104 protein-coding genes and 3 rRNA genes (2 of these 107 running past the window's edge) are annotated in these 112,861 nt (G+C 70.8%); 66 read left to right on the top strand and 41 right to left on the bottom strand.

The features are described 5' to 3' along the window. Positions 1–1,205, bottom strand: the 5' portion of a protein-coding gene (locus ACK1X7_RS13265; protein ID WP_385146208.1) for a SpoIIE family protein phosphatase. Its footprint begins 667 nt before the window's first position; 1,205 of the gene's 1,872 nt are visible here — the first part of the coding sequence; it begins with the start codon at positions 1,203–1,205; the stop codon falls past the left edge of the window. 92 nt (positions 1,206–1,297) lie between these two features. Between ACK1X7_RS13265 and ACK1X7_RS13260 the strand changes: the two genes are divergently transcribed. Next, positions 1,298–5,827, top strand: a complete 4,530-nt coding sequence (locus ACK1X7_RS13260; protein ID WP_413115119.1) for a HAMP domain-containing protein — start codon at positions 1,298–1,300, stop codon at positions 5,825–5,827. After that, the gene (locus tag ACK1X7_RS13255) at positions 5,827–6,318 is read left to right on the top strand and encodes a response regulator (RefSeq protein WP_385157019.1); all 492 of its coding nucleotides are present in this window, start codon (positions 5,827–5,829) and stop codon (positions 6,316–6,318) included. Before ACK1X7_RS13260 ends, ACK1X7_RS13255 begins: the two co-directional genes overlap by 1 nt. A 45-nt stretch (positions 6,319–6,363) precedes the next feature. Here ACK1X7_RS13255 and ACK1X7_RS13250 read toward each other — a convergent pair whose 3' ends face one another. Continuing rightward, the gene (locus ACK1X7_RS13250) at positions 6,364–7,110 is read right to left on the bottom strand and encodes a nucleopolyhedrovirus P10 family protein (RefSeq protein ID WP_385157022.1); all 747 of its coding nucleotides are present in this window, start codon (positions 7,108–7,110) and stop codon (positions 6,364–6,366) included. Positions 7,111–7,300: 190 nt separating this feature from the next. On the opposite strand from ACK1X7_RS13250, the gene ACK1X7_RS13245 reads away from it, so the two are divergent. The 5 genes from ACK1X7_RS13245 to amaP all read left to right on the top strand — a co-directional run bounded on the left by ACK1X7_RS13245 (position 7,301) and on the right by amaP (position 9,852). Next, the gene (locus tag ACK1X7_RS13245) at positions 7,301–7,819 is read left to right on the top strand and encodes an Asp23/Gls24 family envelope stress response protein (RefSeq protein WP_390793015.1); all 519 of its coding nucleotides are present in this window, start codon (positions 7,301–7,303) and stop codon (positions 7,817–7,819) included. A 41-nt stretch (positions 7,820–7,860) separates the two neighbouring features. Continuing rightward, complete coding sequence (locus ACK1X7_RS13240; protein WP_078640735.1) at positions 7,861–8,055, top strand: hypothetical protein; 195 nt, start codon at positions 7,861–7,863, stop codon at positions 8,053–8,055. A gap of 99 nt (positions 8,056–8,154) precedes the next feature. Beyond that, positions 8,155–8,577: an Asp23/Gls24 family envelope stress response protein gene (locus tag ACK1X7_RS13235; RefSeq protein ID WP_398159278.1), complete on the top strand. Its 423-nt coding sequence runs from the start codon at positions 8,155–8,157 to the stop codon at positions 8,575–8,577. Beyond that, positions 8,574–9,290: a DUF6286 domain-containing protein gene (locus ACK1X7_RS13230; RefSeq protein WP_413115118.1), complete on the top strand. Its 717-nt coding sequence runs from the start codon at positions 8,574–8,576 to the stop codon at positions 9,288–9,290. The genes ACK1X7_RS13235 and ACK1X7_RS13230 overlap by 4 nt, the downstream gene beginning before the upstream one ends. Positions 9,291–9,297: 7 nt before the next feature. After that, positions 9,298–9,852, top strand: coding sequence for an alkaline shock response membrane anchor protein AmaP (gene amaP, locus ACK1X7_RS13225; RefSeq protein WP_361498990.1), 555 nt, complete (start codon positions 9,298–9,300; stop codon positions 9,850–9,852). A 474-nt stretch (positions 9,853–10,326) separates the two neighbouring features. Here the strand turns inward: amaP and ACK1X7_RS13220 are convergent, their stop codons facing one another. From ACK1X7_RS13220 to ACK1X7_RS13195, 6 genes are all read right to left on the bottom strand, one after another. Beyond that, positions 10,327–11,082: an SDR family oxidoreductase gene (locus tag ACK1X7_RS13220; protein WP_216341904.1), complete on the bottom strand. Its 756-nt coding sequence runs from the start codon at positions 11,080–11,082 to the stop codon at positions 10,327–10,329. 4 nt (positions 11,083–11,086) lie between these two features. Next, positions 11,087–12,868 (bottom strand): glycoside hydrolase family 15 protein, encoded by a 1,782-nt coding sequence (locus tag ACK1X7_RS13215; protein ID WP_385153470.1) that lies wholly within the window; start codon positions 12,866–12,868, stop codon positions 11,087–11,089. A 47-nt stretch (positions 12,869–12,915) separates the two neighbouring features. Further along, on the bottom strand, positions 12,916–13,725 hold the full coding sequence (locus ACK1X7_RS13210; protein ID WP_385153473.1) for an SURF1 family protein: 810 nt from the start codon (positions 13,723–13,725) through the stop codon (positions 12,916–12,918). A 78-nt stretch (positions 13,726–13,803) separates the two neighbouring features. Further along, positions 13,804–14,037 (bottom strand): hypothetical protein, encoded by a 234-nt coding sequence (locus tag ACK1X7_RS13205; protein WP_216341901.1) that lies wholly within the window; start codon positions 14,035–14,037, stop codon positions 13,804–13,806. Positions 14,038–14,100: 63 nt separating this feature from the next. Continuing rightward, complete coding sequence (locus ACK1X7_RS13200) at positions 14,101–15,087, bottom strand: DEDDh family exonuclease (protein WP_385153476.1); 987 nt, start codon at positions 15,085–15,087, stop codon at positions 14,101–14,103. Between the two features lie 101 nt (positions 15,088–15,188). After that, entirely contained in the window at positions 15,189–16,091 is a 903-nt protein-coding gene (locus ACK1X7_RS13195) for a hypothetical protein (protein ID WP_413115117.1), read from the bottom strand. Between the two features lie 120 nt (positions 16,092–16,211). Here ACK1X7_RS13195 and ACK1X7_RS13190 point away from each other — a divergent pair, with 120 nt between their 5' ends. Together ACK1X7_RS13190 and ACK1X7_RS13185 are read left to right on the top strand one after the other, a co-directional pair. After that, positions 16,212–17,180 carry a sterol desaturase family protein gene (locus tag ACK1X7_RS13190; RefSeq protein ID WP_390793018.1) on the top strand — a complete coding sequence of 323 codons (969 nt, stop codon included), beginning with the start codon at positions 16,212–16,214 and terminating at the stop codon, positions 17,178–17,180. Next, a complete protein-coding gene (locus ACK1X7_RS13185) occupies positions 17,177–17,899 on the top strand; it encodes a lysoplasmalogenase (RefSeq protein WP_390793019.1) in 723 nt (240 codons plus the stop codon). The genes ACK1X7_RS13190 and ACK1X7_RS13185 overlap by 4 nt, the downstream gene beginning before the upstream one ends. A 51-nt stretch (positions 17,900–17,950) precedes the next feature. On the opposite strand, the gene ACK1X7_RS13180 is transcribed toward ACK1X7_RS13185, so the two are convergent. Continuing rightward, positions 17,951–18,472: a hypothetical protein gene (locus ACK1X7_RS13180; protein WP_385153488.1), complete on the bottom strand. Its 522-nt coding sequence runs from the start codon at positions 18,470–18,472 to the stop codon at positions 17,951–17,953. Positions 18,473–18,564: 92 nt separating this feature from the next. Next, on the bottom strand, positions 18,565–20,097 hold the full coding sequence (locus ACK1X7_RS13175) for a S8 family peptidase (RefSeq protein WP_385153490.1): 1,533 nt from the start codon (positions 20,095–20,097) through the stop codon (positions 18,565–18,567). A 636-nt stretch (positions 20,098–20,733) separates the two neighbouring features. On the opposite strand from ACK1X7_RS13175, the gene ACK1X7_RS13170 reads away from it, so the two are divergent. From ACK1X7_RS13170 to moaA, 3 genes are all read left to right on the top strand, one after another. Continuing rightward, positions 20,734–21,090: a DUF485 domain-containing protein gene (locus ACK1X7_RS13170; RefSeq protein ID WP_361500408.1), complete on the top strand. Its 357-nt coding sequence runs from the start codon at positions 20,734–20,736 to the stop codon at positions 21,088–21,090. Next, on the top strand, positions 21,087–22,706 hold the full coding sequence (locus tag ACK1X7_RS13165; RefSeq protein WP_216341895.1) for a solute symporter family protein: 1,620 nt from the start codon (positions 21,087–21,089) through the stop codon (positions 22,704–22,706). The genes ACK1X7_RS13170 and ACK1X7_RS13165 overlap by 4 nt, the downstream gene beginning before the upstream one ends. 104 nt (positions 22,707–22,810) lie before the next feature. Beyond that, the gene (gene moaA / locus ACK1X7_RS13160) at positions 22,811–23,800 is read left to right on the top strand and encodes a GTP 3',8-cyclase MoaA (RefSeq protein WP_361500406.1); all 990 of its coding nucleotides are present in this window, start codon (positions 22,811–22,813) and stop codon (positions 23,798–23,800) included. 53 nt (positions 23,801–23,853) lie between these two features. Here moaA and ACK1X7_RS13155 read toward each other — a convergent pair whose 3' ends face one another. Beyond that, on the bottom strand, positions 23,854–24,090 hold the full coding sequence (locus ACK1X7_RS13155; RefSeq protein WP_361500403.1) for a hypothetical protein: 237 nt from the start codon (positions 24,088–24,090) through the stop codon (positions 23,854–23,856). 193 nt (positions 24,091–24,283) lie between these two features. Next, complete coding sequence (locus tag ACK1X7_RS13150) at positions 24,284–24,673, bottom strand: DUF3099 domain-containing protein (RefSeq protein ID WP_216341914.1); 390 nt, start codon at positions 24,671–24,673, stop codon at positions 24,284–24,286. Between the two features lie 226 nt (positions 24,674–24,899). On the opposite strand from ACK1X7_RS13150, the gene ACK1X7_RS13145 reads away from it, so the two are divergent. Then, the gene (locus ACK1X7_RS13145; protein WP_385153493.1) at positions 24,900–25,190 is read left to right on the top strand and encodes a GlsB/YeaQ/YmgE family stress response membrane protein; all 291 of its coding nucleotides are present in this window, start codon (positions 24,900–24,902) and stop codon (positions 25,188–25,190) included. A 186-nt stretch (positions 25,191–25,376) separates the two neighbouring features. Here the strand turns inward: ACK1X7_RS13145 and tyrS are convergent, their stop codons facing one another. The 5 genes from tyrS to ACK1X7_RS13120 all read right to left on the bottom strand — a co-directional run bounded on the left by tyrS (position 25,377) and on the right by ACK1X7_RS13120 (position 30,966). Continuing rightward, positions 25,377–26,795 (bottom strand): tyrosine--tRNA ligase, encoded by a 1,419-nt coding sequence (tyrS, locus tag ACK1X7_RS13140; protein WP_398159274.1) that lies wholly within the window; start codon positions 26,793–26,795, stop codon positions 25,377–25,379. Positions 26,796–26,866: 71 nt separating this feature from the next. Continuing rightward, complete coding sequence (locus ACK1X7_RS13135) at positions 26,867–28,261, bottom strand: metallopeptidase TldD-related protein (protein WP_385152361.1); 1,395 nt, start codon at positions 28,259–28,261, stop codon at positions 26,867–26,869. Continuing rightward, positions 28,258–29,793: a TldD/PmbA family protein gene (locus ACK1X7_RS13130; protein ID WP_390793022.1), complete on the bottom strand. Its 1,536-nt coding sequence runs from the start codon at positions 29,791–29,793 to the stop codon at positions 28,258–28,260. Before ACK1X7_RS13130 ends, ACK1X7_RS13135 begins: the two co-directional genes overlap by 4 nt. Positions 29,794–29,968: 175 nt before the next feature. Beyond that, entirely contained in the window at positions 29,969–30,172 is a 204-nt protein-coding gene (locus tag ACK1X7_RS13125) for a DUF397 domain-containing protein (RefSeq protein WP_385152367.1), read from the bottom strand. After that, on the bottom strand, positions 30,169–30,966 hold the full coding sequence (locus ACK1X7_RS13120; protein WP_398159272.1) for a helix-turn-helix domain-containing protein: 798 nt from the start codon (positions 30,964–30,966) through the stop codon (positions 30,169–30,171). The genes ACK1X7_RS13125 and ACK1X7_RS13120 overlap by 4 nt, the downstream gene beginning before the upstream one ends. Positions 30,967–31,092: 126 nt before the next feature. On the opposite strand from ACK1X7_RS13120, the gene ACK1X7_RS13115 reads away from it, so the two are divergent. The 3 genes from ACK1X7_RS13115 to ACK1X7_RS13105 are packed head-to-tail and all read left to right on the top strand — an operon-like array spanning position 31,093 to position 32,175. Next, positions 31,093–31,614, top strand: coding sequence for an ATP-binding protein (locus ACK1X7_RS13115; RefSeq protein ID WP_390793023.1), 522 nt, complete (start codon positions 31,093–31,095; stop codon positions 31,612–31,614). A gap of 49 nt (positions 31,615–31,663) precedes the next feature. Further along, positions 31,664–31,906, top strand: coding sequence for a hypothetical protein (locus ACK1X7_RS13110; RefSeq protein ID WP_385152376.1), 243 nt, complete (start codon positions 31,664–31,666; stop codon positions 31,904–31,906). 17 nt (positions 31,907–31,923) lie between these two features. Further along, positions 31,924–32,175, top strand: a complete 252-nt coding sequence (locus ACK1X7_RS13105; protein WP_390793024.1) for a Uma2 family endonuclease — start codon at positions 31,924–31,926, stop codon at positions 32,173–32,175. A 24-nt stretch (positions 32,176–32,199) separates the two neighbouring features. On the opposite strand, the gene ACK1X7_RS13100 is transcribed toward ACK1X7_RS13105, so the two are convergent. From ACK1X7_RS13100 to ACK1X7_RS13080, 5 genes are all read right to left on the bottom strand, one after another. Next, positions 32,200–32,367 (bottom strand): hypothetical protein, encoded by a 168-nt coding sequence (locus tag ACK1X7_RS13100; protein ID WP_385152379.1) that lies wholly within the window; start codon positions 32,365–32,367, stop codon positions 32,200–32,202. Positions 32,368–32,800: 433 nt separating this feature from the next. Next, on the bottom strand, positions 32,801–37,297 hold the full coding sequence (locus ACK1X7_RS13095) for a putative T7SS-secreted protein (RefSeq protein WP_413115116.1): 4,497 nt from the start codon (positions 37,295–37,297) through the stop codon (positions 32,801–32,803). After that, the gene (locus ACK1X7_RS13090) at positions 37,297–37,818 is read right to left on the bottom strand and encodes a hypothetical protein (protein WP_385152385.1); all 522 of its coding nucleotides are present in this window, start codon (positions 37,816–37,818) and stop codon (positions 37,297–37,299) included. Before ACK1X7_RS13090 ends, ACK1X7_RS13095 begins: the two co-directional genes overlap by 1 nt. Then, positions 37,805–38,224, bottom strand: a complete 420-nt coding sequence (locus ACK1X7_RS13085; RefSeq protein WP_385152388.1) for an SseB family protein — start codon at positions 38,222–38,224, stop codon at positions 37,805–37,807. The genes ACK1X7_RS13090 and ACK1X7_RS13085 overlap by 14 nt, the downstream gene beginning before the upstream one ends. 160 nt (positions 38,225–38,384) lie before the next feature. Then, positions 38,385–38,930, bottom strand: a complete 546-nt coding sequence (locus ACK1X7_RS13080; RefSeq protein ID WP_390793026.1) for a MarR family winged helix-turn-helix transcriptional regulator — start codon at positions 38,928–38,930, stop codon at positions 38,385–38,387. Positions 38,931–39,184: 254 nt separating this feature from the next. Here ACK1X7_RS13080 and ACK1X7_RS13075 point away from each other — a divergent pair, with 254 nt between their 5' ends. The 5 genes from ACK1X7_RS13075 (at position 39,185) to ACK1X7_RS13055 (ending at position 43,513) form a co-directional block, all read left to right on the top strand. Next, the gene (locus ACK1X7_RS13075) at positions 39,185–40,255 is read left to right on the top strand and encodes an alkene reductase (RefSeq protein WP_385152394.1); all 1,071 of its coding nucleotides are present in this window, start codon (positions 39,185–39,187) and stop codon (positions 40,253–40,255) included. A gap of 75 nt (positions 40,256–40,330) precedes the next feature. Continuing rightward, positions 40,331–41,209, top strand: coding sequence for an NmrA/HSCARG family protein (locus ACK1X7_RS13070; RefSeq protein ID WP_385152397.1), 879 nt, complete (start codon positions 40,331–40,333; stop codon positions 41,207–41,209). Positions 41,210–41,499: 290 nt separating this feature from the next. Next, positions 41,500–42,204: a 3-oxoacyl-[acyl-carrier-protein] reductase gene (gene fabG / locus ACK1X7_RS13065; RefSeq protein WP_216341886.1), complete on the top strand. Its 705-nt coding sequence runs from the start codon at positions 41,500–41,502 to the stop codon at positions 42,202–42,204. Positions 42,205–42,209: 5 nt separating this feature from the next. Continuing rightward, positions 42,210–42,980 carry an enoyl-ACP reductase FabI gene (fabI, locus tag ACK1X7_RS13060; RefSeq protein ID WP_385152400.1) on the top strand — a complete coding sequence of 257 codons (771 nt, stop codon included), beginning with the start codon at positions 42,210–42,212 and terminating at the stop codon, positions 42,978–42,980. 200 nt (positions 42,981–43,180) lie between these two features. Further along, a complete protein-coding gene (locus tag ACK1X7_RS13055) occupies positions 43,181–43,513 on the top strand; it encodes a hypothetical protein (RefSeq protein ID WP_385158031.1) in 333 nt (110 codons plus the stop codon). 55 nt (positions 43,514–43,568) lie between these two features. Here ACK1X7_RS13055 and ACK1X7_RS13050 read toward each other — a convergent pair whose 3' ends face one another. Then, positions 43,569–44,243, bottom strand: coding sequence for a FadR/GntR family transcriptional regulator (locus ACK1X7_RS13050; RefSeq protein ID WP_361500998.1), 675 nt, complete (start codon positions 44,241–44,243; stop codon positions 43,569–43,571). A gap of 131 nt (positions 44,244–44,374) precedes the next feature. Between ACK1X7_RS13050 and ACK1X7_RS13045 the strand changes: the two genes are divergently transcribed. From ACK1X7_RS13045 to ACK1X7_RS13030, 4 genes are all read left to right on the top strand, one after another. Further along, complete coding sequence (locus ACK1X7_RS13045) at positions 44,375–45,739, top strand: CynX/NimT family MFS transporter (protein WP_385158029.1); 1,365 nt, start codon at positions 44,375–44,377, stop codon at positions 45,737–45,739. A 127-nt stretch (positions 45,740–45,866) separates the two neighbouring features. Beyond that, a complete protein-coding gene (locus ACK1X7_RS13040) occupies positions 45,867–45,983 on the top strand; it encodes an SGM_5486 family transporter-associated protein (RefSeq protein ID WP_253208927.1) in 117 nt (38 codons plus the stop codon). A 151-nt stretch (positions 45,984–46,134) separates the two neighbouring features. Next, positions 46,135–46,353 carry a hypothetical protein gene (locus ACK1X7_RS13035; RefSeq protein ID WP_385158027.1) on the top strand — a complete coding sequence of 73 codons (219 nt, stop codon included), beginning with the start codon at positions 46,135–46,137 and terminating at the stop codon, positions 46,351–46,353. Between the two features lie 115 nt (positions 46,354–46,468). Next, the gene (locus ACK1X7_RS13030) at positions 46,469–46,987 is read left to right on the top strand and encodes a SixA phosphatase family protein (RefSeq protein ID WP_385158025.1); all 519 of its coding nucleotides are present in this window, start codon (positions 46,469–46,471) and stop codon (positions 46,985–46,987) included. A 173-nt stretch (positions 46,988–47,160) separates the two neighbouring features. Here the strand turns inward: ACK1X7_RS13030 and serB are convergent, their stop codons facing one another. After that, entirely contained in the window at positions 47,161–48,393 is a 1,233-nt protein-coding gene (serB, locus tag ACK1X7_RS13025) for a phosphoserine phosphatase SerB (protein ID WP_216341880.1), read from the bottom strand. 124 nt (positions 48,394–48,517) lie between these two features. Beyond that, positions 48,518–49,957, bottom strand: a complete 1,440-nt coding sequence (locus ACK1X7_RS13020) for a streptophobe family protein (protein WP_413115115.1) — start codon at positions 49,955–49,957, stop codon at positions 48,518–48,520. 224 nt (positions 49,958–50,181) lie between these two features. Here ACK1X7_RS13020 and ACK1X7_RS13015 point away from each other — a divergent pair, with 224 nt between their 5' ends. Beyond that, positions 50,182–52,896 (top strand): FHA domain-containing protein, encoded by a 2,715-nt coding sequence (locus tag ACK1X7_RS13015; RefSeq protein WP_413115114.1) that lies wholly within the window; start codon positions 50,182–50,184, stop codon positions 52,894–52,896. A 141-nt stretch (positions 52,897–53,037) separates the two neighbouring features. Here the strand turns inward: ACK1X7_RS13015 and ACK1X7_RS13010 are convergent, their stop codons facing one another. Then, positions 53,038–53,781, bottom strand: coding sequence for a transglycosylase SLT domain-containing protein (locus ACK1X7_RS13010; protein WP_385154381.1), 744 nt, complete (start codon positions 53,779–53,781; stop codon positions 53,038–53,040). Between the two features lie 441 nt (positions 53,782–54,222). Between ACK1X7_RS13010 and ACK1X7_RS13005 the strand changes: the two genes are divergently transcribed. The 3 genes from ACK1X7_RS13005 to ACK1X7_RS12995 all read left to right on the top strand — a co-directional run bounded on the left by ACK1X7_RS13005 (position 54,223) and on the right by ACK1X7_RS12995 (position 56,401). Then, complete coding sequence (locus tag ACK1X7_RS13005) at positions 54,223–55,386, top strand: GAF domain-containing sensor histidine kinase (protein WP_385154384.1); 1,164 nt, start codon at positions 54,223–54,225, stop codon at positions 55,384–55,386. Further along, positions 55,379–56,023, top strand: coding sequence for a response regulator (locus ACK1X7_RS13000; RefSeq protein ID WP_208522928.1), 645 nt, complete (start codon positions 55,379–55,381; stop codon positions 56,021–56,023). The genes ACK1X7_RS13005 and ACK1X7_RS13000 overlap by 8 nt, the downstream gene beginning before the upstream one ends. A gap of 138 nt (positions 56,024–56,161) precedes the next feature. Next, a complete protein-coding gene (locus ACK1X7_RS12995; protein WP_385154387.1) occupies positions 56,162–56,401 on the top strand; it encodes a chaplin in 240 nt (79 codons plus the stop codon). Between the two features lie 162 nt (positions 56,402–56,563). Here the strand turns inward: ACK1X7_RS12995 and ACK1X7_RS12990 are convergent, their stop codons facing one another. Continuing rightward, positions 56,564–57,367, bottom strand: a complete 804-nt coding sequence (locus ACK1X7_RS12990) for a hypothetical protein (RefSeq protein WP_361510065.1) — start codon at positions 57,365–57,367, stop codon at positions 56,564–56,566. A 110-nt stretch (positions 57,368–57,477) separates the two neighbouring features. Between ACK1X7_RS12990 and ACK1X7_RS12985 the strand changes: the two genes are divergently transcribed. From ACK1X7_RS12985 to ACK1X7_RS12975, 3 genes are all read left to right on the top strand, one after another. After that, positions 57,478–58,269, top strand: a complete 792-nt coding sequence (locus tag ACK1X7_RS12985) for an ABC transporter ATP-binding protein (protein ID WP_385154390.1) — start codon at positions 57,478–57,480, stop codon at positions 58,267–58,269. 34 nt (positions 58,270–58,303) lie between these two features. Beyond that, entirely contained in the window at positions 58,304–58,777 is a 474-nt protein-coding gene (locus ACK1X7_RS12980; protein ID WP_236670344.1) for an NfeD family protein, read from the top strand. 152 nt (positions 58,778–58,929) lie between these two features. Continuing rightward, on the top strand, positions 58,930–59,889 hold the full coding sequence (locus tag ACK1X7_RS12975; protein WP_059147117.1) for an SPFH domain-containing protein: 960 nt from the start codon (positions 58,930–58,932) through the stop codon (positions 59,887–59,889). Between the two features lie 82 nt (positions 59,890–59,971). Here ACK1X7_RS12975 and ACK1X7_RS12970 read toward each other — a convergent pair whose 3' ends face one another. After that, on the bottom strand, positions 59,972–60,475 hold the full coding sequence (locus ACK1X7_RS12970; protein ID WP_059147123.1) for an HNH endonuclease: 504 nt from the start codon (positions 60,473–60,475) through the stop codon (positions 59,972–59,974). 106 nt (positions 60,476–60,581) lie between these two features. Beyond that, positions 60,582–61,121, bottom strand: coding sequence for a YbhB/YbcL family Raf kinase inhibitor-like protein (locus ACK1X7_RS12965; protein ID WP_385158168.1), 540 nt, complete (start codon positions 61,119–61,121; stop codon positions 60,582–60,584). 86 nt (positions 61,122–61,207) lie between these two features. Here ACK1X7_RS12965 and ACK1X7_RS12960 point away from each other — a divergent pair, with 86 nt between their 5' ends. Further along, positions 61,208–61,534 carry a barstar family protein gene (locus tag ACK1X7_RS12960; protein WP_237298815.1) on the top strand — a complete coding sequence of 109 codons (327 nt, stop codon included), beginning with the start codon at positions 61,208–61,210 and terminating at the stop codon, positions 61,532–61,534. A gap of 112 nt (positions 61,535–61,646) precedes the next feature. On the opposite strand, the gene ACK1X7_RS12955 is transcribed toward ACK1X7_RS12960, so the two are convergent. After that, complete coding sequence (locus ACK1X7_RS12955) at positions 61,647–62,429, bottom strand: sporulation protein (protein ID WP_211126325.1); 783 nt, start codon at positions 62,427–62,429, stop codon at positions 61,647–61,649. 168 nt (positions 62,430–62,597) lie between these two features. Here ACK1X7_RS12955 and ACK1X7_RS12950 point away from each other — a divergent pair, with 168 nt between their 5' ends. From ACK1X7_RS12950 to ACK1X7_RS12925, 6 genes are all read left to right on the top strand, one after another. After that, entirely contained in the window at positions 62,598–63,260 is a 663-nt protein-coding gene (locus ACK1X7_RS12950) for a DNA-3-methyladenine glycosylase (protein WP_413115113.1), read from the top strand. Positions 63,261–63,787: 527 nt separating this feature from the next. Next, positions 63,788–65,314 (top strand): 16S ribosomal RNA (locus ACK1X7_RS12945). A gap of 283 nt (positions 65,315–65,597) precedes the next feature. Further along, positions 65,598–68,719 (top strand): 23S ribosomal RNA (locus ACK1X7_RS12940). A 110-nt stretch (positions 68,720–68,829) separates the two neighbouring features. Continuing rightward, positions 68,830–68,946 (top strand): 5S ribosomal RNA (rrf, locus tag ACK1X7_RS12935). The 16S, 23S and 5S rRNA genes sit together here, the layout of an rRNA operon. A gap of 225 nt (positions 68,947–69,171) precedes the next feature. After that, entirely contained in the window at positions 69,172–70,347 is a 1,176-nt protein-coding gene (locus ACK1X7_RS12930) for a hypothetical protein (RefSeq protein ID WP_413115112.1), read from the top strand. Then, a complete protein-coding gene (locus ACK1X7_RS12925) occupies positions 70,332–71,252 on the top strand; it encodes a tetratricopeptide repeat protein (protein WP_413115111.1) in 921 nt (306 codons plus the stop codon). Before ACK1X7_RS12930 ends, ACK1X7_RS12925 begins: the two co-directional genes overlap by 16 nt. 70 nt (positions 71,253–71,322) lie before the next feature. Here ACK1X7_RS12925 and ACK1X7_RS12920 read toward each other — a convergent pair whose 3' ends face one another. Then, positions 71,323–72,675, bottom strand: coding sequence for a DUF1015 family protein (locus ACK1X7_RS12920; protein WP_413115110.1), 1,353 nt, complete (start codon positions 72,673–72,675; stop codon positions 71,323–71,325). Positions 72,676–72,751: 76 nt separating this feature from the next. On the opposite strand from ACK1X7_RS12920, the gene ACK1X7_RS12915 reads away from it, so the two are divergent. From ACK1X7_RS12915 to ACK1X7_RS12900, 4 genes are all read left to right on the top strand, one after another. Continuing rightward, positions 72,752–73,789, top strand: coding sequence for an HAD hydrolase-like protein (locus tag ACK1X7_RS12915; RefSeq protein ID WP_385142915.1), 1,038 nt, complete (start codon positions 72,752–72,754; stop codon positions 73,787–73,789). A 101-nt stretch (positions 73,790–73,890) separates the two neighbouring features. After that, positions 73,891–74,940 carry a FecCD family ABC transporter permease gene (locus tag ACK1X7_RS12910; RefSeq protein ID WP_014059724.1) on the top strand — a complete coding sequence of 350 codons (1,050 nt, stop codon included), beginning with the start codon at positions 73,891–73,893 and terminating at the stop codon, positions 74,938–74,940. After that, the gene (locus ACK1X7_RS12905) at positions 74,937–76,001 is read left to right on the top strand and encodes a FecCD family ABC transporter permease (RefSeq protein WP_413115109.1); all 1,065 of its coding nucleotides are present in this window, start codon (positions 74,937–74,939) and stop codon (positions 75,999–76,001) included. Before ACK1X7_RS12910 ends, ACK1X7_RS12905 begins: the two co-directional genes overlap by 4 nt. Positions 76,002–76,156: 155 nt before the next feature. Beyond that, on the top strand, positions 76,157–77,101 hold the full coding sequence (locus ACK1X7_RS12900) for an ABC transporter ATP-binding protein (RefSeq protein ID WP_385142922.1): 945 nt from the start codon (positions 76,157–76,159) through the stop codon (positions 77,099–77,101). Between the two features lie 254 nt (positions 77,102–77,355). Here ACK1X7_RS12900 and ACK1X7_RS12895 read toward each other — a convergent pair whose 3' ends face one another. Next, positions 77,356–77,703 (bottom strand): sterol-binding protein, encoded by a 348-nt coding sequence (locus tag ACK1X7_RS12895; protein ID WP_385142924.1) that lies wholly within the window; start codon positions 77,701–77,703, stop codon positions 77,356–77,358. Positions 77,704–77,768: 65 nt separating this feature from the next. Between ACK1X7_RS12895 and ACK1X7_RS12890 the strand changes: the two genes are divergently transcribed. The 6 genes from ACK1X7_RS12890 (at position 77,769) to ACK1X7_RS12865 (ending at position 84,729) form a co-directional block, all read left to right on the top strand. After that, positions 77,769–78,251: a hypothetical protein gene (locus ACK1X7_RS12890; RefSeq protein WP_385142927.1), complete on the top strand. Its 483-nt coding sequence runs from the start codon at positions 77,769–77,771 to the stop codon at positions 78,249–78,251. A 119-nt stretch (positions 78,252–78,370) separates the two neighbouring features. After that, entirely contained in the window at positions 78,371–79,240 is an 870-nt protein-coding gene (locus tag ACK1X7_RS12885) for a TlyA family RNA methyltransferase (protein ID WP_385142979.1), read from the top strand. A gap of 68 nt (positions 79,241–79,308) precedes the next feature. Beyond that, the gene (locus tag ACK1X7_RS12880) at positions 79,309–80,247 is read left to right on the top strand and encodes an NAD kinase (RefSeq protein WP_385142982.1); all 939 of its coding nucleotides are present in this window, start codon (positions 79,309–79,311) and stop codon (positions 80,245–80,247) included. 143 nt (positions 80,248–80,390) lie between these two features. After that, complete coding sequence (recN, locus tag ACK1X7_RS12875; protein ID WP_216347723.1) at positions 80,391–82,136, top strand: DNA repair protein RecN; 1,746 nt, start codon at positions 80,391–80,393, stop codon at positions 82,134–82,136. Positions 82,137–82,285: 149 nt separating this feature from the next. Beyond that, positions 82,286–83,446, top strand: a complete 1,161-nt coding sequence (locus tag ACK1X7_RS12870) for a glycosyltransferase family 4 protein (RefSeq protein WP_385142929.1) — start codon at positions 82,286–82,288, stop codon at positions 83,444–83,446. A 110-nt stretch (positions 83,447–83,556) separates the two neighbouring features. Continuing rightward, on the top strand, positions 83,557–84,729 hold the full coding sequence (locus tag ACK1X7_RS12865) for a glycoside hydrolase family 64 protein (protein ID WP_216348084.1): 1,173 nt from the start codon (positions 83,557–83,559) through the stop codon (positions 84,727–84,729). A gap of 654 nt (positions 84,730–85,383) precedes the next feature. Here ACK1X7_RS12865 and ACK1X7_RS12860 read toward each other — a convergent pair. Together ACK1X7_RS12860 and ACK1X7_RS12855 are read right to left on the bottom strand one after the other, a co-directional pair. Then, positions 85,384–87,123 (bottom strand): PucR family transcriptional regulator, encoded by a 1,740-nt coding sequence (locus ACK1X7_RS12860; RefSeq protein ID WP_413115108.1) that lies wholly within the window; start codon positions 87,121–87,123, stop codon positions 85,384–85,386. Between the two features lie 45 nt (positions 87,124–87,168). Continuing rightward, positions 87,169–88,977, bottom strand: coding sequence for a glycoside hydrolase family 15 protein (locus ACK1X7_RS12855; RefSeq protein WP_385142935.1), 1,809 nt, complete (start codon positions 88,975–88,977; stop codon positions 87,169–87,171). A gap of 420 nt (positions 88,978–89,397) precedes the next feature. Here ACK1X7_RS12855 and ACK1X7_RS12850 point away from each other — a divergent pair, with 420 nt between their 5' ends. The 14 genes from ACK1X7_RS12850 (at position 89,398) to der (ending at position 105,864) form a co-directional block, all read left to right on the top strand. Next, positions 89,398–91,053, top strand: a complete 1,656-nt coding sequence (locus tag ACK1X7_RS12850) for a CTP synthase (RefSeq protein ID WP_078640689.1) — start codon at positions 89,398–89,400, stop codon at positions 91,051–91,053. Positions 91,054–91,131: 78 nt separating this feature from the next. Next, a complete protein-coding gene (locus tag ACK1X7_RS12845; RefSeq protein ID WP_385142939.1) occupies positions 91,132–91,758 on the top strand; it encodes an NUDIX domain-containing protein in 627 nt (208 codons plus the stop codon). A gap of 215 nt (positions 91,759–91,973) precedes the next feature. Beyond that, entirely contained in the window at positions 91,974–94,286 is a 2,313-nt protein-coding gene (locus ACK1X7_RS12840; RefSeq protein ID WP_398162178.1) for a tetratricopeptide repeat protein, read from the top strand. Between the two features lie 198 nt (positions 94,287–94,484). Beyond that, positions 94,485–95,600: an alanine dehydrogenase gene (gene ald, locus ACK1X7_RS12835; protein WP_216348028.1), complete on the top strand. Its 1,116-nt coding sequence runs from the start codon at positions 94,485–94,487 to the stop codon at positions 95,598–95,600. Between the two features lie 559 nt (positions 95,601–96,159). Next, positions 96,160–97,176 (top strand): ParA family protein, encoded by a 1,017-nt coding sequence (locus ACK1X7_RS12830; RefSeq protein ID WP_020872375.1) that lies wholly within the window; start codon positions 96,160–96,162, stop codon positions 97,174–97,176. Next, positions 97,161–97,745, top strand: coding sequence for a hypothetical protein (locus tag ACK1X7_RS12825; RefSeq protein ID WP_385142946.1), 585 nt, complete (start codon positions 97,161–97,163; stop codon positions 97,743–97,745). Before ACK1X7_RS12830 ends, ACK1X7_RS12825 begins: the two co-directional genes overlap by 16 nt. Before the next feature lie 68 nt (positions 97,746–97,813). Then, positions 97,814–99,334, top strand: coding sequence for a segregation and condensation protein A (locus tag ACK1X7_RS12820; RefSeq protein WP_413115107.1), 1,521 nt, complete (start codon positions 97,814–97,816; stop codon positions 99,332–99,334). Continuing rightward, on the top strand, positions 99,331–100,011 hold the full coding sequence (gene scpB, locus ACK1X7_RS12815; RefSeq protein ID WP_385142952.1) for an SMC-Scp complex subunit ScpB: 681 nt from the start codon (positions 99,331–99,333) through the stop codon (positions 100,009–100,011). Before ACK1X7_RS12820 ends, scpB begins: the two co-directional genes overlap by 4 nt. Then, on the top strand, positions 100,011–101,111 hold the full coding sequence (locus ACK1X7_RS12810) for a pseudouridine synthase (protein ID WP_390793827.1): 1,101 nt from the start codon (positions 100,011–100,013) through the stop codon (positions 101,109–101,111). The genes scpB and ACK1X7_RS12810 overlap by 1 nt, the downstream gene beginning before the upstream one ends. Before the next feature lie 237 nt (positions 101,112–101,348). Beyond that, entirely contained in the window at positions 101,349–101,711 is a 363-nt protein-coding gene (gene aroH, locus ACK1X7_RS12805) for a chorismate mutase (protein WP_216345969.1), read from the top strand. Further along, a complete protein-coding gene (locus ACK1X7_RS12800) occupies positions 101,708–102,793 on the top strand; it encodes a prephenate dehydrogenase (RefSeq protein WP_216345970.1) in 1,086 nt (361 codons plus the stop codon). Before aroH ends, ACK1X7_RS12800 begins: the two co-directional genes overlap by 4 nt. A gap of 176 nt (positions 102,794–102,969) precedes the next feature. Further along, positions 102,970–103,674 carry a (d)CMP kinase gene (gene cmk, locus ACK1X7_RS12795; RefSeq protein ID WP_385115869.1) on the top strand — a complete coding sequence of 235 codons (705 nt, stop codon included), beginning with the start codon at positions 102,970–102,972 and terminating at the stop codon, positions 103,672–103,674. Further along, entirely contained in the window at positions 103,632–104,345 is a 714-nt protein-coding gene (locus tag ACK1X7_RS12790; protein ID WP_385142958.1) for a lysophospholipid acyltransferase family protein, read from the top strand. Before cmk ends, ACK1X7_RS12790 begins: the two co-directional genes overlap by 43 nt. A gap of 55 nt (positions 104,346–104,400) precedes the next feature. Continuing rightward, entirely contained in the window at positions 104,401–105,864 is a 1,464-nt protein-coding gene (gene der / locus ACK1X7_RS12785; RefSeq protein WP_385142961.1) for a ribosome biogenesis GTPase Der, read from the top strand. Positions 105,865–106,076: 212 nt separating this feature from the next. Here der and ACK1X7_RS12780 read toward each other — a convergent pair whose 3' ends face one another. Together ACK1X7_RS12780 and ACK1X7_RS12775 are read right to left on the bottom strand one after the other, a co-directional pair. Next, positions 106,077–106,376: a hypothetical protein gene (locus ACK1X7_RS12780; protein ID WP_308696469.1), complete on the bottom strand. Its 300-nt coding sequence runs from the start codon at positions 106,374–106,376 to the stop codon at positions 106,077–106,079. Between the two features lie 158 nt (positions 106,377–106,534). Beyond that, positions 106,535–107,461, bottom strand: a complete 927-nt coding sequence (locus ACK1X7_RS12775) for a hypothetical protein (RefSeq protein ID WP_385142986.1) — start codon at positions 107,459–107,461, stop codon at positions 106,535–106,537. Positions 107,462–107,741: 280 nt separating this feature from the next. Here ACK1X7_RS12775 and ACK1X7_RS12770 point away from each other — a divergent pair, with 280 nt between their 5' ends. The 3 genes from ACK1X7_RS12770 to ACK1X7_RS12760 all read left to right on the top strand — a co-directional run bounded on the left by ACK1X7_RS12770 (position 107,742) and on the right by ACK1X7_RS12760 (position 110,959). Continuing rightward, positions 107,742–108,980 carry a glycosyltransferase family 4 protein gene (locus tag ACK1X7_RS12770; RefSeq protein WP_216345975.1) on the top strand — a complete coding sequence of 413 codons (1,239 nt, stop codon included), beginning with the start codon at positions 107,742–107,744 and terminating at the stop codon, positions 108,978–108,980. 83 nt (positions 108,981–109,063) lie between these two features. Further along, a complete protein-coding gene (locus ACK1X7_RS12765) occupies positions 109,064–109,924 on the top strand; it encodes a hypothetical protein (protein ID WP_385142989.1) in 861 nt (286 codons plus the stop codon). Positions 109,925–109,999: 75 nt separating this feature from the next. Then, positions 110,000–110,959 (top strand): helix-turn-helix transcriptional regulator, encoded by a 960-nt coding sequence (locus tag ACK1X7_RS12760; protein ID WP_390793829.1) that lies wholly within the window; start codon positions 110,000–110,002, stop codon positions 110,957–110,959. 55 nt (positions 110,960–111,014) lie between these two features. Here the strand turns inward: ACK1X7_RS12760 and ACK1X7_RS12755 are convergent, their stop codons facing one another. From ACK1X7_RS12755 to ACK1X7_RS12735, 5 genes are all read right to left on the bottom strand, one after another. Beyond that, on the bottom strand, positions 111,015–111,293 hold the full coding sequence (locus ACK1X7_RS12755) for a gas vesicle protein K (protein WP_385115873.1): 279 nt from the start codon (positions 111,291–111,293) through the stop codon (positions 111,015–111,017). Further along, complete coding sequence (locus ACK1X7_RS12750; protein WP_216345978.1) at positions 111,290–111,490, bottom strand: gas vesicle protein; 201 nt, start codon at positions 111,488–111,490, stop codon at positions 111,290–111,292. Before ACK1X7_RS12750 ends, ACK1X7_RS12755 begins: the two co-directional genes overlap by 4 nt. Next, entirely contained in the window at positions 111,487–112,368 is an 882-nt protein-coding gene (locus ACK1X7_RS12745; protein WP_398162170.1) for a GvpL/GvpF family gas vesicle protein, read from the bottom strand. The genes ACK1X7_RS12750 and ACK1X7_RS12745 overlap by 4 nt, the downstream gene beginning before the upstream one ends. After that, positions 112,365–112,646, bottom strand: coding sequence for a gas vesicle protein (locus ACK1X7_RS12740; protein ID WP_382958980.1), 282 nt, complete (start codon positions 112,644–112,646; stop codon positions 112,365–112,367). The genes ACK1X7_RS12745 and ACK1X7_RS12740 overlap by 4 nt, the downstream gene beginning before the upstream one ends. Before the next feature lie 80 nt (positions 112,647–112,726). Then, a protein-coding gene (locus ACK1X7_RS12735) for a gas vesicle protein GvpG (RefSeq protein ID WP_385142970.1) crosses the window boundary here: on the bottom strand, positions 112,727–112,861 show its 3' portion. It continues 54 nt past the right edge of the window; 135 of the gene's 189 nt are visible here — the last part of the coding sequence; its start codon lies off the right edge, out of view; its stop codon occupies positions 112,727–112,729.

Genomic DNA, 112,861 nt, shown 5'->3' with positions numbered 1-112,861 from the left:
TCGCCGCCGACGGTCTGTCCCTCGCCGTGCGGCTCGTAGACGATCGCCGTGTCCACCCCCGGGATGTGGGCGAGCGACATGGGCAGTTGCCGCCGCTGGAGCGCCCGGCTGATCGTCGCCTGCCGGGTGTACTGCCGGGCCGTGGCCACCGCCTGGGCCACCCGTCGCGCCACGTCCTCGGAGAGCCGCACCACGCCCTCCGCCATCCGTGGCACGCCCGCCCGGCCGATGAGCAGGGCGCCATGGCTGCGGCCGTGTGCGATCAGCGGGAAGCACACCGCCGATCCGCCCTGGCTGTCCGCGATCCCGGGCCAGGGCCAGGAGGTGCCCGCAGAACCGAGCCCGGTGGGCGGCGGATGCCGCTCCAGCGACAGGCGGAGCGCGTCGATACGGTGCTCATCGCTGTGCCAGACGCGGGCGAGCTGAAGCCCGCCGCTCGGGGTGGTCAGCCACACCGCGCACCAGTCGGCCAGCCGGGGCACCAGAAGCTGCCCGGCGAGGGCGGCGACCATGTTCTCGTCGAGCTGGCCGGTGAGCAGTTCGCTGGCCTCGGCGAGGAAGGACGGCCCGCCGCGGTCGACCCAATCGGCGGTCGGATCGCGCTGCTCGCGCGGCGTCACCGGGGCGAGGGTCTCGGCGAACCGCAGCTCACGCCCGAGCGCGCTGGTGGGGATGGCGTCGGACTCCGGCACCGCGCGCTCGGCGTCCAGCCGGAACCAGACCGCCTTACGGGTGCGGTGATAGGTCACGCCCCAGGATTCGGCGAGCGCCCCGATCAACTGGAGCCCGCGGCCGCGGCCCCGGCGCTGGGTCTCGGGCCCTCCGTAGACGGTGCTGGCGGGGTGGAGGTCCGCCACTTCCACGACGATCCCCGGCCGCCTGGGCGCGTCGGCCGGTAGGGACAGCTCATCGGGCTGCCCGATGGTGTCGTCCTCGTCGGCGGTGGCGTCACCGGGCTGCATCCGGCAGACCACCTCGACCCGGGTGCCCGCGTGCAGAACCGCATTGGTGACCAGCTCGCTCACCAGCAGCACCGCGTCGTCGATCGACCGCTCGTCGAGGGCGACCGGCGCGAACGCCTCCGCGGCGCTCCGTCCCGTAAGTGCCGTACGGACGAAGGTGCGTGCTGCGCCGGGCGCGCGCACGCTTCCGGGCAGCGTCGTCCGTGAGACGGACTCACGCGCGAGAGGAAACAAAGCTCCCACGTGCGGCTCCAGGCGATATGGGCGGTTTAGGCCATCTAGGTGCCATATTATGACAGACAGGGGCAATTGAATGATCCTTAAGGGACGACGCCATGGCACTCGACCCGATCACCACTGACACTTCCCCGGCGCGGCCCGCGGGCAGTGCGGATTCCGCTGGGCCGCCCGGCCGGGCGTGCGATGCGGAGACCACGTCCGAGCTGCGCTCCCTGCTCGCGGCGATGAACGCACTGTGCGACGGTGACTTCACCGTTCGTGCGGACCCCTCGGCCGAGGGTGTGGTCGGCGAGATGGCCGGGGTCTTCAACCAGCTCGTGCTGCGCAACGCGCATCTGGCCGGAGAACTCCAGCGGGTGCGCCGAGAGGTGGTGCGCCAGGGCAGGCTGGACGAGCGGATCACCGCGAGCCCCGGTCAGGGAGCCTGGACGACCAGCGTGGACGCGGCCAACCACCTGTTGGACGCCCTGGTCGGCCCGGTGTCCAACGCCACGTGGGTGCTGGATGCGATCGCGTCCGGCGATCTGACCCAGCGGGTGGATCTGCACGACGGCAACCGCCAGCTCCGCGGCGATCTGCGGCGGCTGGGGCGCGGGGTGAACCGCACGGTGGACCAGTTGTCGCTGTTCACCGGCGAGCTGACCAGAATCGCCCGCGAGGTCGGCACCGAGGGCCGGCTGGGCGGCCGGGCCAAGGTGCAGGGGCTCTCCGGCGACTGGCGCATGGTGACGGAGGCCGTCAACACCATGGCCTCCCGGCTGACCGCGCAGGTCCGCGACATCGCCGAGGTGACCACCGCGGTCGCCCGCGGTGACCTCACCCGTCAGGTGACCGTCGAGGCCACCGGAGAGCTGCTGGAGCTGAAGCTCACCGTGAACACCATGGTCGACCAGCTCGGGGCGTTCGCCGACGAGGTGACGCGGGTGGCGCGCGAGGTGGGCACCGAGGGCGAGCTGGGTGGCCGGGCCCAGGTCAGGGGCGTATCCGGGGTCTGGAAGGACCTTACGGACAGCGTCAACTTCATGGCGTCCAACCTGACCTCGCAGGTCCGCAATATCGCCCAGGTCACCACGGCCGTCGCCAACGGCGATCTCTCGCAGAAGATCACCGTGGATGCGAGGGGCGAGATCCTCCAGCTCAAGTCGACGATCAACACCATGGTCGACCAGCTCTCCGCCTTCGCCGACGAGGTGACGCGGGTGGCGCGCGAGGTGGGCACCGAGGGCGAGCTGGGTGGCCGGGCCCAGGTCAGGGGCGTATCCGGGGTCTGGAAGGACCTTACGGAGAACGTCAACTTCATGGCCGACAACCTGACCTCGCAGGTCCGCAATATCGCCCAGGTCGCCACCGCCGTGGCCGAGGGCGATCTGAGCAAGACGATCACGGTCGAGGCGAAGGGCGAGATCCTGGAGCTGAAGTCGACGATCAACACCATGGTGGACCGGCTGTCGTCCTTCGCCGACGAGGTGACCCGGGTGGCCCGCGAGGTCGGCACCGAGGGCAACCTCGGCGGCCAGGCCCAGGTCAGGGGCGTATCCGGGGTCTGGAAGGACCTTACGGAGAACGTCAACTCCATGGCCCTGAACCTGACCTCGCAGGTCCGCAATATCGCCCAGGTCACCACGGCGGTCGCCAACGGCGATCTCTCGAAGAAGATCACGGTCGATGCCCGGGGCGAGATCCTGGAGCTCAAGGAGACCGTGAACACCATGGTCCAGCAGTTGCGCTCGTTCGCCGACGAGGTGACCCGGGTGGCGCGCGAGGTGGGCACCGAGGGTCAGCTCGGCGGCCGGGCCGGAGTGCCGGGCGTCTCCGGGGTCTGGAAGGACCTCACGGACAACGTCAACTTCATGGCGTCCAACCTGACCTCGCAGGTCCGCAATATCGCCCAGGTCGCCACCGCCGTGGCCGAGGGCGATCTGAGCAAGAAGATCGACGTGGACGCGCGCGGCGAGATCCTCGAGCTGAAGACCACCATCAACACCATGGTCGACACGCTCTCCTCGTTCTCCGACGAGGTGACCCGGGTGGCCCGCGAGGTCGGCAGCGAGGGCCGACTGGGCGGCCAGGCCCGGGTCGAGGGCGTCTACGGCACCTGGAAGCGGCTGACCACCGGCGTCAACGAGCTCGCCCTCAACCTCACCACCCAGGTGCGCGCGATCGCCGAGGTCGCCTCCGCCGTCGCCCAGGGCGATATGTCCGGTTCCATCTCGGTCGAGGCGCAGGGCGAGGTCGCCGAGCTGAAGAACAACGTCAACCTGATGGTCGCCAACCTCCGCGAGACCACCCGCGCCAAGGACTGGCTGGAGTCCAACCTGGCCCGTATCGCCTCCCTGATGCAGGGCCACCGCGATCTGGTCGAGGTCGCCGATCTGATCCTGAGCGAGCTGACCCCGCTGGTCAACGCGCAGTTCGGGGCGTTCTTCCTGAGCGCGGCCGGTGCCAAGCCCGGTGAGGGGCTCGAGCTCATCGCCGGATACGGCACCGATCAGGACGCGGTCGGGGGCGACGGCCAGACCCCGCGGACCGGCCCACCGGGCCGCGGGCTGGTCGCCCAGGCGGCGGTGGGGAAGAAGCGGATCCTCATCAACGACGTCCCGCCCGACTACCTTGCCATCAACTCCGGGCTGGGCTCGGCGCTCCCGGCCAGCGTGGTCATCCTGCCGATCCTCTACGAGGACCAGGTGCTCGGAGTGATCGAACTGGCCTCGTTCAGCCGGTTCAGCGAGGTCCACCTCGCCTTCGTCGACCAGTTCGTGAACACCATCGGCGTCTCGATCAACACCATCATCGCCAACGCCCGCACCGAGTCGCTGCTCTCCGAGTCCCAGCGGCTCACCACCGAGCTGCGCCAGCGCTCGAACGAGCTCCAGCGCTCCAACGCGGAGATGGAGGAGAAGGCCGCGCTGCTGGCGACCGCCTCCCAGTACAAGTCCGAGTTCCTCGCCAATATGTCGCATGAGCTGCGCACCCCGCTGAACTCGCTGCTCATCCTGGCCCGGCTGCTCGCCGACAACCCCGAAGGGCGGCTGTCCCCCCAGGAGGTGCAGTTCGCCGCCACCATCCACCGCTCCGGCTCCGATCTGCTCCAACTGATCAACGATGTCCTGGATCTGTCGAAGATCGAGGCGGGCCGGATGGACGTCCGGCCGAGGAAGCTGCCGCTGGTCAAGATCCTGGACTATGTGAACGCCACGTTCCGGCCGCTGGCCGTCGACCGGGGGCTGTCGTTCGAGATCGCCGTCGGCGAGGACGTACCGCGCGAGATGTTCTCCGATGAGCAGCGGCTCCAGCAGATTCTGCGCAATCTGCTCTCCAACGCCCTGAAGTTCACCTCCTCGGGCGGGGTGACGCTGCGCGTCGAGCGCACCCCGGGAGCGCAGTTCGAGGAGGAGGCGCTGCGGTCCGCGGACGCCGTGATCGCCTTCGCCGTCACCGACACCGGTATCGGCATCCCGCCGGAGAAGCTGCCGGTGATCTTCGAGGCGTTCCAGCAGTCCGACGGCACGACCAGCCGCAAATACGGCGGCACCGGCCTCGGCCTGTCCATCAGCCGGGAGATCGCCGGAATGCTCGGCGGCCGGATCGTGGCCGAGAGCGAACTGGGCGTCGGCTCCCGCTTCACCCTCTACGTCCCCGTGCACTACAGCGGCGTCGCCCCGGCGCCCGACCCCTCGGACCCCAGGGCCACCGGCTCCACCGTCCCGGCGGCGGCCCCCGCCCCGGACGAGGCGCTGCCGGACACCACCGACCACGCCCCCAGCGGGGTCTTCGGCGCGGCGGACAGCCTGGTCGCCGCCCGGGCCCTGAGCGGCGGGGCCGAGACCGAGGACGGAGACGAAGCCGAGGACCACGACGACGGCTGGCCGGGGGCCACCCAGCTCAAGGAGTGGCAGCGCGGACGCCCCGGCCGGGTGCTGGACGGCCGCCGCATCCTGATCGTCGACGACGACATACGGAACGTCTTCGCGCTCACCCATGTGCTGGGCCGGGTCGGCATGACGGTGAAGTACGCGGAGAACGGCCGCGAGGGGCTGGAGGTACTCCACCGCAACCCCGATGTCTCGCTGGTCCTGATGGACGTGATGATGCCCGAGATGGATGGGTACGAGACGATCCGGGCCATCCGCAGCACACCCCGGCTCGCCGATGTGCCGATCCTTGCCCTGACCGCGAAGGTCATGCCCGGCGACCGGGAGAAGGCCATCGACAGCGGCGCGAACGGCTATGTCCCCAAGCCCGTGGACGTCGACCGGCTGATGTCGGCGATCATCGAGGTGCTCGATCCGGTGGGGGAGGCGGGGAGCGGGGACGCTGACGCGTCGGGTGATGACGCTGCCCTGGCTGGTGGTGACGCTGCCGGGGCTGGTGATGATGCTGCCCTGGCTGGTGATGACGCTGCTGTGGTTGGCGGTGACGTCGTTGGGTCTGGTGACGTCGTTGGGTCTGGTGACGCCGTTGGGTCTGGTGACGCCGTTGGGTCTGGTGGTGACGCCTTCGACGACGCGTCGCTCGGTGTGCCGGGCGGTGTCGAGGATGGCGGCGCGGACGACGGTGAGGGCGCCGGCCGGGAGGGGAGCGCGCCCGACGAGACCGGTCCGCCGAGGCCGAGGCAGGGGGAGTGATGACGACCGCATGCGATAAGGCCGGAATCCTCATCGTCGACGACATGGAAGAGAACCTGATCGCGCTGGAGGCCGTCCTCGGCCCGCTCGATCAGCAGCTCGTCCGCGCCCGCTCCGGCGAGGAGGCGCTGAAGGCGATGCTGCGGCAGGACTTCGCCGTCGTTCTGCTGGATGTGCTGATGCCTGGCATGGACGGCTTCGAGACCGCCGCCAACATCAAGCGGCTCGACCAGACCAAGGACGTCCCGATCATCCTGCTGACCGGGACCGACGCCGACTCCGACTACGCCTACCGGGGCTATGCGATCGGCGCCGCCGACTTCCTCACCAAACCCTTCGACCCCTGGCTGCTGCGGACGAAGGTCAATGTGTTCCTGGAGATGCACCGCAAGAACTGCCGGCTCGAGGCGCGGACCGAGCAGTTGGCCGACCGGGTCGCGGAGCTGGAGCGCACGGTCGAGGGGCTGCGGAAGTACAGCGCCGAGGGTTGATCGGCCGGTTCGGCTCGCGGCGACGGTCGCCGGCCAGGGCTGTGGTCAGGGATCCACGGCGGTGACCAGGACGGCCACCGTGGGCGGCTGGTCCCCGGGGGCCGGGGTGCTCTGTGCCACCGCCGTTCGCACCGCCCGCGCCACATCCACGGCGCGGTGATCGGCCGCCACCGCCAGCTCGATCCGGATGTGCGAGCCCTCGATCCGCACGGGCCGGGGCGATCCCAGCACCGACGCGAGCCGGGCGACGCCGGGCACGGATGCGGCGGTCGCGGCGGCGCGGGCGGCCGCGGCGGCGGGGTCCGGGTCGGGGCGTTCGGCCGACGGCGGCCGTGGTGGTGGTTGGGGCTGGTTTTGGGGCCGCGGGGCCGCGGGAGCCGGGGGCGGGGCCGGGAGTTCGTCCAGCACGTCCGTCACCCGTACGTCCACCGCCTCCACCAGGAGGCCCAGCCGGTCCGTCGCCGTGTCGAGGAGTACGTCGCGCAGCCGGTCCGCCGTCACCGGAAGCGGTTCCTCCAGCGTCGCCCCGCACTCCGCCGCGATGCGCAGCGTCCCCGGCGGCAGCGCGCTCGGCGGGGGCGGTACCGCGGGCGTCGCGGCGGTGTCGGGGTCGGCGGGCGCGATCCGGAGCGCTCCCAGGTGTACGTCGGGGACCTGGTCGGCGGCCCGCCGGAGCACCTCGCCCGCCGCGTGTTCGGTGATCCAGGAGCCGTCCTCCCGCCTGCCCAGGGGCAGCAGCCGTCCGAGCCGAAGCTGCTCCCTCACGGTCTGCGCGAGCCGGTCTGTGACCACCGTGTCACCCCTTGGCGCCGGACGGGACCGAGCCCTGCTGGTCTCGGCCTGCCGTGTGCTTTCAGCCTGCCGCATCGATCGCGCGAGTGCCGCATCTCCGAAGCGGTTCGGGGAAGGCCCCTTTAAGGTTGGCGGTAGAGCGAGCGGAAACCTCTTCGACCGCTCTTCGCCTCGGAAGGGACGATCGGTGATGTCCGAGACCGCACCACGGAACCGACCCGAGAACCCCGCGACGGAGCCCGCCGCGGGCACCCCGAGGACCCTGGGCGCCAGGGGCGGCATCGCCCCGGCCGCCACCGACCGGCCCCGGCGCGGCGGAGGCGACCCCGGCTCGCGGGGGCGCACCACCATCGCCGATGGCGTCGTCGAGAAGATCGCGGGGATGGCGGCCCGCGATGTGGTCGGCGTCCATGCGATGGGCGGCGGCCTCGCGCGAACCTTCGGAGTCGTACGGGACCGGGTGCCCGGCGGCCGGTCGGTCGCCCGTGGGGTGAAGGCGGAGGTGGGAGAGGTACAGACGGCCCTCGACCTGGAGATCGTGGTGGACTACGGCGTCTCCATCGCCGATGTCGCACGGGCCGTGCGGGAGAACGTGATCGCGGCGGTCGAGCGGATGACCGGCCTCGAGGTGGTCGAGGTCAATATCGCGGTCAGCGATGTGAAGTTGCCGGACGAGGAAGAGGAAGCGCCGGAGCCGCGGCTCCAGTAGGCCGGCAGCGGTTCCGGTTGGCTCCAGCAGGGGAGCACACGATGAGCATGGCCGTGGTCGGGATGATCGCGGGGATGGCGCTGGCTTTCGCCGGTTACTTCGGTGGTTTCGGGGCCTTTCTGCTGGTGGCGGCGTTGGGCGCCGTCGGGTTTATCGTCGGCCGATTCCTGGACGGTGATCTGGAACCGGGCGACTTCTTCCGTTCCCGTGGCCGTGATGACGGACGGCCACGGTGAACACTTCGACGACGGCAGGTGTGAAGACGACGGCAGGTGTGAAGACGACGGCAGGGGCTGTGGCGATGGCGGGGGCCATGACGACAGTAAGGACGCGCCGTGGTCGAGCCGGGTGAGCGGGGTGCGACGCGGATCGCGGACCGGGTCGTCGCGAAGATCGCCTCGCAGGCGGCGCGGGAGGCGTTGCGGGTGGACGGGGCCGGCGCGGCGGACGCCGCTGCGGAAGTAGCGGACGTCGTCGATACCGCGGACGTCGGCCTTGCCGATGCCGCCGCCGCGCCGCCGCACGCGGTCGCCGTGGTGCGCGGGGACGTCGCGCGCGTCCGGGTCGCCGTCGAGCTGGGCTATCCCTCGGACATCGGCGCGCACTGCGGTGCGGTGCGTCGTCATGTGATCGAACGGGTAGGCGAGTTGACGGGCATGGAGGTGCCCGAGGTCGTGGTGACCGTCGAACGACTGCATGTGCCGCAGTGGGAGCACCCGGAGCGGAGGGTGCGTCGGGGGAGGGACAGGGTGCGATGAACGCGGACCAGAAGATGCGTCAGTCCACCTCGGCGTCGGCGTACGGCGGGAGGGCGGGGACCGGCGCCCGGGACGGCGATCCGCCCGTGCGGATGAGGCGCTTCTGGTCCGTACGGCGGGTACCGGCCGGGATCGTCGCCCTGGTCATCGCCGCCGTCAGCGGGCTGCTGCTGTACGACGTGGCGGCCGTGCGCTCGGGTCGGCCCGCCATGCGATGGCGGGAATGGCTCGCCGATGAACTCGCTTCACGGCCGCTGGACGACGCGTGGATCATGGGCGGGGCGGCGGCGTTGGCCGCGCTGGGGGTGTTGATGGTGGTCCTCGCGTTGGCGCCGGGGCTGCGTGGGCTGCTCCCGATGCGGCCGCCGGGGACGGGGACGGGGACTGGGGCTGAGGCGGAGGTGGGGGCGGGGCCGGGGAAGGGCGTGGAGGCGGGCGCCGGGACCGGGGGCGCCGTACGGGCCGGGATCGACCGGACCTCGGCTGGGCTGGTGCTGCGCGACCGGGCGATGGAGGTGCCCGGTGTGCGGTCCGCCCGCGTGGACGTCGGCCGTCGGCGGGTCAGGGCCCGTGCGCTGGCCCACTTCCGTGACCTCGACGAGGTACGGGCGGATCTGGACGCCGCCCTCCACGAGGGCATCCGGCAACTGGGCCTGGCCCGGCGGCCCGCCCTGTCCGTCCGTGTCCGGCGGTCGGCGAAGTCGAAGGGGTGAGCGCGCCATGCTGAGGGTCGTCAACCGGGTGCTGCTGGGGGTCGTGGGGCTGGTGCTGGCCGGGGTGGGCGCGGTGATCCTGGCCGGGTGGCCGCCGTTCGACGGGCGGGGCGATGTGCTGCTGAGCCGGGCGGATCGGACGCGGTGGCGGGACGCCGGATGGTGGTGGCCGGCCGTCATCGCGGCGCTGGCGGTGCTGTTCGTGCTCGCGCTGTGCTGGTTCCTGGTGCAGTTGCGGCGGCGTCGGCTTCAGGAGGTGCTGGTGGAGACGGGCGACGGCGAGGGCGCCCTGCTGCGGGGTCGGGCCCTGGAGGCGGCGCTCCTGGCGGACGCGGAGTCGCTGGACGGCGTGGAGCGGGCCCACGTCCTGCTACGGGGCCGACGGACCACGCCGGAGGCCCGGATGGGCCTGGTACTGGAGCCGCGTGCCGAACCGACGCTGACACTGGAAGCGCTACGGGCGGAGGCCCTGGAGCGCGCCCGGACCTCGGCGGGCCTGGACCAACTCCCGGCGGAGGTCCGCCTGAGGGTGGCCCGACACGGGGCGGAACGGGCGCGGTAGGTCTGCGGGTTCCGCTGGGTGCGGGTGCGCGTTCCGCTGGGTGCGGTGCGTGGGTGGTGCCTGCTGTTCGTGGTGGGTGCCGGGTGCGGGGCCTCCGGGGCGGCGCCCTGGACCGTATATTTACGGCGCCGTTGGCCGGGGGCGTTGTGTTGGTCGGGGATTGGCGCCACAAATACACGTAAGCGTCCAGGACACCACCCCTGCGACCCCGCCCCCTCCCGTCTCGTCGGCGTCCGCGCGCCGGTGGTGTGAATTCAGCCTCTCCGGCGTTTGAGGAGCGGGGTCCGGGGCGGAGCCCCGGCGGGGGTCCAGGGGGCGGAGCCCCATGGTTTCGGGAAGGGGCGGGGTGGGGGACCTTCCGCCGGAGGCGCCCACGGTCCGGGCCCAGGTCCGGGGCGGAGCCCCACCCCGCGCGGGGCAGCCGCACATTGGTATTGCGCGGAGCCGCCGCCGGAGGCACCCCCAAGCCCAAGCTCAGAAGTTGTGCAGGGCCCCACCATCCACCGGCAACATCAGCCCGGTGAGATACGACGCCGCAGGCGACAGCAGAAAGGCCGCGGCCTTGCCGAATTCCGAGGGCGTCCCATACCGCCGCAGCGGAATCGCCGCCGCGTTCCGCTCCCGCGAGGCATCCGCGTCGCCGGAGAGGGCGTCGAGTTCGCGGACGCGGTCGGTGTCGATGCGGGCCGGGAGGAGGCCCACGACGCGGATGCCGCGGGGGCCGACCTCGAGGGAGAGGGACTTGGCGAAACCGGCGAGGCCGGGCCGCAGGCCGTTGGAGACGGTGAGGCCGGGGATCGGTTCGCGGACGGAGCCGGAGAGGACGAAGCCGATCACGCCGCCGGAGGGGAGCTGCTCGGCGGCCGTACGGGCGAAGCGGACGGCGCCGAGGAAGACGGAGTCGAAGGCGGCCTGCCACTGGGCGTCGGTGATGTCGGCCGTCAGCCCGGCCGGCGGGCCGCCGACGCTGATGAGGACGCCGTCGAAGCCGCCGAAGCGCTCGCGGGCGGTGGCGATGAGCCGGGCCGCGGTCTCGGGGTCGGAGTTGTCGGCGGCGACGCCGACCGCGTTCGGGCCGAGGTCGGCGGCGACGGCGGCCGCCGTATCGGCGTCGCGGCCGGTGATGACGGCCTTCGCACCGTCGGCGATCAGCTCACGGGCGGCGGCGAGGCCCAGCCCGCGGGTGGCTCCGGTGACGATGTACACCCGGTCTTTGAGTCCAAGATCCATGGACTCAGTCTGCCCTGGGCCGCTCCGCGAGGGTGAGGGCGGTCCCCACGAGGCCGATATGGCTGAACGCCTGGGGGAAGTTGCCGAGCTGCCGGCCGGTCGCCGGGTCGTACTCCTCGGCGAGCAGCCCGACGTCGTTGCGCAGCGCGAGGAGGCGTTCGAAGAGGGCGCGGGCGTCCTTGTGGCGGCCGGCCAGGTGGAGGGCGTCGGCGAGCCAGAAGGAGCAGGCGAGGAAGGCGCCCTCGGAGCCGGGGAGGCCGTCCATGCCGTCGGCGGCGGTGTAGCGGCGGATCAGGCCGTCCTCGCTGAGCTCGCGGCGGACCGCGTCGATGGTGCCGATGACGCGGGGGTCGGTGGCGGGGAGGAAGCCGACGCGGGGGATGAGCAGGGTCGCGGCGTCCAGCTCGGGGGAGCCGTAGGACTGGGTGAAGGTGGACCGCTCGGGGTCGTAGCCCTTTTCGCAGACCTCGCGGTGGACGGCGTCGCGCATGGCGCGCCAGCGGTTCGCGTCGCCGCTCAGCTCGGGGGCGGCCTCCATGGCGCGGACGGCGCGGTCGGCGGCCACCCAGGCCATGACCTTGGAGTGGACGAAGTGGCGGCGAGGTCCGCGGACCTCCCACAGCCCCTCGTCGGGGTCGCGCCAGGCGGATTCCAGGAAGTCCATGAGCGCGGTCTGGATCTTCCAGGCGTGCGGTTCTGCGGGCAGCCCGGCGGCGCGGGCGAGGTGGAGGGTGTCGAGCACCTCGCCGTAGACATCGAGCTGGCGCTGGCCGACCGCGCCGTTGCCGACCCGGACGGGGGTGGAGTGCTCGTACCCCTCCAGCCAGGGCAGCTCATGCTCATGGAGCCGGCGCTCGCCCCCGAGGCCGTACATGATCTGGAGCTCGGCCGGGTCGCCGGCGATCGCGCGCAGCAGCCAGTCGCGCCAGGCGGCGGCCTCCTCGTGGTAGCCGGCGCGGAGCAGGGCGTTGAGGGTGAGGGTGGAGTCGCGCAGCCAGCAGTAGCGGTAGTCCCAGTTGCGGACCCCGCCGAGCCGTTCGGGCAGCGAGGTGGTGGGGGCCGCGACGATACCGCCGCTCGGGGCGTAGGTGAGCGCCTTGAGGGTGATCAGGGAGCGGATGACGGCGTCCCGGTGCGGGCCCCGGTAGCGGCAGCGGGCGGCCCAGTCGCGCCAGTCCGCGAGGCTGGAGCGGAGGGCGTCGTACGGGTCGATGAGCCGGGGGCGGGGCTCGTGCGAGGGGTGCCAGGTGAGGACGAAGGCCACCCGGTCCCCGGCCGAGACGGTGAACTCGGAGCGGGTGCTGAAGTCCTTGCCGTAGGTGTGGACCTCGGGTTCCGAGCGCAGCCATACGGAGTCCGGTCCGGCGACCGCGATCCGGTGGCCGTCGGTGCGGCGCATCCAGGGGACGATCCGGCCGTAGTCGAAGCGCAGCCGGAGGACGCCGAGCATCTCGACGCTGCCGGAGACGCCCTCGACGATACGGACGACATCGGGGGCGCGATCGCGCTGCGGCATGAAGTCGATGACCTTGACCGTGCCGGTCTCCGTCTCCCAGACCGACTCCAGGACGAGGGAGTCGTCGAGGTAGCCGCGGCGGGTGCAGGCGCCCGCGTCCTTGGGGGCGAGCCGCCAGTGGCCGTTGTCAGGGCCGCCGAGGAGCGCGGCGAAGCAGGCCGGTGAGTCGAAGCGGGGCAGACACAGCCAGTCGATCGAGCCATGGCGGCTGATCAGGGCCGCCGTCTGGTGGTCACCGATGAGGGCGTAGTCGTCGATGTGCTGGGCCATGTCCGGGCGCCTTCCCCCGGAAGGCCGATCCTAGGCCCGGACGGCGCTCACTCCGCCGTGGCCGCGGCGGGGACCTTCTCCGGGGTGGCCGCAGCCTTGGCGGCCTCGGCGACGCGGTCCCGGCGCTCGCGGCGGGCCAGGACGACCCAGCCGATGGGCACACCGGCGGAGAACAGCCACCACTGGACGGCGTACGCCATATGCGGGCCGATGTCGCTGTGGTTGGGCGCGGGGACCGGCTGGGGCTGCTTGTCGCCCTTGGGGGAGGACGAGGTGAGCTCGATATAGCCGCCGAGGACGGGCCGGGACAGCGACTTCGCCCGCTGCTCGCTGTTGATCAGCGAGACCTGGCGGGGCGGCAGCCCCTGCTTGTCCTTGATGCCGCTGTTGCCGGTGGTCTCGTCGGGCATCAGCCGGCCGGTGACGGTGACCTTGCCGGAGGGGGCGGCGGGGACCTTGGGGAAGACGGTGAGGTCGGTACCGGCCGGGATCCAGCCCCGGTTGACCAGGACCGCGCGGTCGTCCGGGAGCAGCAGCGGGGTGAGGACGAAGTAGCCGATGGACTGCTCGTCGGAGCCGGTGCGCTGGCGGACGACGACCTCATGGGCGGTGTCATAGGTGCCGGTGGCGGTCACCGTGCGCCAGGTGTTGTCGCGGGCCACCGTGCGGCCGGGGGAGGTGAGCTTGTCGACGGCCACGGCGGGGGCGGCGAGGCTGTCCCCGATGAGCTGGTTCTGCGCGACCCGGTGCTCATGGCGGTGCAACTGCCAGAAGCCCAGCCTGATCATCGTCGGGATCAGCGCCAGGGCGATAAGTGTGAGGATCACCCACTGCCGGGTCAACAGGAAGCGGTACACATGGTTGACCCTACTCGGCGTGGATTGTCCCTCGGCCGCTGGGGGCGGCCCAGGCACAATCCACGCAGGTGGCCGGGTTCACACATGGTCGACGATGCCCACCTTCCCTTCCGCCCGGGCGCAGTGCGCACAGCAGAAGAACTGGCCGTCCGCCTCCACGCCCTGCCCGATGATCGGGGCGTTGCAGTGCTCACAGGTGGGCGCCATGCGGTGGATGGCGCACTGGAAACAGTCGAAGACGTGCACATTGCCCTGCGCGTGCACCTCGAATGTCATCCGGTAATCGTTTCCGCATACCTCACAACGTGCCATGCGCCTCAGCGTGCGGGCCCGCGCGGTGGCGGGCGAGCGGCGGCCGGGCGCGTCGCGCCGACTTCACCTGTTTGTCGGCGGCGCTGGGGTGACGTCCTGGAGGAGCTGCATGAAGGCCGCCTCGTCGATCACGGGCGTGCCGAAGGAGCGGGCCTTGGCGGTCTTGGACGTGGGCGAGTCGGGGTCATTGGTGACCAGCACGCTGGTGAGCCGGGAGACGCTGGTGGCCACGTGCAGCCCGGCCTCGATCGCCCGGTCCTCCAGCAGCTCGCGGTCGACGGAGGTGTCCCCGGAGAACGCCACCCGCATGCCCTGGACCAACTGCCCGCCCGGCTCGTACCGCCCGGGGTTGGGGTAGGGGCAGGCGGGGCGCTTGCGGCTGGGGCGCCAGGTCTGCCGGTACGAGCGCTGGCGGCCGATCGCCGGGCCGTCGGACCACTCGGTGAGCGGCTGGCAGGCCAGCAGCGGCAGCCGCAGCCCGGTCTCGGCGGCCCGGTGGAGGCTGGGCCGGAAGGTCTCGGCGAGCACCCGCGCGTCGTCCAGGGCGTGGTGGGCGCGGCGCTGGACCACTCCGTAGTGCGCGGCGAGGGTCTCCAGCTTGTGGTTGGGCAGCGGCAGGCCCAGCTCTTTGGAGAGGGCGATGGTGCACAGCCGCTGCCGCACGGGCGCGGCGCTCTTGGAGCGGGCGTACTCCCGGGCGAGCATCGACCAGTCGAAGGCGGCGTTGTGCGCGACCAGGACGCGGTCGGCCAGGCGCTCGGCCAGCTCCCCGGCGATCTCGGGGAAGCGCGGGGCGCCCTCGAGCACCTCCTCGGTGAGGCCGTGGATCCACACCGGGCCGGGGTCGCGCTGCGGATTGACCAGGGTGTACCAGTGGTCCTGCACCGTGCCCCGGGCGTCGAGCTGATAGACCGCCGCGGAGACGATCCGGTCGTCGCGGGCCAGGCCGGTGGTCTCCACGTCGACGACCGCGTAACCCTGCGGATAGGTGGCCGGCCAGGAGGACGGCGGTGCGGGGTGCGGTGCGGCTGTCGTGGGGTCTTCGAGCATGGTCAATGAGGATACGGGCCGCCGCCGACAACCCTGACCGGCGGGCCGGTCGGGGCAGGTGGGGCCCCGGGGTTGACGGGGCGTCGGGGCCGGGCGGCGGGTCAGAGCTCGGACAGGGCCAGTTGCAGATCGATATTGCTGGTGAGGATGCGGCCGGCGCGCTTGTCCCCCGGGCGGTCGGGCACCGTGACCTTCACCCCGGGCGAATCCCCGGTGAGAACGGTCACCTTGGCGCCGTCGAAGCGCGGGGCCCGCTGCTCGATGACCGACTTCAGCCGGTCGGCGGCGCGCTCCGCGGTCCGTTTGCCGTCGGTGAGGGCGCAGATGACCCCGGATGTCTCCGTCGCGGACTTCGCGAGCTGTCCGGTGGCCGACAGGCGCACCGCGCCCTTGGCGTTCTTCCCGCCGAAGTCGACCCGGTAGGCATCGCCCAGGCAGCGGTCCAGGGCCCGGTAATCCGGGTCGTCCGCCAGGGACTTGCCCTTGGCCGGGCGCACCGTGGACAGGTCCTTGCCGGCGAAGCCGAAGGAGATCTCGTCCTGGGCGATCCGAAGGGTGATGCCCTCCTTCTTCCAGATGGTCTCACCGTGCCAGGTGCTCCGGGTGAATCCGCCCGTCTTGATCTTGGCGGTGATGCCGTCCGCGTCGAAGGAGCCGTCCCAGTGCCCGGCGTAGCCATTGGTGACATCGGTGTCGATCATGGCCGGATCGAGCCCGTAGGCATGGGCGTTGAAGCGGTAGCCGCTCAGCAGTGGGCTGCCCGCCTGGCCGACCGTGCGGAACCGCTGCGAGTCGCCCTTCTCCAGGGAGCGCACCCGGTCGGCGTCGAGATAGGAGACCTGGGCCCCCGTCGCGCCCGCGACCGAGATATGGCCCACCGCGGCCATCAGGGGTGAGGGGGAGTCATCGCCGCCCGGCCCGGAGGAACACCCCGTGGTGAGCGCCGACAGCAAGCAGGCGAGGGCTATGCCGCCGGTCCGGAACCGTTCTCTGGCTCTGCGCACAGGCGGGGAGCTTAATCGGCCATGCGCCCCTGGGCGACCCCTGTTGTTGACATTCCATCTACCATACTTGTTGGTAACTACCCCTAGCGGCGGCCTTACGAGCGGTTCTATGTTGCCGACATGCCGCACCTGCCCAATGCCGTGTTGTGGTCGATACCGGCCTTTGTCCTGCTCACCGTCGTGGAGATGGTGAGCTACCGCTTCCATCCCGACGACGATGCCGAGGGCTACGCGGCGAAGGACGCCGCGACCAGCGTCACCATGGGGCTCGGGAGCCTCGTCTTCGACCTGGTGTGGAAGATCCCGATTGTGGCGATCTACGCCGCCATCTACGAACTCACCCCACTGCGCGTCCCGGTGGTGTGGTGGACGCTGCCGCTGATGCTGCTCGCCCAGGACTTCTTCTACTACTGGTCGCACCGCGGGCACCATGTCATCCGCATCCTGTGGGCGTGCCATGTGGTGCACCACTCCAGCCGCAACTTCAACTTCACCACCGCGCTGCGGCAGCCCTGGACCAGCCTGACCGTGTGGCCGTTCTACGTGCCGATGATCGCGTTCGGGGTGCACCCCGCGGCGGTGGCGTTCTGCTCGTCGGTGAACCTCGTCTACCAGTTCTGGATCCACACCGAGCGGATCGGCACCCTGCCGCGCCCGATCGAGTTCGTCTTCAACACCCCCTCGCACCACCGCGTCCACCACGCCTCCCAAGGCGGCTATCTGGACCGCAACTTCGGGGGCATCCTCATCGTCTGGGACCGGCTCTTCGGGTCGTTCGTCCCCGAGATCGAGCGGCCCGTCTACGGCCTGACGAAGAACATCGACACCTACAACCCGCTGCGGGTGGCCACGCATGAGTACGCGGCCATCGTCCGCGACATCGCGGCGGCGCGGGGCTGGCGGGAGCGGGCGGGCCGGGTCTTCCGGGGGCCGGGCTGGCAGCCCGGGCCGGTCCCGGAGGCGGGGTCGGTCCCGGAGCCCGAGTCGGCCACGGAGCCCGAGCCGGCCACGGAGGCGGAGTCGGCTCCGGATGCCGGGGCGGCTACGGGGGCCGGCCCGCGGGAGCCGGTCGGCGAGAGCGTGCGGTGACGGCCGCCGCCGGGCGCGCGACGAGGGCCCTGCCCGCCCTCTTCGCGCTGCTGACCGCCGTTCACCTGGGAGCGCTGCTCATGGACGCCACCACCGTCGTCCACGCCACCAAGCCCGCCCTGATGCCCGTCCTCGCCGTCTGGGCCCTGGTGCGCGGCGCGCCGTGGCCGCTCCCCGCCGCGCTGGTGTGCGGCTGTGGTGGCGATGTGCTGCTCCAGATCGGCGGTGAGACCGCGTTCCTGGCCGGAATGGGGTGCTTCGCGGCCGGGCACCTCTGCTATCTGGCGCTGTTCACCCGTGCCGGGCGGGGCGCTCTTTTCGGCCGCGCCGGGCGGGGGCCGCTGTCCACCCGCGCCGGGTGGCCTCGTACGGCGCCCTGGGTGGCCGCCGGGTACGGGGCCGCGTGGCTGGGCACGGTGGCGCTGCTGTGGTCCGGCCTCGCCTCGCATCTGCGGCTTCCCGTCGCGGGCTACAGCCTGCTGCTGACGGTCATGGCGCTGGCCGCGCTCGGGGCGGGCCCCTGGACCGGGCTCGGCGGGGCGCTGTTCATGCTCTCCGACACCCTGATCGCGGCCGGGCTCGCCGACTGGCCACGGCCGCCGGTGCCCCAGTTCTGGATCATGGCCACCTATATCGGCGCCCAGTGGCTGCTGATGGCGGGAGCGACGCGCGACGCGGTCCCGCGCCCCGGGCCACAACCGGCGCTCGTCGGGCCGTAAGGAGCGCTCGTGGGCTGGAACCGGCGCTCGTCGAGCCGTAAGGAGCGCTCGTCAGGCCGTGACGGGCAGCCGCCTCAGCCGGACCACCCGCAGCGGGTCCGAGGGGCGGTCATGGCTCAGCTCCCAGCCCCGGGCCCGTGCCGCCTCGACGACATAGCCCGCGCCCACACCCCGGTACTCGCGCACGGCGACGTCGTGCGGGCCCGGCGGCGGGGCCTTCTTCGCCTTCTGGGCGGCCAGCTCCTTGCTGGTCCAGACGGCGATGCGCTTGTCGACCCGGGCCCGGTAGAAGGCCGCGTCGCCCTCGTGCCGCAGCTCCGGGAGCGTCACGCACCAGGCGGGCCACACCGCCACGTTGTCCCCGAACTTGTCGATCAGGCCGAGGAAGCCCTTCTCGAACCCGGGGATGACCGTAAGGATCTCGGCCACGATCCCGAAGGCGATGAAGCCGAGGAAGATCACCACGATCAGCGCCCACCACAGCGGCAGCAGCAGCACGGTCAGTACGAACCGGATCAGCAGCCAGAAGGCCGACCGCGAGGGCAGCGGTCCCCAGGAGGCGTCGTGGTGCACGGGAACGGGATCCTCTCGCCGCTACAGGGGGGATGCGTACGGGCCGCCGGGTGGCTGATCCGCCCCGGCGGCCCGTGCATTGTGTCAGCCGGTCACTTCTCGACGGCGTCCAGGGCGTCCGCGAGCCCGGCGCCGTAGAAGCCGTTGTAGCGCTTGCCGCCCTCGCACACCGCGTCGACCGTGCCGTCGCCGTCGATGTCGTACGGCGTCGGGCAGGCGAGGTCATCGGCCTCGGCCTTCAGCAGCGCCTTGACCATCGCGGGAGAGGCGTGCGGATGGGTGCTCTTGACGAGCGCCGCGACACCGGCGACATGCGGCGAGGCCATCGAGGTGCCCGCCATGTAGCCGTACTGCCCGCCGGGCAGCGTGTTGTAGATCAGGCCGCTGGTGGCCGGGGGCTCCGGCTTCTGGTAGACGGTGCTGTCGCCGCCGGGGGCCGCGATGTCGATGACTCCGAGGCCGTAGTTGGAGAACGAGGACTTGAGGTTTTTGGCGCCGGTCGAGGCGACCGTGACAACACCCGGCAACTGGGTCGGGATGTCCAGGCAGACGCTCGGGTCCACCTCCCGGTCACCGGGGGTGGTGTCGTTGGGGCTGGAGGGGTCGGTGATGGTGTCCGAGGTCAGGTCGTAGTTCTCGTTGCCCGCCGCGGCCACATTGACCACGCCCTTGCGCTCCGCGTACGACGAGGCCCGGCGCACCGCATCGACCAGGGCCTTCTGGTCCGGGTCGGTGGTGCAGTTGAAGTACCACGGGTCGGTGTAATAGCTGTTGTTGGTGACGTCCACGCCGTGTTCGGCGGCCCAGATGAAGCCGCAGACGACCGCCTCGGTGTAGAAGAACCCGGCCGTCGTGGACACCTTGATACCGGAGACCTTGACGCCCGGGGCCACACCGGTGACGCCGATGCCGTTCTTCGCGGCGGCGATCTCCCCCGCGACATGGGTGCCGTGCGGGGACTCCTCCGCGGTCGGCCGCCAGGCGCCGTCGGTGGTGTCCGGCTTGCCCGTCACACAGTTGACGGACGCCTTACGGTCGAAGTTCGGCGCCAGGTCGGGGTGGGTGTCGTCCACACCGGTGTCGATGACCCCGACGGTGACATTCCGGCTGCCCAGGCTCTTCTCATGCGCCTTGTCCGCCTTGATCGCCGGCAGATCCCATTGCAGCGGCTCCAGCGGGTCCTGCCCGGCCTTGGCCTTCGCCGCCACCGCCTGCCGCTCCTTGTCGCTCAGCAGCTTCGGCGTATCGATGTCGTCGGTGGACTGGGCGGGCAGCGGGGCGGTGCGGGTGTTACCGGCGGAGGCCACGCCGCGGACCTTACGGACGCTCTTGGCGAAGTCCGGGTTGGCGGAGTGGACGACGATGACGCCGATCCGGTCGTACGACACCACGACCGTGCCGCCGGCCTGGACGATGGCCTTGCGGATCCGGGACGGGTCCTGCCCCGGGCGGGTGTTGACGACATAGCTCAGGGACGGACCGTCGGCCGCGGTGGCCGCGGCGGCGTGGCCGTCGCGGCCGAGAGCGGTGGCGGTGGTGGGCAGGAAGGCCAGCGCGGTGGTGAGCGCCATGGCGGCGGGTATCGCGGCGGTGCGCAGCGGCAGGGAGGTGCGGCGCGGCGTCATGGGTACTCCGGTTCTCTCGATGGGGTGAGGAGGCTCTGGGCGGACGGACCGGGCTGGATGGACAGCGTTCCGGACCGGGGGCGCGGACGCGCGCTCAGCGCGCCACTCGGGGGACGTGGAGCCCCCGGGCGCGGGCGGCGGCCCGGCGGGCCGCGTCAACGGCCGGGGTACGGCCGGGGTCATCCGCACAAGCGAATGTGCGCGCCCTCGGGGCGCGGATCCCGCACGCCGCCTCGATGCCCCGGGACGCCGCGAGACCGGGGCAGAGGCGGCGGGGAGTGGCGATGGGGTGGTGCGAAGCCGACGGGCCGTCAAAAGCCCGCCGCCCGGGTCTTGGAGGAGCCGATCTCAGATGAGCCATGGGGTCTCCACTTCATCCGTACGGGCCGCCCGGACGCCGTTGGCCTCTGGGCGGGTACATGACGAAGGAAGCTATCGCTGATCAAGGTCGGACATCAATGCATTCCGGAAGAAAACCCGCCACAGTACCCGGAGCCGATCCTTCCTGCGGAGTTGTATCCGTCTTTCAATCAACCGGCCTCTGTCGTAGCGGGTCGGCGTCGCCCTACCATGCGTGATCTGGATCACCTCCGCCGCCCTATGCGTCCCCGTCGGACCCACTCACCAGGAGAGACCGTGGATACCGCCCCGGCCAATGATCGCCCCGACGATCAACGGCAACAAGACCGTTCTTCCTACGCCGAGGTGCAGGCGAGCGCGGAGTTCGGTGAACTGCGCGGTGCCCACCGCTCGTTCGCCTTCCCGCTCACCATCGCGTTCGTGAGCTGGTACCTGCTCTATGTACTGCTGTCCAACTACGCGGGCGACTTCATGGGTGCCAAGGTCGTCGGCCATGTCAACGTGGCCCTGGTGTTCGGGCTCGCCCAGTTCCTGACGACCTTCCTCATCGCCTGGTGGTACTCCCGGCACGCCGCCGCCAAGCTCGACCCCCGCGCCGAGGCGATCAAGTCCCGTATGGAGGAGCGTTCATGAGCTTCCAGCAGCTCGCGGCCGAGAGCGCCTCGGACAACCGGCCGCTGATCATCACGCTCTTCGCGGTCTTCGTCCTGGCCACCCTCGGCATCACCGTCTGGGCGGGCCGGCAGACCAAGGACGCCAACGACTTCTACGCCGGCGGCCGCCAGTTCTCCGGCTTCCAGAACGGCCTCGCCATCTCCGGCGACTATATGTCCGCCGCGTCCTTCCTCGGCATCGCCGGCGCCATCGCGCTCTCCGGCTACGACGGCTTCCTGTACTCGATCGGGTTCCTCGTCGCCTGGCTGGTCGCCCTGCTGCTGGTCGCCGAGCCGCTGCGCAACTCCGGGCGCTACACGATGGGCGACGTGCTCGCCTACCGGATGCGCCAGCGCCCGGTGCGCACCGCCGCGGGCGTCTCCACCATCGTCGTCTCGATCTTCTATCTGCTGGCGCAGATGGCGGGCGCCGGTGTGCTGGTCTCCCTGCTGCTGGGCATCACCAGCGAGGCCGGGAAGATCCTCATCGTCGTCCTCGTCGGCGTCGTGATGATGCTCTACGTCACCATCGGCGGCATGAAGGGCACCACCTGGGTGCAGATGGTCAAGGCCGTGCTGCTGATCGCGGGCACCCTGCTGATCACCTTCCTGGTGCTGCTGAAGTTCAACTTCAACATCTCCGACCTGCTGGGCGAGGCGGCCAAGAACAGCGGCATCGGAGAGTCGTTCCTGGAGCCGGGGCTGAAGTACGGGCTCAACGCCACCACCAAGCTCGACTTCATCTCCCTCGGCATCGCACTGGTCCTGGGCACCGCGGGACTGCCGCACATCCTGATCCGCTTCTACACCGTGCCCACCGCCCAGGCCGCCCGTAAGTCGGTCAACTGGGCCATCGGCATCATCGGCGTCTTCTACCTGATGACCATCGCGCTGGGCTTCGGCGCCGCCGCCCTGCTGGACCGCGACGCCATCATCGCCTCCAACAAATCCGGCAACACCGCGGCCCCGCTGCTCGCCGAGGAGATCGGCGGCGGACCGGACTCCACGGGCGGCGCCATCCTGCTCGCGGTGATCTCCGCGGTGGCGTTCGCGACGATCCTCGCCGTGGTCGCCGGACTCACCCTCGCCTCCTCGTCCTCCTTCGCCCACGACCTGTACGCCAATGTCATCCGTAAGGGCAAGGCGACGCAGAAGGAGGAGATCTCGGCGGCGCGCTGGGCCACCGTCGGCATCGGCACCGTCGCCGTCGTCCTCGGGGTGTTCGCACGAGATCTCAACGTCGCCGGACTCGTGGCGCTCGCCTTCGCGGTCGCCGCCTCCGCAAACCTCCCGACCATCCTTTACAGCCTGTTCTGGAAGCGCTTCACCACCCAGGGCGCGCTGTGGTCCATCTACGGCGGACTGATCTCCTCGGTCTTCCTGGTGCTCTTCTCGCCCGTCGTCTCGGGCAAGGAGACCTCGATGTTCCCGGACGTGGACTTCCACTGGTTCCCGCTGGAGAACCCCGGACTGATCTCCATCCCGCTGGGCTTCCTGCTCGGCTGGCTGGGCACCCTCGTCTCCAAGGAGCAGCCGGACAAGGACAAATACGCCGAGCTGGAGGTCCGCTCGCTCACCGGCCACGGCGCCCACTGACCCGCCCCGACCACCCGCGCGGCCCCTCCCTGTCACACCCGTCGCGTACGCTGCGGGACAATTGACCACAGTGCACGCGATGTCAACCGTGGAGGGGCCGCACCATGCTGATCGACACCTATGGTCGCGTAGCCACCGACCTGAGGGTCTCCCTGACCGACCGCTGTAATCTGCGCTGCACCTATTGCATGCCGGAAGAGGGCCTTCAGTGGCTCGCCAAACCGGATCTGCTCACCGACGACGAGATAGTCCGGCTGATCGGGATCGCCGTCACCGAGCTGGGGGTCACCGAGGTCCGCTTCACCGGCGGTGAGCCGCTGCTGCGCCCCGGTCTGGTCGGCATCGTGGAGCGCTGCGCGGCCCTCGCCCCGCGCCCCCAGATGTCGCTCACCACCAACGGCATCGGGTTGCAGCGCACCGCCCAGGCCCTGCGCGACGCGGGCCTGGACCGGGTCAATGTCTCGCTCGACACCCTGCGCCCGGAGGTCTTTCAGGCACTGACCCGGCGCAAGCGCCATGACGATGTGCTGCGCGGCCTCGACGCGGCGCGCACCGCCGGGCTCACCCCGGTGAAGGTCAACACCGTGCTGATGCCCGGGCTCAACGACGACGAGGCGCCCGATCTGCTCGCCTGGGCCCTGGAGAACGACTATGAGCTCCGCTTCATCGAGCAGATGCCGCTCGATGCCCAGCACGGCTGGAAGCGCGACGGCATGATCACCGCCGGGGACATCCTGACGAGTCTGCGCACCCGCTTCACCCTCACCGCCGAGGACGAGGAGGAGCGCGGCTCCGCGCCCGCCGAGCGCTGGCTGGTCGACGGCGGCCCGGCCCGGGTCGGGGTCATCGCCTCGGTCACCCGCCCCTTCTGCCGCGCCTGCGACCGCACCCGGCTCACCGCCGACGGACAGGTGCGCACCTGCCTGTTCGCGCGCGAGGAGTCCGATCTGCGCGGAGCGCTGCGCTCCGGCGCCCCGGACGAGGAGATCGCCCGGCTGTGGAAGCTGGCGATGTGGGGCAAGAAGGCCGGTTCCGGGCTCGACGACCCGTCGTTCCTCCAGCCCGACCGGCCGATGTCGGCGATCGGCGGCTGACCGTTCGCGGGGGCGGTGATCAGGGGGGATCAGGGGCGGGGGAGTGGCCGCGGTCAGTGGTCGGCGGCCGACCACTCCGCCAGTGTCACCACGTCCTTGAGAAAGCCCCGCATCCCGAGGAACTCCGACAGATACTCGCGGTGCTCCTCGCAGGCCAGCCAGGTCTTGCGCCGCTCCGGGGTGTGGATCTTGGGATTGTTCCAGGCCAGCACCCATACGGCCGGGGCGCGGCAGCCCTTGGCGGAACAGATCACGGCGTCGGTCTCGGCGGAGGTCTCGCGGGTGTTCACACCGCAGACTCTACGGAAGGCCCGGCGGACATGGCGACGCCGGGCAGCCACGGGGGGAGCCGCCCGGCGTCGGTCCGTCGCTCCGACGGGGGATGCGGAGCGCGTACGCAGTATGTCACGAGGGATGGGGCCCGGTGCACCGGTACTGCACTATTGATCTGAGGTTTTCTTGAGCTTACGGAAACGTGGCAGGTCAGCCCCGCTCGCCCCGTCCAGGCTCGCTGATATGTCCGACGTCCTCCGGGACGGATTCCGCCCGGCGGGAATCGGCCGGCTCCTCACCGCGCCCGGCGATCAGCATAGGACGGGGCGGGGTCGGGATGAAGGTGGTGGGCAGCGAAGTGGAGTTCTCCCGGCCCGCGTTGGCGATCACCACCGCGATATAGGGCAGCACCACGCCCAGCACCAGGGCCACGATGGCCACATGGCGCTCCACGTTCCACAACACCGCCGCCAGCACGACCGCGAGGGTCCGCACCGACATCGAGATCACATAGCGGCGCTGCCGGCCGCGGACATCATCGGCCAGCCCCTGCCGGGCTCCGGTGATCCGGAAGACCTCCGCATCGCCATGCTTCCGCATCACGTTCCACCACCTGATCGCCGAGCGGGCTTCCCCCGCTCTGGGACGTACTCAACGTTACGCCGCGTCTGCTGTCGGTTCGAGACCGGGGCGTCCTGACGGGTGCCGTCCGGGGTGCGCCAGAAGGCGTACCGGCCCTCCGGCGTGCGCCGTACCCGAAGTGGCCGAACACTGGAGGGGATGTGCATCTCCCGTGCATCCCTTCGCCGCGTGTCAGGGAGGCGACATGAACTGGCTATGGGCGATCGTCGTGGGATTGGTCCTGGGTGTGATCGCCAGGGCGATTCTCCCCGGCAAACAGGCCATTCCGCTCTGGCTGACCTGCGTCTACGGCATCCTCGGCGGCATGCTGGGCAACGCGGTGGCCGGCTGGATCGGGGTCAGGACCACCGGGGGCTTCGACTGGATCCGGCATCTGCTCCAGTTGGCGTTCGCGGTGGGGATCGTGGCCCTGGGCACCCCGCTGTGGCACTCCATCCGCGGCGGTGGACGCAGACACGGCGCCGAGCGGACCTGAGCGGATCTGAACGGACCTGAGCGGACCTGAACGGCGGCCCCCGGGAACGCGGCCCGCCGCGCGAGGGTGCCGGGGGTGCCGATACGACGGTGGTGGTGTGCGCCGGGGTTACGGATACGGCGGCGGCCGGCGCGCGTGGTGGACGCGCACCGGCCGCCGCTCTCGTCCAGCGGTGAGGTGGGCGGGTTACACCCCGCGCACCTGGGCGATCTTCCGCCCGGCCTTGAGGTAGACCGTGCCGGAGTCCGCCGTCACCCCGGAGGACGCCAGCGTCTCCGCGACCACCTCGGCCAGCGGGCGCACCGCCTGGGCCTCGGGCAGCACCACCGACTCCTGGCCGCCCTCGGTCTCGATCACCAGCCGCAGACCGTTCTGCTTGGCGACCCGGCGGGCGGCCGACGCGCTGGGCTGGAACTCCAGCACCTTGCTCAGCACGGTCGCGATGGACTCGGCGCCGTGCTCCCCGGCGTCGACCACCGGCAGCGTCTCGACATCGGTGAAGCTCTTCTTGGAGAACTGGGCCACGAAGCCCGCCCGGGCCGCCATCGCCTTCTCGACGCCGTACAGCGCCGCCACGACCTCACCCGCCAGGACCTTCTTCAGATCCATCGGGTGCAGCGACCGGTCCGCCACCCGGGTGGTCGCGGCGGCGATCTCCGCGTCCGTCCACTCGGTCCATGCCTCCAGGTACGGCTGCATCAGCCGGTCCGGAATCGACATGATCTTGCCGAAGACATCGTCGGCGGTCGCGGACAGCGCGACATAGTTGCCCTTGGACTTGGACATCTTGGCGCCGGTGCCGTCCGTGCCCTCGATCAGCGGCATCGTGACCACCAACTGCGGCCGCTGCCCGCGCAGCTCCATCAGCTTGCGGCCCATCTGAAGATTGAGGAGCTGATCCGCGCCGCCCAGCTCCACATCGCACTCCAGGGCCACCGAGTCGAGGGCCTGCGCGATCGGGTAGAGCAGCTCGGACATGGTGAGCCCCGAACCGGCGGCCAGCCGGTTGCGGAAGTCCTCGCGCTGGAGCAACTGGGAGACCGGCACCTGGGAGAGCAGCCCCAGCAGCTCGGGGAAGGTGTACGGCGCCAGCCACTCGCTGTTCTGCCGGAGGCTGACCTTCTCGAAGTCGAAGAAGGGCCGGACCTGGTCCTGGTAGCCCGCGAGGTTGCGGGCGATGTCCTCGTCGGTCAGCGGCGGGCGCTCCGCCGTACGGCCCGACGGGTCGCCGATCTTGGCCGTGAAGTCGCCGATCAGCAGGGTGACGTCATGCCCCATCCGCTGGAAGCGGCTGAGGATGATCATCGGCACCACATGGCCCAGATGCACATCTGCGGCCGTCGGGTCGATGCCCAGCTTGATGCCCAGGCCCCGGCCCGCGCCGCGGCGCTCCTCGATCCGCTTGGCCAGCTCCGCAACGCCGGGCAGGATCTCGACCGTACGGGACGCGATCAGCTCGGCCTGCTCCGTCGGCGACAGGTCCGTCAGATCGATATAGCGCCGCGAGCCCGTCTCCTCGAGCAGCCGCTCGACGGTCTTGTCGGAGGAGAGGTCCTGGGTGAGGAGCTCGGTGGCGCGGGCGACGGATTCGCCGAGGCGTGTCATGGCGTTCCTGTTGATAGACGAAACGGATACGGATCAGATCGATCGGGCGTGGACCAGTCTATTCGGCTCGTTCACACCCCCTTGCTGACCGAGCTCATATTGAAGTCCGGGATGCGCAGTGCGGGCACCGCGGCGCGGTTGAAGTAGTCGCTCCACTCCCGCGCCAGCGTCCGCTCGGTGCGGCCCGCCTCGGTGGCGCGGGCGAGCAGATCCACCGGGGATTCGTTGAACCGAAAATTGTTCACCTCGCCGACCACCTCGCCGTTCTCCACGAGATAGACGCCGTCCCTGGTCAGCCCGGTCAGCAGCAGCGTCGCCGGATCGACCTCGCGGATGTACCACAGGCAGGTCAGCAGCAGCCCCCGCTCGGTCGAGGCGACCATCTCCTCCAGCGAGCGGGTGCCGCCCGCGTCCGCGATCAGGTTGTCCACGGGGGGAGCCAGCGGCAGCCCGGTGAGCCCGGCCGTGTGCCGGGTGGTGATCAGCTTCTGGAGTACGCCGTCGCGGATCCAGTCGGTGGCGGACAGCGGCAGACCGTTGTCGAAGACCGACGCGTCATCCCCGGACGAGTGCGCGATCACGAACGGCGCCGCCTCGAGCCCCGGCTCGGCCGGGTCGCTGCGCAGTGTGAGGGGCAGTTCGGACAGCTTCTCGCCGACCCGGGTGCCACCGCCCGGCTTGCTGAAGACCGTACGGCCCTCCGCCGCGTCCCGTGCCGAGGACGACCAGAGCTGGTCGATCAGCAGATCGGCCACCGCGCTCGGGGGCAGCAGCGTCTCATAGCGGCCGGCCGGCAGCTCGACCCTCCGCTCGGCCCAGGCCAGCCGCTGGCCGAGCTCGGCGTCGATCGCGGCCGGGTCCACATCGGTGAAGTCGCGGGTGGCCCGCCCGGCCCAGGCCGAACGCGTCCGATCTGGGGATTTGGCGTTGACCTCCAGCGTGCCGGTCGGCTGGTCATGGCGCAGCCGCAGCCCGGTGGAACTGCCCAGATAGCTGGAGACCAGCTCATGGTGGGCGAATCCGTACAGCTCCCGGCCGCCCGCGCGGGCCCGGGCGAAGGACTCGCCGAGGGCGGGGGCGAAGTCGGCGAACACCTCGGAGGAGGTCACGGCGGGGGAGTCGGTGAAGCCGGGGGAGACCGCCGCACCCGCGTCCCGCTCCACCAGCGGCTGGGCGTCCTCGGCGGGCTCCGCCTCCCGCGCGGCCGCCTCGGCGGCCCGGACCAGCGGCTCCAGCTCCTCGACGGTGACCGCGGACCGGGACACCACACCCGAGGCGGTGCCCTGCCCGCCGTTCACGGTGGCCACGACGGTCAGGGTGCGGCCACGGGTGACGCCGTTGGTCGTCAGGGCGTTGCCCGCCCAGCGCAGATTGGCCGTCGAATTCTCGTTCGCGATCACCACACAGCCGTCCGCACGGGACAGCTCCAGGGCGCGCTCGACGATTTCATGCGGCTTGCTGCTCATCGTCCCGCCTCCTGGGTGGTGTTGAGGATGTTGACGCCGCGGAACAGCGCCGACGGGCAGCCGTGCGAGACGGCCGCGATCTGCCCGGGCTGGGCCTTGCCGCAGTTGAAGGCGCCGCCCAGGACATACGTCTGCGGCCCGCCCACGGCCGTCATCGAACCCCAGAAGTCGGTGGTGGTGGCCTGGTAGGCGAAGTCGCGCACCTGCCCGGCGAGCGCGCCGTTCCTGATGCGGTACGCCCTTTGCGCCGTGAACTGGAAGTTGTACCGCTGCATATCGATCGACCAGGAGCGATCGCCGACCAGATACAGACCGTTCTCGACATCCCCGATCAGCTCCTCCGTCGAGGGGCCGCCGGGGGCGGGCTGGAGCGATACGTTCGCCATCCGCTGCACCGGCACATGGCCCGGCGAATCGGCGAACGCGCAGCCGTTGGACCGCTCGAAACCGGTCAGCCGGGCGATCCGGCGGTCGAGCTGATACCCGACGAGGGTGCCGTCCTTCACCAGATCCCAGGACTGCGCCGCCACCCCCTCGTCGTCGTACCCGATGGTGGCCAGCCCGTGCTCGGCGGTCCGGTCCCCGGTCACGTTCATCACCTGGGAGCCGTACTTCAGCGACCCGAGCTGATCGAAGGTGGCGAAGGAGGTGCCCGCGTACGCCGCCTCGTAGCCGAGCGCACGGTCCAGCTCGGTGGCGTGGCCGATCGACTCATGGATGGTCAGCCACAGATTGGACGGGTCCACCACCAGGTCGTACGACCCGGCCTCGACGGACGGCGCACGCATCTTCTCCGCCAGCAGCTCCGGGATCTGCGCCAACTCCGCGTCCCAGTCCCAGCCGCCCGCTCCGGGCCCGCCGGTCAGATACTCCCAGCCGCGCCCGACCGGCGGGGCCAGCGTGCGCATCGAGTCGAACTCCCCGCTCGCCGGGTCCACCGCGACGGCGGTGAGCTGCGGATGGAGCCGGACGCGCTGCTGGGTGGTCGTGGTGCCCGCGGTGTCCGCGTAGAACTTGTTCTCGTGGACGGTGAGGAGCGACGCGTCCGCATGCGCGACCCCCTCGGCCCGCAGCAGCCGGTCACTCCATTCGGCGAGCAGTCCGGTCTTGTCGGCGTCCGGCACCTCGAACGGGTCGATCTCGTACGACGACACCCAGGTCCTGTCGGCATGCACCGGCTCCGCCGCGAGCTCCACCCGCTCATCCGACCCCGCGGCCTCGATCACCTTGGCCGACAGCTTGGCCATCGCCACCGCCTGCGAGGCCACTCGGGCGGCGGCGTCCATGCTGAGGTCCACCCCCGAGGCGAACCCCCACGCCCCACCGTGCACCACCCGCACCGCATACCCCAGATCGGTGATGTCCGAGGCCCCGGACGGCCTGCCATCCCGCAACCGCCATGCGGCACTGCGCACCCGCTCGAACCGGAAGTCGGCATGCTCGGCCCCGAGCGCCCGAGCCCGCGCGAGCGCCGCGTCGGCGAGCGCCCTCAGCGGCAGCGCGAGGAAGGACGGATCAATCTCGTGCGCCACGGGCGACTCCCCTTCGTCGGTTCTGTCGATGATGTTGTCCGTCGGCAGTGAACCATGTCGGTGTGGGGTGGGGCGCGGTAATTCGCCCCTGCGGGCCGGACCTGCTGCTCAACGGCCCCGAAGGCGCGAGACGGCGGCGTGGAAAGCCCACGCCGCCTACCGCCCAACGGGTCGGTTACGCGCCGAACTCCTCAGCCGTGAGACGGTCGATGAACGCGTCCCACTGGCGTATGGAGAAGGCGAGTTGTGATCCGTGGCGGTTCTTGGAATCCCGTACGTGGACGGTGTCGGCGGTGGCGGCCACCTCGACGCACATGCCGCCCTCGCTACTGCTGTAACTGCTCTTGAACCAGCACAGGTTGACGTGCTTGTCGCTCATATTTCTCCCCGCAGCTTCTCGATGAGCTCCAACGACTCACGTGGCCTGAGAGCCTGTGCTCTGATGATGCCGTAGCGCAGCTCGATCTCCCGGACTGATTTCCGGTCCGTGAGCAGCCTGCTGACGCTCTGGGCCTCCACATAAGCCATCGTTTGCCGTCCTTTGGGCTCCAGTAGGGCAAAGGGACCCGCGGTTCCGGCGTGATCGTCCACGTTGATCGGCATGACCTGGAGCTCCACGTTTCGCATCTGCCCGATCCGCAGAAGGCGCTCCAACTGTCCTCGCAGCACCGTCGGACCGCCGTAAGGGCGACGCAGTACCGCCTCCTCGGTGACGAAGCTCATGATCGGGGCCGGTTGCCGGGAGAGGAGTTCCTGCCGGGCCAGCCTCGCGGACACCAGCCGCTCTATGGCCTCCTCGTCCAGTAACGGCCGCTGCATATTGAGCACCGCACGGGCGTAGTCCTCGGTCTGGAGCAACCCGTTGACCACCAGGCATTCGTACGCGTGGAACTCGACCGCCTGCGCCTCCAGCCGTGCCGCGCCCCGGAAGAACGCCGGGAGCTGTACGTTGGCGACTTCCTCCCTGGCGGCCCGCAGCACCCCGAACGCCTCCAGCGCCTCGTCCGCCGCGTCCAGGAAATCCGGCTGTGGCACCCGACGTCGCTGCTCGACCGAGGAGACCTGCTCCTCGCTGTACCCGATCGCCTCACCCAACTGTGCCTGTGTGAGCCCCGCCCGTTCGCGGAAGAGCTTCACCTGCCTGCCGATGCACTTGACGATGTCACCCGCCATGACCCACCCACCTCCTTGCGCGAGAACGCGCCCCTTCCCCTCGGCGTCACGGCGGTCCTCCCGTACGGGCACCGACCGTGCCCGTACCGCGACCCTGCGTACCCGCCGCCCGTCTGGTCAGGCTAGGTGCGCTTCGCCACGCTCGGTGACGTGAATGGCGAAAATCCCCCTAGCGGTACGTTCGAGATGTTCTTCACCTCTTCCCGGCGCGGTGCCCGGCTCGCCCGGCGCCTCGTCGTTCGCAGATTGGAGGAGTGGGGCATTGCCCGCGACAGTGACGCCTCGCAGAGCCTCGCGCTGATCGCGGGGGAACTCGCGGCGAATGCCGTGAGTCATGGGCATGTGCCCGGTCGGCACTTTCATCTGCGGCTCAGCGTTCAGCCGCCGCCCGGTCCCGATGGCCGTCGGGCTGCTGCCTCGGCCCGTATCGAGGTGTCCGACGCCCGCGACGAGCGGCGTCCTGTGCTCCGTAACCAAGGAGACGAGGCGGAGGACGGACGCGGGCTGCTGCTCGTGGACGCGCTGGCCTCGAAGTGGGGAGTGGCCGAACGAGGCGTCGGTAAGACGGTGTGGTGCGAATACGCTCTCGCTTCCGAGGAGTGCCGGTCGCAGCAGGTCACGGGAGACACTGGAGCCGGCGATGCGTGATGATGGAGGCACAGACGAGCAGGTTCGCCGTGGTGAAGGAGCGTCGGCCGTGGAGTACGGTCGTCTACGGGGAATCGCGGAGCGGCTCGCCGAGCACGCCCCGGACCCGTTCCGGGGCTATGGGATCAGTGGTGACGAGATCGTCATGATGATGTCGACCTCGCGTCCGCACGAGTTCGTCGCTCTGCGTATCCGTCAGCAGCTTGACCGGCAAATCCCGTCTTTTCTGGTCGCTCACACGGGCGGTGAGGTGGAAGATGCCTCTCTTGGGAAACTTCGCGCCCTGATCTGATCGTCGTTCCGGACGCGGTGTTTGCCGAGAACACGATGGCGCCCTTCCATTCTCGAGATGTCGCTTTGGTCGCCGAGATCGTCTCGCCGTCGAATCACTCCACCGACTATGTCGAGAAGATGCACGACTACCCGGCGATGGGCATCCCTCTCTATCTTCTCGTCGACCCACGGAAGGGCACGATCGCGGCCCTGTCCGACCCAGGTCCCGGGCTCGGCGGGGGCCCCGTTACCGCACCCGCAGCGATTACGCCTTTGGCGACGAGGTGACCATCGGTGACTGGACCCTCTCCACTACGGACCTGCGGACCTATCCCGAGGACCGCTGACCCGCTGACTGCTGTCGGCGGCCAGCAGCCGCTCGCTCCACTCGGCGAGCAATCGGGTCTTGTCGGAATCGGCCGCGTCGAAGGGGTTGATCTGGCGCGCGAAGGCCGCGTCGGCGAGTGCACTCAGGGACAACGCGAGGAAGGAGGAGTAATTGCCCCTGAACGCCGGGGAACCCTGGCATCGACCGCTCTGACCCGCGCTAGCCGTACTCAGCCAACCCTGGCCCGCCGCCATGCCTATTGGCTTACCCACATAGGGGACCAGTAGAGGACCTCAGTGCCGGTTTCGTCAGATAGAAGCAGAGTTTTCCGGCCTTCGCTGCCGTGCAGGGTGAACAATCTCACGGAATCTGTCGTAACAGACTCGAGAGCTTGCAGGAGGCGACTTATCTCCGCATATTCTGTGGTATCCGAGGAGAATCTATTGATCCTTCTTCTGTAAGTTCGCTTGAGTGACTCGACGCCCACTTCAGAATGTGAATGATCCACTCTTTCGATGTTTCCGATGAGGGTTAGGAATGATGCGTCGATAACGCCTCGAGCGATTGCCCTTTCGAGAGATTTGATCAGCCTGGGCATTTCCAGCTCTTCCCGTTGTTGGTAGATACTTGAGCCCCCGAAATTTCGCCTCTGATCAATATTTCGCTTTCGCCGTAGATGTCGGGTGACTCGACTATCCTTGATTCGGGTATGGCGGACTTTGGAATTCTCATGACTATACCTCCAGACCCTAATTCGTCGGCCGCGTCCACCGCTACGCCGTCGAAGTCGGTGGTCCATGAGGTGAACTCGCTGTTTGTGTTGCCTCCATTATGGCTTGCGGGATCATCGTGACCGCCCAGCGGTACTGCGCGTCCCTGTTTGGCTTCATCGTACTTATAGTGTCCGTTCGGAACTCCGCGATAGAGATATTCGTCTTCGTCGCGTGCTTCTGATTCCAGCCCCAGTGGGTCCATCCGGGTGAGGGAGTTCCGCACATAGATATGATGGTTGGGGGCTGGCCGAAGCCCGAGAGGGTCGGGGGAGGCGTAACGGGCGGTTTCGGGGTCGTAGTGGCGGAAGTAGTTGTAGTGCAGGCCCGTTTCGGGGTCGGCGTATTGGCCCGGGAAGCGGAGGGGGCAGTCGACTGAGCCCGGTGGGGCGGGGAGGGGGGTGCCCCAGAGGGTGGTGCGGTGTTGCCAGGCGAGGGTGCCGTCGGGGGTGACCAGTTCGGTGGGGGTGCCGACCAGGTCGGTGATGATGGCGTGGAAGCGGGCGTCGTATTCCGATTGCGGGGCCGTATCGGTCAAGCGGCGGAGGACCGGTGATGTTTCCGCCGCCGGCTCACGCGACGTGTGGCGCTCGGTCTGGGTTATCGGACGGTGGGTGTCTGGGGCGTAGTCCCAGGTCAGCGTCGGGCCCTCGGCCGTCGTCTGTTCTGCCAGTCTCGTGCCGTCCCAGGTGAAGTCCACCGCTTCGGCGACCGTGCCGTCCTCGGCCAGGCGCTGTTTGGATATGCGGCGGCCCAGTGGGTCGTATATGTAGTGCCAGTGCTCGCCGTCCGGCGTCGTCGCGTCGGTGAGGCGGTCTTCCGTGTTCCAGGTGTAGGTCCAGGTGCGGGTCTGGCCGTTGAGGAGTTTGCGGGTGCGGCGGGTCAGGCGGCCCTGGGCGTCGTGTTCGTATGTGGTGCGGCCTGCTCGGTGGATCACCGTGCCCGTGAACTCCCGGTCGCCAGATGACTCGTGGCCCGGGGCCGTGGCATGCGTCAGGTTGCCCGCCGCGTCGTAGGCGTAGGTCTCGGTCCAGCCGTGGGCGTGGACCGCCGTCACGCGGCCGACCGGGTCGAGGTCGAAGCGGCGGGTCCCGGACGTCAGCTCGCGGATTTCGGTGAGGTGGTCGTCGGGCCGGTAGCTGTACGCCCGGTGTTGGATGAGGGCGTTGGCCGGGCCGGTGACGGTCTGGCCCGTCACGCGGTCCAGGGCGTCCCACCCCTGGGTCAGGGTCACATCGTCGCCGAACGTACGTGTCGTCTCCCGTCCCGCCGCGTCGTACGCGAAGTGCAGGGAGTTGTCCGCCGTGGTGAGCGTCGTCGGGCGGCCTGCCGCGTCGTAGGCCCAGGTCGAGCGCAGGCCGCTCGGGGTGATCCGCTCGGTGCGGTTGCCCGCCGCGTCGTATCCGTACGTCGTCGTGCGACGACCGCCCACCGTCTCGGTCAGGACGCGCCCTCGCGCGTCGTACGTACGGCTCAGCTCCGTGTCCGGGTTCGCCGCCCGCGTCAGGCGGCTCGCCGCGTCGTACGCGAATGTCGTCTCCGTGCCGTCCGCCGTGCGCGTGGCGACCGTGCGGCCCAGTGCGTCGCGCGTGTACGCCAGGGTTTCGCCCGCGCCGTTCTCCCGGGATATCAGGCGGCCTGCCGCATCGTGCTCGTACGACAGCGTGCGGCCGTTGAAGTCCGTTTCGGCCGTGACCTGGCCCGCTCCGTCATATGCGTACGTCCACGTCCGGCCCTGCGGATTCGTCACCGCCGTCAGGCGCAGCTCGGTGTCGTAGGCGAAGGCGTACGTCGCCCCGTCCGGGTCCGTCCGCGTCGCCGGGAGGTCGAAGTGGGTGTGGGTGTGGCGGGTCGTGTTGCCCGCGGGGTCGGTGTGTTCGGTGAGGTTGCCCTCGGCGTCCCAGGTCCAGGTCTCGCGGCTGCCGTCCGGCCGGGTGCGCCAGGCGGGCTTGCCCTCGATGGTCCAGCCTTGGCGGGTGACATGGCCCAGGGGATCGGTGACGCGGGTGACGCGGCCGTGGGTGCCCCGGCGGACGGTGGTCGTGTTGCCCAGGGCGTCGGTGACCTCGATCGGCAGGCCCGCCGCGTCGCACACCACGGTCACCGCATGGCCCAGCGGATCGACGACCGAGGTCAGGTTCCCCGACTCGTCATAGGCGTAGTGCGTCTCCGCGCCCATCGGGTCCGTCGTCCGGACGCGGTTGCCCCGGTCGTCGTACGCGTGGCGCCACACCGCGCCGTCCGGTTCGCACACCTCCAGCGGCCGGCCGTCCCCGTCGTAGGTGGCCGTGGCCGACGTGCCGTCCGGGCGGTCGACGCGTATCAGGTTGCCGGAGCCGTCGTACGCGTAGCGCGTGGTGTGGCCCAGCGGGTCGGTCACCGACAGCGGCAGGCGGCGCGTCCCCGGATCCCACTCGGTGTGGGTGGTGTGGCCCAGTGCGTCGGTGCGGGACACCGCCCGGTACGCCTCGTCGAAGACGTACGTGATGCGGTGGCCGAGCGAGTCCGTGTAGACGGTGGTGCGGGACGCCTCGTCGTAGTGGAAGCGGCCGGTCATCATGTCGTCCGAGCCGATGGTGCGCAGCACCCGGCCCCGGTGGTCATAGACGTACCCGAAGCTGGTGCCGTTGCGGTCGGTCCATGAGGTGACGCGGTGCTGGTCGTCGTAGGTGAACCGCATCGGCTCGGCGGCGGAGTTGAAGACCTCGGTCAGGTCGCCCGCGCCGTTGTAGCCGAAGGACACCAGCGTGGTGCCCCCCTCGGCGGCACCGACGCCCAGGAGCCGCAGCCCGGTGATGCGCGCGAGCTCCGGATCGGTGTCGATCGCGATGCGGTACCCGCCGGAGTGCGCCACCTCGCGCGGGGTGCCCTCCTCGTCGTAGGTGAACGTGATGGACCGGCCATTGCGGTCCTCGATCACCTCGAGGGGGAGCTCATTGCCGTTGCCGCCCAGCGGGGTGAAGTGCAGCGTGCGGGCCCGCTCGGGGATCTCGATCCGCATCGTGCCGCCCGCCGCGCCGTCCCAGCGCAGCGGCCAGCGCGGGCCCCGCGCCGGATATGTGTCCTCCCCGGGCGTCGGCACCCCGTAGCGCAGCACCATGCCGTCGGCCGTGACGAACACGATCCCGTCCGCGTCCAGCTCCAGCCGCTGGTCGAGCGTGGCCGCCCAGGTGCGGCCGAACCAGCCGCCGCAGGTGTGCCCGGAGACGAACGTGCGCTCCAGGACCAGGGGGAGTGCCCCGGGCAGGGACACATCCGTGGCCGGCATGACCATCTCGCCGGTGGCGACGTCGACCGGGTCGTCCTCGCAGTCCTTGTCGTGCGTATGCCGGTCGTGCGTGCCGTCGCTGTCCGCCCGGCGGGACGCCTCGCCGTCCCGGCCCAGGTCCCTCTTGCGGAGCGCCAGCCGCTGCGCGGCGGTCTGGCCCGTCCGGAGCTCCTTGCGCAGCGCGCTCGCACCGCCCGTGGCCAGGGCGAGCAGCAGCGACGGGGTGATCTCGCCCGCCGCGCGCAGCGGGTCCTTGGACCACATGTCCCAGTTCGTGACCGCCTTGGCGAACTCCTTGGGGTGCTGGGCCGCGTACGCCGCGCCGTCCGCCATACCGGCCAACTGCATCGCCAGGCCCTTGCCGTCGCCCTTGACGATCGAGGCGGGGATCTCGCCCAGGCCGAGGATGCCGTGGTGGACCTTCCACAGCCCGTCCTTGAAGCTGTCGCCGAGCTTGTGCCAGTTGCTCGGCTTGTTGGGAGCCTTCTCCGCCGCCTTGTCGATCTTCTTCTTCGACGCGTCGACGACGAGCTGCAACTCCTCGATCAGCTTGTCCAGCCGACCGACACACGACTCCATCGCGGCGATGCCCGGATCGGTCTCCGAGGGCCGGTCCGGCAACTGCTCGTCGCCGCGCTTCACCGCGTCGTTGTACGTCTCGACCTTCGTGTTGTGCGCCTTGGACGCCGCCCGTGCCGCGTCCGCGTCCTCGATGATCGGCTCACAGCGCTTCTGCACCGACCGCAGCTTGGTCGCGTACGCCGCCAGCGCACTCGCCGCATGGGTGAACTGGTCATGGCCCGAGGTCAGTTCCTTCGGCAGCCGGTCGACCGACTTACGGAACTCGCTCGCGCCCTTGCCCGACCAGTCCGCCAGCTCCAGCGGCCGCAGCTTGTCCTTGCCGTCCTGGAAGGCGCCCGCATACGCGCGCAGCTCCAGCACCAGGTCGTCGATGTCGTCCGGATCGCCGGGGATCAGGTCCTTGGGCTTCGCGTCCACCGGAATCCGTATCTGCGGGGCCCGCCCCGCGTCCGGATCGCCCATCAGGACTCGTCCTCGTACTCACTCAGCAGCTTGCGCGAGAACTTCGACAACCCCGTCTCCTCCGGGCGCTTCTCCATCTCGGGCGCGCCCACATGCTCCCAGGACCACTTGCCCGCGCCGCCCGAAGGGAGCTTGGCCATGTTCTCGTCCGAGGGCCAGAAGTCCTTCACCCGCAGCAGATCCGCCAGCATGTAACCGGCCACCGCCTCGTACAGCCGCTCCACGACCGCATCCGCGTGATCGGCCAGTTCCCCCATGCCGAAGCCCCACTCCTTGAGGAATCCCTTGCCGGATTCCAGGAGTTCGGGCGCGCCGCAGTGCTGGAGGTAGCCCGTCAGCTTCTCCTGGCCGTTCTTCACGGCGCGGGCTCCGACGACCGACTCCTCCAGCGGGGCGATCAGGCCCTTTACCGAGGCGATCTCGATCTTGTAGCCGTCGGCGCCTTCGTTTCCGCCGTATTTGCCGTGTTCGCCGCCCTCGCTGGGGGCGCGGTTCACATTCCGCGCGTCAGGATCCGCCACCGTCGGCCCCCTCGCCGTGGCTTGCTGCTTCCTGGTTCCCGGCTTCCTGGTTCCCGGCTTCCGGGCCGTCCGCTTTCTGGTCCTCCGCGTCGTGCAGCGTCCGCGCGTCCAGCAGGAAGGGGCGCTCGCCGAGCGGATCCACCAACGCCCGTACGCCCTCGGGCAGCAGGTCCACCAGGTCCTCGACCGTCGTGGACGCCCAGCCGCACGCCCCCGCGAAGAGCGCGAGCCCTTCGAGTGAGGTGAAGACCGGGACCAGCGGGCCGCCTTCGGCGGTCTCCGAGATCAGGAAGCCCGGGTGCTCCGGGCGCTGGAAGTACAGCCGCGCCGTCCGCAGCGCCGCCCACTTCTCACGCTCCGTCAGCCGCGCGGCGGTCTCCTGGCGGACGAGGTCCGCCAGCGTCATTTTGCCGCCCTGACCAGGCGGCCTACCGTCCCCTCCCCCAAACATGAGGGTCATCTTCGCACGGGTGACCGACACCTTCCGTAATCGACGCGCCGCTCCCCGCAGCCGCCGGGCCGGCCCGGTGCGTTCCAGGGGGTCGATGGCTTCCGTCCGCTGAGCGCTAGTCCTCCGCGTCCGCGTCCGCTTCCGCGCCCGCGGATTCGGCGGCGGCGCGTACGAGGTTCTGCTCCAGGTGCTCCAGGGTGCGCAGGGCCGCGGCGCTTTCGTCGTCCGAGAGGCCCGCCGTCGAGATCTCCTCGAGTTGGCTCCAGGCCCGCTCCACCTCGCGGCGCAGCGCGTGGCTGGCCGCAGTGGGTTCGATCAGCGAGGCGCGCTTGTCGGTGGGGGAGGGGCGGCGGCGGACGAAGCCGGCCTGTTCCAGGCGGCGGACGGTGCGGGTCATGGTGGCGGCGTCGGAGTCCATCAGCCGCACCAGGTCGGCCTGGCGCTGGGGGCCGAGTTCCCACAGGTGCATCATCACCAGCTCCTGGCCCGGGTGCAGCCCGATGCGGCGCAGCAGTTGTCCGGCGAACATGCGGTGCAGGCGGGCCAGGCGAAAGATCGCATGGCTGACCGGCCCGCCTCTGGCGGCGCCCGGCATCGGGACGGTGGCCTGCTGCCCCATCCCCACGGCGCTGTTCCCGGCCTCCGGCGTGGACTGCGTCATCTCGTACTCGCCTTTCCCGCTTGGTCACCTTGATGCTCGGACAGGAACAAGCCTAGCGCTGCTGTCTTCTCTCTGGTTGTGCCGTACATACCGCCTTTCGTCTGGGCAAATCCCTCGGCGGTGAGGTGGCTCACGATCGAGCGGGAATGCGTCGCCGCGATTTACTTGTTCGGACAGTTAATGTTGTGATGAGCATCAGGGCAGCGGCTCGCCGCACCTCGCGGCAGCCTCCACCTCGAACCAGGAAAGTGATCATGACGACGGCATTCGACTCGTACGACCTGGGCGGCACCCGCCTGGCCAACCGCATCGTGATGTCCCCGATGACCCGCAGCCGCGCCTATGGCCCGGGCACGAGCCCGACCGATCTGACCGCGACCTACTACGCGCAGCGGGCGAGCGCCGGGCTGATCGTCACCGAGGGGATCCAGCCCTCGGTGATCGGACAGGGCTACCCCGACACCCCGGGCCTGCACTCCGCCGAGCAGATCGCGGCCTGGCGACAGGTGACCGACGCCGTGCACCGCGCGGGCGGGGTGATCTTCGCGCAGCTCATGCACGCCGGCCGGATCGGCCACCCCAGCCTGCTGCCGGACGGCCTGGTGCCGGTCGGCCCCTCCGCCGTGACGCCGCGGGGGAAGGTGTTCACCCACGACGGCCCCAAGGACTTCGGCACCCCCAAGGCGCTCACCGAGACCGAGATCGCGCAGACCATCGACGACTTCGCGGCCGCGGCACGCAACGCGATCGCGGCCGGATTCGACGGCGTGGAGATCCATGGGGCGAACGGCTATCTGGTCCACCAGTTCCTCGCCCCCAACGCCAACCGGCGTACCGACGCCTGGGGCGGCTCGGTCGACGGCCGCGTCCGCTTCGGCGCCGAGGTGGCGGCCGCGGTGGCCGGGGCCATCGGCGGTGAGAAGGTCGGCTTCCGCATCTCGCCCGGGAACCCCGTCAACGACATCGCCGAGGACGCCCTCCAGGAGACCTACGGCGCCCTGGTGGCCCGGCTGGCCCCGCTGGGCCTGGCCTATCTGCACCAGATGGAGGCCCCGGGCGTACGCGATCTGACCGTACGGCTGCGCAAGGAGTGGCCCGGCACCCTCGTCCTCAACCCGTCCACCGGCGACGAGCCGACCGGGCCGGGCGAGCTGGCGCTGGTGGCGGACGGTACGGCGGATCTGCTCGCCTTCGGCGCGATGTTCCTGGCCAACCCCGACCTTCCGGCCCGCCTCGCCGCCGGCGGCCCGTTCAACACCCCCGACCGTGCCACCTACTTCGGCGGCGACCGCCGCGGCTACACCGACTACCCCGCCCTCGGCTGAGCCGCGATCCCCGTCCGCATCCGCATACCTGGCCGAACAGCCGAACAGCCGAACCGCGAAAGAGGAGAGAGAGCTATGACCACCCACCACGACAAGCGGACCATCCTGGTCCTGGGCGCGACCGGCAACCAGGGCGGCTCCGTCGCCCGCGAGCTGCTCCGCCGGGGCCGCCCGGTGCGCGCGCTGACCCGCGACCCGCGCTCGGCGAAGGCACAGGAGCTGGCCGCGGCGGGCGCCGAGGTCGTCTCGGGCGATCTCGACGACCCGCGCTCGCTGGACGCCGCGTTCCGCGGTGTGTACGGGGTCTACAGCGTGCAGACCTTCATGGGCCCCGGCGGGATCGAGGCCGAGGAGCGGCAGGGCCGCGCGGTCGCCGAGGCCGCGGCACGGGCCGAGGTGGCGCACCTCGTCTACGGCTCGGTCGGCGGCGCCGAGCGCGACTCCGGAGTGCCGCACTTCGACAGCAAGGCCCGTATCGAGAGGCACATCACCGGCCTCGGGCTGCCCGCCACCATGCTGCGCCCGACCTACTTCATCAACAATTTCGCCTTCATGGGCCCCGTCCGTGACGCCGACGGGCTCGTGCTCACCCTGGCCCTGAAGCCCGGGACGGCGCTACAGATGATCGCCCCCGAGGACATCGGCCGGTTCGCCGCCGACGCCTTCGACAACCCCGAGGAGTACATCGGCAGCCGGCTCGAGCTGGCCTCCGAGGAGCTCACGGGGCAGCGGATGGCCGAGGTGTTCGAGAAGGTCTCGGGCATTCCCACCCGCTTCCAGGAGCAGGATCTCGATCAGCTTCGGCAGGCCAGCTCCGAGATGGGCGCCATGTTCGCCTGGTTCAACGACCACGGATACCGGGCGGACATCCCCGCCCTGCGCGCTCGGCACCCCGAGCTGACCACCCTGGAGACCTGGGCCCGCCGGGCATGGACCGCCCCCGCCGCCCAGTAGCCCCAGGACTCCGGCCACCCCGGCGGACCCGGGGTGGCCGGTCCGGGCGTGACGCGCCCCGGGGCCCCGCCGCCACGGCGTTTCTGTAGGAAGTCGACAGGGAGGGACACACGCCCCTGTGGGCGCCCGATTCCTCCTCGGGGGCCTTGGACCGATAGTTTGCGGGGGTAGGGGTCGGCGCGCGCTGTGAATCGTCCCGGCACGTCATATCGACACACGCCGACAGACATCGACGTACGCCGACAGACAGCGACAGCCGTCGACAGAGATCGACAAGAGAAGGTGGTCCCTTGAGCCGCTCGGTTCTCGTCACCGGAGGCAACCGCGGCATCGGCCTCGCCATCGCCCGTGCCTTCGCCGATGCTGGCGACAAGGTCGCCATCACCTACCGGTCCGGCGAGCCGCCGGCCGGCTTGCTCGCGGTCAAGTGCGACATCACCGAGCCGGAGCAGGTCGAGCAGGCGTACAAGGAGATCGAGGAGAAGCACGGCGCGGTCGAGGTCCTGGTGGCCAACGCCGGGGTCACCCGCGACCAGCTCCTGATGCGGATGTCCGAGGAGGACTTCGCCACCGTCCTCGAGACCAACCTCACCGGTACGTTCCGCGTGGTCAAGCGGGCCAACCGGGGGATGCTGCGGGCCCGTAAGGGGCGCGTGGTGCTGATCTCGTCGGTCGTCGGGCTGATGGGTTCGGCCGGTCAGGCGAACTATGCCGCGTCCAAGGCGGGCCTGGTGGGCTTCGCCCGCTCCCTCGCCCGTGAGCTGGGCTCGCGCAACATCACCGTCAATGTGGTCGCGCCCGGTTTCGTCGACACGGACATGACGCGCGCGCTCAATGACGACCAGCGCGAGAACATCGTGAAGCAGGTACCGCTCGCGCGTTACGCGCAGCCCGAGGAGATCGCCGCCTCGGTCCGCTTCCTGGCCTCCGACGAGGCCGCGTACATCACTGGAGCCGTCATCCCTGTCGACGGCGGATTGGGCATGGGTCACTGAACGTCATGAGTGGAATTCTCGCCGGCAAGCGCATCCTGGTCACGGGCGTCATCACCGAGGCGTCCATCGCCTTCCACGCCGCCAGGCTGGCCCAGGAGGAGGGCGCCGAGGTCATCCTCACCGGCTTCGGCAGGGTCTCCCTCGTCGAGCGGATCGCCAAGCGGCTGCCCAAGCCCGCCCCGGTCATCGAGCTGGATGTGCAGAACCAGGAGCAGCTCGACGGCCTGGCCGACAAGGTGCGCGAGCACCTGGGCGAGGGTGTCGACCTCGACGGCGTGGTGCACTCCATCGCCTTCGGCCCGCAGGGCGCCTTCAACTTCCTCGAGGGAAGCTGGGAGGACGTCGGCACCGCCGTGCATGTCTCGGCCTACTCCCTCAAGGCGCTCACCATGGCCTGCCTGCCGGTGATGCCGCGCGGCGGCTCGATCGTCGGCCTGACCTTCGACGCCCAGTTCGCCTGGCCGAAGTACGACTGGATGGGCGTGGCCAAGGCCGCGCTGGAGTCCACCAGCCGCTACCTCGCCCGCGACCTCGGCGAGCGGAACGTGCGCTGCAACCTGGTCTCCGCCGGGCCGATCAAGTCCATGGCCGCGAAGTCCATCCCCGGCTTCGAGGAGCTGGCGGACGTGTGGAACCACCGGGCCCCGATCGGCTGGGACCTGACCGACCCGGAGCCGGCCGGGCGTGGCGTCGTCGCGCTGCTGTCCGACTGGTTCCCGCGCACCACGGGCGAGATCGTGCATGTCGACGGCGGTGTGCACATGATGGGTGCCTGAGCCCACGGCGTTTCCGCGCGACGGCCGCCGTCCCGCCCCCGCGAACCGGGGGTCCGGGACGGCGGCCGTTCCGCATGTGCGTTCACCCGTTCGGGGGAGTAGGACGCGCGTCCGGGTGGTGGGCACACGCAGTGTGGAGTCATACGACGAACCGACTCACCGGAGCGCCAGCGCCAGCGGCACGGCCGAGGAGGTCCCGCATGCGTACGACCCGCCGTGTCGCGGCCGCGCTGCTGCTCGTCGCCACGGTGGGTCTGGTCATCGCCGCCTCCAGCTCCGCCGCGCAGGAACGGCCCCGGAAGCGCGAGGCCGCCTGTAGTACCTCGGTGCGCGGCTCGCACGCCACGGCCAGTTGCTTCAACCCCAACCCCAACGCGGACCGGGTGCAACTGCATGTCGAATGCGCCCGCTGGTGGGACCCGGACATGGACGCCCGCCCGGTGGAGGTCGGCCCGGCCCAGCGTGTGGACGTCGCCGAGCGCTGCTGGAAGGAGATACGGAAAGCCTGGGTGAGCCACCGTGCCGAGCGCTGACCCCATGCGCCGGTCGCTGAGCCCACGCGCGTCGCTGAACCCATGCGCCGGTCGCTCAGCGCGTGCGGAAGCGGCAGCCGAACGGATGGGTGCTGGCCTCGCCCGCCGCCCGCTCCCCGTCCCCCTCCCGGATCGCCTCCACCAGCCGTCCGTGGTCCACATACGTGTCCGGGCCCATCCCGCTGTCCACGTCCGCGCGCAGAAAGTCCCGTACGACCGCGCCCAGATCCGCGTACAGCTCCGCCAGCACATCGTTGTGCGAGGCGGCGACGACCGCCATGTGCAAGGTGGCGTCCGCCTCGACGAACGCGTCCGGGTCGCCCGCCTCCCAGGCCCGCTCGCGCCGGTCCAACTGGGCGTCGAGCTGCTTGAGGTCCTGCTCGGTGCGGCGCTCCGCGGCCAACTGGGCCGCCTTGGTCTCCAGGGCGCTGCGCAGCTCGGCCACATGACGGGGGTCGGCGGCGGCGAAGCGGCGGTGCATCACCCCGGCCAGTTCGCTGGTCGCCAGCACATAGGTGCCCGAGCCCTGGCGGATGTCCAGCAGCCCGTTGTGCGCGAGGGCGCGTACGGCCTCCCGCACGGTGTTGCGCGCGACCCCCAACTGCTCGACCAGCTCGGGCTCGGTGGGGATCCGCGAGCCCACCGGCCATTCGCCCGAGGTGATCTGCGCGCGAAGCTGGGCGATCACCTGGTCGGCGAGGGCGGAGCGCCGGGGCGAGGTCAGCGGCATGACTCTCCTGTGCATGGGGCGGATGTGGCCCGAGGTGAGCGCACGGGCCCTTCCATGATGCCGTCAGCCCGTTACCGGGCGGTTGCTCACCACTGGACGAGCATTCATCCCATCATTCTATGATGGTCGGCATGCACACGCCCCCGTCTGACGATCTCGCGACGCTCGACACCGCCGACTCCGCGCCCCTCCCGGCGGAACCGGGAGGGCCGCGCCGCGCCGCCTCACCCTGGCGAGGCCGCGTCATGGCGGCAGGGCTCATCCTCGCCGCGCTCAATCTCCGCCCCGCCGTCACCAGTCTCGGTCCGCTGCTCGAAGAGGTCCGCGCCGACCTCGGGATGAGCGGCACCGTCGCCGGAGTGCTCACCTCCGTGCCCGCGGCGTGTTTCGCGCTCTTCGGGTTCACCGCACCCCGGCTGGCCCGGCGCTGGGGGCCGGTGGCCATCGTCTGCGCCGGGCTCGCCGCCATCGCCGCCGGTCTGCTGCTGCGCCCCATGGCCGGCGGGACCGTGGCGTTCCTGGCCGCCAGCGCGCTCGCCCTGGCCGGGATCGCGGTGAGCAACGTCCTGATGCCGGTGATCGTCAAGCGCTGGTTCCCGGACCGGGTCGGCTCGATGACCGGGCTGTACTCGATGGGTCTGTCCCTGGGCACGGCCGCCTCCGCGGCGATCACCGTGCCGATGACCGACGCGCTGGGCGGCTCCTGGCGGACCGGGCTCGGGGTGTGGGCGCTGCTCGCCGCGGTGGCGCTGGTGGCGTGGCTGTTCCTCGCCCGCGGCGGTACGGGCGGTACGAGCGGTTCGGGGGCGGACGGCGCCGGGACGACCGGCAGCGAGGCGGGCGGTAAGGAGGCGGGCCGTACGGACGCGGACGCACCGGCCACGGCCGAGACCGCTGCCCCGGCCGACGGGCCCGCGATCCGCATCACCCGCAGCCCCCTCGCCTGGGCGATGGCCGTCTTCTTCGGCTTCCAGGCCACCGCCGCGTATATCTCCATGGGCTGGATGCCGCAGATCTTCCGGGACGCGGGGGTCTCCGCCTCCACCTCCGGACTGCTGCTGGCCGTGATGATGGCGATGGGTGTGCCGCTCGCCTTCGTCCTGCCGCGGATCGCCGCCCGGCTGCGGCACCAGGGCGTCCTGGTCGTCATCCTCGGCGTCTTCGGCCTCACCGGCTACGCCGGGCTGTGGCTGGCCCCGGCCGGGGGAGCCTGGGCCTGGGCCCTGCTGCTCGGCATCGCCAACTGCGCCTTCCCGCTCGCCCTCACCATGATCGGCATGCGGACGAGGACCCACGCGGGCGTGGTCCGGCTGTCGGCCTTCGCGCAGTCCGTCGGCTATCTGCTGTCCATCCCGGGCCCGCTGCTGGTCGGCGTGCTCTACCAGCACAGCGGCGGCTGGGGACAGCCCATCGCGCTGATGGCCGGGTTCATGGTGCCGCAGATCATCGCGGGCGTGCTGGCCGGACGCGACCGCACCCTCGAGGACGAGCGCTGATCGGGCCCGAGGACGAGCGCTGATCGGGCCCGAGGACGAGCGCTGATCGGGGCCGCGTCCGAGAGCTGATCCGTGTCGGGTACGGGGGCTGCTCGGGGTCGCGTACGGGGGATGGGAGACTGGTGCCATGCCAGTGCTCGATGAGAACCCCCCGGACGGCCAGAAGAAGCTCCTCATCATCCTCGGCGTGATGCTGGGCATCACCGTGATCGTCGGGGTGGTCGCCAGCCTCGCCTCGCCCTGATCCGCGGCGGGGGACCGGATGGTGGGGCTGGCCCCACCGTCCCCTAGGGGGCTGGGCTCAGGGGTAAGTGGGTGGCTCACCGGATGGGAGCCGCCCCGCCCGCTCCGTACCGTCGAACCATCGACACGTTCGGCGACCCGGAGGCGATCCCATGTCCGCCCGCACACGTACCCGGCCCGCACACCCGGTGGACAGCGGCATGGACGTCCGGCTGCCGTGGTGGGCCGTCGCGCTCCCGACCGTCGCCTTCGCGGCGCTGCTGCTCCTGCTCACCGGGCCCACCGCCGCCCATGCCGAGAGCGGCGTCTCCGGACCGGTCTCGCAGGTCGTGGAGTTGGTGCACCGGACCTTCGGGGACGCGGCGCCGTGACCACCGTAGGCGGTGGTGATCAGCCGTGTCCGCCATATCGTGGGTGTGCTCACGTTTGACGAGGTCGTTCCAACACCCTGCGCCTCGTGCACCGATTCATGCGAAGCTGGGACGCATGAGCGTCGATGTGCCCCGCAGGATTGTCCTCCTTCGACACGCCAAGGCCGACTGGCCCCAGGTGGCCGACCATGAGCGCCCGCTCGCGGAGCGCGGCCGCAATGACGCCCCGCTCGCCGGGCGCCGGATCGCGGAGGCCGGTCTCACCCCCGAACTCACCCTCTGCTCCACCGCGCTGCGCACCCGTGAGACCTGGAAGCTGGTGGTCCACGAGCTGCCGCACCGCCCCAAGACCGTCTACGAGGAGCGGCTGTACGACGCCCCGGTCGGTCAGCTCATCGAGGTGATCAATGAGACCGCGGACGATGTCACCGATCTGCTGGTCGTCGGCCACAACCCCGGGATGCACGGCCTCGCCGACGCACTGGCGGGCGAGGCCGACGAGGGCGCCAGGGAGTGGATGGAGCGTGGTGCCTTCCCCACCGCCGCGTTCGCCGTCGTGACCTTCAGCGGCTCGTGGAAGTCGGTCGAGATCGGCTGCGGGCGCCTTGCCAGCTTCTGGGCGCCTCACGAGTGATGGCCGGATCCCGGGTGATCCCCTGGTGATCCCCCCGGTGATCCCCCGGGCGTGATCTCAGCGCACCGGCCCCCGCTCCGCCGTCGTACGGGGAGCGGGGGCCGGTGCGCGTTCCGGGCCGGGGCACGTCAGCCCTGGGCCCGTCAGTTCTGAGCCCGTCAGCCCTGGGCCCGTCAGTCCACGTGCGCGTCCGCCGCCTCGACCTCATCGCGGGTCACGCCCAGCAGATACAGCACCGTGTCGAGGAACGGCACGTTCACCGCGGTGTGCGCGGCCTCCCGGACCACCGGCTTGGCGTTGAAGGCGACGCCCAGCCCGGCCGCGTTCAGCATGTCCAGGTCGTTGGCCCCGTCGCCGATCGCGACGGTCTGCACCAGCGGAACCCCCGCCTCGGCCGCGAAGCGGCGCAGCAGCCGGGCCTTGCCCGCCCGGTCCACCACCTCGCCGACCACCCGGCCGGTCAGCTTGCCGTCCACGACCTCCAGGGTGTTGGCGGAGGCGAAGTCCAGCCCCAGCCGCTCCTTGAGATCGTCGGTGACCTGCGTAAAGCCGCCGGAGACCACGCCCACCTGATAGCCGAGACGCTTCAGGGTGCGGATCAGCGTACGGGCGCCGGGGGTCAGCCGGACCTCGGCGCGCACCTTCTCCACCACGGACTCGTCGATCCCCGCCAGCAGCGCGACCCGCGCGTGCAGCGACTGCTCGAAGTCCAGCTCACCGCGCATCGCCCGCGCCGTGACCTCGGCGACCTCGGCCTCACAGCCCGCATGCGCGGCGAAGAGCTCGATCACCTCGTCCTGGATCAGGGTGGAGTCAACGTCCATGACCACCAGCCGCTGGGCCCGGCGCTGGAGCCCCGACGCCACCACGGCCACATCGACGCCGATATCGGCGGCCTCGACGGCCAGCGCGGTGCGCAGCGGCTCCGTCTCGGCGCCGGACACCTCGAACTCCACGGCCGTCACCGGATACTTCGCGAGCCGGAAGATCCGGTCGATGTTGCCGCCGGTGCCGGTGATCCGGGAGGCGATGGCGGCGGTCGACTCGGCGGTCAGCGGATTCCCCAGCACGGTGACATGCGACCGGCCGGTGCCACGCGGCCGGTTGTCGCCCCGGCCGGAGATGATCTCGGCCTGGAGCCGCATCGACTCCGCCCAGCTATGCACGGTGGCCCGTAGATCGCCCTCGGCGCCGTCGGCCGTCGGGGCCGTGACCAGGACGCACAGCACGATGCGGCCCCGGGTGACGACCTGCTCTATGTCCACTATGTGCACGCCGTAGGCGGCCAGAGTGTCGCAGAGCCCGGCGGTGATACCGGGGCGGTCCTTGCCGAAGATCTTGACAAGGAGGGTGGGGACATCGTCGTCCAGGACGGCGGTGACAGGGGGGATCCGCGATGTGCTCATGGTCTTCCCACCGTATCCGGCCTTTCCCGCGGTGTGCGCGGCAGCCCGCACCGTGGACGGCCACCTGAGGCGGAACGTTCATGTCCCGGTCGCCGAGGCGTCACCCCTCGCATGATCGGCGGCTTCATGTGCCACGTCCGCCGCCGCCGTCCCCACCCCTGTCGCCCCGGTCCCCGTCGTCCCTCCGTGCGAGCGCCGCGACCCGGTGCCCCGCCGCGCCCGTGGCCCACGCCGCGAGCGCCCCGGCGGCCCCCGCCGCCGCGCCCCACCCCGCGCCCAGCGCGGCCGCGAGCGGAGCGTTTCCGTACAGCTCGAGCCCCGCCCCGAAGGCGTCGAAGCCGAGCACGGACAGGCTCGCCCCCGCCGAGACCCGGGTCAGCCACACCAGCAGCGGCAGCGCGAGCGCGGTCACCACACCCAGTCGCAGCGCACACCACCCCGCGAAGGCGAACGGCCGGGAGTCCCCCACGGGCGTACGGGCGGCGGTGAGCACCCCGGCGGCGAGCATCAGCAGCACGCTCGCGACCACCAGCAGCCAGACCCGGCCGTCGAGCTCGGCCAGCCGCCCCACCGTGAGCGGCTCCCCGCCCGGCCCGGCGAGCAGATCGTCCACGGGATAGGGCAGCACCTGTCTCAGGGCGCCGCTCGCCTTGCCGTACCAGGGGATGAACAGCCCGAGCGGTACGCCGATCCACACCCCGTTTGGCGCGCCGAGCAGCGCCGATCCGAGCACCAGCCCCGGATGGTCGTCCCCGACCGCCGCGTAGATCCCGGCCACCAGACCCGCGCCGACCGCGAGCACCAGCACCCCGCACAGCGCGGACACCGCCGGCCGGACGGTGCGGTGCAGCGCCTGCCCGCCGGGCGGCAGCGGGGCACGGCGCGCGGCCAGCAGCGCGATCAGCAGGACGGCGACGACCCACACCGCGCCGCCCAGCACCGAGCGGCCGGCCGCCACGGTGAAGCCGACGGACGCCTTGGCGTCGACGAGCTCGGCCAGCCGGTCCGGCAGCAGCCCGGCGCCGATGTCCGCGATATCGCCCAGTTGCTCGGGGAGCCGGCTCAGCAGATCGTGCTCGGTGCGCTGTCTGCCGAGGCCGGGCAGGGCGAGGGTGGCGCCGTCGATCGTGACCGTATCGTTGCCCACCCAGGTCAGCCCGGCGAGCAGCAGCAGGAAGAGGACGGCCACGAGGCCCGCGCGCACGGCGAGTTCGGCCGGGCCGATCACCGCCCCGGCGGCCCGTAACGACCGTGAGAACAGCCACCCCAGCAGCAGCGCGCCGACCAGGCTCACCCCGAGTGGCGCGATATCGATGGCGGCATGGGCCTGGGCGCCCTCCAGCCCGAAGACGCCCACATCGCCGGACGGGGTGACGGAACCGCCGACCGCCAGCACCGTCGCCGCGGCGGTCATCGGCCCGAGCGCGCCCGCACGGTCGGCGCCGATCAGATGCAGACCGAGCGCGGCGATCCCCACCATGGCCAGAAACGCCCAGCTCACGCTTGCGATCGCGGCGAGCAGCGCGGGCCCCCAGGACACTCGCCCGCCACCGCTCGCGCTCATATCGCCGACTCCCGATCGTCGCGAGTTGCCCGGATTAACAATGATCCGCACTATCCGTCAGTGCTTACCACTTTCCGAGGGCCTTTCGGATGAGTCAATGACGCCCGAGTTGTGCTCTTGTCAAAGCCCGACTTCCGGTGAAGGGACTGAGCCTGAAATAGTTCCTCAGGATGTTCGCCATCCCTAGACTCCCTCTGTCAGGGGGGTAACTCGGGGGACAACTAGTGGGGCATGGAGTGCCGGAACTCGTACTGGAATTGAACGGACAGACCTGGACACTTGATCCATCCAGGTCGTACAGCCTGGGGCGCGACCCGCAGGGCGACATGGTGCTGGACGACGCCAGGGTCTCCTGGCGGCATGCCACGGTGCGCTGGGGTGGGCGCAGTTGGGTCATCGAGGATCAGGGCTCCACCAACGGCACCTATGTGCAGGGCCGGAGAATCCAACAGGTGGAAATCGGCCCTGGTTCGGCCGTCCATCTCGGCAATGCCGCCGACGGCCCTCGGCTCAGCGTCTCCGGCGGCGGCGCCTCGATGGGCGCCGCGGGCGCGTACGGCCAGCAGGCGGCGATGGGCATGCCCCAGCAGGCGCAGCAGCCCCACCAGGCTCAGCAGGCCCAGCAGCCCCCCGCCCAGCAGCCGCAGCAGCAGCCCGGCCCCGGCTGGCCCCAGCAGGGTGCGCCCCAGCAGGGTGCGCCCCAGCAGGGTGCGCCGCAGCCCCAAGGCTGGCCGCAGCCCCAGCAGCAGCCCCAGGCCCCGCACCAGCAGCAGCCGTTCATCCCGCAGCAGCAGGCGCCGCATCAGCAGCCGCAGCACCAGCAGGCCCCCCAGCCGCCGCAGCAGCAGCCCCAGGCCCCGCAGAACAACCTCGGGCAGAACGGCCCCGGCACCGGCTCCTCCGGTCCGGCCGGCGGCGCGCCCGCCCAGGGCGACCGCAGCCCGACCACCTTCCATCAGCTCGCCGCCGGCCGGGTGATGCGCATCGGTCGTGCGCTGGAGAACGAGCTGGTCGTCTCCGATCTCCAGGTCTCGCGCCACCACGCCGAATTCCGGGCGCTGCCCGACGGCCGTTTCGAGATACGTGACCTCGGCAGCCACAACGGCACCTATGTCAACGGCCAGCCGGTCCGGCAGCAGATCATCGGCCCCACCGACATCGTCGGCGTCGGTCACTCCACCTTCCGGCTGGTCGGCGACCGCCTCGAGGAGTTCGTCGACACCGGTGAGGTCTCCTTCTCCGCCCGCCATCTGACGGTGACGGTCGACGGCGGCAAGCAGATCCTCAAGGACGTCTCCTTCGGCGTCCCGGAGAAGTCCCTCGTCGCGGTCATCGGCCCGTCCGGCTCCGGTAAGTCCACGCTGCTCAAGGCGCTCACCGGCTATCGCCCGGCCAACCAGGGCGATGTCCTCTACGACAACCGGAACCTCTACAAGCAGTTCGCCGAGCTGCGCCAGCGCATCGGTCTGGTGCCCCAGGACGACATCCTGCACAAGGAGCTGACCGTCCAGAAGGCCCTGCGCTACGCCGCCAAGCTCCGCTTCCCCGGTGACACCGCCGAGGCCGAGCGCGAGGCCCGGATCGACGAGGTGCTGCGCGAGCTCAAGCTGGACATCCACCGGGAGAAGAAGGTCACCGCCCTCTCCGGCGGTCAGCGCAAGCGGGTCTCCGTCGCGCTGGAGCTGCTCACCAAGCCGTCGCTGATCTTCCTGGACGAGCCGACCTCCGGTCTCGACCCGGGCATGGACCGCGATGTCATGCAGTTGCTGCGCGGGCTCGCCGACGACGGCCGCACCGTGCTGGTGGTCACCCACTCGGTCGCCGAGCTGGCGCTGTGCGACAAGCTCCTGGTGATGGCGCCGGGCGGCTCGGTGGCCTACTTCGGCCCGCCGGACGAGGCGCTCAACTTCTTCGGCTACGACAGTTGGGCGGATGTCTTCTCGTCGTTCGAGAACTACCGCGACTACGACTGGGCGGGCCGCTGGCGCGGTTCGCAGCACTACCAGATGTACGCGGCGGACCTCGACTCCGTCGCCCCGCAGTCCGTCCATGTGCAGGCCCCGCCGACCCGGATGCAGAAGCCGCAGAGCTGGGGATCGCAGCTCTGGACGCTGATCCGCCGCTATCTGTCGGTGATCGGCTCCGACAAGGGCTTCATGGGGCTGATGGTGATCCTGCCCGCCGTGCTGGGCTCGGTGAGCGTCGTCATCCCGGCGAAGTTCGGCCTTCAGCTTGCCCCGAAGGGCAGTTTCAACCAGGCCGCCGGGACGGTGCTGCTGATTCTCGTGGTCGGCATGTGCTTCACCGGCGCGGCCAATTCCGTACGAGAATTGATCAAGGAACGGGTCATCTACGAACGGGAACGGGCGGTCGGCCTGTCCCGCTCCGCGTATCTGATGTCCAAGGTGATCGTGCTCGGCGTGATCACCGCCTGCCAGGGCGTCATCATCTCCGGTATCGGTCTCTCGACGCGCAAGCTGCCCCCGGAGGGCCTGCTGATGCCGCCGGCCGCCGAGCTCTGCCTGGCCGTCATCGCGATCGGCTTCACCTCGATGATGGTCGGCCTGGTCATCTCGTCCCTGGTGAAGACGGCCGAGAAGACCATGCCGCTGCTGGTCATGTTCGCGATCGTCCAGGTCGTCTTCACCGGCGTCCTGTTCAAGATCTACGGATCGCTCGGTGTGGAGCAGTTCGCCTGGCTGATGCCGTCCCGCTGGGCGGTCGGCGCGGCCGGTGCCACGCTGGACCTGGGCCCGGGTGTCGGCCACATGATGGCGCCGTGGGACAGCAAGAAGCCCCTGGACACCGACCCGCTGTGGGAGCACACCACGACCCAGTGGGGCATCGACATGATCGTGCTGATCATCCTGGGCATCGCATGCGGCTTCGTGGTCGCGCGGCTGCTGCGCCGCCATGAGCCGGAGGTCATGCGCAAGTAGCCGCGGCCCCGGAGGTCATGCGCAAGCGGCCGCCATCGACGTTCGCACAAGGGCGACGGCACCCCTCGCACACCGGGGGTGCCGTCGCCCTTCGGCGTCGGAACGCCGGGTTCTGGACGGGCCGTTCAGGCTCAGTACGGGTCAGTACGGGCCGTTCACGTTGTCCATCGAGCCGTACCGGTCGGCCGCGTAGTTGCAGGCGGCGGTGATGTTCGCGACCGGGTCGTAGGGGTCCCAGGCGGTGCCCTCGACGTGGTACGCCTTGAAGGTCGGGGCTATCACCTGGAGCAGGCCCTTGGAGGGCACGCCGTTCCGGGCGTTGATGTCCCACAGGTTGATGGCGCGCGGGTTGCCGCCGGACTCCCGGATGATGTTGCGGTGGATGCCGTAGTAGGAGCCGGGGATGCCCTTCTTCTTCATGATGTCGAGGGACTCCCGGATCCAGCCGTCGAGGTTGTCCGGGTAGGTCTTCTGCGTGGCGGCGACCGTCTCGATGCGCGCGGCGGAGCGGCTCGCGGCCTGCTTGACGGCGCGCTCCTTGGCGGCCTTGGCCTCGGCGGCCTTCTTCGCGGCGGCCTCTTCCGCCGCCTTCTTCTTCGCGGCCTCCGCCGCGGCCTTCTTCTCGGCGGCCTCTTGCTTGGCCTGCTTGTCGGCGAGCGCGGACTGCTTGACCAGGGCCTCGTGGTGGGCCTGGGCGTCGGCCTTCTGGGACGTGAGGGCGACGGGCTTCTTCGGCAGGTCCTGAGCCGTCGTCTTGGCGTCGGCGTTGCCACCGGGGACGACTGCGAAGGCTATGGCGGCCGCACCGGCGGCAGCGATTCCGGCGGCGGAGTACTTGTGCGTCTTGTTGAGACGGGCGTAGCCGGGGATGTTGGGCAGGGGCATGGCGGAGTAGACCTCTTCCAATCGCTTGAGTCGCAGGCCATATCGGCGCGCAGAGCGCCGTTCCTGGATCTACGGCGCCGTGCGACTGGGGGAAATTCTTAGCTGCCGCAAAAAGTTGTCGCAAAGGCGTGACATACGATGCTGCTTAGTGGATAAGTAGGCCGCTCATGCCCATGCGAACGGCCGTCATCCCCGCTCAGTCGCCTATGAAACGTCCACTAAGCACGTTCGTAAGTGATTTAGGTCGTGTGTCCGGGCTCACATCGCGGAGCTTCTCATATTGCGCGCTGTGCCCACGCAAATGCTCAGGGTGTTTGTTTTTTCCACCCCTGCAACAGCCCCTTTGGGGGTCCTGTGTGCGCCGTTCGACCTAGGGCTCAGGTCTTATCAGGTGGCCGCCGACCGGCCGATATGCCCATCGGATGGCGGGTCGGTACGGTAATGGCCATGACGAAAGGACGGGGCGGTGGACCCGGAGCCGGACTGAGCCGGGTGAGCGGTGCGCTGCTCGCCATGAGCCGACATCTGGAAGTCCGTGATGTCCTAAAGACCATCGTTGTGTCCGCCCGTGAGCTGCTCGATGCGGAGTATGCCGCTCTGGGGGTCTCCGATGATCACGGAGGTTTCGCCCAGTTCGTAGTAGATGGGGTGAGCGACGAGCAGTGGAAGGCCATCGGGCCGCTGCCCCGGCAGCACGGCATTCTCGCCGCCATGCTCAAGGACGCCACCCCGCAGCGACTCGCCGATGTGCGGCGAGATGTCCGTTTTGAGGGATGGCCATCAGCTCATCCGGAAATGTCGGATTTTCTGGGTCTTCCCATTGCCGACGGCGATGAAGTTCTCGGCGCGGTATTCCTCGCCAACAAACGATGCCCCAAGCCCGAGGGCGGCTGCGGTTTCACCGCCGAGGACGAGGAACTGCTGGCCATCCTGGCCCAGCACGCCGCCATCGCCCTCACCAACGCCCGGCTCTACGAGCGCAGCCGCGAGCTCACCATCGCCGGGGAGCGGGCCAGGCTCGCCCATGAGCTGCACGACGCCGTCTCCCAGAAGCTCTTCTCGCTGCGGCTGACCGCCCAGGCGGCCACGGCCCTGGTGGACCGCGACCCCGGCCGCGCCAAGGACGAGCTCCAGCAGATCGCCCTCCTCGCCGCCGAGGCCACCGACGAGCTGCGCTCCGCCGTCGTGGAGCTGCGCCCCGCCGCCCTCGACGAGGACGGCCTCGTGGCCACCCTGAGGACACAGGTGCAGGTGCTCGACCGGGCCCACTCCGCCCAGGTCACCTTCGCCTGCCACGGCGTGCGGGCGCTGCCCGCCGCCCAGGAGGGGGCGGTGCTGCGGGTGGCCCAGGAGGCCCTGCACAACGCGCTGCGCCACGCCGACGCGCGGCAGGTCGACGTCACCCTCACCCGGCACGGCCAGGGCGCCCGGCTCCGCGTCACCGACGACGGCAGGGGATTCGACCCCTCGGCCGTCCGGCGCGCCGGACGCCACCTCGGGCTGGTGTCGATGCGGGACCGGGCCGGCGGCGTCGGCGGCGCTCTGGCCGTGGAGTCGGCGCCCGGCAAGGGCACCGTGATCGAGATGGAGGTGCCCGGTGGCTGACCCCGGACGGATACGGGTGCTGCTCGTCGACGACCACCAGGTGGTGCGGCGCGGTCTGCGGACCTTTCTCCAGGTCCAGGACGACATCGAGGTGGTCGGTGAGGCGTCGGACGGTGAGGAGGGCGTCGCCCGCGCCGAGGAACTGCGCCCCGACGTCGTCCTCATGGATGTGAAGATGCCCGGCCTCGACGGCATCGAGGCGCTGCGCACCCTGCGCGGCCTCGACAACCCCGCCCGGGTGTTGATCGTGACCAGCTTCACCGAGAAGCGCACCGTGGTCCCCGCGCTGCGCGCGGGCGCCGCGGGCTATGTCTACAAGGACGTGGACCCCGAGGCGCTCGCCCGCGCCATCCGGTCCGTCCACTCCGGGCATGTGCTGCTCCAGCCCGAGGTGGCCCTCGCGCTGCTCTCCCAGGAGGAGGGTGGCGGCCAGGGGCGCGGGGGCTCGCTCACCGAGCGGGAACGCGAGGTGCTCGCGCTGATCGCGGACGGCCGGTCCAACCGGGAGATCGCCCGTGCGCTGGTGCTGTCCGAAAAGACCGTTAAGACCCACGTGTCCAACATTCTTATGAAATTGGACCTCGCCGACCGCACCCAGGCCGCGCTTTGGGCCGTACGGCATGGGATTGGGGCATGAACAGCGTTTCTCCGTGAAATCACACCAACGGGTGGCCATCACTCGAACAGCGCAACTCGCCATCAGCCGGGCCGTTTTCCACGGCGTACCGCGGCGTTCCGCCGTGGTGCCGCGCTGATGAATGAAGGGTCTTGCCAAGTGAAGAACATCAAGAGGATCGCTGCCATCACGATCACGGCCGGCGGACTCGCCGTCGCCGGTGCCGGTGTCGCCACCGCCCAGGGCCCCTGGGCCGACGGTGGGGCCACGATGTCCCCGGGTGTCGTCTCCGGCAACAACATTCAGGCGCCCGTCCACGTGCCCGTGAACTTCTGCGGCAACACCGTCTCGGTGATCGGGTCCATGAACCCGGCGCTCGGTACGCCCTGCGGCGGCTGACCGCCCGGCGGATATATGACGCACCACCGACCGGCCCCGGAGGCACCCGCCTCCGGGGCCGGTCCCATGACACCCCCGGGAAGCCGGAGACCGCCAGGGAAGTCCGGAGACCCCCGGGGATGGTCAGAGCCCCCGGAGAAGGCCGCAGGCCCTCGGGAAAGCTCAGAGGCCGCCCCGCTCCCGCTCCTCCACATACGCGTTGTACGCCGCCACCTGGGCCCGCCGTGAGGTGCGCTCCACCGGCCGCAGCGCCTCGGCCCGCGCTGTGATCTCCGACGCACTCACCGCACCGCCGTGCTCCCGGCCGTCCCCGCCCGCCAGATACGCGATGTCCACCAGCGCACCCACCCGCTGGGCCAGCTCCAGCACCCGGATGGCCCGCGGCGGATAGCCCGGGGCCAGCACCTCGCGCCCCCGCTCGGCCCGCGCCCGATACGCCTCCAGGGCCGCCTCGGCCACCGGGCCCGATCCGGCCACATTCAGCCGCGAGAGCACCTCCGTGGCCTCCCGCAGCGCCTCGGCCAGCTCCCGCTCGGCCTCGCTCAGCGACGGCACATCGGCCGGCGGCGCCTCCCGCACGCTCTGGCACCGCCACACCACCTCGATGTGCTGATCGCCCTCGGGCCCGGCCGCCGACACCTCGGGCACCAGGCCGAGCGCCGCGCCCGTCGCGATCACCGCCTCACCCGCGTCGAGCGCCTGGGCGTTGAACTCCGGCGGGCCGCTCAGCCCCAGGGGATGCCCCGCTATGGGCAGCGCCACCCGCAGCCCCTTGGCCCCGAGCGCCCGCAGCTTCCCCAGCGCCAGCGTGAGTCCCACCGGCCCGGACTCCCCCGGAAGCCCGGCCACCCGGTGCGACGCGTCCTCGTCCGCGATGCGATGCGCCGCCTCATCGGGGGAGACAAGTCCGGCGATAAGGGCATTTCCCCAAGCCGCGAGGCGCCCTGAACGTGGTTCATCGAGCATGGCACCAGCCTAAGGACTGGCACCGACAACGTGTGGCGTAGGTTTTCCTCAGGGGGCTGCGCCCACAGGCGCACGCACGACTCGAGACTGCAATGGGAGACAACGCGCTCATGAGCGAGGTTCTGGAGCTGCTGGACGTATCGGTGGTCCGCGATGGGCGGGCTCTGGTGGACGAGGTCTCCTGGTCGATCAAAGAAGGCGAGCGCTGGGTCATCCTCGGCCCCAACGGAGCCGGTAAGACCACCCTCCTCAACCTCGCCTCGAGCTACCTCTTCCCGAGCGCCGGGAACGCCCGGATCCTCGGCGAGCAACTCGGCCGCGTCGACGTCTTCGAACTGCGCCCGCGCATCGGCATGGCGGGCATCGCCATGGCCGAGAAGCTGCCGCGCAGCCAGACCGTCCTTCAGACCGTCCTCACCGCCGCGTACGGCATGACGGCCCACTGGCAGGAGGACTACGACGCGGTCGACGAGACCCGCGCCCGCGCCTTCCTCGACCGCCTCGGCATGACCGACTACCTCGGCCGGAAGTTCGGCACCCTCTCCGAGGGCGAGCGCAAGCGCACGCTCATCGCCCGCGCCATGATGACCGACCCCGAGCTGCTGCTCCTCGACGAGCCCGCGGCCGGACTCGACCTCGGCGGCCGCGAGGACCTCGTCCGCCGCCTCGGACGACTCGCCCGCGACCCGCTCGCCCCGTCGATGATCATGGTGACACATCACGTCGAGGAAATCCCCCCCGGCTTCACCCATGTTCTGATGATCCGCCAGGGCAAGGTGCTCACCGCCGGCCCGGTCGAGACCGAACTGACCTCCCGTAACCTCTCCCGCTGCTTCGGCCTGCCGCTGGTCGTCGACCGCAACGGCCACCGCTGGACCGCTCAGGGCCTGCCGCTGGCCTGATGTCCGCCCCCTGCGCCTGCCGTGCCACCGGCAGATGATCCGCGCACTGTCCCCGGAGACCGGCGACAACTACCATGACCATGTGGATCCATGGGTGTGGTGGCTGATCGCCGCCGTAGGACTGGGTATCCCGCTCGTACTGACCGCGATGCCCGAATTCGGGATGGTCGCCGTCGGTGCCGTGGCCGGTGCCATCACCGACGCGCTCGGCGGCGGCATCGTGCTCCAGGTCGTCGTCTTCTGCGCCGTCTCGGTCGCGCTGGTCGCGGTCGTACGCCCGATGGCGGTCCGCAGCCGCCGTCAGCAACCCGAGCTGCGCAGCGGCATCGAGGCGCTGAAGGGACGTCAGGCCGTCGTCCTCGCACGCGTCGACGACAGCGGCGGCGGCCGCATCAAACTCGCGGGCGAAGTATGGTCCGCGCGCTCACTCGACCCCGGCCAGGCTTACGAACCCGGGCAGCAGGTCGACGTGGTGGAGATCGACGGTGCGACGGCCGTCGTCATGTAGACGCCGTACCGGGAGTGTCCTACCAAGAGTTGAGGGCGCCCCGGTTGAGCTGCGGAGTCGACCATGGATCTGACAGACTCCACCCTCGGGAACCGCCAGACCTGATCATCCCGACCATCCGAATCGCCGCATGAAGGGCACGGGGAGCCGCTGTGGAACCGATCATCATCGTCCTGATCATCCTCGTGGTGCTGGTCTTCATCGCACTGATCAAGACGATCCAGGTCATCCCACAGGCCAGTGCCGCCATCGTGGAGCGCTTCGGGCGCTACACCCGAACCCTCAACGCGGGCCTCAACATCGTCGTCCCGTTCATCGACTCGATCCGCAACCGGGTCGACCTCCGTGAACAGGTCGTGCCCTTCCCCCCGCAGCCGGTGATCACCCAGGACAACCTGGTCGTGAACATCGACACCGTCATCTACTACCAGGTGACCGACGCCCGCGCCGCCACCTACGAAGTCGCCAGCTACATCCAGGCGATCGAGCAGCTCACCGTCACCACGCTGCGGAACATCATCGGTGGCATGGACCTCGAGCGCACCCTGACCTCCCGCGAGGAGATCAACGCGGCGCTGCGCGGCGTCCTCGACGAGGCCACCGGCAAGTGGGGCATCCGCGTCAACCGCGTCGAGCTCAAGGCCATCGAGCCGCCCACCTCCATCCAGGACTCGATGGAGAAGCAGATGCGCGCCGACCGTGACAAGCGCGCCGCGATCCTCCAGGCCGAAGGTGTCCGGCAGTCCGAGATCCTGCGCGCCGAGGGTGAGAAGCAGTCCGCGATCCTGCGGGCCGAGGGTGAGTCCAAGGCCGCCGCGCTGCGCGCCGAGGGTGAGGCCCAGGCGATCCGTACGGTCTTCGAGTCCATCCACGCCGGAGACCCGGACCAGAAGCTGCTCTCCTACCAGTACCTCCAGATGCTGCCGAAGATCGCCGAGGGCGACGCCAACAAGCTCTGGATCGTGCCCAGCGAAATCGGCGACGCCCTCAAGGGCCTCGGCGGGGCCATGGGCAACTTCGGCCCGCTGACCGGCGGTGGAAACGGCGGCGGCACCCCCGCCGCCACCGGTAAGGAGCCCGCCCCGCGCCGCGAACAGCCCACGATCGACTGACGGACGGCGGCGGGACGGGCCCTCCGGCGCTGGGGCGGCCCGCCCGCGCCCCCGGCCGGGCCCCTGCGGGACGAACCCGGGGCTAGGCAGGAAGCGCCAGCCACTCCGGCAGAGCGTCCCGCTCCGCCGCCCCCAGGGCCAGCAGCAGCGCATCCGAAGGCGTCGGCTCGAACGGCGCCTTGAGCAGCCGCATCCCCGCCTGCTCCGGAGTCCGGTCCGCCTTACGGTGGTTGTCCTCCGCACAGGAGGCCACCGTATTCAGCCAGGTGTCCCCGCCCCCGCGCGACCGCGGCACCACATGGTCCACGGTCGTCGCCCGGCGGCCGCAGTACCCGCACCGGTGCTGGTCCCGGACCAGCACTCCGCGCCGCGACCACGGGGCACGTCTTCGGAACGGCACCCGTACGTACCGGCAGAGCCGGATCACCCGTGGCAGCGGCAGATCGATATCCGCGGCCCGCACCCGCAGCCCCGGGTGGGCGTGTTCGACGACGGCCTTGTCCTGGAGGACCAGCACCACGGCGCGCCGCAGCGTCACCGTCGCCAGCGGCTCGAAGCTCGCGTTCAGAACCAGCGTCTCGCGCATCACGACCACCCCCGCGTCCCGGTATCCCGGCCCCGCGCCTGGAATGGGCGGGACCGGGATCAACTCTGGCCGGGAGGCTGCCCGAGAACAACGCAATTTCGCCGCGTCAGCCCGCGGCCGGCACCTCGTACTCGCCGATCAACTGGGCACGCCCCAGCGTGTGGAACCGCAGATTGAAGCCGACCACCGCGGGCGAGGCGTCCGCGTCCGGGCCCAGCTTCTCCGCGTCCACCGCGTAGACGGTGAACACATAGCGGTGCGGACCGTCCCCGGGCGGCGGCGCGGCCCCGCCGAAGTCACGGGTCCCGTAGTCGTTGCGCGCCTGTACGGCCCCCTCGGGCAGGCCCGTGAAAGCGCCGCTACCCGCACCCACCGGAAGCTCGGTGACCGTGGCCGGGATGTCGAACAACACCCAGTGCCAGAAACCGCTGCCGGTCGGCGCGTCCGGGTCGAAGCAGGTGACGGCGAAGCTCTTCGTACCCTCCGGGAATCCCTCCCAGCGCAACTGCGGAGAGGTGTTCCCCTCCGCCTGCACCTGGGCGGACTTGAGCGTGCCGCCCGATTGCACATCGTCGCTCAGCACCGTGAACGACGGCACCGGCGGATGGAAGTCATGGGGGAGCGGCGGCCGGTTCTGCTCGGACACGTCGAGAACCTCCTGAGGTTGCGGTGGATCATCTCCGCGGCCAGCCTAACGAGACCGCCAGACGGCGGGCTGGCACCATGGCGCCCATGACCGGCCCCACCCTCGCCCTCCACCTGCGCCTCGACGGCGTGACGGACAAGGACGGCTTCCTCGACCGCTGCGCCCGGGACCTGCGCTTTCCCGACTGGTACGGGCGCAACTGGGACGCCCTTGCCGACTGCCTCACGGATCTGTCCTGGTGGGCCGAGGGCCGCGAGCCCAGCGGCTGTCTGCTGGACATCCAGGGCTGGCTCGCCTTCCGCGACGCGGACCCCGACGCCGCCGCGATCGCGGCGGACATCCTGGCCGACGCGGAGGCGTACTGGGCGACGCAGGGACGGCCCCTGGTGGTGCGCTACGACGACGGCCCCTGACACCCGACGCACGACGTACGACGCACCAGACGCCGACATACGACGCGGGGCGTGCACCGACCTGCCGTCGATGCACGCCCCGCGCGGAAGTCCGGCCCAGGGAGGGGGAACCTCAGAACCAGTTGCGCTTGCCGCCGACCTGGGCGAGCCACTGGTTCAGATACGCGGCCCAGTCGGTGTCCTGGAAGGTCGCCAGGTTCATCGTGAACGACCGGTAGGTGTCACTGCCCTCGGTGAACAGCCCCGGCTTCTTGTCCATCTCCAGCACCACGTCCATCTCGCGGTCGTCCGCGACGAAGGACAACTCCACCTGGTTCAGCCCCCGGTACTGCTCCGGGGCGTAGAACTCGATCTCCTGGTAGAAGGGCAGCCGCTGCCGGGTCCCACGGATATGCCCCTGCTCCAGGTCGGCGCCCTTGAACCGGAAGCCGAGCGAGCCGAAAGCGTCCAGGATCGCCTGCTGGGCGGGGAGCGGATGCACATTGACCGGGTCCAGATCGCCCGAGTCCACCGCGCGCGCGATCGCCAGCTCCGTGGTCACCCCCACGTTCATACCGGTCAGGTGCCGGCCCAGGAACATGGTGATCGGGGTCTCCCACGGGATCTCCAGGCCGAACTGCACCGCGTGCACCGCACCCGGCTGTAGCTCGAACGCGCCGCCCAACTGCTGCCGGGTGAACTCCACGTTCCGCTTGAACTCCTGGTCGTCCCGCTCCACCTCGACCCGGGCCTGCAAGCCGACCGAGAGCGCCTCGATCTGCTGCGCGACCGAGCCGCCCTGGATCCGGACCTCGCCCTGCACAATGCCGCCCGGGACGACGTTCTCCTCGGTCAGTACCGTCTCCACCGAAGCGCCACCGGCACCCAGACTCGCGAGCAGCTTCTTGAAGCCCATGTTCTCCCTCTCAAGGACGCGACTGCGTCTTGACCTGATCGCACTCGATCACTGTTGACACCTAGGAACGCGAAACAGCCATGGACGGTTCCGCAGCTCATACCCTTCCAGCGGACCGGCGCCGCCTCCAACCACCGGTGCATATCTGTTCCACTACGCTCGGGCCGCGTGACAGCAGGACCTGACCGCGAGCCCCTCGACCGCGCCTTCTTCGACCGACCCGTTCTCGAGGTCGCGCCCGATCTCCTGGGCCGCGTCCTGGTGCGGCGCACCCCGGACGGACCGATCGAAGTGCGCCTGACCGAGGTCGAGGCGTACGCGGGCCCGGCCGACCCCGGCTCGCATGCCTACCGAGGCCGCACCGAGCGCAACGCCGTGATGTTCGGCCCCCCGGGTCATGCGTATGTCTACTTCACCTATGGCATGTGGCACTGCCTCAATGTGGTCTGCGGACCGGAGGGCCATCCCAGCGGGGTGCTGCTGCGCGCGGGCGAGGTACGGCATGGCCATGAGTGGGCCCATCGGCGCAGGCCGAAGGCGCGTAACGACCATGAGCTGGCCAAGGGCCCGGCCCGGCTGGCCACGGCCCTGGGCGTGGACCGCCGGCTGGACGGCAGCGACCTCTGCGCGGGCAACGCTGCCCCGCTCTCCATACTCACCGGCCACCCCGCCCGGTCCGACCAGATCCTCAGCGGCCCGCGCACCGGGGTGGGCGGCGAGGGCGCAACTCACCCCTGGCGCTTCTGGATCGACGGCGAGCCCTCGGTCAGCCCCTACCGGGCGCATACCCCGCGTCGCCGGAATGCGACGCGCCGTCAGGTCGGAACTTGACTCTGCTGGACGGGACGCCTAACGTAGCCCGAGCCGCTTGAGACGGGCAGCGCTGTCGGCACGATCGCAAGGTCGAGTCACAGTAGCCCCGGAGCGGCCAACCACTAACGACAACTCCCGAACAGGGTCCTATTTCGCTGCGCGAAATTAAGACCCGGGGCTCCGATTAGGAGCTGAGCGGGAAATTGGCTAAAGTAGTGGACACGCCGGAAGGCGCGAAAGACCCCGCTCCAGCAGGGGGCCGGAAACGGAATTCGGACCGGAAACGGAACGGAAAACGGATCTGGTAAGGTTGGAAACACCGAAGGGAAGCGCCCGGAGAAACCGGTGAAACGGTTTCGAAGGAAGCGTCCGTTCCTTGAGAACTCAACAGCGTGCCAAAAGTCAACGCCAGATATGTTGATACCCCGTCCATCTCGGACGAGGTTCCTTTGGAAAATACACAGCGAGGACGCTGTGAGCGGACTGGATTATTCCTCTGGTCTGCTCCGCTCTCGTGACTGTGTTGCCGGGATATCCCGGAAGCATTCACGGAGAGTTTGATCCTGGCTCAGGACGAACGCTGGCGGCGTGCTTAACACATGCAAGTCGAACGATGAACCGGTTTCGGCCGGGGATTAGTGGCGAACGGGTGAGTAACACGTGGGCAATCTGCCCTGCACTCTGGGACAAGCCCTGGAAACGGGGTCTAATACCGGATATGACACGCTCCCGCATGGGATGTGTGTGGAAAGCTCCGGCGGTGCAGGATGAGCCCGCGGCCTATCAGCTTGTTGGTGGGGTGATGGCCTACCAAGGCGACGACGGGTAGCCGGCCTGAGAGGGCGACCGGCCACACTGGGACTGAGACACGGCCCAGACTCCTACGGGAGGCAGCAGTGGGGAATATTGCACAATGGGCGAAAGCCTGATGCAGCGACGCCGCGTGAGGGATGACGGCCTTCGGGTTGTAAACCTCTTTCAGCAGGGAAGAAGCGAGAGTGACGGTACCTGCAGAAGAAGCGCCGGCTAACTACGTGCCAGCAGCCGCGGTAATACGTAGGGCGCAAGCGTTGTCCGGAATTATTGGGCGTAAAGAGCTCGTAGGCGGCTTGTCGCGTCGGATGTGAAAGCCCGGGGCTTAACTCCGGGTCTGCATTCGATACGGGCAGGCTAGAGTTCGGTAGGGGAGATCGGAATTCCTGGTGTAGCGGTGAAATGCGCAGATATCAGGAGGAACACCGGTGGCGAAGGCGGATCTCTGGGCCGATACTGACGCTGAGGAGCGAAAGCGTGGGGAGCGAACAGGATTAGATACCCTGGTAGTCCACGCCGTAAACGTTGGGAACTAGGTGTGGGCGACATTCCACGTCGTCCGCGCCGCAGCTAACGCATTAAGTTCCCCGCCTGGGGAGTACGGCCGCAAGGCTAAAACTCAAAGGAATTGACGGGGGCCCGCACAAGCGGCGGAGCATGTGGCTTAATTCGACGCAACGCGAAGAACCTTACCAAGGCTTGACATACACCGGAAACATCCAGAGATGGGTGCCCCCTTGTGGTCGGTGTACAGGTGGTGCATGGCTGTCGTCAGCTCGTGTCGTGAGATGTTGGGTTAAGTCCCGCAACGAGCGCAACCCTTGTTCTGTGTTGCCAGCATGCCTTTCGGGGTGATGGGGACTCACAGGAGACTGCCGGGGTCAACTCGGAGGAAGGTGGGGACGACGTCAAGTCATCATGCCCCTTATGTCTTGGGCTGCACACGTGCTACAATGGCCGGTACAATGAGCTGCGAAGCCGTGAGGTGGAGCGAATCTCAAAAAGCCGGTCTCAGTTCGGATTGGGGTCTGCAACTCGACCCCATGAAGTCGGAGTCGCTAGTAATCGCAGATCAGCATTGCTGCGGTGAATACGTTCCCGGGCCTTGTACACACCGCCCGTCACGTCACGAAAGTCGGTAACACCCGAAGCCGGTGGCCCAACCCTTGTGGGGGGAGCCGTCGAAGGTGGGACTGGCGATTGGGACGAAGTCGTAACAAGGTAGCCGTACCGGAAGGTGCGGCTGGATCACCTCCTTTCTAAGGAGCGCATAGCCGACTGCGAGCAAGTGTCTCGCACGGTTTGCTCATGGGTGGAACGTTGACTATTCGGCATCGTCTGGATGCTCTTCTCTGTCAGTACTGCTTCGGCGTGGAACACAGAGTGAGCGGAGAGAGGGTGTTGGGCACGCTGTTGGGTGTCTGAGGGCACGGGCTGGAAACACGCTCGTCCTTCGGCCGGTCCCGGTGAACCATGCGGTGAGTGTGGGTGACGGGGTACGGGTCGTTGTTTGAGAACTGCACAGTGGACGCGAGCATCTGTGGCCAAGTTTTTAAGGGCGCACGGTGGATGCCTTGGCACCAGGAACCGATGAAGGACGTGGGAGGCCGCGATAGGCCCCGGGGAGCTGTCAACCGAGCTTTGATCCGGGGGTGTCCGAATGGGGAAACCCGGCAGTCGTCATGGGCTGTCACCCATACCTGAACACATAGGGTATGTGGAGGGAACGCGGGGAAGTGAAACATCTCAGTACCCGCAGGAAGAGAAAACAACCGTGATTCCGGGAGTAGTGGCGAGCGAAACTGGATGAGGCTAAACCGTATGTGTGTGATACCCGGCAGGGGTTGCGCATGCGGGGTTGTGGGAGTGCTCTTGATCGGTCTGCCGGCTGGTCGGTGAGTCAGAAATTGTTGATGTAGGCGAAGGGCATGCGAAAGGCCCGGCGTAGAGGGTAAGACCCCCGTAGCTGAAATGTCAGCAACTTGCTTGAGTATTTCCCAAGTAGCACGGGGCCCGAGAAATCCCGTGTGAATCTGGCGGGACCACCCGCTAAGCCTAAATATTCCCTGGTGACCGATAGCGGATAGTACCGTGAGGGAATGGTGAAAAGTACCGCGGGAGCGGAGTGAAATAGTACCTGAAACCGTGTGCCTACAAGCCGTGGGAGCGTCGCGCAGGGATTCGTCTCTGCGTCGTGACTGCGTGCCTTTTGAAGAATGAGCCTGCGAGTTTGCGGTGTGTTGCGAGGTTAACCCGTGTGGGGAAGCCGTAGCGAAAGCGAGTCCGAATAGGGCGTTAGAGTAGCGCGCTCAAGACCCGAAGCGGAGTGATCTAGCCATGGGCAGGTTGAAGCGGAGGTAAGACTTCGTGGAGGACCGAACCCACCAGGGTTGAAAACCTGGGGGATGACCTGTGGTTAGGGGTGAAAGGCCAATCAAACTCCGTGATAGCTGGTTCTCCCCGAAATGCATTTAGGTGCAGCGTCGTGTGTTTCTTGCCGGAGGTAGAGCACTGGATAGGCGATGGGCCCTACCGGGTTACTGACCTTAGCCAAACTCCGAATGCCGGTAAGTGAGAGCGCGGCAGTGAGACTGTGGGGGATAAGCTCCATGGTCGAGAGGGAAACAGCCCAGAGCATCGACTAAGGCCCCTAAGCGTACGCTAAGTGGGAAAGGATGTGGAGTCGCAGAGACAACCAGGAGGTTGGCTTAGAAGCAGCCATCCTTGAAAGAGTGCGTAATAGCTCACTGGTCAAGTGATTCCGCGCCGACAATGTAGCGGGGCTCAAGCGTACCGCCGAAGTCGTGTCATTGCAGCATGTGGTCCAACGACCGTTGTGATGGGTAGGGGAGCGTCGTGTGCCGGGTGAAGCAGCCGTGTAAGCGAGTTGTGGATGGTTCACGAGTGAGAATGCAGGCATGAGTAGCGATACACACGTGGGAAACGTGTGCGCCGATTGACTAAGGGTTCCTGGGTCAAGCTGATCTGCCCAGGGTAAGTCGGGACCTAAGGCGAGGCCGACAGGCGTAGTCGATGGACAACCGGTTGATATTCCGGTACCCGCTTTGAAGCGCCAACGTCGAACCAGGCGATGCTAAGTCCGTGAAGCCGCCCTGATCTCTTCGGAGTTGAGGGGAGTGGTGGAGCCGACGGTCCAGACCTGTAGTAGGTGAGTGATGGGGTGACGCAGGAAGGTAGTCCAGCCCGGGCGGTGGTTGTCCCGGGGTAAGGGTGTAGCCCGAGGAGTAGGTAAATCCGTTCCTCATTCAAGGGTGAGACCTGATGCCGAGCCGATTGTGGTGAAGTGGATGATCCTATGCTGTCGAGAAAAGCCTCTAGCGAGTTTCATGGCGGCCCGTACCCTAAACCGACTCAGGTGGTCAGGTAGAGAATACCGAGGCGTTCGGGTGAACTATGGTTAAGGAACTCGGCAAAATGCCCCCGTAACTTCGGGAGAAGGGGGGCCATTGCTGGTGATGGGATTTTCTCCTTGAGCTGGTGGTGGCCGCAGAGACCAGCGAGAAGCGACTGTTTACTAAAAACACAGGTCCGTGCGAAGCCGTAAGGCGATGTATACGGACTGACGCCTGCCCGGTGCTGGAACGTTAAGGGGACCGGTTAGTCACATTTCGGTGTGGCGAAGCTGAGAACTTAAGCGCCAGTAAACGGCGGTGGTAACTATAACCATCCTAAGGTAGCGAAATTCCTTGTCGGGTAAGTTCCGACCTGCACGAATGGCGTAACGACTTCTCGACTGTCTCAACCATAGGCCCGGTGAAATTGCACTACGAGTAAAGATGCTCGTTTCGCGCAGCAGGACGGAAAGACCCCGGGACCTTTACTATAGCTTGATATTGGTGTTCGGTTCGGCTTGTGTAGGATAGGTGGGAGACTGTGAAGCATTAACGCCAGTTAGTGTGGAGTCATTGTTGAAATACCACTCTGGTCGTGCTGGATGTCTAACCTGGGTCCGTGATCCGGATCAGGGACAGTGTCTGGTGGGTAGTTTAACTGGGGCGGTTGCCTCCTAAAGGGTAACGGAGGCGCCCAAAGGTTCCCTCAGCCTGGTTGGCAATCAGGTGTTGAGTGTAAGTGCACAAGGGAGCTTGACTGTGAGACCGACGGGTCGAGCAGGGACGAAAGTCGGGACTAGTGATCCGGCGGTGGCTTGTGGAAGCGCCGTCGCTCAACGGATAAAAGGTACCCCGGGGATAACAGGCTGATCTTCCCCAAGAGTCCATATCGACGGGATGGTTTGGCACCTCGATGTCGGCTCGTCGCATCCTGGGGCTGGAGTCGGTCCCAAGGGTTGGGCTGTTCGCCCATTAAAGCGGTACGCGAGCTGGGTTTAGAACGTCGTGAGACAGTTCGGTCCCTATCCGCTGTGCGCGTAGGAGTCTTGAGAAGGGCTGTCCCTAGTACGAGAGGACCGGGACGGACGAACCTCTGGTGTGCCAGTTGTTCTGCCAAGGGCATGGCTGGTTGGCTACGTTCGGGAGGGATAACCGCTGAAAGCATCTAAGCGGGAAGCCTGCTTCGAGATGAGGACTCCCACCCACTTGATGGGTTAAGGCTCCCAGTAGACGACTGGGTTGATAGGCCAGATATGGAAGCCGGGTAACTGGTGGAGTTGACTGGTACTAATAGGCCGAGGGCTTGTCCTCAGATGCTCGCGTCCACTGTGTGGTTCCCGGGTTGCGAACAGTCGCACCGGTGAATCAGTTCCACTTGACTTAATTGAAAAGTGTGCTTGTTCGCTAGAACCCGATAGGGTTTCGGTGGTCATAGCGTTAGGGAAACGCCCGGTTACATTTCGAACCCGGAAGCTAAGCCTTTCAGCGCCGATGGTACTGCAGGGGGGACCCTGTGGGAGAGTAGGACACCGCCGAACAATCTTTCAAGGACCCTTGGTCCCAGCGGCATGCTGGGACCAAGGGTCCTTTTTGTTTTTGCTGGGCCCGCATCGGTGTGACTGGTGCGGGAGAATGGCTGAAGTACATGAAGACAGGAGTCACGCCGATGTCCACCAACTCTCCCGACGACCGGTCGGGCCGCGAGCCGCGTCGCCGGGACGCCGGCGACCGGCGGGACGTCCGCGGCTCGGGACCGCGCCGCGATGGCGATCGTGGTGGTTTCCGGCGTGATGACCGCCGTGACGAGCGCCGTGATGATCGGCCCCGTGGGCCGCGTCGCGATGATGACCGTGGTGGGTTCCGCCGCGATGACCGTCGAGACGATCGCCGGGATGATCGCCGGGACGACCGGCCCCGTGGGCCGCGTCGGGACGATGACCGCGGAGCCCGCCCGGGCGGCTTTGGGCGCCGCGACGACCGGGGCGGGGGCGGCCGTCCCACCGGCCGTTACGAGCGTCGGGACGACCGGCGTGATGACCGTCGGGACGACCGGCCGGGCGGGCCGCGCAGGGACGACGACCGCGGCGGGTTCCGCCGTGATGATCGGCGTGATGACCGGCCGCGCGGGCCGCGCCGCGATGACGATCGTGGTGGGTTCCGTCAGGGTCAGGGCGGTTTCCGTCGGGACCGTGACGATCGGCCGGGCTTCCGCCGGGACGATGACCGTGGTGGCTACCGTCGTGATGACCGTCGCGACGACCGGCCGGGCGGCCCTCGTCGTGACGACAACCGTGGCGGGTTCCGCCGGGACGATCGGCGTGATGACCGGCCGGGCGGCCCGCGCCGCGATGACGACCGCGGTGGCTACCGGCGTGATGACCGGGACCGTGGCGGCCGGGACGACCGGCCTTCGTACCGCCGTGAGGACGACCGCGGTGGGTTCCGCCGGGATGACCGTCGTGACGACCGGGCTTCGCACCGCCGTGACGACGATCGCGGTGGGTTCCGTGGTGGAGACCGTCGTGCCGACGATCGTGGTGGTTTCCGGCGTGATGACCGCCGTGACGAGCGGCCGGGCGGTCCGCGCCGGGACGACGACCGCGGCGGGTTCCGCCGTGACGACCGTCGAGACGACCGTCCGCGTGGGCCTCGCCGCGATGATCGGGACGGTGGCTTCCGGGGTGGTCGGGATGACCGCGGGCCGCGTCGTCCGTACGGCCAGGGCGGGGGCCGCGACGACCGTCGCTCCGGCGGCGCCGGGGGCTACGGACGCCGTGACGACCGCGCCGGGGGCTACGGACGCCGTGACGACCGTGCCGGAGGCTATGGCCGCCGCGATGAGCGCGGCCGGGACCGCGACCGCGAGCCGATCAAGCGGCTGCCGATCCCCGATGACGTCACCGGCGAGGAGATCGACAAGAGCGTGCGGCAGGAGCTGATGAGCCTGCCGAAGACCCTCGCCGAGGACGTCGCCAGGAACCTCGTCATGGTCGCCAAGCTGCTGGACGACGAGCCCGAGCAGGCGTACCAGTACGCGCGCGTCGCCCTGCGGCTCGCCTCCCGAGTGGCCGCCGTGCGCGAGGCCGCGGGCTTCGCCTCGTACGGCGTCGGGAAGTACTCCGAGGCGCTCGCGGAGTTCCGCGCCGCGCGCCGGATGACCGGCAACTCCGACCTGTGGCCGGTGATGGCCGACTGCGAGCGCGGCATGGGCCGTCCCGAGCGGGCGCTGGCCATGGCCGGTGAGCCGGAGGTGCAGAAGCTGGACCGGGCCGGTCAGGTCGAGATGCGGATGGTGGCCGCCGGCGCCCGGCGGGATATGGGCCAGGCCGACGCCGCCGTGGTCACCCTCCAGAGCCCGGAGTTGGCCTCGCATTCCATCCAGCCGTGGACCGCCCGGCTGCGTTATGCGTACGCCGACGCGCTGCTGGCGGTCGGCCGCGAGGACGAGGCCCGCGAGTGGTTCGCCAAGGCGCTCGAGGCGGATCAGGGCGGGACCACGGACGCCTCGGACCGGCTCGCCGAGCTGGACGGGGTCGAGTTCGTGGACGCGCTGGACCCCGAGCAGGAGGCGGACGAGGCCCTCAAGCCGGTCGCGGAGCCCAAGGTCGAAGACGTCGAAGAGGCCGAGGTCGAGGAGCTCCAGTCCGACGAGGAGCCCGAGACCGTCGAGTCCGAGGTCGTCGAGCCCAAGGACGCTGAGGACGAGGTCGTCGAGCCCGAGGCTGCCGACGACGAGGTCCAGGGCGACGACGTCGAAGACCCGGCCGAGGGCGCCGAACCGGCGGCGGAGGCGAAGTCCGAGGAGCGGGGCGGGCGGCCCGAGAAGGACGGCGGCGAGAGCTGATGTCATGAGTGGGGCGGGATCCCGGTTCGGGGTTCCGCCCCACTCGTATGTCCGCGGCCGAAGGAAGGGCTCAGCCCAGCGTCAGGCTCCGCAGCACCAGCCCCGTCGCCGGCTTCGGCCCGAAGGACGTCGACTTGTGCGGCATCGCGATGCCCTGCCGCGCCAGTTCGTGCACGATGTCCTCGCCCACCGAATGCATGAGCACCGCCGTGCCGCCCAGCCGCTCCGCCTGTTCGACGGCTGCCGCCGGGTCGTGGATGTAGCCGATGTGCTCGGGGGTGTCCGGGACGTTCCACAGATCGTCCAGCAGGGCGTGGTGGAGCACCGTCGCGTCCAGCGTCCGCCATGCCTCCGGTCGTCCCTCGGGAACCGTACGGGCCAGCAGTTCCGGATCCGGCCGGTCCAGGAGGTGGAAGCGGCCGTCCCCGGCCAGCAGGAAGGCGTTCGGCGCGCCGGGCTCGGCGCGGGCCGCCTCGGCCGTCTCGGCGAGTGTCTCCAGGGCGCGCGGCAGCGGGCCGTCGATCGTCCGTACCCGGAACGCGCGCCGCGCTGCCGTGAGCGCGTCGTCCGGCGGCAGTTGGCGGAGCAGCCGGTGGATGGCCCGGACGCGGAGGGGGTAGCGGGCGGTGTCGACGAGCAGGACGAGGCCGAAGTCCCAAGGGCCGGGCTCCTGGCGCTCCTCGCGCAGCCGCAGATAGGTGGCCCAGCGGTGGTGGCCGTCGGCGATGAGGGCCTGGTGGTGGCGGAGGTCGGCGGAGACCGCCACGAGGTCGGCGGGGTCCGTGACCCGCCACAGATGGTGGTCGACGCCGTCCTCGGTGGTCGTGGAGAGCAACGGCTCGCGCTGGATGGCGCTTTCGATGACCCGCGCGGCCCCGCCGGTGCCCGCCCCGCCAGTGCCCGGCCCGGCGGCTCCGTTCCCCGAAGTCCCCTTGCCGTTGCCGTTGCCGCGGTAGGCGAGCAGCAGCGGCTCCAGATGGGCGGCCGTCGCGCGCATCAGATCGGCCCGGTCCTCGACGACATGCGGCATGACCTCCTCGTGGGGGAGGACGATGCCCTCCTCGCGGGGGCTCAGCCGCAGCGCGCCGATCAGCCCGCGCTGGAGGGTGGGGCCGTCGCGCTGTTCGTAGACATAGAGCGCGGGTTCGGGGTCCGGGGCGAGTACGCCGTCCGCCTGCCAGCGGCGCAGCGTCTCGGCGGCCTGGCGGTGGCGGGCCTCCGGGGAGTCCGCCTGCGGCAGGATCAGCCGGACGATGTTGTAGGGGTCCGCCGTCTCGAGTTGCCGCAGGCCCTCGGGCCGTACGACCACGTCGTAGGGCGGTGAGGTGACGGCGGCGAGGCTGCCGACCCGTTCCGCGACATAGCGCAGCCCCCGGAAAGGGGTGAGCTGGAGACCTTGTCCGCCAGGCCCTGGAATGCTCATCAGTGAATGTTATGCCCCGCGCGGCGATACGCGATGATCGGGGGAGAAGCGCACAGATCAGCGAGGAGCTGCCGCCATGAACCAGCCCGTCCGCACCCGGCCCGAGTCCAGTCGGCAGGCGTTGAACGAGGCGTACGACACGGCCCTGCTGGACCTCGACGGGGTGGTGTACGCGGGCGGCGAGGCCATTGACCATGCCGTGGAGTCGCTGGGCACCGCGCGGGACGCCGGGATGCGGCTGGCGTATGTGACCAATAACGCGCTGCGGACGCCGGAGGCGGTGGCCGAGCATCTGACGCGGCTCGGGATGCCCGCCGCCACCGACGATGTGATCACCTCCGCGCAGGCGGTCGCCCGGCTGATCTCCGAGCAGTTGCCCAAGGGGTCGCGGGTGTTGGTGATCGGCGGGGAGGGGCTGCGGGTGGCGCTGCGCGAGCGCGGGCTGACGCCGGTGGACTCGGCGGACGACGACCCGGCGGCGCTGGTACAGGGGTACGGCGGGCCGGACATGCCGTGGTCGCGGCTGATGGAGGCCGGGTACGCGGTGGCGCGCGGGGTGCCGTGGTTCGCCTCCAACCTGGATCTGACGATTCCCAGCGGGCGCGGGATCGCCCCGGGCAACGGCGCGGGGGTGGAGGTCGTGCGCATCGTGACGGGCAAGACCCCGCAGGCCGCGGGGAAGCCGCTGCCGCCGATGCACCGGGAGACGATTCTGCGGACCGGCGCCCAGCGGCCGCTGGTGGTCGGGGACCGGCTGGACACCGATATCGAGGGCGCGTACGCGGGCGGCGTGGACTCGCTGCTGGTGCTGACCGGGGTGACCACGCCCGCGGGGCTGCTGGCCGCCGAGCCCGGGCACCGGCCGACGTATGTGGACCGCGACCTGCGGGGGCTGCTCACCCCGCAGCCGGAGGTGGCGCACGACGGGGCGTCCGGCGGTTTCCGGTGCGGGGGTTGGGCAGCGCGGGTCGTCCAGCGCGAGCTGGTGCTTGAGGGCGAGGGCAAGGAGCCGCTGGACGGTCTGCGGGCACTGTGCGCGGCGGCGTGGTCCGCGGCGGGGGACGGTGTGAGCGAGGCGGACGCGGGGAAGGCGCTGGCCCGGCTGGGGTGGTGAGCCGGGCTCGCGCTCCGGGGCACCCGTACGCATGCGACCAGCGGGACTTAGGGTAACCTAACTTGAGTCCTGATCGGCCGTGCTGTGAGGTGGAGTTCCGCGTGACCCTGGTCAGTCCGGCGAAAGCCGGGACCGAGACAGCGAGCGCGCCGCCCCGGCGGCGCACCGCGGGCCGTGCGACCGGCCTGGTCGCCTCCCTGGGCGTGCTGCTGGCGATCGCCGCGGCGTCCATCGCGATCGGCGCCAAACCGATTCCGCTGGACCAGGTGTGGCACGGGCTGTTCCACTACACCGGCAGCGACACCGATGTGGTGATCCGGGACGTACGGCTGCCGCGCACCATCCTCGGGCTGCTCGTCGGGGTCGGCCTCGGTCTCGCGGGCGCGGTCATCCAGGCCCTCACCCGCAACCCGCTCGCCGACCCCGGGCTGCTGGGGCTGAACGCGGGCGCGTCCGCCGCCGTCGTCTCGGCCATCAGCTTTCTCGGCGTCACCTCCCTGACCGGCTATGTGTGGTTCGCGTTCCTCGGCACCGCCGTCGTCTCCGTGCTGGTGTACGCGCTCGGCGGCAGCCGGAGCGCCACCCCGGTGCGGCTCGCGCTCGCCGGTACGGCGGTGTACGCGGCGCTCTACGGCTACGTCAACGCCGTTCAGTTGCTGGACAGCGCGGCGCTCGACAAGATGCGCTTCTGGACGGTCGGTTCGCTGGCCTCCGCCAATATGACCGTGGTCCGGCAGGTGACCCCGTTCCTGCTGATCGGTGCGGTGCTCGCGCTCGCGCTCGGCCGTTCGCTCAACGCGGTGGCGCTCGGCGACGACACGGCGCGTGCGCTCGGCACCAACCTCAACCGCACCCGGGCGCTGTCGATGGCCGCCGTCACCCTGCTGTGCGGGGCCGCGACCGCCGCCTGCGGGCCGATCGCGTTCGTCGGGCTGATCGTGCCGCATCTGGTCCGTGCGATCACCGGGCCCGATATGCGCTGGATCCTGCCGTACGCAGCCGTGCTCTCGCCGGTTCTCCTGCTGGGCTCCGATGTGCTGGGGCGGCTGGTCACCCGGCCCGCCGAACTCCAGGTCGGCATCGTCACCACGTTCATCGGCGGGCCCCTGTTCATCTACCTCGTACGCCGCCGAAGGATGGCCCAACTGTGAACGCCAGCAAGCGCACCAGCAAGCGCGGGACGCGCGGGGTCACGCTGCGCACCGCCGGACTCTCGCTGCGCCTGGACGTCCGCGGCGCGGTCGTGGGGCTGCTGCTGCTCGTCGTGGCGCTGGCGATGAGCGTGGTCCTGATCGGCACCGGCGACTTCCCCCTCGCCCCCGCCGATGTGCTGCGCACCCTGGCCGGAAACGGCACCGTGGCCCAGGACTTCATCGTCAACGAACTGCGGCTGCCGCGAATCCTGGTGGGGCTGCTGGTCGGCGCGGCCCTCGGGGTGGCCGGGGCGATCTTCCAGTCCATCTCCCGCAACCCGCTGGGCAGTCCGGACGTGCTCGGCCTCGGCCAGGGCTCCGCGGCCGGGGCGCTCACCGTGATCGTCCTCCTCAAGGGCGATCCGACCGAGGTCGCCATCGGCGCGCTCGGCGGCGGCCTGCTGACCGGGTTCGCGGTCTACACGCTGGCCTGGCGGCGCGGCGTGCACGGATACCGGCTGGTGCTGGTGGGCATCGGCACGTCCGCGATGCTCACCGCCGTCAACGGCTATCTGCTCACCAGGGCCGACATCCTGGACGCGACCCGCGCGGTGGTGTGGATCGCCGGATCGCTCAACGGGCGGGACTGGGCCCAGGTGTGGCCGCTGGCGTGCGTCTGCGCGGTGCTCCTGCCCGTGGTCCTCGGGCAGGCGCGGAACCTGCGGATGCTGGAGATGGGCGACGACAGCGCGTACGCCCTCGGGGTGCGGGTCGAGCGGACCCGGCTGGTGCTCATGTCCACGGCCGTCGTGTTCACCGCCGCCGCCACGGCCGCCGCCGGGCCCGTCGCCTTCGTGGCACTCGTCGTCCCGCAGCTCGCCCGCAGGCTCACCCGCTCGTCCGGGCCCAACCTGCTCCCCGCGGCCTGGATGGGCGCCGCCCTGCTGGTCACCGCCGACTGGGCGGCCCAGCGGGCCTTCGGCGCGGACCAGCTTCCGGTCGGGGTGCTCACCGGGATGCTGGGCGGGGCGTATCTGCTGTGGCTGCTGGTGACTGAGCGCAGGGCGGGGCGGATATGACGGCTGGGGTGGGTTTGCCGATGGAGCGGGTTGGGCGCCGCTGGGTGGATAGGGCGCTGGGGCCCGGTATGGCGCTGGGTGGATAGGGCGCTGGGGCCCGGTATGGCGCTGGGGCGGATATGACGACTGTGGGCACGACCCGGACGGAAGGCGACATGGACAAGGACACCCGGCAGACCGTGGCCGACGGCGGCAGCGGGAGTGACGGCCGGAGCGACAGCGGGCGCGGTGGCGGTAGCGGGAGCGACACCGCTCAGGGGCGGCAGCGGCTCATGGCGGAGGGGCTGACCCTCGCCTACGACCGGCGTACGGTCGCCGAGAAGCTGTCCGTGACCATCCCCGACCACTCCTTCACGGTGATCGTCGGGCCGAACGCCTGCGGCAAGTCGACCCTGCTGCGCGCCCTGTCCCGGATGCTCAAACCGGTGGCCGGATCGGTGCTGCTGGACGGGCAGGCGATCGGCGCGATGCCCGCCAAGAAGGTCGCCCGCACGCTCGGGCTGCTGCCCCAGTCCTCGATCGCCCCGGACGGGATCACCGTCGCCGATCTGGTCGCCCGCGGCCGCTATCCGCATCAGGGGCTGCTGCGGCAGTGGTCGGAGACGGACGAGCGGATCGTCGACGAATCGATGGCGGCGACCGGGGTGGCGGAGCTCGCCGATCGTTATGTCGACGAATTGTCCGGCGGGCAGCGTCAGCGGGTATGGATCGCGATGGCCATCGCCCAGCAGACCCCGCTGCTGCTTCTCGACGAGCCCACGACCTATCTGGACATCCAGCACCAGATCGATGTGCTGGACCTGTGCGCCCAGCTTCACGAGGAGCAGGGCCGTACCCTCGTCGCCGTTCTGCACGACCTGAACCACGCCGCCCGCTACGCCACCCATCTGATCGCGATGCGGGGCGGCGAGGTCGTCGCCGAGGGGGCGCCGGCGGACGTGGTCACGGCGGAACAGGTGGAGCGGGTCTTCGGGCTGCCGTGCCAGGTGATCGACGACCCGGAGACGGGGACGCCGCTGGTCATCCCGGCCGCCCGCCGGTCGCGTACGGCACGGGCCGGGGCGCCTACGCCGCTGGCGGGCGCGGTGAGCGAGTCCTGAGGGGCCGGGGCTCGGGCCGCGCGGCGGGGGCGCGGCCGGGTGGGTGTCCGCGCCCGTGAGCCGGGGCGCCCCGGGCGGCGGAGCGCTCCGCTGGAAGTGCCGCGATGCGTCGTCGGCCGACCGCGGCGCCGTCGTGGCTGGTCCCACGCGGCGGAGCCCGCGCATCGACACAGCCGCGGCGGAGCCGCGCATCGACACAGCCCCGCGCCCCTTCGGGGCGCTGCCCGAACCGTGGCGGACTTCCTCCGACCTGCTTAGAGCAGCTTCCGCAGTCGCAGCAGGTCGCGCAGCCCGGCCTCGAGCTTGATCCGGCCGCTGCCCCACGCCCGTGCGAAGTGCAGCTCACCGGCGACCAGGGCCACGAGGTCGTCTCCGGTCATCGCCAGCCGGATCTGCGCGCGCTCGGCGGGCGGGCCCGGCTCGGTCGTCACATCCTCGATCCGGCTGTTCACGAGACGGCCGGCGAAGGTGGTGTCCAGGTCGGTGATCCAGCAGCTCACGGAGCGATCGAGCGCGGCAGCGCTGCGCAGGTCCCCGTTCGCGCTCGTGAGGTTCTCCGCCAGTTTGTCGAGTGCGCTGCGGCACTGTTCCAAGGTCGCCATCGCGGATGACGTTACCCCAGGTCTCGTACGTCGGAGAACGAGGGATTCGCGGTAGCGTCGGGGCCATGAGCGAGCCGATGTCGGCCGGATGGCCCGGCCCACAGCCCGATACGGCGGCCGAGCGGGCCCAGGAAGCCGCTCCCGGGCCGTTCCCGGGGGCTGGTGTGGCGCCCGGTGCGGACGCGGGACCGGCCACGGTTCCGGGTGGGGCCGCGGGGGTGGAGCCCGGGCCCGGGACGGGGCGGGAAGAGCCGCCGGAGCCGGTGTCGGGTGCGACGGTGGAGGGGGTGCCGGAGCCGGTGCCCGAGCCCGTGCCGGAGCCGCCCGGTCCCGCCGAACCGGCCCCGCTCGGCGTGGACCGTACGCCCACCGGCGTCCCCGAGGTGGACGCCCGGCTCGACCGGCTGGCCGACGCCGACCACCTCGAGACGAGCGGGCATCTTGAGGTGTACGAGGATGTCCACGGGGGTCTTCGCGACACGCTGACAGCACTCGACCGGCGTCCCGGCCCCCCGGCGCCCGGCCCCCGGCCCCCGTCCGCCGCGTAGCCGGCTCCGTCGGCTGGGCAAGCGGCCCCGTCCGTTACGCAGACGACTTCCTCCGCTACGCGAAGACCTCATCCGCATCCGCTACATGAACGACCTCAGGAGCTGAACCACCCGTGGCAGTGACCCGCCCACGACGCGTACGACTCGACGCCGAGCTGGTGCGCCGCAAGCTGGCGCGTTCGCGTGAGCATGCGAGCCAGCTCATCGCCGCGGGCCGGGTCACCGTCGGCGGAGCGGTGGCGACCAAACCGGCCACGCAGGTGGAGACCAGCGCGGCCGTCGTCGTGATCGAGGACGACAGTGATCCCGATTACGTCTCGCGTGGTGGCCACAAGCTCGCGGGGGCGCTGTACGCGTTCAGCGAGGAGTACCGGGAGGGTGTGGGCGCGGGGCAGGACTCCGGGGTCCGCCCCTCTGGTGCCGGGTTGAAGGTCGCCGGGCGGCGGGCGCTGGACGCGGGCGCGTCGACCGGGGGCTTCACGGACGTCCTGCTGCGTGCGGGCGCCGCGCGGGTGCTCGCCGTCGACGTCGGCTACGGCCAGCTCGCCTGGTCCCTCCAGAGCGATGAACGCGTCAGCGTTTACGACCGTACAAACGTACGCGAGCTGACACTTGAGGGGATTGGTGGGGAATCGGTGGACCTGGTGGTCGGCGACCTCTCCTTCATCCCGCTCGGGCTGGTACTGCCCGCCCTCGTGCGGTGCGCGGCGCCCGACGCCGATCTGGTGCTGATGGTCAAACCACAGTTCGAGGTCGGCAAGGAGCGGCTGGGCAGCGGGGGAGTGGTCCGCAGTGCCGAACTGCGCGCCGAGGCGGTGCGCACGGTGGCCGGGCGGGCGGCGGAACTCGGACTGGGCGTGCTGGGCGTGACCGCCAGCCCGCTCCCGGGGCCGTCGGGCAATGTCGAGTACTTTTTGTGGATGCGCGCCGGGGCGCCGGCACTGGACCCGGCGGATGTTGACCGTGCAGTGGCGGAGGGGCCCAGTTGACCACTTCAGAAGCAGCGCAGGAGAAGGAAGCAGCGCCGGTGTCCGAGACGGCGGCGGCTGAGGCGGCTATGCCCGGGACGGTGCATGTGCCGTTCACGCAGGCGGCCGAGCCGACGGCGGACCGCACTGTCTTCCTGCTTGCGCACACCGGCCGCCCGGCGGCCATCCGCAGCGCCGAACTGGTCGTTCAGGGGCTGCTGCGCAGCGGTATCGGGGTGCGGGTGCTCGCGGCCGAGGCCGCGGACCTGCCGCTGCCACCCGCTGTCGAGCGCGTCGACGCGGGCCGTGACGTGCTGAACGGCTGTGAGCTGCTGATCGTGCTCGGCGGGGACGGGACGCTGCTGCGCGGAGCGGAGTTCGCCCGGGTCTCGGGTGTGCCGATGCTCGGGGTGAACCTCGGGCGGGTGGGCTTCCTGGCCGAGGCCGAGCGGGACGACCTCGACAAGGTCGTGGACCGGGTGGTGACCCGGCAGTACGAGGTCGAGGAGCGGATGACGATCGATGTGCTCGTCCGCAACGACGGGCACATCGTGCACACGGACTGGGCGCTGAACGAGGCGTCGGTCGAGAAGGCGGCGCGTGAGCGGCTGCTCGAGGTCGTCACGGAGGTCGACAACCGGCCGGTCTCGCGCTTCGGCGGCGATGGCGTGGTCTGCGCGACCCCGACCGGCTCGACGGCCTACGCGTTCTCGGCGGGCGGGCCGGTGGTGTGGCCCGAGGTGGAGGCGCTGCTGATGGTGCCGATCAGCGCGCATGCGCTGTTCGCCAAGCCGCTGGTGACGTCGCCGAAGTCGGTGCTCGCGGTGGAGGTGCAGCCGCAGACTCCGCATGGGGTGCTGTGGTGCGACGGCCGCCGCACGGTGGAGCTGCCGGCGGGGGCACGGGTGGAGGTGCGGCGGGGCGCGGTACCGGTGCGGCTGGCCCGACTCCACCATGCGTCGTTCACGGACCGCTTGGTCGCCAAGTTCGCGTTGCCGGTGGCGGGGTGGCGGGGGGCGCCGCACTAGCGATCCAGCCTCTCCGGCGTTTGAGGAGCGGGGTCCGGGGCGGGGGCTTTTCGCCGGAGGCGCCCGCCGCCCGCACCGGGCATCTGTGCGGGTCGCCCCCACAAGTGGCGCCCCTTCGTCGCATCGCACCGGCCAAACCTCGTATGGTCGTGCACGTGCTGGAGGAGATGCGGATACGTGCGCTGGGCGTCATCGACGACGCGGTCGTCGAGCTGTCGCCCGGCTTCACCGCGGTGACCGGTGAGACCGGCGCGGGCAAGACCATGGTCGTCACCAGCCTCGGGCTGCTGCTGGGCGGCCGGGCCGATGCCGCCCTGGTGCGGATCGGGGCCAAGGCGGCGGTCGTCGAGGGGCGCATTACGGTCGACGCCCGTTCGGCGGCGGCCGTAAGGGCCGAGGAAGCGGGGGCCGAGCTCGAGGACGGCGTGCTGCTGATCAGCCGTACGCTCTCCGCCGAGGGGCGGTCGCGCGCCCATGTGGGCGGCCGGTCGGTGCCCGTGGGGCTGCTGGGCGAGCTGGCCGACGATCTGGTGGCCGTGCACGGCCAGACCGATCAGCAGGGCCTGCTGCGGCCCGCCCGCCAGCGGCAGGCGCTGGACCGGTACGCGGGGGACGCGGTGTCCGGGCCCCTGGAGAAGTACGCGGGGGCCTATCGCCGGCTGCGCGCCGTCTCGGCCGAGTGGGAGGAGCTGACCACGCGGGCCCGCGAGCGGGCTCAGGAGGCGGATCTGCTGCGGTTCGGGCTGGAGGAGGTCGCGGACGCCGAGCCCCGGCCCGGTGAGGACGTGGAGCTGGCGGCCGAGGCCGAACGGCTGGGGCACGCCGAGGCCCTGGCGTCCGCCGCCGCCCTCGCGCACGCCGCCCTCGCCGGGAACCCGGAGGACCCGGAGGGCGTGGACGCCGCCACCCTGGTCGCGGGCGCCCATCGCGCCGTGGAGGCCGTGCGCTCCCATGACTCGGCGCTGGCCGGGCTCGCCGACCGGATCGGTGAGATCGGCATCCTGGTGTCCGATGTGGCCGGGGATCTCGCGGGGTACGCCGACAACCTCGACGCCGACCCGATCCGCCTGGGTGCCGTCGAGGAGCGCCGCGCCGCGCTGGCGCAGTTGACCCGTAAGTACGGCGAGACCATCGCGGACGTGCTGGCCTGGGCGGAGCAGGGCGCCGCCCGGCTGGCCGAACTCGACGGCGACGACGACCGCATCGGCGAGCTGGCCGCCGAGCGCGACGCGCTCCGCGCCGAGCTGGGCGAGCTGGCGCAGACGCTCACCGACGCCCGTACGGAGGCGGCGGGGCGCTTCGCGGAGGCGGTCACTGCCGAGCTGGCCTCGCTGGCGATGCCGCATGCCCGGGTCACGTTCGCGATTCACCAGACCGAGACGGAGGCGGACGGCATCGAGGTGGGCGGCCGCGCGGTGGTTTTCGGGCCGCATGGCGCCGATGAGGTCGAGCTGCTGCTCGCCCCGCATCCGGGCGCCCCGCCCCGGCCGATCGCCAAGGGTGCCTCCGGGGGTGAGCTGTCCCGGGTGATGCTCGCGGTGGAGGTCGTCTTCGCGGGCTCGGACCCCGTACCGACGTATCTCTTCGACGAGGTGGACGCGGGTGTCGGCGGTAAGGCGGCGGTCGAGGTGGGCCGCCGGCTGGCCAAGCTCGCGCGTTCCGCGCAGGTCGTGGTGGTCACCCATCTGCCGCAGGTCGCGGCGTTCGCCGACCGGCATCTGGTGGTCGAGAAGACCAACGACGGGTCGGTGACACGCAGCGGGGTCAAGGCCATGGAGGGCGAGGACCGCGTACGGGAGCTGTCGCGGATGCTCGCGGGCCAGGAGGACTCCGAACTCGCGCGGGCGCATGCGGAAGAGCTTCTGGAGGCGGCACGAGCGGGGCGCTGACCTTCACCCGAAAGGGTGGTACCGCGGACGTACGGGCGAGCTCGGGGTAGACGTCGCCGGGGAGCGTTGCGACGAGGGTTCGGCGAGTGCTGGCATCCTTGGGCGGTCCCTCCGTTTCGCCCCGACACCGTCTCAGGAGCTCCGCCCGCGTGAGCAGTACCGTGAGTAGCACCCCGGTCCCGCCGCTCGGGCAGCCGTCGCTGCACGCCGTTCAGGTGCTGGGCGGCGGAAGTTCGGGCAGCGGGGTGCATGTGCGGTCGCTGTCGGCCGGACTGGTGGCGCGCGGCCTTCGGGTGACCGTGTGCGGGCCCTGGAGCGCCGAGCGGGGCTACGGCTTCACCCAGACGGGAGCGCGGTTCACCGGGCTCGACGCCCTGACGGGCGCCGGAAGCATGGCGTCGCTGCGCAGGGCCACCCTCGGAGCGGCCCTGGTGCACGCCCACGGGCTGCGCTCGGGGCTGCTGGCCGCGGTGGCGCTGCGTGGCCGGAATGTGCCGCTGATCGTCACCTGGCACACCCGGGTGGATGCCGAGGGCGCGCGGGCCCGTCTCGTCGGGCTGATGGAGCGTCGGGTGGCGCGGGCCGCCGCGATCGTGCTGGGGGCCTCCTCGGATCTGGTGGAGCGGGCCAGGGCCCGCGGCGCCCGCGACGCGCGGCTCGCCCCGGTCGCGGTGCCCGCACCGCGCCGGGCAGCGGAGCCGGGCGATGGCCGCCGCCAGAAGGCGCGGGCCGAACTGGGCGTGGTGGAGCGGCCGTTGCTGGTCACGGCGGGCCGGCTGGAGGCGGTGGCCGGACACGGCCCGCTGCTGGACGCGGCGCGGCACTGGCGCGCGCTGGATCCGCGGCCGCTGCTGGTGGTGGCGGGGGAGGGGCCGGACCGCGCGGTGCTCCAGCGCCGGATCGACCTGGAGGGGCTGCCGGTGCGGCTGCTGGGCCGGCGTGAGGATGTGCCCGGGCTGCTCTCCGCGGCCGATGTGGCGGTGCTTTCCAGCCGCTGGGAGGCGCGCTCGCTGCTGGCCCAGGAGGCGCTGCACGCGGGGGTGCCGCTGGTGGCCACGGCGGTGGGCGGGGTGCCGGAGCTGGTCGGGGACGCGGCCGAACTCGTCCCGTACGGCGATCCGGAGGCGCTGGCCGAGGCGGTGACCGGGCTGCTCGCCGATCCGGTGCGCCGGGTGGAGCTCGCCGCGGCGGGGCGGGCGCGGACGGCCGACTGGCCGACGGAGGACGACACCGTCGCCCATGTCCTCAGCGTCTACGATGAGTTGGTGCAGACCTTTCTGCGTGAAGGGGTTGACGGGCCCGGTCGTTGATCGGCAGGGTGCTGGGCAGAGGAACGAGAGAGCGCTCTCAATTCGTGCTTCTCGTTACCCCCCACGCCATTTTCCCGGCAACCCCCACTACGCCGAGGAGCACCATCATCATGATCAGTCGCAGGAAGCTGCTGGGTGGCATAGCCGCCTCCGCCGCTGCCGCGGGAACCGGTCTGGCCTTCGCCGGCGGCCGTGCCAGCGGTGCGCCGAGCGCGAAGGCCGCCGCCTCCCTGCCCCTGACCGTCGTCAACAAGACGGGGCAGTACGACAACGCATCGGTCTGGCTCTACATCGTCGGCAACGAGGGCGACCGGCAGGTCCACGTCACCCCCGACGGCACCATCGCCCCCGTCGCGATGTCCGACAACGGTTCGGACGGCTTCACCGACTACGCGATCCCGCTGTCCGGAAGCGGCGACACCAAGCTGAACCTGCCGCAGATGTCGGGCCGGATCTATGTCGCGCTCGGCTCGAAGCTCAAGCTGAAGGTGGTCGAGGACGGGGCGGGCAAGGCCGCGCTTCAGTACCCGGCCGGCTGGGTGTCCGGCGACCCGAACTTCGACATCATGCATGACTGCGCGGAGTTCACATACAACGACTCCGGGATGTTCTGCAACACCACCATGGTGGACATGTTCAGCGTCCCGCTCTCGATCCACCTCACCGGCGCCCAGGACCAGACGACCGGCACCCTCAAGGACGGCGCCCGCGCCAAGGTCTTCTCCGACCTCGCCGGTGTCGACGCCTACAAGAAGCTGATCGTCGGCGACAATCTGCGGGTGATCGCTCCGGGCCATGGCATGGGCGCGGGGCTGTTCGCGGAGGACTACTTCGCGTCGTACATCGACCAGGTCTGGGACGCCTACGGATCGAAGGACCTCAAGGTCACCACCAACGCGGGCACCTTCACCGGCCGGGTGAGCGGCGGGAAGTTCGCCTTCACCGGCCCCGCGTCGGTCTCCTTCGACAAGCCCTCCACCAAGGACGTGCTGTTCTGCGACGGCGCCCTGGCCGCGCCCAACGACGGGACGACGGGCCCGGTCGCGGCGATCCTCGGCGCGGGCTTCAACCGCACCACGCTGCACAACACCGACGCCCAGCCCACCACCGACCCGGCCGCCTTCTACGGCGAGGAGGTCACCAACCACTACGCCAAGGCCATGCACGCGGCGACCGTGGACGGCAAGGCGTACGGCTTCGCCTTCGATGACGTGGCCGAGTTCGCGTCCTACATCCAGGACACCGCCCCCAAGGGGATCACGCTCACGCTGACTCCGTTCTAAGGGGTGTCCGGCGGGGTGTGACGCCTGCGGCGGGCTGTTCCCCTCCCCGCCCCTTCCCGCGCAGCGTCGATATGCGGCTCCGCCGCGTGGGGGGCTCCGCCCCAGACCCCAGACCCCGGGGCCCAGGGGCGAAGGCCCTGACGCGCGGCGGAGCCGCATATCGATGCCGCGGGGAGGGGAACAGCCCGCCGGGCCGGGCGGGAACCGGCCGCGGTCCGGCACACAGCGGCCGGGCGGGGAGGTGTCCGCGGCGCACGGCGGGGCGGCGCGGCGGACGGTGAGGGAGCCTCTCCCCGCCCGGCTACACGTCCGGTAACCCGCCCGGCGGCACGGGGGGACGCCGGGCGGGGGCCCGGGCACACGAGGCGGCCCGCACCCGCGTCGGGGTGGGCCGTACCCGTGTCGGGGTGGGCCGCACTCGTGTCAGGCAGGGCGTACCCGTGTCGGGGTGGGCCGTACCCGCGTCGGGGTGGGCCGCATCCGCGTCGGGGTGGGCCGTACCCGCGTCCGGCGGGGCGTACCCGTGTCGGGGTGGGCCGCATCCGCGTCCGGTGGGCCGTACCCGCGTCAGAGTGGGCCGCATCCGCGTCGGGGTGGGCCGTACCCGTGTCAGGCGGGGCGTACCCGCGTCCGGCGGGGTGGGCCGCCGCTGCGTCATCGCACATGGCGGCGGGCCTGGAGGGCCACCCCCAGGGCGAGAACCGTCTGGGGGTCCTCCAGATCGCTGCCCAGCAGCCGGGAGATCCGGGCCAGCCGGTCGTACAGCGTCTGGCGGTTGAGGTGCAGCGCACGGGCCGTCTCCGCCTTACGGCCCGCATGGCGCAGATATGTCTCCAGTGTCGGCACCAGCGGCGGGCGGGCAGTGCGGTCATGAGTGAGCAGCGGACCGATCACCCGGTCGACAAAGGCGGCCAGATCGCCGTGCTCCCGCAGTCGCCACAGCAACAGGTCGACATCCAGGCTCCGTACGTCGTACCAGTCCCGGTCGGTCAGCCCGCGCGCCGCGTTCGCCGCCTCCGCCGCATGCCGCAGCTCGGCACCGGCCGCGTCCCAGCCGACCGCGAGTCCGGCGATCACCACCGGCGGCCGGGCGCCGGCCCGGTCCGGCCAGGCCCGCTCCACCCCGGCCCGCAGCGCCGCCGCGATCCGCTCGGCCACCGCGCCGCGCTCGGTCGTGCCGCGCAGCCCCGCCAGCAGCGGAACTCGGCCCTCCGGAAGCCGTACGCCGAGCAGCACCGGCACCCCGACCGCCGCCAGCTCCTCCTGAAGGGCGTGGGCCAGCGCCGCCCAGCTCTCCCCGCCCCCGGCCAGCGGGCGCGGATCCTCCACCAGCCGCATCACCACCGGCAGCAACGGCCCGTCCGCACCCGGCCTGAAGCCCAGCACCCGGGCCTGGGCGGGGGCGTCCGACGCCTCGATCCGGCCCTCCGCGAGATCGGTGAGGAAGTCCCCGCGCCCGCGCGCCGCCAGCTCCTCCTCCTGACGCGTCCGCAGCAGCACCACGGCCAGCAGATCCGCCGTCCGCTCGGCGGCGATCCGGTGCACCGGCCCCAGCGGCCCGGCCACCGGAAGGACGGTCAGCCGCGCCCGTACGGAGCCGGGTCCCGGCCCGCCGCCCGGGATGTCCGCCATCACGCTGCCCGCCGGGGGTTCGGGCCGCTCGGCCGCGCGCCGCGCCCGCAGCCCCTCCCACACCTGGAGCGGATCGGCCGCGCCCGCCGGGGGCGTACCGCCCGGCCCCGCCGCGTACAGCAGTTGCCCGTCGGGGGTCTCCAGGAAGACCGGATTGGCCGCGAAGGCGGCGAAGTGGCAGAGGATCTCCGGCACCCCGCCGCCGCGCAGCAGCACCTCGGTGGCCTGCCGGTGCACCACATCGGCCTGCCGCAGCAGGGCGTAGTGCGCATTGACGATCTCGGTGTGGATCTCCTCGGTGACCGTCACGAACGGCACCTCGCGGTGGAGTTGCACCAGCGGCAGCCCGCAGGAGCGCGCCGTGTCCACGACCGGTCCCGGCAGGGTGCGGAACCGGGGCCCCAGCTCCACCACCAGCGCCGCGATGCCCCGCTCGGCGAGGCGGCGCACGAAGGCGCGCTGCTCGGCGGGGCGCGACCCGACCCCGATCCCGGTGGTCAGCAGCAGTTCGCCGCCCTTGAGCAGCGCCGCGATATTGGGCACCTCACCCGCGTGCACCCAGCGCACCGGGCGGTCCAGCAGCTCTTCCCCGGACACCACATCGGGGAGCCCGCGGCGCAGGGCGGGAAGGCCGAGGGCCCGCGCCACGGTGATCGTCCCATGGGGCTCCCCAGGCACCCGCGACTCGTGCGGTTCGCCAGGCACCCGCGACTCGTGCGGTTCCCGCGACTCGTGCGGCCTGTGCGGTTCCTGCGGTTCCATGGTCAGGACGCTCCCCGGGCGGGGCCCTCTTCGCCGGTCAGCGCGCTAGCCTCCGTACGCGCCGGACGCCGTCAGCCGCAGCGCGGTGTCGATCAGCGGCACATGGCTGAACGCCTGCGGGAAGTTGCCCACCTGGCGCTGGTTCTTCGGGTCCCACTCCTCGGCCAGCAGCCCGAGGTCGTTGCGGAGCCCGAGCAGCTTCTCGAAGAGCTTGCGCGCCTCGTCCACCCGGCCGATCATCGCCAGATCGTCGGCGAGCCAGAACGAGCAGGCCAGGAAGGCTCCTTCGTCGCCCTCGAGACCGTCCACCCCGGCGTCCTCGCCCGCGGTGGGGTAGCGCATGACGAAGCCGTCCTCGGTCGACAGCTCCCGCTGGATCGCCTCGATGGTGCCGATGACCCGCTTGTCGTCCGGCGGCAGAAAGCCCATCTGCGGGATGAGCAGCAGCGAGGCGTCCAGCTCCTTGGAGCCGTAGGACTGGGTGAAGGTGTTGCGCTCGGCGTCGTAGCCCCGCTCGCAGACGTCCCGGTGGATCTCGTCGCGCAGCTCCCGCCAGCGCTCCAACGGCCCGTCCACATCGCCGGATTCGACCAGCTTGACCGTGCGGTCGACCGCGACCCAGGCCATCACCTTGGAGTGCACGAAGTGGCGGCGCGGCCCGCGCACCTCCCAGATGCCCTCGTCCGGCTCGTCCCAGTGCTCCTCGAGGTAGCGGATCAGCTTGAGCTGGAGCACGCTCGCGTAGTCATTGCGTGCCAGGCCCGTCATATGGGCCAGGTGCAGCGCCTCGGTGACCTCGCCATAGACATCGAGCTGGAGCTGGCCCGCCGCGCCGTTGCCGACCCGCACCGGCTGGGAGTTCTCATAGCCGGGCAGCCAGGTCAGCTCGGCCTCGGCCAACTCCCGCTCGCCCGCGATGCCGTACATGATCTGTAGGTTCTCCGGGTCGCCCGCGACCGCGCGCAGCAGCCATTCGCGCCAGGCGCGGGCTTCCTCGCGGTAGCCGGTGCGCAGCAGCGAGGAGAGGGTGATCGCGGCGTCCCGCAGCCAGGTGAAGCGGTAGTCCCAGTTCCGGACGCCGCCGATGTCCTCGGGGAGCGAGGTGGTGGGCGCCGCGACGATGCCGCCGGTGGGGGCGTAGGTCAGCGCCTTGAGCGTGATCAGCGAGCGGACCACCGCGTCCCGGTAGGGGCCGTGGTACGTGCAGTGCTCGACCCACTCCCGCCAGAACGCCTCGGTGGCCTCCAGCGCGACCTCCGGCTCGGGCAGCGCGGGCGGCTCGTTGTGCGAGGGCTGCCAACTGATGGTGAAGGCGATCCGGTCGCCGGGGCCCACCGTGAAGTCGGAGTAGGTGGTGAGGTCCTTGCCGTAGGTGTCGGCCTCGGTGTCCAGCCAGACGGAGTCCGGACCGGCGACGGCGACGGTGCGGGTGTCCACCCGGTGCACCCACGGCACGACCCAGCCGTAGGAGAACCGCATCCGCAGCGCGGAGCGCATCGGCACCCGGCCGCTGACTCCCTCGACGATCCGCACCAGTTGCGGGGCGCCGTCACGGGGCGGCATGAAGTCGATCACACGGACCGTGCCGCGCGGAGTGTCCCACTCCGATTCCAGCACCAGCGAGTCGCCGCGGTAGCGGCGGCGGTCGGCGGCGGGCGGTTGGCTCCCCGTGGGGAAGGCGGGCCCCAGGCGCCAGAATCCGTGTTCCTCAGTGCCCAGCAGACCGGCGAAGACGGCATGGGAGTCGAACCGCGGCAGACACAGCCAGTCGACCGTGCCGTCCCGGCAGACAAGGGCGGCGGTCTGCATATCACCAATCAGTGCGTAATCCTCGATACGCCCGGCCACGTGCATTCCCCATTCGAACGGCCGTACCACCCCGGAGGGCGCTTCTTACGGTCTCGGAAATTCTGACGAGCTCTTGTTCCGGGGGCGTGCTGGTGGTGCCGTGCCGGGTGGCTCGCATGCGTGCGTCCGATGAGGATACGACGGCGGGCGGTGATCCGCTTGAGCCCGTCCACATCGTGGCTTGTATCTCGCGGCCGATCGGGTGGCCAGGTCACGCATGGTGTTCGGGCGATTGCGCAGACCGAACGCGGGAACCAGGTCATCAGCGACCGCTCCGGGGCGCTGATACCCTGGTAGCCCGTGGAGCGGCGGGCACAAAACCCCCGAACCATCAGCGACGGCACCCCCCGAATCCGGAGCGGCTGCCGTACGCAACCCTCACGACGCGACCACGGGAGCCCCCTCTTGGCCATTGCCGCTAAGCCCATGACGACCAAGCACCTCTTCGTCACCGGGGGTGTCGCCTCCTCACTCGGCAAGGGTCTTACCGCCTCCAGTCTGGGGGCCCTGCTGAAGGCGCGCGGTCTGCGCGTCACCATGCAAAAGCTCGATCCGTATCTGAACGTCGACCCGGGCACGATGAACCCCTTCCAGCACGGTGAGGTGTTCGTCACCAACGACGGCGCCGAGACCGATCTGGACATCGGCCACTACGAGCGCTTCCTCGACGTCGACCTCGACGGCTCGGCCAACGTGACCACCGGGCAGGTCTACTCCACCGTAATCGCCAAGGAGCGGCGCGGTGAGTACCTCGGTGACACCGTGCAGGTCATCCCGCACATCACCAACGAGATCAAGCACCGCATCCGGCGCATGGCCACCGATGACGTCGACGTCGTCATCACCGAGGTCGGCGGCACCGTCGGCGACATCGAGTCGCTGCCCTTCCTGGAGGCCGTCCGCCAGGTCCGGCACGAGGTCGGCCGGGACAACGTCTTCGTGGTGCACATCTCGCTGCTGCCCTACATCGGCCCGTCCGGCGAGCTGAAGACCAAGCCCACCCAGCACTCGGTGGCCGCGCTGCGCAACATCGGTATCCAGCCGGACGCGATCGTGCTGCGAGCCGACCGCGAGGTCCCGACCTCCATCAAGCGCAAGGTCTCGCTGATGTGTGACGTGGACGACGCGGCCGTGGTCGCCGCCATCGACGCCAAGTCGATCTACGACATCCCCAAGGTGCTGCACTCCGAGGGCCTGGACGCCTATGTCGTCCGCAAGCTGGATCTGCCCTTCCGCGACGTGGACTGGACCCAGTGGGACGATCTGCTGCGCCGGGTCCACCAGCCCGACCACGAGGTCACCGTGGCGCTCGTCGGCAAGTACATCGACCTGCCCGACGCCTACCTCTCGGTCACCGAGGCGCTGCGCGCCGGCGGCTTCGCCAACAACGCCCGCGTCAAGATCAAGTGGGTCACCTCCGACGACTGCAAGACGGCCGCCGGCGCCCGGGACCAGCTCGACGGCGTGGACGCGGTCTGCATCCCCGGCGGCTTCGGCGACCGCGGAGTGATCGGTAAGGTCGGCGCGATCACCTACGCCCGGGAGAACAAGCTCCCGCTGCTGGGCCTCTGCCTCGGACTCCAGTGCATCGTCATCGAGGCCGCGCGCAACCTCGCGGGCATCGAGGGCGCCAACTCCACCGAGTTCGAGCCCGCCACCACCGACCCGGTGATCTCCACCATGGCCGAGCAGCTCGACATCGTCGCGGGCGAGGGCGACATGGGCGGCACCATGCGGCTGGGCATGTACCCGGCCAAGCTGGCCGAGGGCTCGATCGTCCGCGAGGTCTACGACAACCAGCCGTACGTCGAGGAGCGCCACCGCCACCGCTACGAGGTCAACAACTCCTACCGCGGTGAGCTGGAGAAGAAGGCCGGGATCGTCTTCTCCGGCACCTCTCCGGACAACAAGCTCGTCGAGTACGTGGAGTACCCGCGCGAGGTCCACCCCTATCTGGTCGGCACCCAGGCGCACCCCGAGCTGCGCTCCCGCCCGACCCGTCCGCACCCGCTCTTCGCGGGCCTGGTGAAGGCGGCGGTCGAGCGACAGACCGCTGGTCAGACGCGTAGCGCCGGGGCCTGACCGATACGGTTGACGGGGGCGGGCGGCCGGCGCGGCCCGCCCCCGTCAACCGCACGCGGAAAGGACGCTGAGGCAAGCATGCGTATCCAGGACACCCCCGAGGAATGGCCGGTCACCGCCACCGCCACGCCGTTCACCGGCAACAAGACGAGCGTGCGCACCGACGAGGTCGAGATGCCCGACGGCAGCCGGGTCAACCGCGACTACCAGGTGCATCCCGGCTCCGTCGCCATCCTCGCCCTGGACGAGGACGGCCGCGTGATCGTGCTGCGGCAGTACCGGCACCCGGTCCGCAGGCGGCTGTGGGAGATCCCGGCCGGTCTCCTGGACATCCCCGGTGAGAACCCGCTGCACGCCGCCCAGCGGGAGTTGTACGAGGAGGCGCACGTCAAGGCCGAGGACTGGCGCGTCCTGATCGACGTCTACACCTCGCCCGGCGGCTCCGACGAGGCCGTACGGATCTTCCTGGCCCGGGAGATCTCCGCGGCCGAGGGCGAGCGGTTCGAGGTCTCCGAGGAGGAGGCCGACATGGAGCTGGCCCGGGTGTCCCTGGAGGAGCTGGTGCGCGGCGCGCTCGCGGGCGAGCTGCACAACACCTGCCTCGTGACGGGTGCGCTGGCGCTCCAGGCCGCGCTCTCCGGCGACGGTATCGACGCCCTCCGCCCGGCCGACGCCCCCTGGTCGGCCCGCCCCTTCGCGGCGTAGGCCCACGGAGCGGCGCGGGCCCACGGAGCGGCGCGGGCCCACTGATGCGACACATTGGCCCCACCCGGTCCTGGTGAAGATCCGATGGAGTGATTTTCGGTCGGTGCCATGGGCCTGGAGTGCCGGGTACCTGACGCGGAGTGAACTACGCTCATAGTGGCCCCGGCCGCAGCGGCGCGGCGGGCTCGTAAGCGCAGGTGGACGGGAGTGGGCCCGTGGCGGAGCAGGCGGTCGACACCGAGGGGGAGCCGGCGGCCCCAAGGAAGCGGCAACCGCCGTCCGCCACGCCCGCTTCGTCCACTTCCGGCCGTCCGCCGGAGGCCCGTTCCGACTGTTCACCGCAGGCCCGTTCCGACCGTTCGCCGCAGGACCGTCCCTCTCGTACGCCGGATGACCCGGCGCCCTCGTCCGACACCCCGCCGCGGCAGCGCTCCGCGGCCGGGCGCGCGAACGCGCAGGACGGCGGGGTGTGGAGCGGTGCGACCCGGGCCGTGCTGTTCGCGGCGGCGGCCACCGTGGGGCGGGGGTTCGCCGGGCGGCGGCGGGAGCTGCTCTCGCTGCGGGCCGATATCGAGCGCGCGGGCCTGGACACCCTCGCCGGCCGTAAGGCCGCCCGCAGCCGGGTGCTGCTGATCGCGGGCCGCCCCGGCTGGGGCCGTACGGCGCTGGCCGAGGAGCTGGCCCGGCGGCTCGCCGACGACTACCCCGACGGAGTGCTGAGCGCCCGGCTGACAACCTCCGCCGGCGACCCGGTCCCCACCGAGCGCACCGCCCGTGAGCTGCTCGGACGGCTCGGCGTGACCGCCCCGCCGGGCGCGGACGAGGACGACCTGAGCGAGGCGCTGCGCGCGGCGCTGGACGGCAAGCGGGTGCTGTTGCTGCTCGACGATGTGGCCGGGGCCGAGCAGGTGGACGCGCTGCTGCCGGACGAGCCCGACTGCCTGGTGGTCGCCGTCTCGCGCGGCCCGCTGACCGGGGTGCCGGATGTGCGGCCGTGCACGGTGGGCGGGCTGGATGTGAGCGCGGCGGTCGGGCTGCTGGCGCAGTACACCGGCCCCACCCGGATCACCTGCGATCCGGTGGCCGCGCAGTCCCTGGTCGAGGAGTGCGCGGGCCAGCCCGCCGCGCTGGTCCTGGTCGGTGGCTGGCTCGCCGCCCGCCCCCAGGCGTCGGTCGACGACGCGCTGGCCCGGCTGCGCGAACTGCCGCCGGACGAGGGTGATCTCGACCACGGCGCCCGCCCGCTGATCCGCGCCTTCCGGCTGGCCTACGCCGCGCTGCCGTCCGCCGCCGCCCGGATGCTGCGGCTGCTGGTGCTGGCGCCCGGCGGATCGGCCGACGCCCAGACCGCCTCCGCGCTGGCCGGATGCTCGGTGGCGGACGGTGAGGCGGCGCTGGAGGGCTTCGCCGCGTACGGGATGCTGCGCCCGCGCGGGCCGGGCGACTACCAGGTGCCCGGCTGTCTCGATCCGCTGTTGCGCGAGCGGCTGGCGGCCGAGGAGCGCCCGGCGGAGGTGGAGCTGGCGCGGGCGCGGATGCTGGAGCGGGCCGTACGGCAGTTGCACGCGTGCCGGCTGGCCGCCGAGCCCGCCGGTTCGCCGGGCCGCAAAAAGCTGGCCGGGATGCCGAAGCCGCTGCGCTTTTCGTCGTCGGCGCAGGCGGCCGAGTGGCTGGCGGCCCGGCTGCCCACGCTGGTCGAGGCCGCCCGGCTGGCCGTGGAGATTGGTGAACTCGACACCCTGGCACGGCGGTTGGTGGCCGCGCTCACCCATGCGCTCACCGCCCACCGGGGTGCCGAGGGCGCCGCGGTGGAGCTGTACGGACTGCATGAGCTGGTGCTGGATGTGGCCCGGCGCCGTGATCTGCCGGTGGAGCGGGCGGCCGCGCTGCTGAACCTCGGCGATCTGGACGGCGGGGCGGGCCGGGTGGACCAGGCCCTCGCGCGGTACAAGGGCGCCCTGGAGGCCGCCCGTGAGTCGGGCGATCCGTATACGACCGGGCGGGCGCTGGAGTCGATCGGCGGCATCTACCAGGAGCTGGCGGACTGGCACCGGGCGGCCGACTGGTACGGACGCGCCCTGGAACTGCGGCTGAGCCGCCGCGATCTGTCCGCGGCGGCCCGGATGTACGCACGGCTCGGCACCGTCCACGGCTATGCCGGGCAGTGGGGCGAGGCGCTGCGCGACTGGCGTGCCGCCGCGGCCGCCTGCCGTCGGGCGGGGGACCGGCCGGGATACGCACGGGCGCTCAGCGGCGCCGCGGGCGCCCAGGAGCGCACCGGGCGGCCGAGGGAGGCGCTGCGCACCTGGGCGGAGGCCGCCGCGGCCGCCCGGACCTGCGGTGACACCGGGCTGCACGCCGATCTGGCGGACCATGCGGCGGACGCGATGGACCGGCTCGGCGGGGATCCGGCGGTGGCGCGGTCGCTGCGGCGTGCCGCCCGTAAGGCCGCCACGGCGGGAGCGGAGGACACGGGTCCGTCACCTCGGAGTGGCGACGGAAACCCGGCCGACCTACGAAATCAGTAGTGGTCTTCCAAAAGATTGATGCATTGCAAGGCTAGACAGCGCGACGTCCTTCATTAGACTGGCGGTACCGCGATTGCTGCGGTCGTCTCCGGCATGCGGACGCGTTCCGGTTTGCCTGTCTATGGTCGATGGTGTGTCGACCCGTGATCGGCTATGGCGATATGTTCCTTTCCCCCCCATTCAAGGACCGTGATCGACGTGAAGGTCGGTATCCCCCGCGAGGTCAAGAACAACGAGTTCCGTGTGGCCATCACCCCCGCCGGTGTGCACGAGCTGGTCCGAGGCGGCCATGAGGTCGTCGTGGAGCAGAGTGCGGGCCTCGGGTCCTCCATCACGGACGAGGAGTACACCGCCGCCGGTGCGCGCATCCTCGGCACCGCCGACGAGGTCTGGGCCACCGCCGACCTGCTGCTGAAGGTCAAGGAGCCCGTCGCGGAGGAATACCACCGGATGCGCAAGGGCCAGACGCTCTTCACCTATCTGCATCTGGCCGCCTCCCGGGCCTGCACGGACGCGCTGCTGGAGTCCGGCACCACCGCCATCGCCTACGAGACCGTCGAGACCGCGAACCGCGCCCTGCCGCTGCTCGCGCCGATGTCCGAGGTCGCGGGCCGGATCGCGCCGCAGGTCGGCGCGTACCACCTGATGCGCTCGGCCGGCGGCCGCGGTGTGCTGCCCGCCGGGGTGCCGGGTGTGGCCGCCGCGCGGGCCGTGGTCATCGGCGGCGGCGTCTCCGGGTGGAACGCCGCCCAGATCGCCATCGGCATGGGCTTCCACGTCACCCTGCTCGACAAGGACATCAACAAGCTGCGCGAGGCCGACCGGATCTTCGGCACCCGGGTGCAGACCATCGCCTCCAACGCCTTCGAGCTGGAGAAGGCCGTCCTCGAGGCCGACCTGGTCATCGGCGCGGTGCTCATCCCGGGCGCCAAGGCGCCCAAGCTGGTCACCAACGAGCTGGTGTCCCGGATGAAGCCGGGAAGTGTCCTTGTCGACATCGCGATCGACCAGGGCGGCTGCTTCGAGGACTCCCGCCCCACCACCCACGCCGAGCCGACCTTCGAGGTCCACAACTCGGTCTTCTACTGCGTCGCGAACATGCCCGGCGCGGTGCCGAACACCTCCACCCACGCGCTCACCAACGCGACGCTCCCGTACATCGTGGAGCTGGCCAACCGCGGCTGGCGGGACGCGCTGCGCCGGGACGCCGCGCTGGCCAAGGGGCTCAACACCCATGAGGGACAGGTCGTCTACGGCCCGGTCGCCGAGGCGCATGACCTGCCCACGGTCGAACTGAGCTCGCTGATCGGCTGAATGACGCTCGGAGTTCACCGGCCCGGCCGCCGGAGCGGGTGAACTCCGGTTGCCGGTCGGTCAACCCGGACCGTCAACCACATGTCAACAATGGGCATCCGGCCGGGTCTTGTCGAAGGATGAGGCCCGGCCGGAGCTGTGTCCGCTGTGCCCCGGATCGGGGGCGGCCCATGGCTCGGCCAACTCGCCCTAAATGCAACTATTCAGCCGCTTTATGCGGCGGTGAAATCTCCGCGGCGCCGTTCACACGCCCTTGACATCGGGGTGTTCGATTGCCGACACATCATGCCGTGTCCGGTGGATTGTGTTGCTGAGGACCGCCGACACGCCATAGAGTCGCCAACCGTCGGCATGGTGTCACGCTGACCTATAGAGAAATTTCCTGGTCACCAAGGAGGTAGGACGACTTGTGAATGAGTCGACATTTTCTCCCGGGGGTGGTCAACCAGGACCGGCTGCGCGGGGCCAGGGCCCCTCGGGGCTCGAGGCTGTCGGCTCCGTCGCTGTCCGTACCTTCGCAACCCGCCAGAGCCCGACGACAGCCCACCAGAGCCACAGCATGGACGGCCATCACGTGAACGCCATGGCCGGCGACCAGGGGGGCACGGATCCCGCCCGCTTCGCCGACTACGACGACCTCCCCGACGGGCACTTCTACGACCCGGACGCGGAGTACGAGCCAGACCCCGAATACGCGGCCACGCTCGCGCCCGACGCTGCCCGTCAGCGCCGCGAGCGGATCGGCCCCACCGGGCGCCCGCTGCCGTACTTCCCGATCCCGGGGCCGCTGACCGATCACGGTCCAGCGAAGATCATCGCGATGTGCAACCAAAAGGGCGGGGTCGGTAAGACCACCTCCACCATCAACCTGGGCGCCGCCCTGGCCGAATACGGCCGCCGGGTGCTGCTCGTCGACTTCGACCCGCAGGGCGCCCTGTCGGTCGGCCTCGGGGTCAACCCGATGGAGCTCGACCTCACGGTCTACAACCTGCTCATGGAGCGGGGCATGTCGGCCGACGAGGTGCTGCTGAAGACGGCCGTGCCCAACATGGATCTGCTCCCCAGCAATATCGACTTGTCGGCCGCCGAGGTGCAGCTCGTGAGCGAGGTCGCCCGGGAGTCGACCCTCCAGCGCGCGCTCAAGCCGCTGATGGCCGACTACGACTACATCGTCATCGACTGCCAGCCCTCGCTCGGTCTGCTCACCGTCAACGCGCTGACCGCCGCGCACAAGGTGATCGTGCCGCTGGAGTGCGAGTTCTTCGCGCTGCGCGGTGTGGCATTGCTCACGGAGACGATCGAGAAGGTCCAGGAGCGGCTCAACCCCGACCTGGAGCTGGACGGCATCCTCGCCACGATGTACGACTCGCGCACCGTGCACAGCCGTGAGGTCCTCGCCCGGGTGGTCGAGGCGTTCGACGATCACGTCTACCACACGGTCATCGGCCGCACGGTCCGCTTCCCCGAGACCACGGTCGCGGGTGAGCCGATCACCACGTACGCGTCCAACTCCGTCGGTGCCGCCGCCTATCGCCAGCTTGCCAGGGAGGTGCTCGCCCGGTGTCACGCCGAGTGAGTCTGCCGGGAGCCGACGAACTGTTCCGCACCACGGGAGGGATGGGGCTCCAGTCCTCCGCTCCCGCCGCCGGGCGCCGCCAGGCGAACGGCGAGGGCCCCCGGGTGCCCCCGCCCGCCGCCGACCCCGACGCGGGCGCCGAGCCTCGGGAAGGGCAGGAGCAGCGCCCGGACGGTGAGCAGTCCGGCTCGGGCGAACACACGGGACGCGAGACGGCGGCCTCCCAGGACGCGGTCGGCGAGCGGCGCCCCGGGGCGGGGGACCGGCCCAAGGGCCGCCAGGCCCAGGGCGGTTCGGCCGCGGCCGAACAGAGTGGCCAGGCCCGCCGCCGCGCCCGTGCGGCCAACCGTCGGCCCAGCGGGCGCGAGCGCCACGACGAGAAGATCACGGTCTATGTCTCCGCCGAGGAGCTGATGGACCTCGAGCACGCGCGGCTGGTGCTCCGCGGTGAGCACGGGCTCGCCGTCGACCGCGGCCGGATCGTCCGCGAGGCGGTCGCGGTCGTCCTCGCCGACCTGGAGTCGCGCGGCGACGCGAGCATCCTGGTGCGCCGCCTCCGCGGCCGTTGACCGGGCCGGGCGATAGCCTGCCCGGTCGTACGGGCTGCCCCGCCCGGCCCTGAGCACCCTGGACCGCGATGCCGACGAACGACGACCCCGCCCCGCCGCCCCGCCCCTCTCGCCGCGCCCTCGGCCGAGGCCCGGGCGCGGCGCCCCCGGACGCGGGCCAGGACCGTCCCGCCGCGCCCCCGCCCCCACAGACGGCCTCCCAGCGGCCCGCGCCGCCGTCGCCCGGGCCCACGTCGCCCCCGGTGTCCGGAGAGCCGCAGAACGGCGCTCAGGCGGCGCGTGGGGCCACTGCTGCGCCGGACGTCGAGCCCGGGGCACACGAGGCGGCGCCGGGCACCGCTGAGCCGGAGGCCGAGCCCGGGGCAGACGAGGCGGCCCCGGAGGGGCGGGCCGCGGCGGACGCGGGGCCCGGGGCACACGAGGCGGCACCGGAGCGAAGCACCGCGCCGGACGTCGAGCCCGAGCCGGCCCCGGCGGTCGCTGAGCCCGCTGCCCCGGTCCCAGCGGCCACCGAGGCCGCCGTCCCGGAGGCGCAGGCCGTGCCGAGGGGCGAGCCGGAGCCGGTGCACGCGCGGGCCGACCTCGATGTGGCGCCCTCGGGGGGCGGGCACGGTGGCGACGCGGCCGGGGCCGGGGGCGACGCGAGTGACGAGCCCGAGGCGGGCGGCGGGACCGGCCGGGGCGAGGCGCACGGCGGCGAGGCCCAGGCCGAGGACGGCGGCAATCGGTTCACCGTGCGGCTGGACAACTTCGAGGGGCCCTTCGACCTCCTCCTCCAGTTGATCTCCAAGCACAAGCTGGACGTCACCGAGGTCGCGCTCTCCAAGGTCACCGACGAGTTCATGGTCTATATCCGCGCCATGGGGCCGGACTGGGACCTCGACCAGACCACCGAGTTCCTCGTCGTCGCGGCGACCCTGCTGGACCTCAAGGCGGCCCGGCTGCTGCCCGCCGCCGAGGTCGAGGACGAGGCGGACCTGGCGCTGCTGGAGGCGCGCGACCTGCTCTTCGCGCGGCTGCTCCAGTACCGCGCGTACAAGCAGATCGCGGACATCTTCAACGACCGGCTGATCGCCGAGAGCGCCCGTTACCCCCGTACGGTCGGCCTGGAGCCGCACCACGCCGAACTGCTCCCGGACGTCGTCATCAGCATCGGCCCCGAGGGCTTCGCCAAGCTGGCCGTCAAGGCCATGCAGGCCAAGCCCAAGCCGCAGGTCTATATCGACCACATCCACGCCCCCCTGGTCAGCGTCCGGGAGCAGGCCGAGGTGGTGGTCGCGCGGCTGCGGGAGCTGGGGGAGGCCACCTTCAGCACGCTCACCGAGGACGCTCCCGACGTCCTTACGGTCGTCGCGCGCTTCCTGGCGCTCCTGGAGCTCTACCGCGAGCGCGCGATCCTGCTCGACCAGCCGGAGGCGCTCGGGTCGCTCATGGTCCGCTGGACGGGAGAGGCGGGGCAGGAGCCGCTGGTCACCGACGAGTTCGACCAGGAGGCCCAGGCCAAGCCCCGTAAGGAGACGGCCACGCCGGAGCCGGAGAAGGAGCCTGAGAAGGAGTCGGAGAAGGAGAAGGAGGAGGTACCGAGTTGAGCGAGCAGCGGACATCCGCCGGGCTCTCCGAGGTCGCCGAGCTGGACCTCAAGCCCGCCCTGGAGGCCGTCCTCATGGTCGTCGACGAGCCCGCCACCGAGGAGCACCTCGCCAAGGTGCTGGCCCGGCCGCGCCGCGCCGTCGCGGACGCGCTGCGCGAGCTGGCCGACGAGTACATGACGCAGGGCCGGGGCTTCGAGCTGCGGCTGGTCGCGGGCGGCTGGCGCTACTACACGCGCCCGGCCTACGCCGCCGCCGTCGAGGGGTTCGTCCTGGACGGCCAGCAGGCCCGGCTCACCCAGGCCGCTTTGGAAACCCTCGCGGTGGTCGCGTACCGTCAGCCGGTCAGCCGTTCCCGTGTCTCGGCCGTCCGCGGTGTCAACTGCGACGGCGTCATGCGGACCCTCCTCCAGCGGGGACTGGTCGAGGAGGCGGGCACGGAACCCGAAACAGGTGCGATCCTGTACAGGACGACGAACTACTTCCTGGAGCGGATGGGCCTGCGAGGGCTGGACGAGCTTCCGGAGCTCGCACCGTTCCTCCCCGAGGCGGACGCGGTCGAGGGCGAGTCCCAGGAGGGCGTGCCGTCGTTCGATCCGGACGCCATCGACAGCGATGACGCGCACGACGACGTAGAACACCGAGCCGGTAGCGGCCACTCTCAGACGGAAACTTGATGCGAAGCAGCGGCAGGAACAGCAGGGGCAGCGGCAGCGGTAGCGGCGGCAACAACTACCGGGGCGCGGGGAACCGGCGCGACGAGCAGCAGCAGCGCGCCGGCCGCCCCCGCCCCGAGGAGCGCCGCTACGACGTGGGCGGCGGTTCCCAGACGGGCCCCGGCCCCAAGGCGGGTCCCAAGGGAGGCCAGGGCGGCGGTCCCAAGGGCGGTCCCAAGGGCGGCACGGCCAAGAGCGGTGCCCCCAAGGGCGTCGGCGGCCGCGGCCGCAAGCCGAACGCCCCGGCCCGTCCGCGCGAGTACGAGGCGCAGATGGAGGAGCGCAACCGCGCCCGCCACGACAAGCCGCGGGTCGCGCTGCCCAAGACCTTCGGCGAGGTCGAGGGCGAGCGGCTACAGAAGGTCCTCGCCCGTGCCGGGATGGGCTCGCGCCGCGCCTGTGAGGAGCTGATCGACCAGGCCCGGGTCGAGGTCAACGGCAAGATCGTGACCGAGCAGGGGCTGCGCGTCGACCCCGAGAAGGACGAGATCAAGGTCGACGGGCTGACCGTGGCCACCCAGTCGTATCTCTTCTTCGCGCTGAACAAGCCCGCCGGTGTCGTCTCCACCATGGAGGACCCCGACGGCCGCCAGTGCCTGGGCGACTATGTGACCAACCGCGAGACCCGGCTCTTCCACGTCGGCCGGCTCGACACCGAGACCGAGGGCATCATCCTGCTCACCAACCACGGTGAGCTGGCCCACCGCCTCACCCACCCCCGCTACGGCGTGAAGAAGACCTATCTCGCCGCCATCCAGGGCCCGCTCCCGCGCGACCTCGGCAAGCGGCTCAAGAGCGGCATCGAGCTGGAGGACGGCTACGCCCGCGCCGACCACTTCCGTGTGGTGCAGAACACCGGCAAGAACTATCTGGTCGAGGTGAGCCTGCACGAGGGCCGTAAGCACATCGTGCGGCGGATGCTGGCCGAGGCCGGATTCCCGGTCGACAAGCTGGTGCGGACGGCCTTCGGCCCGATCGCGCTCGGTGACCAGAAGTCCGGCTGGCTGCGCCGGATGACCAACACCGAGGTCGGCATGCTGATGCGCGAGGTCGAGCTCTGAGAGTCGGGGACCTCTGAGGGCCCGGGGACCTCTGAGGCCGGAGGCCCGGGGACCGCTGACGGCCCCGGCCGTCGTGGCGGCCCGCCGCGTCCCGCCCACCGCGTCCCGCCCGCCGCGTCTCGCCCAGCGGTCGCCCCGGGAGGCTGTCGGACCCGCTCGTTACGCTGATCGGGAGTGCGGCCGGCGACGCGGCCGCGCCCGACGCACGACAGGCACAGCGCGCACAGGGAGCGAGACGTGGCGGTACGAGCGGTCCGCGGGGCAGTCCAGCTTGAGCGGGATGAGCCGGAGCACATGCATGAGCAGGTCTCCGCGCTGCTGACGGCCATCCTGGCGCGCAATGCCCTCGACCCCGACGATCTGATCAGTGTGTGGTTCACGGCCACCCCCGATCTGCACAGCGACTTCCCCGCGGCCGCCGCCCGCAAGCTGGGCATCACCGATGTGCCGCTGATCTGCGCCCAGGAGCTGGACATAGCGGGGGCCATGCCCCGCGTCGTCCGCATCCTGGCGCATATCGAGACCTCCCTGCCCAAGTCCGAGATCGCCCATGTCTACCTCGGCGCCGCCGCCGCCCTCCGCAAGGACATCGCCCAATGAGAACCGCGCTCGTCATCGGCACCGGCCTGATCGGCACCTCCGCCGCGCTGGCCCTGGCCGGCCGCGGGGTCCAGGTGCACCTCGCCGACCATGACGCGGACCAGGCCCGCACCGCCGAGGCGCTCGGCGCCGGGACGCAGGGCGAGCCCGAGGGGCCCGTGGACCTGGCGATCGTCGCCGTGCCCCCGGCGTACGTGGCCGGGACGGTGGCCGATGTGCTGCGCCGCGGCCTGGCCCGCGGCGTGCTGGACGTCGCGAGCGTCAAGGGCGGCCCGCGCCGCGAGCTGGAGGCCCTCGGCTGCGATCTGACCCGCTACATCGGCACGCATCCGATGGCGGGCCGGGAGCGCTCCGGGCCGCTGGCCGCCACCGCCGACCTCTTCGAGGGGCGGCCCTGGGTGCTCACGCCCACCGGCGGCACCGACACCGAGGTGCTCAACCTCGCGCTCGAGCTCGTCGCGCTGTGCCGGGCCGTGCCCGTGGTGATGGAGGACGAGGCCCACGACCGTGCGGTGGCGCTGGTCTCGCACACCCCGCACCTGCTGTCCAGCATGGTCGCCGCACGGCTCCAGGACGCCGATGAGACGGCCGTGCGGCTGTGCGGTCAGGGCATCCGCGACGTCACCCGGATCGCGGCCTCCGACCCCGCCATGTGGATCGACATCCTCTCCGCCAACCCCGGCCCGGTCGCCGATGTGCTCGCCGCCGTCGCCTCCGACCTCGACGAGACGGTGCGGGCGCTGCGCGCGCTCCAGTCCGCCGACGAGGCCAAGCGCGGCGACGGCACGGCCGGCATCGAGGACGTGCTGCGCCGCGGGAACGCCGGGCGCGAGCGGGTGCCGGGCAAGCACGGCGCCGCCTCGGCCGTCTATGAGACCGTGACGGTGCTCATCGGCGACCAGCCCGGCGAGCTGGCCCGGATCTTCGCCGACGCGGGCCGGGCGGGGGTCAACATCGAGGACGTCCGGATCGAGCACGCCACCGGGCAGCAGTCCGGTCTGATCCAGCTCATGGTCGAGCCCTCGGCGGCCCCGGGGCTCACCAAGGCCCTGCGGGAGCGGGGCTGGTCCATCCGGCAGTAGCGGCGGAGTGGTCCGCCGGGCGCCCCCGGCGGACCGGGCCACCCCTGTGGACGGCCCCGGGCGGACCGGGGTCGTCCACAGGGGTGCGAAGCCGCCCGTGGGAAGCCAGTAACCTTGTCCGAGGCTCACCTGGCCCGTTCAACTCAGCCCCGTGCACACGAAAGGTGTCTGTCACCGTGGAAACCGCCGCCCGGACCGCCCCGGCAGCAGTGATTGTCGCGATCGACGGCCCCGCAGGCACGGGTAAGTCCAGTACCTCGAAGGCCGTCGCCGCCAAGCTGGGCCTGGGCTACCTGGACACCGGCGCCCAGTACCGGGCGATCACCTGGTGGATGGTGACCAACGGCATCGACGTCGACGATGCCGTCGCCGTGGCCGACGCCGCCGCCAAGCCCCATATCGTCTCCGGGATCGACCCGGCCGCCCCGACGATCAGCGTCGACGGCACCGATGTCGCCGGGCCGATCCGCACCCAGGAGGTCACCTCGCGGGTCAGCGCGGTCAGCGCGGTGCCCGAGGTGCGGGCCGTGATCACCGAGCTTCAGCGGACCATCGCCGCCGAGGCGCCGCGCGGCATCGTGGTCGAGGGCCGGGACATCGGCACCACGGTTCTCCCGGACGCCGACGTCAAGATCTTCCTGACCGCCTCCCCGGAGGTCCGGGCGGCCCGCCGCAGCGGTGAGCTGAAGGGCAAGGAGGCCGCCGACCTGGCCGCCACCCAGGCCGCGCTGGCCAAGCGGGACGCCCTGGACTCCGGCCGTAAGACCTCGCCGCTCGCCAAGGCGGACGACGCGGTCGAGGTGGACACCTCCGAACTCACCCTCGACCAGGTCATCGAGTGCGTCGTCACTCTCGTCGAGGAGAAGCGGACGGTCGCGTGAGCGCCACCGGAGCGACGCTTCCCAGCGCGGGCGGGGCCGTCGTGGCACGGCGGATCGGCATCGGCCTGATGTACGGGCTGTGGCGGCCCCGGGTGCTGGGCGCATGGCGGATCCCGTCCGCCGGGCCCGTCATCCTCGCGGGAAACCACTCGCACAACATCGACGGCCCGATGCTGATCGGCACCTCGCCGCGGCCGGTGCACTTCCTGGTCAAGAAGGAGGCGTTCGTCGGCCCGCTGGACCCGTTCCTGCGCGGTATCGGGCAGCTCAAGGTGGACCGTGCGAGCGCCGACCGCGCCGCGATCGGCCAGGCCCTGGGGGTGCTGGAGCGCGGCGGGGTGCTCGGGATCTTCCCGGAGGGCAGCCGCGGCGACGGCGACTTCGCGTCGCTGCGCTCGGGCCTCGCGTACTTCGCCGTGCGCTCCGGTGCGCCGATCGTGCCGGTGGCGGTGCTCGGCACCGCCGCCCCGCGCGGCGACGGGCGGGCCAGGGCGCTGCCCCGGCTGCGCAGCAGGGTCGACGTGGTGTTCGGCGACCCCTTCGAGGCGGGAGACGGAAGCGGCAGGCGGACGCGGGCGGCCCTGGACCAGGCCACCGAGCGCATCCAGAAGCGGCTGGGCGCGCATCTGGGCACCGCCAGGCGGCTGACCGGCCGCCCAGACCAGACATGAGATCCGCGAGCCCTCAGGGGCGGCCGCGGTATTGAGGGACGACGAGGAAATCTTCATGAACGACCAGATCCACAGCGGCGGCGACGAGCACGGGGAGCTTGGCGACGCCGAGTACGCGGAGTTCATGGAGCTCGCCGTGCAAGAGGGCTTCGACCTGGAGGAGGTCGAGGGCGACCTCGCCGCGGCGGGACACGGCCCGCTGCCGGTGCTGGCCGTCGTCGGCCGCCCCAACGTCGGCAAGTCCACCCTGGTGAACCGGATCCTCGGCCGCCGCGAGGCGGTCGTCGAGGACCGCCCCGGGGTCACCCGCGACCGGGTGACCTACGAGGCCGAGTGGTCCGGCCGCCGCTTCAAGGTGGTCGACACCGGCGGCTGGGAGCAGGACGTGCTCGGTCTCGACGCGTCCGTGGCGGCCCAGGCCGAGTTCGCGATCGAGGCCGCCGACGCGGTGGTCTTCGTCGTGGACGCGACGGTGGGTGCCACCGACACCGACGAGGCCGTCGTCAAGCTGCTGCGCCGGGCCGGAAAGCCCGTGGTGCTGTGCGCCAACAAGGTCGACGGGCCCAGCGGCGAGGCTGATGCCGCGATGCTGTGGTCGCTCGGCCTCGGCGAGCCGTACCCGGTCTCCGCGCTGCACGGCCGTGGCACCGGCGACATGCTCGACGCGGTCCTGGAGGCGCTGCCCGAGGCCCCGGCCCAGACCTTCGGGACGACGCTCGGCGGACCGCGCCGGATCGCCCTGGTCGGCCGCCCGAACGTGGGCAAGTCCTCGCTGCTCAACAAGGTCGCGAACGAGGAGCGGGTGGTCGTCAACGAGCTGGCGGGCACCACCCGCGACCCGGTCGACGAGATCATCGAACTGGGCGGCATCACCTGGAAGTTCGTCGACACCGCCGGTATCCGCCGCCGGGTCCACCTCCAGGAGGGCGCCGACTACTACGCCTCGCTGCGCACCGCGGCCGCCGTGGAGAAGGCGGAGGTCGCGGTCGTGCTGATCGACGCCAGTGAGTCCATCAGCGTCCAGGACCAGCGGATCATCACGATGGCCGTCGAGGCCGGGCGCGCGCTCGTCATCGCGTACAACAAGTGGGACACCCTCGACGAGGAGCGCCGCTACTACCTCGAGCGCGAGATCGAGACGGAGCTGGGGCAGATCCAGTGGGCGCCGCGGGTCAATGTCTCGGCGCGCACCGGCCGCCATATGGAGAAGCTGGTCCCGGCGATCGAGACGGCGCTGGCCGGCTGGGAGACCCGGGTCCCGACCGGGCGGCTCAACTCCTTCCTCGGCGAGATCGTCGCCTCCCATCCGCATCCGATCCGCGGCGGCAAGCAGCCGCGGATCCTCTTCGGGACGCAGGCCGGCACCCGGCCGCCGCGGTTCGTGCTCTTCGCCTCCGGCTTCCTGGAGGCGGGCTACCGCCGCTTCATCGAGCGGCGGCTGCGCGAGGAGTTCGGCTTCGAGGGGACGCCCCTACAGATCTCGGTGCGGGTGCGCGAAAAGCGCGGCCGCAAGAGGTAACGGCGGCGGCGCGCGGTTGACGCCATCCCGGCCCCGGACGCATCGTCCGGCGGCGGGGCGGCCGTCCGGCGGCGGCGTGTGGCGCGCTCAGCGGCGGGTCGGTCCCGGCCCGCCGGGCGCGCATGACGGCACCACGTCAGCAGGTGCCCACGTCAGCAGGTGCCCACGTCGGCAGGCGTCCACGTCAGCAGGCGTCCACGTCGGCAGGCGTCTCAGTAGGTGTGACCCCGCTCCTCGCCCCGGCCGGGCGGCAGGGCGGGGAGATAGCCGCGGTAGTACAGCTCGTCGGTGTGCCAGGCCCCGCTGTGGCTGTCCGGGCGGCCGTGGCCGCCGCTGACGAGGCCCCGGGGCTGGCCGATGGCGGCGAACGCCACGAACTCCATGTTCTCCTCGTCCGAGCGGTCGCCGGGCAGCGCCCGGAACAGCCTGCGGTACTCCGCGTACAACGCGTCGTAGATCGGCGTGGCGGAGTGGCGCCAGGGATCGTGCGCTGCCTCCAGAGCGGGGCGCATGGCCGGAATGCAGCCGTATGACGGGGATCGGTAGGAGAGGTCGTATGTGTGCACGTATGTGCCAACGACCCGGCCGCCCGTCGGATGCGGCATCGGTGGCGAATGGGCTGCCCACCATGGTTCGCCGAGGTCCGGTGGGAGGTCCGGGACGGCGGCGGTCATGTGCCCGCGAGCGGCATCGACGCGCCGACCAGCGCCCCGCGTGCCGCGGCCCGGTCCAGCGCCGCGCGCAGTTGGTCCTCGCGCGGCTGGGTGCCGATCGTGCCCGCCGCCGCGGCGTAGACCAGCACCTTCTGGGAGCGGCCGACGGCGCTCCGCCAGCCTTCGCTGAGCGGCATCGGGCTGTGTGCCTGCCACCAGGCCACCGGCCGGCCGCCGCCCGGCGCCGGCATCAGCACCGCGTGCAGCCGCCCCATGGCCAGCAGCACCGACCAGCCGGGGTTGGGCGCGGGCGGCCGGCCCAGGTCGACCACCGGGGCGAACCCCTGCTCGCTGAGAAGCTGGAGGAACTCGTCGCCGTGCCCGGCCGAACCTGGGCGGATGATCGGCGCGGTCGGCTCCACCACCAGCGCCGGGCACGCGTCCTGACCCACCAGCACCACCCCGCTGGTCACGCCGAGCACCGCCTGCTGGGCCACCGGCGCCTGACCGGACGGTGCCTGACCGGATGGCGCGGAGGTGTGGGAGGCGGTGGCGGGAGACGCGGGCGACGGGGCCGGATACGCCGGCGGGGCGGCCGGGCCGGCCGGGGCGGGGAAGTGCGGCGCCGAAGCGTGCGCCGCGGCCGGTACGGGCGGCGCGTACGACGGCGCGGTGTCCTCACCCGTGATGGACCGCACCGCACCGCGCAACTGGTCCTCGGAGACCGGGACGACCTGGGAGGGGACGCAGGTGGCGTGCGCGAAGGCCAGCACCGCCGTCTCCTGCCCCACGAAGAGCACGGTGCTGGTCCGCTCCTGCTCGGTGTTGCCGGGGGTGCGGCAGGACGTGCAGTCGTAAGCGCCCGGGGCGTTGTCCCCGGCGAGCAGCCGGTCGGCTTCTTCGTCGCCGATCTCGGCGCGTACGTCATTGCTGACGTCGAGCATGCGCGGCACGGGTGGCTCCTCGGTCTCGGTGGGTGCGCGGGGCGGGTCCCCGGCTCATACGTAGACAACGGGCCATGCGGGGCGGGGGTCACGCGGCCCGGCCGCCCCGGGGTCTGATGCACCGTCGGGCCGGAAAGTTCCCCGGACTTCCTACCGATTGCACATCTGTTGGGGCACAAGAAGGTGATGAAACCCAACCCTGTGCCACTTTTCTCCGTCTTACACCGTGGTAGGCGGACGAGACTCCTGTCCGCGGGGAAGCCATGGGATACGGGGCCGGATGCACATCTCTTTCCTTATTCACAACGCGTACGGGATCGGCGGGACGATCCGGACCACGTACAACCTCGCCCGTTCCCTGGGAGAGCAGCACGATGTGGAGATCGTGTCGGTGTTCCGCCACCGTGATCAGCCGATCTTCGACCCCGGTCCGCGGGTGCGGCTCAGCCATCTCGTGGACATCCGCAAGAACAGCCCGTCCTACGACGGCGCCGACCCGGACCACGGCCGCCCGGCGGAGGTCTTCCCCGCGTCCGAGGGCCGCTACAAGCAGTACAGCGCCCTCACCGACCGCCGTATCGGAGACCATCTCCGCCGCCTGGACGCCGATATCGTTGTCGGAACCCGCCCCGGGCTCAATGTCCACATCGCCCGCGAGGCCCGTCGCGGTCCGGTACGGGTCGGACAGGAGCATCTGACGCTCGGCACCCACTCCACGGGGCTGAAGCGGGCTCTGCGCGCCGTCTACCCCCGGCTGGACGCGGTGACCACCGTGACCGAGGCCGACGCGCGGACCTACCGCGACCAGATGCGGCTGCCCGGCGTACGGGTCGAGGCGGTCCCCAACAGCGTGCCCGAGCCCGGTCTCGACCCCGCCGACGGCACCGGCAAATGGGTGGTCGCGGCCGGCCGACTGGCCCCGGTCAAACGCTACGACCTGCTGATACGCGCCTTCGCGAAGGTCAGCGCGGCCCGCCCCGACTGGCGGCTGCGGATCTACGGCGGCGGCGCCCAGCACGCCAAGCTGCGCGCCCTCATCGACCAGCTCGGCCTCTACAACAACGTCTTCCTGATGGGCCCGGCCAATCCGCTCGACCCCGAGTGGGCCAAGGGCTCCATCGCCGCCGTCACCTCCAGTCTCGAGTCGTTCGGCATGACCATCGTGGAGGCGATGCGCTGCGGCCTTCCCGTGGTGTCCACCGACTGCCCGCACGGGCCCGCGGAGATCATCGACAACGGGGTGGACGGCCGTCTCGTGCCCACCGGCGACACCGACGCCATCGCCGCCGCGCTGCTCGACCTCATCAACAACGACGAGCTGCGCCAGCAGATGGGACAGGCGGCGCTGAAGGACTCGGCCCGCTTCGACCCCTCGCGGGTGGCCGGGCGCTACGAGACGCTGTTCTCCGGTCTGGTCGCCCGCAGCGGGCTGCGGGGCTCCCTGCACCGCGCCCGCGGCTCCCTGCTCAGTGGTGCGTTCGCCACCAAGGACTCCCTGCGGAAGGTGCGTGTCGCATGAGCGCAACGGCACAGGCGGCGCAGCACGTGGAGCAGGCCGCGCAACACGTCGAGCAGGCAGCGCAGCACGTCGAGGAGGACAGGATGAGTGAGGCCCCCGAGGCCGCCCCCGCCCGCGCCGACTGCGTGGCGGACTCCGCCGGAGGGCTCACCTTCCACATCGCCGACTGGGCCCGGCCCGGCCCCGGCGGCCTCGACGACTGGAGCGGTGCGCTGGTGCTGGTCCGCCGGGGCGCGGCGGACACCCCCGACGGGGAGGTGCGGCTGCCGCTGGGCCCCACCGCGGACGGCCGGCTCCAGGCCGCCCTGCCCAGCAACGTCGCCCTGCCCGAGGGCCGCTGGGACGTCCATGTGGCCCACCGGGACAGCGAGCCGCAGCGGCTCGCCCCGGGCCTGAACGATCTGCGCTCGCTCGTCGACCGACGGCCGGGGCCGAGCACCAACCCGCTGTCCGTCCGCATCCCCTACGCCACCAAGCACGGCAATCTCTCGCTGCGCAGTTGGCGGCGGGCGCCCCACGCCGAGGCCGGGGAGATCCGGCTGGAGGACGACACGATGGCCGTCCGGGGGCGGCTCTACCGCGTCGCGTACCCGTCCGAATGGCTGGCCGAGGCGGTCGTCGAGGCCCGCTGCCGCCGGAGCGCCGCCCCGGTGCGGACGGCACCGCTGGTGGTGGACGGCCCGGACTTCTCCTTCACGCTCTCCTACACCGAGCTCGCGCGGAGCTGGGACGGCGGCGCGCACGTCTGGGACCTGTGGCTGCGCCCGGCGGACGAGACCATGGCCCCGGCCCGGCTCGCCCGGATCCTGGACGATGTCGCGGACAAGAAGGAGATCTTCACCTACCCGCCGCGCACGGTGACCGGCCCGCACGGGGAGGCACGGGCCCAGCCGTACTACACCCGGGACAACGATCTGGCGGTGCGGATCGAGGCGCCCGCCTGATCCCAGGAGAGCAGCCGGGCGGGTGGGGGTCCTTGAGGACGAGGGCTGTCCGCAAGTGGTGGCAGACTCGGCCGCATGCTGGAGACCTCGGCCCGACTGCTCCGCCTGCTCTCCCTGTTGCAGGCCCACCGCGAATGGTCCGGCGCGGATCTCGCCGACCGGCTCAGGGTCACCCCGCGCACCGTCCGCCGCGATGTGGACCGGCTGCGCGAGCTCGGCTACCCCGTGCACTCCGCGCCGGGCACCGGCGGCGGCTATCAGCTCGGCGCGGGCGCCCAGTTGCCGCCGCTGCTGCTCGACGACGAGGAGGCGGTGGCGGTCGCGGTGCGGCTGCGCCAAGCCGCGGGCGGCGGGGTCGAGGGCATCGAGGAGACCTCGGTACGGGCCCTGGCCAAGCTGGAGCAGGTGCTGCCGGACCGGCTGCGCCGCCGGGTGGGCGCGCTGAGCGCCTTCACCGTGCCGCTGTCCGGCTGGAGCCCCGGCCCCGGGGTGGACCCCGAGGTGCTGACCGAGCTGGCCGCCGCCTGCCGGGACTGCCATCAACTGCGCTTCGAGTACCGCGACCACGGCGGTGCCCTCACCCGCCGCACCGCGGAACCGCACCGGCTGGTCGCCGCGCAGCGCCGCTGGTATCTGGTGGCCTGGGACGTCGACCGCGCCGACTGGCGTACGTACCGGGTCGACCGGATCACCCCGACCCCACCGCACGGCCCCCGGTTCACCCCGCGCCGCCCGCCCGCCGAGGACATCGCCGCCTATGTGGCCCGGGGCATCACCACCTCGGTCTACTCCCAGCGGGCCACCGTGCTGCTGCGGGTGCCCGCCGAGCGGGCGGCCGAGCGGTTCTCGCCCTTGGTGGGGGTGCTGGAGGCCGTCGACGAGCAGAGCTGTCTGCTGCACACCGGCGCTTCCAGTCCCGATGCGCTGGTGCTCCATATCGCGCTGAGCGGCTTCGACTTCGAGGTGCGCGAGCCGGTGGAGCTGAACGACCACATCCGGGAGATCAGGGACCGCCTGGACCGGGCCCTGGGCTGAGAGCTGTCCGAAACTGTCCCGATCTGTCCGGAGCTGTCCGGAGCTGTTCGGAGCGTCACTCCCTCGGGGCCAACAGCGGACCGAGGGGCCCGAGGTCCAGATTGAGATCGGAGGGCGCGATGCCGTAGCGCTCGCAGAGTGTGCCCATCCGGTCCTCCAGCAGCATCAGCGTGACCCCGATCCGCTCTTCCTGGTCCTCGGTCAGATCGCCCTCGTCCACCCGGCGCAGCGCCTGCCGCTCCATGAGCTGGCGCAGCAGTTCCACGACGGTCAGCACCAGCTTCATCAGGTCGCGTTCGACGGTGTCCTGGTCCAGCTCCACCTTGTGGCTCACGGTTCCTCCCAGGGGGACGGGACGTTGGCGTTGACCGAGCTGATGAGGGCGCGCAGATCGATGCGGACCAAGTCGACGTCGGCGATCCGCAGGGTCAGATCACCGGTGATCACCACGCCGCCCGCGAGCAGCCGGTCCAGCACGTCCACCAGGGCGATCTGCTGATGGGCCAACGGGCCCTCCGGGGCCACCGTCATCCCACCGCCCCCGCGCTCTCGGGCCCGTCCGGGGCGTCGGTCCCGTCCGGGGCGGCGTTCTCGTCCGGGGCGGTGAAGGAGTACGGCGCCCAGGGGCCGGTCAGCTCGACCCGCAGCGCGGCCGTCCGCCCGGCCAGCTCACCGACCCGCTCGGCGAACGCGGCGCTGTCCTCACGCCGCACCAGATACGCGGCGTTCAGCACATTGCGGTCGGACACCCCCGACAGCCGGGGGTCCTGCGGCGGATGCAACCGGGCCCGCTCGGCCAGCCCGCTGAGGGTGTCGTGCACCAGCCGCGCACCCTCCTCCGTATCGCCCCAGCGCCGCTCGGCCGCCTGCCGCTGTGCCTTGCGGCGGCGCAGATAGTCGCGGCCGGACATGCCGCCCGGGGCGTTCGGGGTCCCGGCGGGCGGCCCCTCGGGCGCGGGCGGCTCCTGAGCAGCGGGCGGCTCCTGAGGCGCGGGTGTCGCGGCGTACGCCTTGACGCCCCATTCGACCCGGCCCTCCAGCCGGTCCAGCGCCGAGGCGAACCGCTCCCGCCCGGCGGCGAGCATCCGCCGCAGCCCCTCCTCGCCCTGGCAGACGGTGGCCAGCCGGACCGGTATGACACAGGACTCGGCGCCGACGGTGTCGACCACCCGCTGATGGGTCCGGGCCACCTGCTCCAGCCACGCCATGTCCTCCAGCCGCTGCCGCAGCGGGCCCTCGTCGAAGTCCTCGGCCGGTACGGTCCCCGCCAGCACGGCGAGTCCCAGGTGGCGCACGGCCACCACCGGTTCGCCCGCGACTCCGGGCACCCGCTCCAAAGCGGTGAGGGCGGCCCGCGGCGCGTCGGTGTCGCGCACGACCGCGTAGGCGTACCGCAGTCCTTCGGTCATTCGGCGCTCTCCCGGTTCTCCCCGCTGGTCACCTCGGTCTTCTGCGGGCCGTTCACCTCGGCCCGGGCGCGTGACGAGAGCGACGGGTCGTGCTCCCACCAGTCGATGCCCATCTCCTTCGCCTTGTCGACCGAGGCCACGATCAGCCGCAGCTTGATCGTGAGAAGTTCGATATCGAGCAGGTTGATGCGGATATCGCCCGCGATCACCACACCCTTGTCGAGCACCCGCTCCAGGATGTCGGCGAGGTTGGCCCCGCCCTCGCCGCGCCCGGCCAGTCCGTAGGACCCCGAGGAGCCGAACGACGACGCCGGTGAGCCATACGCGCCGGCCGTCGGGGCCACACCGCCCCGGGTGGTCACAGAGTCCCGTTCGCCCACTGGCGTGCCTCCTCCAACCGGTCGAGCAGCGTGTCCTCCTGCCGCTCGAACTCCTTCTCGTCGATCACGCCCTGATCGAGCTGGGCCTCCAGCTCGGCCAGGGCGCGCTGGAT

This window comes from Streptomyces sp. CY-1 (assembly GCF_047218265.1).
Taxonomy (GTDB): domain Bacteria; phylum Actinomycetota; class Actinomycetes; order Streptomycetales; family Streptomycetaceae; genus Streptomyces; species Streptomyces niphimycinicus.
The sequence above is the reverse complement of the archived record's forward strand: the minus strand, read 5'-3'. Positions and strand labels throughout refer to the sequence as shown.

Bases quoted from the DNA above. Each gene is read 5' to 3' on its own strand.
- ACK1X7_RS13260 (WP_413115119.1), top strand. From the start codon at position 1,298: ATGGCACTCGACCCGATCACCACTGACACTTCCCCGGCGCGGCCCGCG.
- ACK1X7_RS13255 (WP_385157019.1), top strand. From the start codon at position 5,827: ATGACGACCGCATGCGATAAGGCCGGAATCCTCATCGTCGACGACATG.
- ACK1X7_RS13245 (WP_390793015.1), top strand. From the start codon at position 7,301: ATGTCCGAGACCGCACCACGGAACCGACCCGAGAACCCCGCGACGGAG.
- ACK1X7_RS13240 (WP_078640735.1), top strand. From the start codon at position 7,861: ATGAGCATGGCCGTGGTCGGGATGATCGCGGGGATGGCGCTGGCTTTC.
- ACK1X7_RS13230 (WP_413115118.1), top strand. From the start codon at position 8,574: ATGAACGCGGACCAGAAGATGCGTCAGTCCACCTCGGCGTCGGCGTAC.
- amaP (WP_361498990.1), top strand. From the start codon at position 9,298: ATGCTGAGGGTCGTCAACCGGGTGCTGCTGGGGGTCGTGGGGCTGGTG.
- ACK1X7_RS13220 (WP_216341904.1), bottom strand. From the start codon at position 11,082: ATGGATCTTGGACTCAAAGACCGGGTGTACATCGTCACCGGAGCCACC.
- ACK1X7_RS13215 (WP_385153470.1), bottom strand. From the start codon at position 12,868: ATGGCCCAGCACATCGACGACTACGCCCTCATCGGTGACCACCAGACG.
- ACK1X7_RS13205 (WP_216341901.1), bottom strand. From the start codon at position 14,037: ATGGCACGTTGTGAGGTATGCGGAAACGATTACCGGATGACATTCGAG.
- ACK1X7_RS13200 (WP_385153476.1), bottom strand. From the start codon at position 15,087: ATGCTCGAAGACCCCACGACAGCCGCACCGCACCCCGCACCGCCGTCC.
- ACK1X7_RS13190 (WP_390793018.1), top strand. From the start codon at position 16,212: ATGCCGCACCTGCCCAATGCCGTGTTGTGGTCGATACCGGCCTTTGTC.
- ACK1X7_RS13175 (WP_385153490.1), bottom strand. From the start codon at position 20,097: ATGACGCCGCGCCGCACCTCCCTGCCGCTGCGCACCGCCGCGATACCC.
- ACK1X7_RS13165 (WP_216341895.1), top strand. From the start codon at position 21,087: ATGAGCTTCCAGCAGCTCGCGGCCGAGAGCGCCTCGGACAACCGGCCG.
- moaA (WP_361500406.1), top strand. From the start codon at position 22,811: ATGCTGATCGACACCTATGGTCGCGTAGCCACCGACCTGAGGGTCTCC.
- ACK1X7_RS13150 (WP_216341914.1), bottom strand. From the start codon at position 24,673: ATGCGGAAGCATGGCGATGCGGAGGTCTTCCGGATCACCGGAGCCCGG.
- ACK1X7_RS13145 (WP_385153493.1), top strand. From the start codon at position 24,900: ATGAACTGGCTATGGGCGATCGTCGTGGGATTGGTCCTGGGTGTGATC.
- tyrS (WP_398159274.1), bottom strand. From the start codon at position 26,795: ATGACACGCCTCGGCGAATCCGTCGCCCGCGCCACCGAGCTCCTCACC.
- ACK1X7_RS13135 (WP_385152361.1), bottom strand. From the start codon at position 28,261: ATGAGCAGCAAGCCGCATGAAATCGTCGAGCGCGCCCTGGAGCTGTCC.
- ACK1X7_RS13125 (WP_385152367.1), bottom strand. From the start codon at position 30,172: ATGAGCGACAAGCACGTCAACCTGTGCTGGTTCAAGAGCAGTTACAGC.
- ACK1X7_RS13120 (WP_398159272.1), bottom strand. From the start codon at position 30,966: ATGGCGGGTGACATCGTCAAGTGCATCGGCAGGCAGGTGAAGCTCTTC.
- ACK1X7_RS13095 (WP_413115116.1), bottom strand. From the start codon at position 37,297: ATGGGCGATCCGGACGCGGGGCGGGCCCCGCAGATACGGATTCCGGTG.
- ACK1X7_RS13085 (WP_385152388.1), bottom strand. From the start codon at position 38,224: ATGACGCTGGCGGACCTCGTCCGCCAGGAGACCGCCGCGCGGCTGACG.
- ACK1X7_RS13080 (WP_390793026.1), bottom strand. From the start codon at position 38,930: ATGACGCAGTCCACGCCGGAGGCCGGGAACAGCGCCGTGGGGATGGGG.
- ACK1X7_RS13075 (WP_385152394.1), top strand. From the start codon at position 39,185: ATGACGACGGCATTCGACTCGTACGACCTGGGCGGCACCCGCCTGGCC.
- ACK1X7_RS13070 (WP_385152397.1), top strand. From the start codon at position 40,331: ATGACCACCCACCACGACAAGCGGACCATCCTGGTCCTGGGCGCGACC.
- fabI (WP_385152400.1), top strand. From the start codon at position 42,210: ATGAGTGGAATTCTCGCCGGCAAGCGCATCCTGGTCACGGGCGTCATC.
- ACK1X7_RS13055 (WP_385158031.1), top strand. From the start codon at position 43,181: ATGCGTACGACCCGCCGTGTCGCGGCCGCGCTGCTGCTCGTCGCCACG.
- ACK1X7_RS13050 (WP_361500998.1), bottom strand. From the start codon at position 44,243: ATGCCGCTGACCTCGCCCCGGCGCTCCGCCCTCGCCGACCAGGTGATC.
- ACK1X7_RS13045 (WP_385158029.1), top strand. From the start codon at position 44,375: ATGCACACGCCCCCGTCTGACGATCTCGCGACGCTCGACACCGCCGAC.
- ACK1X7_RS13040 (WP_253208927.1), top strand. From the start codon at position 45,867: ATGCCAGTGCTCGATGAGAACCCCCCGGACGGCCAGAAGAAGCTCCTC.
- ACK1X7_RS13035 (WP_385158027.1), top strand. From the start codon at position 46,135: ATGTCCGCCCGCACACGTACCCGGCCCGCACACCCGGTGGACAGCGGC.
- ACK1X7_RS13030 (WP_385158025.1), top strand. From the start codon at position 46,469: ATGAGCGTCGATGTGCCCCGCAGGATTGTCCTCCTTCGACACGCCAAG.
- serB (WP_216341880.1), bottom strand. From the start codon at position 48,393: ATGAGCACATCGCGGATCCCCCCTGTCACCGCCGTCCTGGACGACGAT.
- ACK1X7_RS13020 (WP_413115115.1), bottom strand. From the start codon at position 49,957: ATGAGCGCGAGCGGTGGCGGGCGAGTGTCCTGGGGGCCCGCGCTGCTC.
- ACK1X7_RS13010 (WP_385154381.1), bottom strand. From the start codon at position 53,781: ATGCCCCTGCCCAACATCCCCGGCTACGCCCGTCTCAACAAGACGCAC.
- ACK1X7_RS13005 (WP_385154384.1), top strand. From the start codon at position 54,223: ATGGCCATGACGAAAGGACGGGGCGGTGGACCCGGAGCCGGACTGAGC.
- ACK1X7_RS12990 (WP_361510065.1), bottom strand. From the start codon at position 57,367: ATGCTCGATGAACCACGTTCAGGGCGCCTCGCGGCTTGGGGAAATGCC.
- ACK1X7_RS12985 (WP_385154390.1), top strand. From the start codon at position 57,478: ATGAGCGAGGTTCTGGAGCTGCTGGACGTATCGGTGGTCCGCGATGGG.
- ACK1X7_RS12980 (WP_236670344.1), top strand. From the start codon at position 58,304: ATGATCCGCGCACTGTCCCCGGAGACCGGCGACAACTACCATGACCAT.
- ACK1X7_RS12970 (WP_059147123.1), bottom strand. From the start codon at position 60,475: ATGCGCGAGACGCTGGTTCTGAACGCGAGCTTCGAGCCGCTGGCGACG.
- ACK1X7_RS12960 (WP_237298815.1), top strand. From the start codon at position 61,208: ATGACCGGCCCCACCCTCGCCCTCCACCTGCGCCTCGACGGCGTGACG.
- ACK1X7_RS12955 (WP_211126325.1), bottom strand. From the start codon at position 62,429: ATGGGCTTCAAGAAGCTGCTCGCGAGTCTGGGTGCCGGTGGCGCTTCG.
- ACK1X7_RS12930 (WP_413115112.1), top strand. From the start codon at position 69,172: ATGGCGATCGTGGTGGTTTCCGGCGTGATGACCGCCGTGACGAGCGCC.
- ACK1X7_RS12920 (WP_413115110.1), bottom strand. From the start codon at position 72,675: ATGAGCATTCCAGGGCCTGGCGGACAAGGTCTCCAGCTCACCCCTTTC.
- ACK1X7_RS12915 (WP_385142915.1), top strand. From the start codon at position 72,752: ATGAACCAGCCCGTCCGCACCCGGCCCGAGTCCAGTCGGCAGGCGTTG.
- ACK1X7_RS12900 (WP_385142922.1), top strand. From the start codon at position 76,157: ATGGACAAGGACACCCGGCAGACCGTGGCCGACGGCGGCAGCGGGAGT.
- ACK1X7_RS12895 (WP_385142924.1), bottom strand. From the start codon at position 77,703: ATGGCGACCTTGGAACAGTGCCGCAGCGCACTCGACAAACTGGCGGAG.
- ACK1X7_RS12890 (WP_385142927.1), top strand. From the start codon at position 77,769: ATGAGCGAGCCGATGTCGGCCGGATGGCCCGGCCCACAGCCCGATACG.
- ACK1X7_RS12880 (WP_385142982.1), top strand. From the start codon at position 79,309: ATGCCCGGGACGGTGCATGTGCCGTTCACGCAGGCGGCCGAGCCGACG.
- recN (WP_216347723.1), top strand. From the start codon at position 80,391: ATGGTCGTGCACGTGCTGGAGGAGATGCGGATACGTGCGCTGGGCGTC.
- ACK1X7_RS12865 (WP_216348084.1), top strand. From the start codon at position 83,557: ATGATCAGTCGCAGGAAGCTGCTGGGTGGCATAGCCGCCTCCGCCGCT.
- ACK1X7_RS12860 (WP_413115108.1), bottom strand. From the start codon at position 87,123: ATGGAACCGCAGGAACCGCACAGGCCGCACGAGTCGCGGGAACCGCAC.
- ACK1X7_RS12855 (WP_385142935.1), bottom strand. From the start codon at position 88,977: ATGCACGTGGCCGGGCGTATCGAGGATTACGCACTGATTGGTGATATG.
- ACK1X7_RS12850 (WP_078640689.1), top strand. From the start codon at position 89,398: ATGACGACCAAGCACCTCTTCGTCACCGGGGGTGTCGCCTCCTCACTC.
- ACK1X7_RS12845 (WP_385142939.1), top strand. From the start codon at position 91,132: ATGCGTATCCAGGACACCCCCGAGGAATGGCCGGTCACCGCCACCGCC.
- ACK1X7_RS12830 (WP_020872375.1), top strand. From the start codon at position 96,160: ATGGACGGCCATCACGTGAACGCCATGGCCGGCGACCAGGGGGGCACG.
- ACK1X7_RS12820 (WP_413115107.1), top strand. From the start codon at position 97,814: ATGCCGACGAACGACGACCCCGCCCCGCCGCCCCGCCCCTCTCGCCGC.
- ACK1X7_RS12810 (WP_390793827.1), top strand. From the start codon at position 100,011: ATGCGAAGCAGCGGCAGGAACAGCAGGGGCAGCGGCAGCGGTAGCGGC.
- ACK1X7_RS12800 (WP_216345970.1), top strand. From the start codon at position 101,708: ATGAGAACCGCGCTCGTCATCGGCACCGGCCTGATCGGCACCTCCGCC.
- der (WP_385142961.1), top strand. From the start codon at position 104,401: ATGAACGACCAGATCCACAGCGGCGGCGACGAGCACGGGGAGCTTGGC.
- ACK1X7_RS12780 (WP_308696469.1), bottom strand. From the start codon at position 106,376: ATGCGCCCCGCTCTGGAGGCAGCGCACGATCCCTGGCGCCACTCCGCC.
- ACK1X7_RS12775 (WP_385142986.1), bottom strand. From the start codon at position 107,461: ATGCTCGACGTCAGCAATGACGTACGCGCCGAGATCGGCGACGAAGAA.
- ACK1X7_RS12770 (WP_216345975.1), top strand. From the start codon at position 107,742: ATGCACATCTCTTTCCTTATTCACAACGCGTACGGGATCGGCGGGACG.
- ACK1X7_RS12765 (WP_385142989.1), top strand. From the start codon at position 109,064: ATGAGTGAGGCCCCCGAGGCCGCCCCCGCCCGCGCCGACTGCGTGGCG.
- ACK1X7_RS12760 (WP_390793829.1), top strand. From the start codon at position 110,000: ATGCTGGAGACCTCGGCCCGACTGCTCCGCCTGCTCTCCCTGTTGCAG.
- ACK1X7_RS12750 (WP_216345978.1), bottom strand. From the start codon at position 111,490: ATGACGGTGGCCCCGGAGGGCCCGTTGGCCCATCAGCAGATCGCCCTG.
- ACK1X7_RS12745 (WP_398162170.1), bottom strand. From the start codon at position 112,368: ATGACCGAAGGACTGCGGTACGCCTACGCGGTCGTGCGCGACACCGAC.